Source organism: Flavobacterium saccharophilum, assembly GCF_900142735.1.
Classification (GTDB): domain Bacteria; phylum Bacteroidota; class Bacteroidia; order Flavobacteriales; family Flavobacteriaceae; genus Flavobacterium; species Flavobacterium saccharophilum.
Window position 1 is genome coordinate 288358 of sequence record NZ_FRBY01000004.1, and the last position, 115343, is coordinate 403700.

The 115343-nt window shown below is 34.7% G+C and carries 89 protein-coding genes (2 of these 89 only partly in view); 58 read left to right on the forward strand and 31 right to left on the reverse strand.

Features of this window, described 5'->3' with window-relative positions; all coding sequences use genetic code 11:
• Together BUA98_RS14455 and BUA98_RS14460 are read right to left on the reverse strand one after the other, a co-directional pair.
• Positions 1–3238, reverse strand: partial view of an efflux RND transporter permease subunit gene (locus BUA98_RS14455; RefSeq protein WP_072973679.1) — the 5' portion only. It extends 44 nt beyond the left edge of the window; only the first 3238 of its 3282 coding nucleotides appear in the window; its start codon is at positions 3236–3238; the stop codon falls past the left edge of the window.
• Between the two features lie 12 nt (positions 3239–3250).
• Positions 3251–4636: a TolC family protein gene (locus BUA98_RS14460; RefSeq protein WP_072973681.1), complete on the reverse strand. Its 1386-nt coding sequence runs from the start codon at positions 4634–4636 to the stop codon at positions 3251–3253.
• A 163-nt stretch (positions 4637–4799) separates the two neighbouring features.
• Here BUA98_RS14460 and BUA98_RS14465 point away from each other — a divergent pair, with 163 nt between their 5' ends.
• The 3 genes from BUA98_RS14465 to BUA98_RS14475 all read left to right on the forward strand — a co-directional run bounded on the left by BUA98_RS14465 (position 4800) and on the right by BUA98_RS14475 (position 7369).
• On the forward strand, positions 4800–5837 hold the full coding sequence (locus BUA98_RS14465; RefSeq protein WP_072973682.1) for a sensor histidine kinase: 1038 nt from the start codon (positions 4800–4802) through the stop codon (positions 5835–5837).
• Complete coding sequence (locus BUA98_RS14470; RefSeq protein WP_072973684.1) at positions 5837–6535, forward strand: LytR/AlgR family response regulator transcription factor; 699 nt, start codon at positions 5837–5839, stop codon at positions 6533–6535. The genes BUA98_RS14465 and BUA98_RS14470 overlap by 1 nt, the downstream gene beginning before the upstream one ends.
• Positions 6536–6895: 360 nt before the next feature.
• On the forward strand, positions 6896–7369 hold the full coding sequence (locus BUA98_RS14475) for a PepSY-like domain-containing protein (protein WP_072973685.1): 474 nt from the start codon (positions 6896–6898) through the stop codon (positions 7367–7369).
• Positions 7370–7534: 165 nt separating this feature from the next.
• On the opposite strand, the gene BUA98_RS14480 is transcribed toward BUA98_RS14475, so the two are convergent.
• The 9 genes from BUA98_RS14480 to BUA98_RS14520 all read right to left on the reverse strand — a co-directional run bounded on the left by BUA98_RS14480 (position 7535) and on the right by BUA98_RS14520 (position 17961).
• The gene (locus BUA98_RS14480) at positions 7535–8299 is read right to left on the reverse strand and encodes an SDR family NAD(P)-dependent oxidoreductase (protein WP_072973687.1); all 765 of its coding nucleotides are present in this window, start codon (positions 8297–8299) and stop codon (positions 7535–7537) included.
• A 291-nt stretch (positions 8300–8590) separates the two neighbouring features.
• Complete coding sequence (locus tag BUA98_RS14485; RefSeq protein WP_072974097.1) at positions 8591–9319, reverse strand: SDR family oxidoreductase; 729 nt, start codon at positions 9317–9319, stop codon at positions 8591–8593.
• 374 nt (positions 9320–9693) lie between these two features.
• Positions 9694–10617 (reverse strand): helix-turn-helix domain-containing protein, encoded by a 924-nt coding sequence (locus BUA98_RS14490; protein WP_072973688.1) that lies wholly within the window; start codon positions 10615–10617, stop codon positions 9694–9696.
• 146 nt (positions 10618–10763) lie between these two features.
• The gene (locus tag BUA98_RS14495; RefSeq protein ID WP_072973690.1) at positions 10764–11327 is read right to left on the reverse strand and encodes a 2'-5' RNA ligase family protein; all 564 of its coding nucleotides are present in this window, start codon (positions 11325–11327) and stop codon (positions 10764–10766) included.
• Positions 11328–11455: 128 nt separating this feature from the next.
• On the reverse strand, positions 11456–12823 hold the full coding sequence (locus BUA98_RS14500) for an alginate export family protein (protein WP_072974100.1): 1368 nt from the start codon (positions 12821–12823) through the stop codon (positions 11456–11458).
• Positions 12824–12828: 5 nt separating this feature from the next.
• Positions 12829–14613, reverse strand: a complete 1785-nt coding sequence (locus BUA98_RS14505) for an amidohydrolase (protein ID WP_072973692.1) — start codon at positions 14611–14613, stop codon at positions 12829–12831.
• 92 nt (positions 14614–14705) lie between these two features.
• Positions 14706–15395 (reverse strand): hydrolase, encoded by a 690-nt coding sequence (locus tag BUA98_RS14510; RefSeq protein ID WP_072973694.1) that lies wholly within the window; start codon positions 15393–15395, stop codon positions 14706–14708.
• A 222-nt stretch (positions 15396–15617) separates the two neighbouring features.
• Positions 15618–15932 carry a hypothetical protein gene (locus BUA98_RS14515; protein ID WP_072973695.1) on the reverse strand — a complete coding sequence of 105 codons (315 nt, stop codon included), beginning with the start codon at positions 15930–15932 and terminating at the stop codon, positions 15618–15620.
• 1135 nt (positions 15933–17067) lie between these two features.
• Positions 17068–17961 (reverse strand): alpha/beta hydrolase, encoded by an 894-nt coding sequence (locus tag BUA98_RS14520; RefSeq protein ID WP_086065329.1) that lies wholly within the window; start codon positions 17959–17961, stop codon positions 17068–17070.
• A gap of 485 nt (positions 17962–18446) precedes the next feature.
• On the opposite strand from BUA98_RS14520, the gene BUA98_RS14525 reads away from it, so the two are divergent.
• The 8 genes from BUA98_RS14525 to BUA98_RS14560 all read left to right on the forward strand — a co-directional run bounded on the left by BUA98_RS14525 (position 18447) and on the right by BUA98_RS14560 (position 28328).
• Positions 18447–19916 carry an MFS transporter gene (locus BUA98_RS14525; protein ID WP_072973697.1) on the forward strand — a complete coding sequence of 490 codons (1470 nt, stop codon included), beginning with the start codon at positions 18447–18449 and terminating at the stop codon, positions 19914–19916.
• Between the two features lie 191 nt (positions 19917–20107).
• Positions 20108–20944, forward strand: coding sequence for a 5-dehydro-4-deoxy-D-glucuronate isomerase (gene kduI / locus BUA98_RS14530; protein WP_086065331.1), 837 nt, complete (start codon positions 20108–20110; stop codon positions 20942–20944).
• A 5-nt stretch (positions 20945–20949) separates the two neighbouring features.
• A complete protein-coding gene (locus BUA98_RS14535) occupies positions 20950–21741 on the forward strand; it encodes a gluconate 5-dehydrogenase (protein WP_072973699.1) in 792 nt (263 codons plus the stop codon).
• 18 nt (positions 21742–21759) lie between these two features.
• Positions 21760–23166, forward strand: coding sequence for a glucuronate isomerase (uxaC, locus tag BUA98_RS14540; protein WP_072973700.1), 1407 nt, complete (start codon positions 21760–21762; stop codon positions 23164–23166).
• A gap of 105 nt (positions 23167–23271) precedes the next feature.
• On the forward strand, positions 23272–24294 hold the full coding sequence (locus BUA98_RS14545) for a sugar kinase (protein WP_072973701.1): 1023 nt from the start codon (positions 23272–23274) through the stop codon (positions 24292–24294).
• An 11-nt stretch (positions 24295–24305) separates the two neighbouring features.
• Positions 24306–24974, forward strand: coding sequence for a bifunctional 4-hydroxy-2-oxoglutarate aldolase/2-dehydro-3-deoxy-phosphogluconate aldolase (locus tag BUA98_RS14550; RefSeq protein ID WP_072973702.1), 669 nt, complete (start codon positions 24306–24308; stop codon positions 24972–24974).
• 224 nt (positions 24975–25198) lie between these two features.
• On the forward strand, positions 25199–26641 hold the full coding sequence (locus BUA98_RS14555; protein ID WP_072973703.1) for a tagaturonate reductase: 1443 nt from the start codon (positions 25199–25201) through the stop codon (positions 26639–26641).
• Positions 26642–26714: 73 nt separating this feature from the next.
• Complete coding sequence (locus BUA98_RS14560; protein ID WP_072973704.1) at positions 26715–28328, forward strand: UxaA family hydrolase; 1614 nt, start codon at positions 26715–26717, stop codon at positions 28326–28328.
• A gap of 132 nt (positions 28329–28460) precedes the next feature.
• On the opposite strand, the gene BUA98_RS14565 is transcribed toward BUA98_RS14560, so the two are convergent.
• Positions 28461–29489, reverse strand: coding sequence for a LacI family DNA-binding transcriptional regulator (locus tag BUA98_RS14565; RefSeq protein WP_072973705.1), 1029 nt, complete (start codon positions 29487–29489; stop codon positions 28461–28463).
• 289 nt (positions 29490–29778) lie between these two features.
• Here BUA98_RS14565 and BUA98_RS14570 point away from each other — a divergent pair, with 289 nt between their 5' ends.
• The 13 genes from BUA98_RS14570 to BUA98_RS14630 all read left to right on the forward strand — a co-directional run bounded on the left by BUA98_RS14570 (position 29779) and on the right by BUA98_RS14630 (position 48654).
• Positions 29779–31218, forward strand: a complete 1440-nt coding sequence (locus BUA98_RS14570; protein ID WP_072973706.1) for a glycoside hydrolase family 28 protein — start codon at positions 29779–29781, stop codon at positions 31216–31218.
• Positions 31219–31256: 38 nt separating this feature from the next.
• Positions 31257–34388, forward strand: coding sequence for a SusC/RagA family TonB-linked outer membrane protein (locus BUA98_RS14575; RefSeq protein ID WP_072973708.1), 3132 nt, complete (start codon positions 31257–31259; stop codon positions 34386–34388).
• A gap of 11 nt (positions 34389–34399) precedes the next feature.
• The gene (locus BUA98_RS14580; protein ID WP_072973710.1) at positions 34400–36085 is read left to right on the forward strand and encodes a RagB/SusD family nutrient uptake outer membrane protein; all 1686 of its coding nucleotides are present in this window, start codon (positions 34400–34402) and stop codon (positions 36083–36085) included.
• A 95-nt stretch (positions 36086–36180) separates the two neighbouring features.
• Positions 36181–37116 (forward strand): alpha/beta hydrolase, encoded by a 936-nt coding sequence (locus BUA98_RS14585; RefSeq protein ID WP_072973712.1) that lies wholly within the window; start codon positions 36181–36183, stop codon positions 37114–37116.
• Positions 37117–37128: 12 nt separating this feature from the next.
• The gene (locus BUA98_RS14590; RefSeq protein ID WP_072973714.1) at positions 37129–38094 is read left to right on the forward strand and encodes a DUF4861 family protein; all 966 of its coding nucleotides are present in this window, start codon (positions 37129–37131) and stop codon (positions 38092–38094) included.
• 100 nt (positions 38095–38194) lie between these two features.
• Positions 38195–39415 carry a glycoside hydrolase family 88/105 protein gene (locus BUA98_RS14595; RefSeq protein WP_072973716.1) on the forward strand — a complete coding sequence of 407 codons (1221 nt, stop codon included), beginning with the start codon at positions 38195–38197 and terminating at the stop codon, positions 39413–39415.
• 21 nt (positions 39416–39436) lie between these two features.
• Complete coding sequence (locus BUA98_RS14600) at positions 39437–40660, forward strand: glycoside hydrolase family 88/105 protein (RefSeq protein ID WP_072973718.1); 1224 nt, start codon at positions 39437–39439, stop codon at positions 40658–40660.
• 197 nt (positions 40661–40857) lie between these two features.
• Complete coding sequence (locus tag BUA98_RS14605; protein ID WP_072973720.1) at positions 40858–42456, forward strand: glycoside hydrolase family 43 protein; 1599 nt, start codon at positions 40858–40860, stop codon at positions 42454–42456.
• A 7-nt stretch (positions 42457–42463) separates the two neighbouring features.
• The gene (pelA, locus tag BUA98_RS14610; protein ID WP_072973722.1) at positions 42464–44476 is read left to right on the forward strand and encodes a pectate lyase; all 2013 of its coding nucleotides are present in this window, start codon (positions 42464–42466) and stop codon (positions 44474–44476) included.
• A gap of 24 nt (positions 44477–44500) precedes the next feature.
• The gene (locus BUA98_RS14615; protein ID WP_072973724.1) at positions 44501–45850 is read left to right on the forward strand and encodes a glycoside hydrolase family 28 protein; all 1350 of its coding nucleotides are present in this window, start codon (positions 44501–44503) and stop codon (positions 45848–45850) included.
• Between the two features lie 226 nt (positions 45851–46076).
• Complete coding sequence (locus tag BUA98_RS14620; RefSeq protein ID WP_072973726.1) at positions 46077–46820, forward strand: rhamnogalacturonan acetylesterase; 744 nt, start codon at positions 46077–46079, stop codon at positions 46818–46820.
• A gap of 691 nt (positions 46821–47511) precedes the next feature.
• Positions 47512–47910 (forward strand): hypothetical protein, encoded by a 399-nt coding sequence (locus BUA98_RS14625; protein WP_072973728.1) that lies wholly within the window; start codon positions 47512–47514, stop codon positions 47908–47910.
• A 567-nt stretch (positions 47911–48477) separates the two neighbouring features.
• The gene (locus tag BUA98_RS14630) at positions 48478–48654 is read left to right on the forward strand and encodes a histone H1 (protein WP_072973729.1); all 177 of its coding nucleotides are present in this window, start codon (positions 48478–48480) and stop codon (positions 48652–48654) included.
• Between the two features lie 68 nt (positions 48655–48722).
• On the opposite strand, the gene BUA98_RS14635 is transcribed toward BUA98_RS14630, so the two are convergent.
• A complete protein-coding gene (locus BUA98_RS14635; RefSeq protein ID WP_072973730.1) occupies positions 48723–49190 on the reverse strand; it encodes a hypothetical protein in 468 nt (155 codons plus the stop codon).
• 456 nt (positions 49191–49646) lie between these two features.
• Here BUA98_RS14635 and BUA98_RS14640 point away from each other — a divergent pair, with 456 nt between their 5' ends.
• From BUA98_RS14640 to BUA98_RS14710, 15 genes are all read left to right on the forward strand, one after another.
• Complete coding sequence (locus BUA98_RS14640; protein ID WP_072973731.1) at positions 49647–50387, forward strand: (Fe-S)-binding protein; 741 nt, start codon at positions 49647–49649, stop codon at positions 50385–50387.
• A gap of 33 nt (positions 50388–50420) precedes the next feature.
• Positions 50421–51821: a lactate utilization protein B gene (locus BUA98_RS14645; protein ID WP_072973733.1), complete on the forward strand. Its 1401-nt coding sequence runs from the start codon at positions 50421–50423 to the stop codon at positions 51819–51821.
• The gene (locus BUA98_RS14650; RefSeq protein WP_072973735.1) at positions 51814–52401 is read left to right on the forward strand and encodes a LutC/YkgG family protein; all 588 of its coding nucleotides are present in this window, start codon (positions 51814–51816) and stop codon (positions 52399–52401) included. Before BUA98_RS14645 ends, BUA98_RS14650 begins: the two co-directional genes overlap by 8 nt.
• A 304-nt stretch (positions 52402–52705) precedes the next feature.
• Complete coding sequence (locus tag BUA98_RS14655) at positions 52706–52996, forward strand: hypothetical protein (RefSeq protein WP_072973736.1); 291 nt, start codon at positions 52706–52708, stop codon at positions 52994–52996.
• Between the two features lie 82 nt (positions 52997–53078).
• Entirely contained in the window at positions 53079–53555 is a 477-nt protein-coding gene (locus tag BUA98_RS14660) for a GNAT family N-acetyltransferase (RefSeq protein WP_072973737.1), read from the forward strand.
• Between the two features lie 241 nt (positions 53556–53796).
• Positions 53797–57846, forward strand: coding sequence for a hybrid sensor histidine kinase/response regulator transcription factor (locus tag BUA98_RS14665; protein ID WP_072974102.1), 4050 nt, complete (start codon positions 53797–53799; stop codon positions 57844–57846).
• 510 nt (positions 57847–58356) lie between these two features.
• Positions 58357–58479: a hypothetical protein gene (locus BUA98_RS22600; protein ID WP_262987436.1), complete on the forward strand. Its 123-nt coding sequence runs from the start codon at positions 58357–58359 to the stop codon at positions 58477–58479.
• A gap of 36 nt (positions 58480–58515) precedes the next feature.
• Positions 58516–59913 carry a hypothetical protein gene (locus BUA98_RS14670; protein ID WP_072973738.1) on the forward strand — a complete coding sequence of 466 codons (1398 nt, stop codon included), beginning with the start codon at positions 58516–58518 and terminating at the stop codon, positions 59911–59913.
• Between the two features lie 46 nt (positions 59914–59959).
• Positions 59960–62992 carry a SusC/RagA family TonB-linked outer membrane protein gene (locus tag BUA98_RS14675; RefSeq protein ID WP_072973739.1) on the forward strand — a complete coding sequence of 1011 codons (3033 nt, stop codon included), beginning with the start codon at positions 59960–59962 and terminating at the stop codon, positions 62990–62992.
• A gap of 12 nt (positions 62993–63004) precedes the next feature.
• Positions 63005–64606, forward strand: coding sequence for a RagB/SusD family nutrient uptake outer membrane protein (locus BUA98_RS14680; protein WP_072973740.1), 1602 nt, complete (start codon positions 63005–63007; stop codon positions 64604–64606).
• Positions 64606–66243, forward strand: coding sequence for a glycoside hydrolase (locus BUA98_RS14685; RefSeq protein ID WP_086065333.1), 1638 nt, complete (start codon positions 64606–64608; stop codon positions 66241–66243). Before BUA98_RS14680 ends, BUA98_RS14685 begins: the two co-directional genes overlap by 1 nt.
• A 193-nt stretch (positions 66244–66436) precedes the next feature.
• The gene (locus tag BUA98_RS14690; protein ID WP_072973741.1) at positions 66437–68020 is read left to right on the forward strand and encodes a glycoside hydrolase; all 1584 of its coding nucleotides are present in this window, start codon (positions 66437–66439) and stop codon (positions 68018–68020) included.
• Between the two features lie 139 nt (positions 68021–68159).
• Positions 68160–70583: a glycoside hydrolase family 2 TIM barrel-domain containing protein gene (locus tag BUA98_RS14695; RefSeq protein WP_072973742.1), complete on the forward strand. Its 2424-nt coding sequence runs from the start codon at positions 68160–68162 to the stop codon at positions 70581–70583.
• A 1280-nt stretch (positions 70584–71863) separates the two neighbouring features.
• The gene (locus BUA98_RS14705) at positions 71864–73234 is read left to right on the forward strand and encodes a glycoside hydrolase family 27 protein (protein ID WP_072973744.1); all 1371 of its coding nucleotides are present in this window, start codon (positions 71864–71866) and stop codon (positions 73232–73234) included.
• Positions 73234–75171: a glycoside hydrolase family 43 protein gene (locus BUA98_RS14710; RefSeq protein ID WP_072973747.1), complete on the forward strand. Its 1938-nt coding sequence runs from the start codon at positions 73234–73236 to the stop codon at positions 75169–75171. Before BUA98_RS14705 ends, BUA98_RS14710 begins: the two co-directional genes overlap by 1 nt.
• Positions 75172–75252: 81 nt before the next feature.
• Here BUA98_RS14710 and BUA98_RS14715 read toward each other — a convergent pair whose 3' ends face one another.
• A complete protein-coding gene (locus BUA98_RS14715; RefSeq protein ID WP_072973748.1) occupies positions 75253–75585 on the reverse strand; it encodes a YegP family protein in 333 nt (110 codons plus the stop codon).
• 232 nt (positions 75586–75817) lie between these two features.
• Between BUA98_RS14715 and BUA98_RS14720 the strand changes: the two genes are divergently transcribed.
• Positions 75818–76939 (forward strand): XdhC family protein, encoded by a 1122-nt coding sequence (locus tag BUA98_RS14720; RefSeq protein WP_072973749.1) that lies wholly within the window; start codon positions 75818–75820, stop codon positions 76937–76939.
• Positions 76940–76950: 11 nt separating this feature from the next.
• A complete protein-coding gene (locus BUA98_RS14725) occupies positions 76951–77538 on the forward strand; it encodes a nucleotidyltransferase family protein (RefSeq protein WP_072973750.1) in 588 nt (195 codons plus the stop codon).
• A gap of 139 nt (positions 77539–77677) precedes the next feature.
• Here BUA98_RS14725 and BUA98_RS14730 read toward each other — a convergent pair whose 3' ends face one another.
• On the reverse strand, positions 77678–78811 hold the full coding sequence (locus BUA98_RS14730; protein WP_072973754.1) for a cysteine desulfurase family protein: 1134 nt from the start codon (positions 78809–78811) through the stop codon (positions 77678–77680).
• A 170-nt stretch (positions 78812–78981) separates the two neighbouring features.
• Between BUA98_RS14730 and BUA98_RS14735 the strand changes: the two genes are divergently transcribed.
• Genes BUA98_RS14735 through BUA98_RS14745 form a run of 3 tightly spaced genes read left to right on the forward strand, consistent with a single transcriptional unit; the run spans position 78982 to position 82819 of the window.
• Positions 78982–79623 carry a (2Fe-2S)-binding protein gene (locus BUA98_RS14735; protein WP_072974105.1) on the forward strand — a complete coding sequence of 214 codons (642 nt, stop codon included), beginning with the start codon at positions 78982–78984 and terminating at the stop codon, positions 79621–79623.
• Positions 79620–80600: an FAD binding domain-containing protein gene (locus BUA98_RS14740; protein WP_072973757.1), complete on the forward strand. Its 981-nt coding sequence runs from the start codon at positions 79620–79622 to the stop codon at positions 80598–80600. Before BUA98_RS14735 ends, BUA98_RS14740 begins: the two co-directional genes overlap by 4 nt.
• A gap of 8 nt (positions 80601–80608) precedes the next feature.
• A complete protein-coding gene (locus tag BUA98_RS14745; RefSeq protein ID WP_072973758.1) occupies positions 80609–82819 on the forward strand; it encodes a xanthine dehydrogenase family protein molybdopterin-binding subunit in 2211 nt (736 codons plus the stop codon).
• 395 nt (positions 82820–83214) lie between these two features.
• Here BUA98_RS14745 and BUA98_RS14750 read toward each other — a convergent pair whose 3' ends face one another.
• The 5 genes from BUA98_RS14750 to BUA98_RS14775 form a co-directional block, all read right to left on the reverse strand.
• Positions 83215–83778 (reverse strand): DUF2911 domain-containing protein, encoded by a 564-nt coding sequence (locus BUA98_RS14750; protein WP_072973759.1) that lies wholly within the window; start codon positions 83776–83778, stop codon positions 83215–83217.
• Between the two features lie 97 nt (positions 83779–83875).
• Complete coding sequence (locus BUA98_RS14755) at positions 83876–85705, reverse strand: glycoside hydrolase family 2 protein (RefSeq protein ID WP_072973760.1); 1830 nt, start codon at positions 85703–85705, stop codon at positions 83876–83878.
• 167 nt (positions 85706–85872) lie between these two features.
• A complete protein-coding gene (uxuA, locus tag BUA98_RS14760; protein WP_072973761.1) occupies positions 85873–87057 on the reverse strand; it encodes a mannonate dehydratase in 1185 nt (394 codons plus the stop codon).
• A 184-nt stretch (positions 87058–87241) separates the two neighbouring features.
• Positions 87242–88054 (reverse strand): SDR family oxidoreductase, encoded by an 813-nt coding sequence (locus BUA98_RS14765; RefSeq protein WP_072973763.1) that lies wholly within the window; start codon positions 88052–88054, stop codon positions 87242–87244.
• Positions 88055–88299: 245 nt separating this feature from the next.
• Positions 88300–88749 (reverse strand): NanQ anomerase/TabA/YiaL family protein, encoded by a 450-nt coding sequence (locus tag BUA98_RS14775; protein WP_072973767.1) that lies wholly within the window; start codon positions 88747–88749, stop codon positions 88300–88302.
• A 226-nt stretch (positions 88750–88975) separates the two neighbouring features.
• Between BUA98_RS14775 and BUA98_RS14780 the strand changes: the two genes are divergently transcribed.
• Complete coding sequence (locus BUA98_RS14780) at positions 88976–89983, forward strand: LacI family DNA-binding transcriptional regulator (protein WP_086065335.1); 1008 nt, start codon at positions 88976–88978, stop codon at positions 89981–89983.
• 157 nt (positions 89984–90140) lie between these two features.
• On the opposite strand, the gene BUA98_RS14785 is transcribed toward BUA98_RS14780, so the two are convergent.
• A complete protein-coding gene (locus tag BUA98_RS14785) occupies positions 90141–91307 on the reverse strand; it encodes a DUF4861 family protein (protein ID WP_072973771.1) in 1167 nt (388 codons plus the stop codon).
• A gap of 237 nt (positions 91308–91544) precedes the next feature.
• On the opposite strand from BUA98_RS14785, the gene BUA98_RS14790 reads away from it, so the two are divergent.
• The 4 genes from BUA98_RS14790 (at position 91545) to BUA98_RS14805 (ending at position 97314) form a co-directional block, all read left to right on the forward strand.
• Positions 91545–93749: a TonB-dependent receptor gene (locus BUA98_RS14790; RefSeq protein WP_072973773.1), complete on the forward strand. Its 2205-nt coding sequence runs from the start codon at positions 91545–91547 to the stop codon at positions 93747–93749.
• Positions 93750–93784: 35 nt separating this feature from the next.
• The gene (locus tag BUA98_RS14795; RefSeq protein WP_072973775.1) at positions 93785–94249 is read left to right on the forward strand and encodes an NUDIX hydrolase; all 465 of its coding nucleotides are present in this window, start codon (positions 93785–93787) and stop codon (positions 94247–94249) included.
• 78 nt (positions 94250–94327) lie between these two features.
• On the forward strand, positions 94328–94969 hold the full coding sequence (locus BUA98_RS14800) for an HAD family hydrolase (protein WP_072973776.1): 642 nt from the start codon (positions 94328–94330) through the stop codon (positions 94967–94969).
• Positions 94970–95376: 407 nt separating this feature from the next.
• Positions 95377–97314: a metallophosphoesterase family protein gene (locus tag BUA98_RS14805; protein ID WP_072973778.1), complete on the forward strand. Its 1938-nt coding sequence runs from the start codon at positions 95377–95379 to the stop codon at positions 97312–97314.
• 230 nt (positions 97315–97544) lie between these two features.
• Here BUA98_RS14805 and BUA98_RS14810 read toward each other — a convergent pair whose 3' ends face one another.
• Complete coding sequence (locus tag BUA98_RS14810) at positions 97545–98606, reverse strand: phosphatidylinositol-specific phospholipase C1-like protein (RefSeq protein ID WP_072973782.1); 1062 nt, start codon at positions 98604–98606, stop codon at positions 97545–97547.
• A gap of 263 nt (positions 98607–98869) precedes the next feature.
• Between BUA98_RS14810 and BUA98_RS14815 the strand changes: the two genes are divergently transcribed.
• From BUA98_RS14815 to BUA98_RS14830, 4 genes are all read left to right on the forward strand, one after another.
• Positions 98870–99394, forward strand: a complete 525-nt coding sequence (locus BUA98_RS14815; RefSeq protein WP_072973784.1) for an RNA polymerase sigma-70 factor — start codon at positions 98870–98872, stop codon at positions 99392–99394.
• Positions 99395–99677: 283 nt separating this feature from the next.
• Positions 99678–100601 carry a FecR family protein gene (locus BUA98_RS14820; RefSeq protein ID WP_072973786.1) on the forward strand — a complete coding sequence of 308 codons (924 nt, stop codon included), beginning with the start codon at positions 99678–99680 and terminating at the stop codon, positions 100599–100601.
• A gap of 73 nt (positions 100602–100674) precedes the next feature.
• Positions 100675–103959: a SusC/RagA family TonB-linked outer membrane protein gene (locus tag BUA98_RS14825; protein WP_072973788.1), complete on the forward strand. Its 3285-nt coding sequence runs from the start codon at positions 100675–100677 to the stop codon at positions 103957–103959.
• Between the two features lie 5 nt (positions 103960–103964).
• Complete coding sequence (locus BUA98_RS14830; RefSeq protein ID WP_072973790.1) at positions 103965–105734, forward strand: RagB/SusD family nutrient uptake outer membrane protein; 1770 nt, start codon at positions 103965–103967, stop codon at positions 105732–105734.
• A 90-nt stretch (positions 105735–105824) separates the two neighbouring features.
• On the opposite strand, the gene BUA98_RS14835 is transcribed toward BUA98_RS14830, so the two are convergent.
• Positions 105825–107144 carry a hypothetical protein gene (locus BUA98_RS14835; RefSeq protein ID WP_072973792.1) on the reverse strand — a complete coding sequence of 440 codons (1320 nt, stop codon included), beginning with the start codon at positions 107142–107144 and terminating at the stop codon, positions 105825–105827.
• Positions 107145–107415: 271 nt separating this feature from the next.
• On the opposite strand from BUA98_RS14835, the gene BUA98_RS14840 reads away from it, so the two are divergent.
• The 3 genes from BUA98_RS14840 to BUA98_RS14850 all read left to right on the forward strand — a co-directional run bounded on the left by BUA98_RS14840 (position 107416) and on the right by BUA98_RS14850 (position 109254).
• Positions 107416–108072 carry an outer membrane beta-barrel protein gene (locus BUA98_RS14840; RefSeq protein WP_072973794.1) on the forward strand — a complete coding sequence of 219 codons (657 nt, stop codon included), beginning with the start codon at positions 107416–107418 and terminating at the stop codon, positions 108070–108072.
• 42 nt (positions 108073–108114) lie between these two features.
• A complete protein-coding gene (locus BUA98_RS14845) occupies positions 108115–108606 on the forward strand; it encodes a hypothetical protein (RefSeq protein ID WP_072973796.1) in 492 nt (163 codons plus the stop codon).
• Between the two features lie 273 nt (positions 108607–108879).
• The gene (locus BUA98_RS14850; RefSeq protein WP_072973798.1) at positions 108880–109254 is read left to right on the forward strand and encodes a SpoIIAA family protein; all 375 of its coding nucleotides are present in this window, start codon (positions 108880–108882) and stop codon (positions 109252–109254) included.
• A 339-nt stretch (positions 109255–109593) separates the two neighbouring features.
• On the opposite strand, the gene BUA98_RS14855 is transcribed toward BUA98_RS14850, so the two are convergent.
• From BUA98_RS14855 to BUA98_RS14865, 3 genes are read right to left on the reverse strand one after another with little or no spacing between them, the layout of a single operon-like run.
• Entirely contained in the window at positions 109594–109863 is a 270-nt protein-coding gene (locus tag BUA98_RS14855; protein ID WP_072973800.1) for a hypothetical protein, read from the reverse strand.
• A gap of 37 nt (positions 109864–109900) precedes the next feature.
• Positions 109901–110299 carry a hypothetical protein gene (locus tag BUA98_RS14860; RefSeq protein ID WP_072973801.1) on the reverse strand — a complete coding sequence of 133 codons (399 nt, stop codon included), beginning with the start codon at positions 110297–110299 and terminating at the stop codon, positions 109901–109903.
• Between the two features lie 12 nt (positions 110300–110311).
• Positions 110312–110686 carry a hypothetical protein gene (locus BUA98_RS14865; protein WP_072973803.1) on the reverse strand — a complete coding sequence of 125 codons (375 nt, stop codon included), beginning with the start codon at positions 110684–110686 and terminating at the stop codon, positions 110312–110314.
• A gap of 315 nt (positions 110687–111001) precedes the next feature.
• On the opposite strand from BUA98_RS14865, the gene BUA98_RS14870 reads away from it, so the two are divergent.
• Entirely contained in the window at positions 111002–111481 is a 480-nt protein-coding gene (locus BUA98_RS14870; protein WP_072973805.1) for a CinA family protein, read from the forward strand.
• Between the two features lie 249 nt (positions 111482–111730).
• Here the strand turns inward: BUA98_RS14870 and BUA98_RS14875 are convergent, their stop codons facing one another.
• Positions 111731–112297, reverse strand: coding sequence for a hypothetical protein (locus BUA98_RS14875; RefSeq protein WP_072973807.1), 567 nt, complete (start codon positions 112295–112297; stop codon positions 111731–111733).
• 184 nt (positions 112298–112481) lie between these two features.
• Here BUA98_RS14875 and BUA98_RS14880 point away from each other — a divergent pair, with 184 nt between their 5' ends.
• Positions 112482–113375 (forward strand): winged helix-turn-helix domain-containing protein, encoded by an 894-nt coding sequence (locus BUA98_RS14880; protein ID WP_072973809.1) that lies wholly within the window; start codon positions 112482–112484, stop codon positions 113373–113375.
• A gap of 118 nt (positions 113376–113493) precedes the next feature.
• Here the strand turns inward: BUA98_RS14880 and BUA98_RS14885 are convergent, their stop codons facing one another.
• The 4 genes from BUA98_RS14885 to BUA98_RS14900 form a co-directional block, all read right to left on the reverse strand.
• Positions 113494–113787, reverse strand: coding sequence for a type II toxin-antitoxin system RelE/ParE family toxin (locus tag BUA98_RS14885; protein ID WP_072973811.1), 294 nt, complete (start codon positions 113785–113787; stop codon positions 113494–113496).
• Positions 113780–114031: a type II toxin-antitoxin system ParD family antitoxin gene (locus BUA98_RS14890; protein WP_072973813.1), complete on the reverse strand. Its 252-nt coding sequence runs from the start codon at positions 114029–114031 to the stop codon at positions 113780–113782. Before BUA98_RS14890 ends, BUA98_RS14885 begins: the two co-directional genes overlap by 8 nt.
• Positions 114032–114097: 66 nt before the next feature.
• On the reverse strand, positions 114098–114286 hold the full coding sequence (locus tag BUA98_RS14895; RefSeq protein ID WP_072973815.1) for a hypothetical protein: 189 nt from the start codon (positions 114284–114286) through the stop codon (positions 114098–114100).
• A gap of 70 nt (positions 114287–114356) precedes the next feature.
• A protein-coding gene (locus tag BUA98_RS14900; protein ID WP_072973817.1) for a phosphotransferase crosses the window boundary here: on the reverse strand, positions 114357–115343 show its 3' portion. 6 nt of this gene lie beyond the right edge of the window; the window shows 987 of its 993 coding nt (coding positions 7–993); its start codon lies off the right edge, out of view; the stop codon is at positions 114357–114359.

A 115343-nucleotide genomic window follows, 5' to 3' on the forward strand; every position in this document is an offset into this window, starting at 1 on the left:
CTTCGTCTTCAGGATCTAAAGAAACCGATTGTGTCGTTGTATGTTCTTGCGCCCACGCAAAGATAAGTGGCAGGATTAGCAATACGGCAAAGGTCGAGAATAATAATCCGCCAATAACCGCTCTACCTAATGGTGAAACCTGATCGCCACCTTCGCCATGACCAATTGCCATTGGCAACATTCCGGCAATCATCGCCACCGAAGTCATGATAATTGGACGAAGACGCAGGGCCGCAGCCTCACGAGCCGATTCTAAGGCGTTTCCGTTTATCTTACGCAATTGCTCGGCATTGGTAACCAATAAAACGGCATTCGCGATCGAAACCCCAACCGACATGATGATTCCCATATACGATTGTAAATTTAAGGTTGAACCTGTGATAGTAAGCATTAATAACGCTCCTAAAACCACCGCCGGAACGGTTGTTAAAATAACCAGCGAAACCTTGAACGACTGGAAATTAGCGGCTAACATTAAGAAGATTACAAAAATGGCAACCAATAATCCTACTTGTAAACTACTTAATGTTTCCTCCAATACTTTACTTAAACCGATAGGAGAAATGAACAAACCACGTGGCAGTTCTCCTAATGAGCTTATTGTTGCAGCAACATCTTTAGACGCGGTCCCCAAATCGGTCTGGTTGATGTTTGCTGTAACGGTAATGTATGGCATAGCCCCTAAATTGTCATTTTCACCGCTTACAAAGCCGGGTGTAATTTTGGCAACGTCACTTAAAACCGGACGAAGCGAGTTTTTCAATACTGGAATTTCTCCAATATCGGTTTTACTTTTCATTTGGTTTAACGGAACCTGAACCTGAACGTTGTACGACAATCCGGCTCTTTCGTCAACCCATGTATTTTTCTCAGTGTATCTTGATGATGAGGTCGAAGCCACAAGTGATCTCGAAATATCATTCATGTCAACACCTAATTCGGCAGCACGTGTTCTGTCAATATCAATATTCATCGCTGGATAATGTATTGGCTGACCAATTTGTACATCTCTGAAATATGCTATTTTTTGTAGTTTTTCTACAATTTTGTTGGCGTATAACTCATTTCGTTTTTTGTCTTTTCCGGCAATACGAACTTCAATTGGAGTAGGAGAACCCTGACTCAAAACTTTGTCTGTCAATTCGATTGGCTCAAACGATAGTTTTACATCTGGTAATACCTTTTTAATTCGCGCTCTAAAATCGTCTTTAAAATCATCCATATCCACGTGATATTCTTTCAAACTCACCTGGAATACCGCTTCGTGCGAACCAGCCATGAACAAATAAATCGGGTTAATCGAGAACAGCGACGGGTGTTGCCCCACATATACAGACGAAATTCCGATATGTTCTTTCCCAACCATTTTTTGCAATTCTTTCAATACAATAACCGCTTTTTCTTCGGTACGCTCTAAACGGGTTCCATCAGGAGCACGCATTCTCAGCTGAAACTGACTTGAATTTACTTTCGGGAAAACATCTTTTCCGATAAACGTAATAAAGGTAACCGCAAGCAATGTAGCACAAACCAGATAGATCAGAGCAGCTGCTTTTTTATATGGAAACAAGCGATCTAATGTTCGCATAAAACGGATTCTGAAACGCTCGAAAGCGCCTATTTTTCCGTTTCCATCTGTGTCTGTTCTTTCAACATAATCTTTTTTCTGTGTGATTAATTGTTTCTCAGATTCCGGAGTTAATCCGCATTTATTAAATTCAGCTTCATCGTCTGTAATTTCAGGACCATGTTCGTGTTTTGCATGTCCTTTCATCAACCAGTTGGCCATTACAGGCACAAAGGTTTGTGAAAGCAAAAACGAAATCACCATTGAGAAACCAATCGCCAATGCCAACGGCAAGAACAACGCTCCCGGAATACCAACCATCGTAAATGCCGGAGCAAATACCGCTAGTATACAAAGCAAGATCAATAATTTAGGTAATGCAATTTCCTGACAGGCATCCCAAATAGCGAGTGCCTTGGGTTTTCCCATGTCGAGATGCTGGTGAATATTTTCGATCGTTACGGTACTTTCATCCACCAAAATACCAATTGCCAAAGCCAATCCGCTTAAAGACATTAAGTTGATAGTTTGTCCGAATAATTTCAGGAATAAAACTCCGGAAATAATCGAAATTGGAATGGTTAAGATTACGATCAAAGCCGCACGTCTGTCGCCAAGGAAAAGTAAAACCATTAATCCGGTTAAAACCGCACCAATAATTCCTTCTGTAATTAAACTTTTAACCGAGTTGATTACATAAACCGACTGGTCAAATTCGTATGATAATTTTACATCTTCAGGAAGTGTACTCTGAATTTTAGGCAATTCTGCTTTCAGTTTCTGAACCACATCCCAGGTCGAAGCATCTCCGGCTTTTGCAATACTGATGTAAACCGAACGTTTTCCGTTTACCAAAGCATAACCAGCAGTAATATCGGCACCGTCTTTTACAGTCGCCACATCGCCTAATTTTAAATTTTGAACGCTTCCTTTAAACAACGGAATGTTTTCAAAATCTTTAACTTCTTTAATTGTATTATTCGTTGGTGTAATATAATTGGTATTACCCATTCTAACGTTTCCGGATGGAGCTGTCTGGTTGTTGATACGAATCGCTTCCACAATTTGATCTGGCGTCATATTGTGCGAACGCAATAAATCCGGATCAACATTAACCTCAATTGTTCTTGGGCTTCCGCCGAAAGGTGCCGGAGATAATAACCCCGGAATAGAAGTAAACGAAGCACGAACGTAAACGTTGGCTAAATCCTGTAATTCATTATTTGATCTGATTTTACTGCTCAAAACCAATTGCCCGATTGGCAAAGATGAAGCATCAAAACGAATGATAAACGGAGGCTGTGTTCCCGGAGGAAAAGCCGCCTGGATTCTGTTAGAAAGCGAACTCAGCTCAGCAGCAGCCTGCGCCATATTCGTGTTTTCATAATAGGTTAATTTCATAATCATTAACCCCTGAATATTCTTGGTTTCAACCGATTTTACACCGTTTGCAAAGGGTAAAATGTTGACGTAAGTCTTAGCAAAATAAGCCTCCATCTGGTCTGGCGTATAACCTCCAAAAGGGTGCGCGATATAAATTACCGGCAAATTCATTTTTGGTAAAATATCTACCTTAATGTCTTTGATGGCACCAATTCCGAAGAAAAATAAACCAGCCACCATAACTAATATAGAGATGGGTTTGCGGAGTGCAAAACGTATTAAATTCATTAGGATCTATAATTAAAATTCATTTATAAATAAGTCGAAATTGCCTGATGCGGCTACTTTTAGCAAATACGATTGCCACACATTGTTGTTGACGATATCACGGTCAATTTCGGCACGGTTTAACGTAAACATCGTTTGTGTCAAATCGGTTAAATCGGTTAATCCGTTTTTGTATAAGGTCGATTTTTGCAGATACGCTTTTTGAGCTGCGTTGACCTGAATTGGCGCTTCGGCAAAATTCTCCAGCGTGATTTTTATTTTATCTTCTGCAAAACTCATTTGCGATTTTAATTCTCTGTCCGCCTGATTGTATTCTTCTTTCAAAGCCTGAGAAACGAATTTTTGAGCGCTTACTTGTCTGCTCATTCGGAACGGTGTGGTCAAGTTCCAGCTAATTCCAATTCCGACTAAATAATTAGAACGATCCGGATTTACACCATCCCAATAATTTCTGGTGAAAGCTGTTTGGTCCTGAACATAATTCGTATCGAAACCAGAGGCACGGGTTTGAACAACTCCGAACGCACTCATCGTTGGATAGTAAAAACGTTTGTATAATTTGGTTTGCTGATCGCTGTAATCGATTCTTGTTTTATAATATTGAAGCAACGGATGAAGACTATCAGTAGTTTTTTCGGCTGTTAAAATCGCTTTCGGAATTTGATTCACAAACAAAGTGTCTGTTTTGAAATCCTGAGGCGCAACGCCCATTAAATCGACTAGTTTATTGTTTTGTTCCTTAACGAAGTTACGAGCCAGGTTCAAAGCAATTTTAGCTTTTGAAACTTCGGCTGTCGCCAATGTAGAATCGACTCCCGCCAATAATCCGTTTTTAACACGCGCAACAGCTGTCTTTTTGAAAACTTCTGCGCGGCTTAAATTCTTTTGTTGGGAAATCAGTAATCTTTGGCTAGCCAGTAAATTCAAATAAGCGGCAGAAATTTTGATTTCCTGTTGAAACATTTCCTGTTGCAAATCGCGTTCTTTGGCCTGCACATCAACTTTAGCCAAATTGATTTTTTCTTTTGCTTTTCCGAAAGTGAAAAAGTCCCAGTTCATATTGACTAAGTAAAGAGCTCCAAAAGCGGAGTTCCAGTTTTGATTGGGTAAAGCAGGACCTGAAGAAGCAGCGGCCAAACCATTTAATCCGTAAAGAGCACCATTTTGCCCGTTGATCGTTCCGTAATCTTGTTGAGCTGATAAGTTCAGATTAGGTAAGTAATCGCGTTTGGATTGTTTTAGAGTCTCACGCGAAGCACTGGTGTAATTGCTTTTTGCCCGGATAGAACCGTAGTTTTCAAGACCTGTTTTTATCGCTTCTTTTAAAGACAAGGTTTGTGAATGACCAATTGAGGCAAAAATCAAGAAAAATAATAAAGTAATTTTTTTGAAATACATAAAACTCAAAGTGTGAAATTATGTCCCAAAATTATTTCTCTTATGCCGATATAAGCCTTCTTAAATGATGTAATGCAATTAAAAATGACCAATTGAATTTGTCATTTATTGGGAATGATAATTAAATATTTGTCTTTAATTTGTAAACTATTTAAAAATTAAAATGAATAAAAAGTTTGATAACATTCTGGATAACAAATGGTGGCAGGAGATTGCTGTCGTCGCGTTTTCCTTTACCATATATACTTTAAAAAACGACTGGATGCTCTTTAGTTCAATGACATCCGTTTTAATGGGCATATTTTTCTACTTCATTTTATACATGCACGCCCAGTTCAATCGCTTTTTTTTGCTGCCAATATTATTCAAAACCCGTCGTCCTTTAACTTATGTTTTTCTAACGCTTTTTGGAGTGTTCGTGTTTTCGGTCATTTTGTACGAAATCACGATGCTGGATATGTTCAGCAATTGCCGCTTGTATCAGAACTCACATCAAAGAAGTTATGTGTATCAATTGGCTAGTGTTTTAGGAACTTTGGTTTGTATTTTGAGTCCGATTATTGTTTTTAAATTCTACAGAATTCACAAGAAACAAACGGATGAAACGTTATTATTCAACCAAATGCAATTGAATTCTTTAAAAGGACAATTGAATCCGCATTTTTTATTTAATACTTTCAATACGCTTTACGGAATCAGTTTGGAATTCCCGGAAAGAACGCCGGATTTGATTATGAAAGTATCGCAATTAATGCGTTATCAACTGGAAAGTAATAACAAACAATGCGTATCTTTAGAAGAGGAACTGCAATTTATAAACAGTTATGTTCAGCTTGAAAAAGAAAGAGTAGGGTACCGTTGCGATATTACATACGATTGTAAAATTGATAATGAAAATGCTTATAAAGTATCGCCAATGTTGTTGATTGCGTTTATAGAAAATGCTTTTAAACACGGAACCTGCGCGATCGAAAAATGTTTTGTGAGAATCATAGTTACCGTAGAAAACGGATTGTTGCATTTGCATGTTGTAAATTCAATTCCAACGAAAAAAGCAGATGTAATTTCAACTAAAATTGGTTTAAAAAACACGATTGAACGTTTGAATTTAATTTATGGAAAAGACTATAAATTAGATATTCAGGATGATAAAAACACCTACATCGTTGATTTGAAATTGCAACTCAAAAAGTTTCTGTAATGAAAGACCCAAAGAAATGTATAATTGTGGATGATGAGCCGGCAGCGCATTACGTGCTGGCCAACTACATCAAACAAAACCCGCAGTTAGAATTGGTTTTTCAGGGCTATAATGGCATTGAAGCAATGGATTATTTGCGTGAAAATCACGTTGATTTGATGTTTTTGGATATCAATATGCCGGAGATTTCCGGAATGGAATTGTTGAAGATTATTCCAACGCATCCCAAAACTATTTTAACGACTGCTTATTCTGAATTTGCATTGGAAAGTTACGATTATGGTGTAATTGATTATCTGCTGAAACCGATTTATTTTCCGAGATTTTTGAAAGCGGTAGACCGTTTTTTTTCAACCGAAAATGCAAAAGCGAAAGAAGAGGAAGTAGCTGTAAATTCGATTAGCGTAAAAGTGGACGGTTATTTTATGGACATTGAATTGGATCAGCTTTTGTTCGCACAGAGTTTTGGAAATTACGTGAAACTACATACAATGAAAAGAACGTATTTAGCCTCCATAACCACAAGTGAATTAGAAAAATGCCTTCCGGAAAAGAGCTTTATGCGCATTCACAAATCGTATATCGTGGCTTTGGATAAAATTGATGTTACCGAAAAAGATTTTGTAATTATTAAAAACGAAAAACTCCCCATTGGGATTACCTATAAAAGAGAATTGTCTGACCGACTTAAAAAGTAGTGAAGTGCATTTAGATGTCAGATGCAAGATGCAAGATGGATGACGTAAAATTCAAGGTTTAAAAAGAAATTGACTCATAGAATTCAACTCATAATTCACAATTTACAATTTACAATTTACAATTCATATAAGATTGCTTACTAATTCAGTTATTTAAGAAAAAGCCTGTAAAGATTAATTTCTTGCAGGCTTTTTTGATTTATGTGATGACCATTTTTTGATGTTTATTTAAAAGTGTCTTTCTACTTTTTAAAAATCAAGTCTTGTTCGTAAAATATCTTTGAAGTCTGTTTTTTCTTACCTAAAAAGCAGTAATTTTAATACACTAAATTAAGAGTAATTAATTTAAATATTGAAATCATGAAAAACGTATTTATAGCGGTTTTGTTATTATGTAGTGGCTTTTTGATGGCGCAGGAAGGAACGAATATGAAAGAGAAAATAACGCCGCCAGAGAAAGTGTTGTTTACTTTTCAGAAAGAATATCCCAATAAAGTACCGGTTTGGGCAATGGAATATGTTGGAGATGATAATGATGAAGTTCGTTACGAAGCGAAATTTAAAACCGATACAAATGCCGAAGCGCTTGCTGTCTATGATAATTTAGGCGTGTTAAAAGCGTACGAGTTGCAAATTCCGTTAAGTCAGTTGCCCGCAAAAGCGCAGGCTTATTTAAAGAAAAATTATCCGCCAAAAGCGATTAAAGAAATTGCAGTTGTGGTAGATTATAAAAGCAAAACAACCTATGAAGTGATGGTTGAAAAAGCTTCCAGATTTTATGATGTTGTGTTCGATAAAAACGGAGGTTTTGATGTCATCATAGAGAAAAACTAAAATACGGACTTACTAATTCATTATATTTTTAAAAGACAAACCCGATAGATTTTAATGTCCATCGGGTTTTGTTTTTTAAATTATAAACTGCCAGGTTTTATTTATTGAAGGAACTGTCATTTCACTTTTTACCATTCACAATTCACAATTAACAATTCACAATTATTACAGCATCATTCCCCCAGAAACCTCAATACGCTGTGCGTTTACCCAACGTGCCTCTTCGGTACATAAAAAAGCAACAACACCGCCAATATCATCTGGTAAACCAACTCTTCCCAGAGCAGTTACAGAAGCAATTTGTTGGTTCATTTGCTCATTGTCACGAACAACACCTCCGCCAAAGTCAGTTTCGATGGCACCCGGAGCCACAACATTAGCTCTGATTTTTCTTGCGCCTAATTCTTTAGCCTGATATTTGGTCAATGTTTCAATTGCCCCTTTCATTGAAGCATAAGCCGCATAACCCGGGAAAGAGAATCTCGCTAATCCTGTAGAGATATTTACGATTCCGCCACCGTCGTTCATTACATTCAATGCTTTTTGAGTTAGGAAAAATGGCCCTTTAAACTGAATATTAGTCAATTGATCAAATTCTGCTTCCGTTGTTCCGATGAATGAATTATGAATTCCGATTCCGGCATTGTTCACTAGAAAATCGAGTTTATCGGTTTTAAAAGTGCTTTTCAGTACTTCTGAAACGTTTGTAAAGAAAGAATCAAAAGTACCTGAATCGGCAACATTCAATTGAAGCGAAGCTGCTTTTTGACCTAAGTTTTCGATTTCTTTTACAACTGAATCCGCTTCTTCTTTTTTGCTGTTGTACGTAATGATTACATCGATTCCTTTTTGTGCAATTGCAATTGCCATGTTTTTCCCTAAACCTCTGCTGCCGCCTGTTACTAAGGCGATTTTTGTATTTACTGCCATTTTATTTTAGATTTTAGATTGTTGATTTTAGAATAGAGAATAGAGAATAGAGAATAGAGAATAGAGAATATAGATTATAGATTATAGATTATTTGAAATATTTATTAGAAAAAATCTGCTGAATCTGCTAAATCTGCGTGAGAAAATTAAACACATAGAAAACATAGGATTTTTTTGTCTTTAATTAGACTATGGAAAGAAACTAAGTTTCTAACACATAGCTATGTGTTTTTAGGTTAATGAAATGCCTTTTTTAAGCGTTCTAATTATCTATGTTTCTATGTGTTTAAATTATAAGCTGCCGTGTAACGCCTCAAATGAAGCTTTTAATTCCGGTACGCTTGCGTTTAGTCTTGTTTCACTGGTACCGAAAGTAAGTTCGTTTTTGCCTTGTTTTAATTGTTCGAAAATGGAAACAATAAAGTCAGCCACGCTTGGGTGCGCATTATGAAGTCCAACTCCTCCAAGATCTGTATTTAATGCTGGCGGAATAATTTCGATAACTTCAATGTTTTTTGCTTTTAAAATATGACGAAGTGAAAGTGTAAACGAACGGAAGAAAGCTTTTGTAGCCGAATAAACCGGAACTTTTGCGAAAGGTGAAAAGGCCAATCCGGAAGTTACATTCATTACCGTTGTCAATGATTCTAATTGAATAAATAAAGAAGTTAAATGCAACGGCCCTTCGATATTAGTGCTCAATTCTGTTTTCATACTTTCGTAGAAATCAGCATCGGCAACAGAAACCCATTTTTGGATTCCGGCGTTGTTGATTAGTACATTTAAATTTGGATGATTTTCGGCAATCCATTCGTAAAGTGCGATGCGCTCTTTTTCATCTGATAAGTCACATACTTTTGTAATTACGGTTGGGAATTTTGCTTTAACTTCATCTAAAACAGATTCTCTTCTTCCGCAGATAATTACAGTATTGTTTTCCTGAATAAAACGTTCGGTCAGGCCAAGTCCAATTCCGCTTGCACCGCCTGTTATTAAAATTTTGTTGTTTGCTAATTTCATCTTTTTGATCATTTAAATTGATAAGACAAAGGTAGGAGCAAAGCAGAGCTGGGGAATTGTAAATTTCAAATGAAAGTTTGCGAAATTCAAATCGGTAAACAAAATTCAATGACAAAAATCAATATCAATGTCAACAAAAAAAAACAATTTAAAATTCCAAATTCGAAATCTCATTTTTATGTCTTATTTACAGAAGTGGAAGGATCTGTTAAATTTTGCAGACGTATAATTGAACGCCGATGACGCGGATTCGCCTTGCGAAGACACTGATTATCACGGATTTTTTAACTAATCTATATCTAAAGCTCTAATTTCAAACCTGAAGCCTGAAACCTGACACGAGGCTTTAGCCGAAATGGCGAAGCAAACAAAAATTAACTTCTAAAAGCTAATGGCGTGAACGAAGTTTGTTTTTTAAAGAAATTAGAAAAGTGCGCCAGTTCTTCAAAACCCAATGAGAAAGCGATTTCAGAAATGTTCCAATCGGTTTGTTTTAAAAGGATTTTGGCTTCGTTTATTAAACGGGTGCTGATTAATTCGGTTGTGGTTTTTCCGGTGTTTTCTTTTAAAACTTTATTCAAATGATTCACGTGAACGGATAATCTTTCTGCAAAATCTTTGGCTGTTCTCAATTCTAATCGCTGATGTGGTGACTCAATTGGGAATTGTCTTTCTAATAATTCGGCAAATAAAGACGAAACTCTTGCCGCCGAATTATGTTTAGAATATAATGCTGTTATAGGCTGTAATTTTTGTCCAAAGTGAATTAACTCCGCGACATAATTTCGAATCAAATCGTATTTATAGATATAATCAGAGTTGATTTCTTTTTGTATTTTGTTGAAAATCAATTCTACTTCGTTTACTTCTTCGTCGGTGAGCTGAAAAATAGGATAACCGTCAGAAGCAAAGATTGGGAGATCGTCTAAATCAATTCCACTTTTATTTTTGGATAAAAATTCACTGGTGAAAACACAAAATTGTCCGGATTGATTGGTGTCTTGTGGTATATAATTGTATGGGATTTTTGGTGTAGCAAATAAAAGCCCCTGCTTTTCGATTTCGATTATCTTATCAGCATATTCAGATCTGTTTTTGCCGCGTATCAGACTTATTTTATAGTAAGCTCTTCTGTCATAAGGCATAGACGGCTTGTCTTTCATTCTCTCCAGCAGCTCTTTAATGTCAAAAACATTAAAATGACCAATTTCTTTTTTGATGTCGTTGGGTATTAAGGAACTTGGTTCAACAGAAGAACCTTCGGTAATATCCTGATAAAATGAATCGAGGGATTTCATAAGTGTGAATTGTAAAATTCAAATATACGAAAAATTTTGATGGGTAAGTTTATTTGCCACAAAGGCACTAAGACGCAAAGTTTATTTTTTTCATTACGTAATCGCAATGACCAATCTTTGTGTCTTAGTGCCTTTGTGGCAAAAGCTTAAAACAAACTACCCTGAATTAATTCTGGCTGTGGATTGCTACCAAAAGGAAAAGTCTCTAAGATAAAATATTGTTTTTTGACAGGATCAAATTCTCTTAAGATAATAGCATCACATAAAAAATCCATATTGATTGTAGTGAATAAATCATGCGCAATTTGGATGTTTTCAGGTGTTAGATTTCTTCCTATTGAAATATGCGGATCGTCGCTTCTGTCTTTACTAGAAATGAGAAGTGCTTCCTGAATTTTTCTCATCATAGGTTTTAAGTTTATTTTAGAATCTTCACTGGGAGAGATGAAGAAAGCCCGACTTTCCTCATAAGCATCAAAATGATCTAAATAAATTTGAACTGGAGTTAAAGTATCAGCGATTTTAGAAAGCTTTTGTCTGTATTTAGCAAGCTGATTCTCATTGGCTTTAAATCCGCCAATTGTAATATGTGCTACAGAGTTACAACTGCCGTACCATCCAATTTCATTAAAAAGTTTTAGTTTTAATTTTTTGATAAACTCAATTCCATCTTCTGAAGGATGAAAAACAACTGAATATTTAGTCTCCATTTAAATCTGCTTTTATGCAAATTTAAAATTTAAATTGTGCCGTCAATGCTGCATAAAAATAATCTTTGCGTCCAGGATGGATTGAAATCCATCCCTACAAAATATATAGAATCTACGATTCTTTAACATCAGAATTTAAACTGCGCCGTCAACGCTGCATAAAAATAATCTTTTCCTGTCCCGACCTCTTTTAAAAAGGAGCCTGCGTTAAACCAGCCAGATTCTAATGTAAAGGCCAGAAAATCATTCGCAGTATAATCTAAATTAGTAATCAATTGAGAACCTATAAAACGCTCTGTAGTATCTTTTCCGGAATATAGTAATTGCATATTTGGTGCATATAAACCATCGCTTAAAGTCTGTCTCCAGAAAATGTCATAATCAAATCCGAGGCTGAATTTTTGGCTTAATTGCAAACTTAGAGAAGGATGGATGTCAATTAAGTTGGACGGACCAATTAAAGCTACTAATCCAAAATAAGCGCCTCTGGGATATAACGGATTGAAAGTTTGTAAATGATTGTCATCTGAATGTTTATCTCCGGAAATAATTTCTGTCTTTAAGCCAATTTCAGGCTTGAATTTTATTTCTGAAAAAGTATAACAGGCAAAAGAGGAAATTGTCCAGGCTGAGACTGATTTTTGATTTATGTTTCCGAATTGATATAATCCTTCAAAATCATATTTCCAATTCCCCTTGTTTTTCCAGATTCGGGTTCCGATAGATTGACGATTTTCTTCTCCAATAGCATCATCAAAAACAGCTCTTGTTTTCCATAATCCTAAATAATAGAAATCGATATTCTGAATAAAGGGTACTTTATGAATCACCGTGTAACTTCCCCAGAATTGTGCATTTTCATTGAAATTGTCGTTGAAAGTTCCGGGTTTGTTAGCAACGGGATGCGTATAAAAAGCATCGGTTTGCCAGTTGTCTTTTTTATAGAATAATTTGACTGCATCAAAAGCAAGTCGACTGTTTGGGCCTTCACGAACGGCAATTAAACGCTGCGAACCATATGACATTTCCTGTCTTCCTGAACGCAAGGTTAATCGTTCGTTTTTCTTCTGAATAAAATCGATATCCAGAAAAGCCTGATGAACATCCAACTCGTTTTCATCCACCGGACTTGGATCGATTTTACTGTTGGCCAAACTGCTTTGCAATTCGACAAAGGTTCTGAAAGCGCCTAAATGAACATCGGCATGTAGCAGATAACGGGAAAGTAAATAGCCATCGCCTTCATCAGAATCATCACCCCATTTGTCGTTTACGGTGTAAGTATATTGCAATCTTGCTTCGCCACCAATAGTGGTGTAATATTTATTATTTCCGCTAAGCGGAATGTATTTTATTCTTTCATACCAGTTTCTGGTAGAGTCTTTCAGATAAGTTAAATCATCGTCATATCGCAGCTTTTGGAATGTCATTTTCTGCTGTGCATTTCCGGTAAAGAACAACCCCAAAAGCAACAATAATCGGAATATAATTTTCATATGATTTAATTTTTTTGATAGCCTCCAAAATAATTTACCGGGCTCCATTCCGGTATAGCTTTCGGAATTGGGTTTGCGAATGTTCTAAAGTCATTATCGACATAAACTACTTTGCCGTTTACGACCGTTAGTTTTGATTCAATGTTTAGAATTTTCTCTTCTGAAGTATTAAAATAATCATCAGAGAGTATGACGAAATCGGCTAAATTATTTGCTTTCAGCATGCCGCGATCTTTTTCTAAATTAATCAATTGTGCGCTTCCGTACGTGAACAATTTTAATGCAGCAGTTCTGTCCTGAATATTTTCATCCAGCATGTATTTTGTGCCGCCTAAAGTTTTTCCGGTTGTCAGCCAATACAAACCAACCCACGGATTGTAGCTGGCAACACGGGTTCCGTCGGTCCCCATTCCGACTTTGATTCCCATTTCAAGGATCTTTTTAAGTGGAACCGTGTTTGCAGCAGCCGTTTTTCCATATCTTTTTATAAAACTTTCACCTTGATACGCCATCCTGTGCTGAATCGCCAATCCTCCGTTTAAAGCTTTAATTCTTTTTAGATTTTCAATCGAAACCGTTTCTCCGTGATCGAAAAACCATAATAATCCGTTTAATGGTGTTTCTTTGTCAATCTCTTCAATTACATTTAGAAAACGGGTTATACTTTCGTTATAAGTGGCGTGAATTCGAAACGGCCATCTGTTTTTAACCAATAATGATAAAACCGATTTTAATTGCCCTTCCATCGCCGGACTTAATTCTGGTCTTGGTTTGTCGAAGTTTTCGAAATCTCCTGCACTCATTACCAGATTTTCTCCCGCACCTTGCGCATGATATTCTACTTTATCATCATCATGATCGTCACAGCCTTCGCCAATTTCAACGGTGCTGACCCATTTTGTGTAATCGTTTAATTCGCTTCCTGCTTTTTGAGCAAATAAATAATACGGCATTCTTACTGTCAAATCGCTTTCTTTACATAAACCGTTTGTTACGCCATAATCATCAGGAAAGTTTTGAAATCCCCCACCGGCATCGATAATGGCCGTTACACCCAGACGATTCATTTCAGACATAAATTGTTTGGTAGAATTTATTTTTTCTTCGGGAGTTAATTCAGGAAGTTTAGAAAGGGTAGAGTATAAGATGAAGGCATTTGGTTCCGCTACTAATAAGCCTGTTGGATTTCCTGAGGCATCTTTTTCAACCAATCCTCCATTTGGATTTGGTGTATTGGCATCAATTTTTAAAGCCTGTAAACCTGCCTTATTCAAATAGGCATGTCCGTATAGATGTAAAACAAAAGTTGGAACGTCGCCTGTTGCTTCGTTTATTTCTTCTAAAGTGGGAAGTCTTTTTTCTTCAAACTGATAAGCATTCCATCCGCCAACAACGCGAACCCATTGGCCTTTTGGTGTTCTTTGTGCCTGCTCTTTTAGCATGGCCAAAGCTCTTTTAAGGGAACGAACGCCGTCCCAGCGTAATTCGGTATTAAAAAATCTTCCTCCACGGATAATATGCATGTGAGAATCAAATATTCCCGGAATAATTACTTTTCCTTTCGCATCAATTATCGTAGTTTTTTTGTTTTTTAATTTTAAGATTTCATTGTTTGTTCCTGTTTTCAGGATTTTTCCATCGGCGACAGCCATAGCCTCCACAATAGTATTTTTATCATCTAAAGTATGAATAACCGCATGATGAACGATGAGTGTGGCACTTTTGCCTTGAGCGAAAATAGGTAAGTACAGAATTAAAAGTAAAGCTGAAATTATAATTTTTGGTTTCATAATAGTGGTTTTTTATTTGAGTTTTGGAGAAAAAAAAGGCTGTAACTTAAAACAGCCTTTTTTAGATAACCAACCAAGAACAATTCTATGAATTAATGTTTTAGCATTTCGTGTGCGTATTGAACACCTACACCATAAGCACCACCGTATTTTTTAACCAAATCAGTAACAGCTACATAAGTTTCCTGACGTGCCCAGTCGCGTTGTAATTCTAATAAATATTGTAAAGAAGTGATTGGGTGAGCACCAGCCTGAACCATACGGGTCACAGCCATTTCGTGTGCTTCTTTAGAAACGTCTCCACTTGCATCTGTAATTACGTAAACATCATAACCTTCGTTGATTGCAGATAAAGCAGGTCCAACAATACAAACGCTTGTCCATAAACCACCAAAAACAATTTTCTTTTTACCTGTTGCAATAATCGCTTTACGAGCAGGAACATCTTCCCAGGTATTCATGCTAGTACGATCAATATAGTTTGAAGTTTTTTGCGGATAAAACTCTTCAATTTCACGGAAAACAGGTCCGCTGAATGATTTTTCTGCTACTGTTGTTACAATAGTTGGAACTTTGAATATTTTTGAGGCACCAGCAACTAAAGCAGTATTGTTGCGAAGCTGATCGATTGGAATGTTACTTACTGCAAAGGCCATTTGGCTTTCATAATCAACTAAAACCAAAGTGTGATTTGTTGGATCTAATAATGCCGGACTTGGTTTTTGTGCAAATCCAATGAATGTTACGAATAATAAAACAGTTGTTAAGATTAATTTTTTCATGGTAATGTAATTTTGTGTGTTAATAAAAGGTTTTTTAAAAATTTATGTTCATTTTGATTTTCAGTTTATTGCGTTCAAAAGCAGTGCCTTGTTTGTAAGGCGTTGATTTATAACGATTTTTTGAAAAAAGGGCAATAGTGATTTTAACGATATATCGTCAATGGTTAGGCGATCTTCGTAAAAGTTTTAATAAAAAGGCATTGATGAGAAAAATTTGGGTACCTAAATTTTTCCTTTAAGATGTAATCTGTGTTGTATTTCTGATTTTAATAAACCGCTTCCTCCGCCAAAATGCTCAATTACTTCGACATCGGGTTGCTGTTTTAAACAAAAAGAAGTAAATTCTTTTTCGACATGATCTTCGATTCCGGAACTCAGCAGAACGATGTCTATTTTGTTGTTTAGAAAATATTCCTGAGCAGCATTTTCATCACTGAAGCCTACTGCATTCCAGTCTTCGTAAGCATTCACCAGGCGAAGTAAAATCTCCAGTATTGGTTCGTTTTTTCCGAGTATTAAGAATTCAAATATTTTCATTTTTTTAGTTTCTAAGTTTCTAAGCTACTAAGCAGCTAAGTTTTTCAGTTAACAGAACTTCTAATTTACTTTACAAATGTATTTCATAATTTCTAAGTTGAACTTAATCTAGAATAAGAAAGATTCTGAGTTTCTAAGATCCTAAGTTTCTAAGTTTTTATCTTAGCTTTAAACAGAGTTTCAAATTTACTTTACAAATTTATTGTGTAAAATCTCTTTTCAGCTTAATCTAGAATAAGAAAGATTCTGAGTTTCTAAGATCCTAAGTTTCTAAGTTTTTATCTTAGCTTTAAACAGAGTTTCAATTTACTTTACAAATTTATTGTGTAAAATCTTTTTTCAGCTTAATCTAGAATAAGAAAGATTCTGAGTTTCTAAGTTTTTATCTTAGCTTTAAACAGAGTTTCAAATTTACTTTACAAATTTATTGTGTAAAATCTCTTTTCAGCTTAATCTAGAATAAGAAAGATTCTGAGTTTCTAAGATCCTAAGTTTCTAAGTTTTTATCTTAGCTTTAAACAGAGTTTCAAATTTACTTTACAAATTTATTGTGTAAAATCTCTTTTCAACTTAATCTAGAATAAGAAAGATTTTGGTTGCTAAAATTATAAGTTTTTTAGTTAATTGTACTATTAATCCTATCGAGTTAGTGCCTTACGATTTTAGCAACTTTTATTTTAATATTAAACAAATGTTAAATGTGAAAAAAAGGTGAGAAAATGAGGAAAACCGTAAGTTTTTCTTGAAAGTTGCTTGTAGTTTTGCGCTGTAGAAGATCAAAAAATATACTGCTTTGCCTTTTTTAAAAGTATATGATCTTCTTAAAACTGTTTTTGGAGAAACATTTTTTTAAATGAAAATTTGACGATTTACTTTACGTGAATTCATTGTGTAAATTTGCAAGACATACAATAAAGTCAAAATTTTTATAGGGTTTTTAGATTTGGTTACACGTTAGCCAAGTTTAAAAACCCTTTTTTAATTTTACAATTTATGAAATTTAAACCTAACCGCAAGGAGCGCTAAGATTTACGCAATGAACGCAATGTTATTAAAATCTTTAAGCTTTGATTTGCGTCGCACCGATTAAAAACGATTGGCTATGTTTAAACAGATTGATTGAATAAGGTCAATATTACAATCCATGAGCTTTAAGCCATTCTTCACAATCTCTGGTCCAGAATTTACTGGTGTCCTGTAAGCCAAGACCAAAACCGTGACCTCCTTTTTCATATAAATGTAACTCAGATGTAACTCCGTTTTTTTTGAGTGCCAAATAATAATTGATGCTATTTTCTGGTAATACAACAGTATCATCTGTGGTATGAATAATGAAAGCGGGAGGAGTTTGGGCGGTTACCATTTTTTCATTTGAAAATGAATCGATCAAAGTCTGTGACGGATTATTGCCTAGTAAATTTGTTTGTGAACCTTTGTGTGTTATATCATTCTCCATCGAAATAACAGGGTAGATCAGAAGCGAAAAATCCGGACGTGCGCTTATTTTAGATGAAGTTTCATATACTCTCTCATCATAATGAGTGGATAGTGTAGAGGCTAAATGTCCGCCTGCAGAGAATCCCATAATACCAATTTTATTCGGATCGATATTCCATTTTGCAGCGTTTAAACGTACAATACGCATGGCTTCCTGCGCATCTTGCAAGGGGCCAACGGTTTTGTTTGTCATGATTAAATCACTTGGTAATCTGTATTTTAAAACAAAAGCTACAATTCCTTTGCTATTAAGCCATTCTGCAACTTTAGTTCCTTCTTTGTCATAGGCCAAATGAGAATATCCACCCCCTGGAAGAATAATAACAGCCGTTTGATTTTGTTTAATCTCTTTTGTGAAAAAAATACTTAACGTAGGTATCGAAACCTGACTTGTACTCTCTAGTTTTCCATCTTTTAAATTTTCTTTTTCTTTATAATCAGGAGCCTTAATTTCTTGAGGAATCGTTTTCCAGAGCGGAATTACCTGGTTTTGCGCTTGTGATTGATTTGCGATTCCGAAGAATAGAATCATACTTAAAAAAGATTTTACTGTTATGAGTTGTTTTGGATTTTTCAATTTTTGATACGTTTAGTTTTTAATTAATTTATATGGAAGACTTTCAAATTTATATTTTTTTATTGAATCCTCAACCTGAATTAATTAATAAGGCATCTTTTTTTGAATAGGAATACTGGATGTTATTGGCTTAAAAAAGATTGATTTCAGGACAATTGGCACCTGTAAAACGGACAAATTTCGCATATACCTATTTAACATATATATTGTTTAATGTGTAATTTTGAGTTCTTTTTTTTACGTGAAGTGTTAATTTAGCGTAATAAAATAATTTTTTATATAATTTATTTGTATTATTAAGATTTAAAAGTATATTTGTGCAATCGATTACATTATTTATTTTTTATTGCACTAAACGATTGATTTTGAAGTTCTGAATTGAATTAAATCGAATAACCAAAAAACACCAAAAAATATAAATTAGAATAAAACCATTTACCATGAATCAAACAAATGAAATTTCTATTGGACAAACTAGTAAATCAACAGGAAGATATCGTTGGAGTATATGTGGATTGTTGTTTTTTGCAACTACCATCAACTACTTAGACAGACAAGTTCTTTCTTTGACATGGAATGATTTTATTGCACCAGAGTTTCATTGGACTAATAATACATACGGAAATATTACAGCTTGGTTTTCTATTTTTTATGCTGTTTCTCTGTTGTTTGCAGGGAGATTTGTAGATTGGCTAGATACTAAAAAAGGATTTTTGTGGGCCATTGGTATTTGGTCTTTTGGCGCTTGTCTGCACGCATTTTGCGGTATTGCAACATCTGGAATTATCACAGGAAATTGGTTTGTTGGTTTTGCGGGAGCACAGGAAATAATTAAAAATGTGAATAATACCGGAATGGTTATTAATGTAAGTATGTACTTATTCATTTTAGCTCGTTTCGTTTTAGCAGTTGGGGAGGCAGGAAATTTTCCAGCGGCAATAAAAACTACAGCCGAATATTTTCCTAAAAAAGACAGGGCTTTTTCAACTAGTATTTTTAATGCAGGTGCGACTGTTGGTGCGTTGGCAGCTCCAATTTCTATTCCGTTTATTGCCAAATCCTTTGGATGGGAAATGGCGTTTATTATTATTGGCGCTTTAGGTTTTATTTGGATGGGATTTTGGGTTTTTATGTACGATAAACCGGAAAGACATCCCAAAGTTAGTGCTGATGAATTGGCATACATTCAACAAGATGATATTGCAGATAGTAAATTAGTTGGATATGTTCCTGAAACAACAACAAAAGTATCTTTTGCTGATTGTTTTAAATACAAGCAAACTTGGGCTTTTGCTTTCGGAAAATTCATGACAGATGGTGTATGGTGGTTCTTTTTATTCTGGACTCCCGCTTATTTAAGCTCGGTATACAAAATGGATTCTACTCAGGCTGCTTTGCCATTATTTGTTTTATATCTGATTACTTTACTTTCAATCATTGGAGGTTGGCTGCCTACTTATTTTGTTGAAAAGAAGGGAATGAACCCTTATGAAGGCAGAATGAGAGCAATGTTGATTTTTGCATTTTTCCCTTTAGTAGCTTTATTAGCACAACCTTTAGGGTATATAAGTTATTGGATTCCAATAGTTACGATTGGTATTGCTCTTGCGGCTCACCAATCGTGGTCGGCAAATATTTTTACTACGGTGGGCGATATGTTTCCTAAAAAAGCAATTGCAACTATTACCGGAATTGGAGGCCTGGCGGGCGGAATTGGTTCTACAATAATTAACAAAGGTTCGGGAGTACTATTTGATCATGCAAAAGAAACTAATATGGTTTTTATGGGCTTTAAAGGAATTGAAGCAGGATATTTTATCATTTTTTCAATTTGTGCGATTTGTTACTTAACTGGTTGGATTGTAATGAAAACACTAGTTCCTAAATACAGCCCGATTACAAATCTTTAAATGAATTCTCATTTGTTAATACTAATTAATTAATTTTAAGTTAGTTAAGTTTTTTTTTGTTATCCATTGCGATTTATTTATAGGAAAAAAACGATTAGTTTAAAATCAAAATAAGTAAATTTTCATTTGGATTATGATATTTGAAGATAAAAATATAATTTTGTGCAATCGATTACATTAAATTAAAAATTATGACAAAATACAGTTCAAGATACGCATCAAGCCCTGAAGCAGTAAAACAATATGATACACAACAACTAAGAAATGAATTCTTGATTGATGACCTAATGCAGGAGAACGAAATCGTATTGACGTATTCTCATTATGATCGATACATTGCGGGTTCTGCTGTTCCTGTTAAAGATCTGACTCTGGAAACAATTGATCCTCTTAAGGCGGGTTATTTTTTAGAAAGAAGAGAGATGGGAATTATTAATGTTGGCGGAAGTGGTTCTGTTGTTGTTGAAGGAACATCTTATGAATTAGGTTTTAAAGATGCTTTATATATCGGAAGCGGAAATAAAGAGGTAATTTTTAAAAGTGATGACAGTAAAAATCCGGCTAAATTTTACATAAATTCTGCACCAGCTCATACGCATTATCCTACTGTAAAAGTAAGTTTAGAACAAGCTAATAAATTACAGTTAGGTACAATGGAAACGGCTAATCACCGTACCGTAAATCAAATGATTATTGGTAGTGTGGTTACAACTTGCCAATTGCAAATGGGAATGACAGAATTACGACCAGGAAGTGTTTGGAATACAATGCCGGCACACGTTCACGATCGTAGAATGGAAGTTTATTTCTATTTAGATATTCCGGAAAATCAGGCTGTTTGCCATTTTATGGGACAACCACAAGAAACAAGACATATCTGGATGAACAATCACCAGGCAGTTATTTCTCCGCCTTGGTCTATACACTCTGGTTCAGGAACTAGTAATTATACTTTTATCTGGGGAATGGCCGGTGAGAATTTAGATTATGGAGATATGGATGTTTGTAAAATAACTGATTTAAGATAAGAATCATGACAAATTTGTTTGATATAAAAGGAAAAGTTGCCTTAATCACAGGAAGTACACACGGACTTGGAATGGCGATGGCAAAAGGATTGGGTGAGGTAGGAGCTACAATTGTGGTAAATGGAAACTCTTCTCAGGAAAAAATTGATGCTGCTGTGGCAGAACTTAAAAGTGAAGGCATAAATGCAGTAGGTTATAAGTTTAATGTAACCGATGAGCAGGAAGTTAAAACTGCTGTTGCAAAAATTGAAAGCGAAGTGGGACCAATCGCTATTTTGATTAATAATGCAGGAATCATTAAAAGAATTCCATTAATTGAAATGGAAGTTGCTGATTTTAAAGAGGTAATTGATATTGATTTGGTTTCGCCGTTTATTGTTTCTAAGCATGTTGCAAAAGGAATGATCGAAAGAAGACAAGGAAAAATTATAAACATTTGTTCGATGATGAGCGAATTAGGTCGTAATACAGTTGGTGCTTATGCTGCTGCAAAAGGCGGTTTGAAAATGCTGACTAAAAACATGGCTACGGAATGGGCTAAATACAATGTTCAAATCAACGGAATCGGACCGGGTTATTTTGCTACTGAACAAACAAAACCAATCAGAGTTGACGGACATCCTTTTAACGATTTCATCATCAGTAGAACTCCGGCTGCAAAATGGGGAGATCCAAGTGATTTGGCGGGAGCTGCTATCTTTTTATCTTCTAAGGCAAGTGATTTTGTCAATGGTCATATTTTATATGTTGATGGCGGAATTTTAGCAACTATCGGTAAACCATCAAACGAAGAATAATTCTCAATTATAAAAGAAATGAGCTCAAATAAAACATTCATAAACGACAATTTTTTACTTGAAAATAAATACGCTGAAGAGTTATATCACAATTACTCAAAACATCAGCCTATCATAGATTACCACAATCACTTAAACCCACAGTTTATTGCTGAAGATAAGATTTTTGACAATATCACTCAGGTATGGATTAATGGTGATCATTACAAATGGCGTGCAATGCGTACGTTGGGAATTAATGAGCAATTTGTTACCGGAAATGGTTCTGATAAAGATAAGTTCTTAAATTGGGGAAAAACGGTTCCATACACGATGCGTAATCCGTTATACCACTGGACACACTTAGAGTTGGCTCGTTATTTTGATATTTATGATTTATTGAATGAAAAATCAGCTGAGAAAATATATATAGAAACTTCTGAGAAAATAAAATCAGAAGCCTACAGCACACAAAACTTACTTAAAAAGGTAAACGCTGAATTAGTTTGTACTACAGAAGACCCAATTGATACTTTAGAGTTTCACCAGAAACTGTCAAAGAATCCAATTGGAACAAAAATGAGTACTGCTTTCAGACCAGATAAAGCTATTCTTATTTCAAATGATGGCTATAACGCATATCTGGATACTTTAGGCGATGTAGCTGGTATTGCTATTAATACTTATGCTGATTTGCGTGATGCTTTGAGAAAAAGAATTGAATTCTTCGCTCAAAACGGATGTAAGTTAAGTGATCACGGTTTGGATCAAATTTATTTTGAAAACTTTACAGAAGCTGAAGTGGCATCCATTTTCAAAAAGAAAAGAGAAAATCAAACCATAACTACGGAAGAAGCCTTGAAATTCCAAAGTGCGATTTTGTTGTTCTTGTGTGAAACGTATCATGAATTGGGTTGGGTTCAGCAATTTCACTTAGGGGCTTTAAGAAACAATAATACCCGTATGCATAGAATTTTAGGTCCGGATACAGGTTGGGATTCTATCGGTGATTATCCGCAGGCACAAAAACTATCTTCTTTCTTAAATGCATTAGATAGTAAAGATAAATTGACAAAAACAATTATTTATAACCTGAACCCAGCTGATAACGAAGTTATGGCTACAATGATTGGAAACTTCAATGACGGAAGCGTTAAAGGAAAAGTACAATTAGGTTCAGGATGGTGGTTTTTAGATCAGAAAGATGGAATGACAAAACAATTAAATGCCCTTTCAAACATGGGATTAATTAGCTGTTTCGTTGGAATGCTGACCGATTCAAGAAGCTTTTTATCTTTCCCAAGACACGAATATTTTAGACGTATTCTTTGTAATCTTTTAGGAGATGAAATTCAAAGAGGAGAATTGCCAGCTGATATGGAATGGATTGGAAAACTGGTTTCTGATATTTCGTATAATAATGCAAAAGAGTATTTCAAGTTTTAATTGAGAATATAGAATATAGATTATAGAAAATAGAAGAAAGAGGCAAGAAGAAAGATTTTCTATAGTTTGATTAATAAAGCTTTACTGGTAAAATAATATAATAATATGAGTAAAATAGTTGCATTCGGTGAAATTATGTTGCGTCTTTCTACAGAACGACACCTGCGTTTCGCACAATCTACAGCATTTGGAGCTACTTATGGTGGCGGTGAATTTAATGTTTGTGTGTCGTTGGCAAATTATGGCTTAAATGCAGAGTTTGTAACAAGATTGCCTGAAAACGAAATTGGCGGATCTGCGTTGAGAGAAATGCGAAAAATGAATGTGGAATCTAAAAATATCATTTTTGGAGGAGAACGTTTAGGAATCTATTTTCTTGAAACTGGCGCCGGAACCAGAGGAAGTAATGTGGTATATGATCGTGCACACAGCTCGATGGCAACTATTGAAAAAGGATTTATTGACTGGGAAAAAGTATTAGAAGGTGCTACCTGGTTTCACTGGAGTGGAATTACACCTGCCATTTCTCAAAGTGCTGCAGAAGCTTGTTTGGAAGCTATTAAAGTGGCGCACAAAATGGGAATTAAGATTTCCTGCGATTTAAATTACAGATCAAAATTATGGCAATATGGTAAAACGCCAAGCGAGGTGATGCCAGAAATGCTGCAATATAGCAACGTTATTTTAGGTGATATTGATACTGCCTATTTTATGTTGGGAATTCCGAAAGTGAATCCAAATTATCAGGATGAAAAATCGCTTCCTGTTTTATACACGAAGCTGTTTGATTTGATTCCGAATTTAAAAACAGTAGCAACGACTTTACGTTATTCTGTAAGTGCTTCACACCAACGAATTGGAGGAGTTTTATTTAACGGAAGGGCCATTTATCATGCTGCCGTAAAAGAAGTAACACCTGTTGTAGACAGGGTAGGAAGTGGAGATGCCTTTATGGGAGGATTGATTTACGGATTGTCGCAATACGAAAATGACAATCAAAAAGCATTAGATTTTGCAGTGGCAGCTTGTTGCTTAAAACATACTATTGCAGGAGATTATAATTTAGTGACCTTAAAAGAAGTTGAAAATATGCTTGGTGGTGATTCAGCCGGATTAGTATCAAGATAAAAAATAAAAAAATGGCAAAATATTCAAGAATTGAAGTAGCGCAGCAAATGAAAGATAACGGGATGGTACCGTTGTTTTTTCATTCCGATATCGAAGTAAGCAAAAAAGTTTTAAAAGCCTGTTATGATGGTGGTTCACGATTAATGGAGTTTACCAGCAGAGGAGATTTTGCTCACGAAGTTTTTGGAGCTTTAAACAAATATGCTTTGGCTGAATTGCCGGGGATGATGTTAGGAGTTGGTTCGATTACGGATGCCGCGTCGGCCTCTTTATATATGAGTTTAGGTGCTAATTTTATAGTAACACCGGTTTTTAGGGAAGATATTGCGATTGCCTGTAACCGTCGTAAAGTATTGTGGTCGCCAGGCTGCGGAACACTTACTGAGATTGCAAGAGCAGAAGAATTAGGTTGCGAAATTGTAAAATTATTTCCTGCTGATATTTATGGACCAGAGTTCATAAAAGCAATAAAAGGACCATGTCCGTGGACGAACATTATGCCAACCGGTGGTGTTTACCCAACTGTTGAAAGTTTGTCTTCATGGTTGAATGCCGGAGCAACTTGTGTGGGTCTTGGTTCACAATTAATTTCGAAAGATATATTAGATAACAATGACTTTGACGGCTTAAAAAATAAAGTAAGTCAGGTTTTGGATATCATCAAAAATATTAGAAAATAAATAAGGAGTAATCATACCGATTCCTTATTTGGATTGCAGTTTTTTTTAGATTTTAACGTTTTTTGTAATTGAGCATTACGCTTGCTAAATACAGTTTGTCACTCCTCACAGCAAATTGTATTTTACTCTTACAAGTGTAATGTTTCTTTTACAATTAGAAAAGACTTCTTATAAAATTAATAAGGTATTTAGCGTGGTTATTTATAACACTTTAATGGATTAAAATGAAACAGTTAAACAGAAAAAATAAAGGATTAGAAAAATTACAGCCAATTAAAGTAGTTCAGTTTGGAGAAGGAAATTTTTTAAGAGCTTTTGTTGATTACGCTTTTTACAGATTAAATAAAGAAGTTGATTTTAATGCCGGTATTGCAATGGTTCAGCCTTTGAAAGATGGTATGGTACACCTGATTAATGAGCAGGACGGTCTTTATACTTTGTTTATGAACGGTATCAAAAAAGGTGAAAAAATACAAGATATTGAGTTGATCACTAACATTGTAAAAGCAATAAATCCATATACTGAATTTGCTGATTATTTAGCTTTAGCCAAAGAAGAAGAACTTCAATTTATTGTTTCAAATACTACCGAAGCCGGAATTGAATTTATCGAAAGTGATACTCCGGATATGCAGCCGCCAGTTTCATTTCCTGCAAAGCTGACTGTTTTATTATATGAAAGATTCAAACATTTTAATGGAGATGCTTCTAAAGCAGTAACTATCATTCCTTGTGAATTGATTGATTATAACTCAGAAACGCTAAAAAAATATATTTTACAATATGTTGATTTATGGAAATTAGAGGATGCATTTAAAACTTGGGTATCAGATGCGTGTACGTATCACAGTACTTTGGTTGACAGAATTGTTCCTGGTTATCCAAGAGCTGAAATTGAAGAATACAATAATAAATTAGATTATCAGGACAATTTAATTGTTGCGGCTGAACCTTTCTTTCTTTGGGCTATTGAAGGTGGTGATGCTTTAAAAGCAAAATTACCTTTTCATAAAACAGATTTGAATGTAAAAATCGTTGATGATATACGTCCTTTCAAAATGATTAAAGTTCGTATTCTAAACGGTGCACACACGGCAATGGTTCCTTTTTCACTTTTGTACGGTAACAAATTAGTAATGGAAACTGTTAATGGAGAGTTTACTGGAAAATTTGTAAACAACGTTATTAGCGAAATTAGTGAAACGCTTGATATGGATAAAAATGAAATTACAGCCTATTCTGAGGAAGTAATGGACAGATTTAAAAATCCGTTTATCAAACATGCGCTTGCTGATATTGCATTAAATTCTATCTCAAAATTCAAAGTAAGAGTTTTACCTAGTTTATTAGGATATTATAATACTAACAAAAAATTGCCAGTTAATTTGACTTTTTCATTAGCGAGTTTAATTCAATTCTATAAAGGAACCTGGAATAATGAAGCGTTACCTGTAAAAGATTCTCCAGAGATAGTTGAAGCATTTAAAAGCGCCTGGCAATTAGGATCTGTAGATTTAGTTGTAGCTAATGTATTGCCTAATACTGAATTCTGGGGAGAAGATTTAACTAAAGTACAAGGTTTGTCAGAAGCTCTAGTAGTGGCCTTAAATGAAATTGATAAAAACGGAATAGAACAAGGATTTGCTAATTTCAGCAAACAATATTAATTGGAATACTTTCTAATATTCTAAGTTCTAAATTTTTGGGACACATCTTAGCAACTTAAAAAAAAAAGCGATCATGCAAAAAAAATTAATAAAAGTAAACTCAGCAGATAACGTAATTGTTGCTTTAACCGATTTGGTACAAAACGAACAAATTATATTTGAAGGAACTACCGTCTCACCAACAACTGATGTTAAAGCAAAACATAAAATCGCAGAGAAAGATTTTACAATTGGTAATGATATTATAATGTATGGCGTTTTGGTAGGAAAAGCTGCTAAACCTATAAAAAAAGGAGAAGTAATTACTACCGAAAATGTAAAACATCAAAGTGAAAAAGTTTTTGGTAAAAACGGAAATTTAGGTTGGACTCCACCAAATGTAGATCGTTGGAAAGATAAAACTTTTAACGGATACCACCGTACTGATGGACAAGTTGGGACCAAAAACGTTTGGTTATTTTTTCCATTGGTTTTTTGTGAAAACAAAAATATAGAAAAACTTAAAGATATTTTCGAAAACGAATTAATGCCCAAAAAAGAAGTTTCTTATAAAAATTTGTTACGTTCTTTAATTGAAGAAAAAAGCATAGAAGAAGTTTCTGATAAAAATTTAAATGAAAATCTTTTAGATAATATCGAAGTAAAATTCATCAATCATCAAGGTGGTTGTGGTGGGATTCGACAAGATTCTGAATTGTTGGCAAAACTGCTTGCAGGATATGTGAATAACCCAAATGTTGCAGGGGCTACTGTTTTAAGTTTGGGTTGCCAAAATTTGCAAGTAGATATTTTAAAGAAGGCATTGAATGAAATGAGTCCGAATAGTGATAAAGAAATTTTGATCTATGAACAACAACAAATTGGAACTACTGATCAAATGTTTCAAATGGTGATTAAAGATTCTTATGAAGCCATTAAAAGAGCAAACAAAATTGAACGCAAACCTGCTCCTCTTTCAAAGCTAAGTATTGGTTTAGAATGTGGAGGGTCCGACGGATTTTCAGGAATTTCTGCTAATCCAGCATTAGGAATTGTTTCAGATATTTTTGCAGCTTTGGGAGGGAAAACAATTTTGGCAGAGTTTCCAGAATTATGTGGTGTTGAGCAAGAATTGATGAACCGATGTGTGGACGAAGAAAAAGCAGATAAGTTTTTAACTTTAATGAAAGCTTTTGAAAAATCAGTTGTAGATGCAGGTTCAGGGTTTGATATGAACCCATCTCCAGGAAACATCAAAGACGGATTAATTACAGATGCCATGAAATCTGCTGGCGCAGCTAAAAAAGGTGGAACTTCACCTATTGTAGATGTTTTAGACTACGGCGAATATATTTCAAAACCAGGTTTAAATCTTCTAAATACGCCAGGAAATGACGCCGAATGTACCACAGGATTGGTTGGAGCGGGAGCAACAGTTGTTTTGTTTACAACAGGTTTAGGAAATCCGATGGGAAATCCGATTGCACCCGTTGTGAAAATTTCTTCGAACACGGCATTAATTAATAGAATGTCTGATATTATCGATGTAAATGCTGGAACTGTGATTACTGGTGAAAAAACAATTACCGAAGTTGGAGCAGAAATCGTAGATTACATTATAGAATTGGCTAGCGGAAACGTGGAAACAAAAGCAGACCAGTTGAAACAAGATGTATTTATTCCTTGGAAAAGAGGAGTTTCTTTATAGTTTTTTTTACCGTTTAAGTGATATAAGGTCATATTATTCAATATTAAAAGGCAGCTCATTTAAGGGCTGCCTTTTTTAAACTATAGCCTATAATTAAATAAACTTAGTATGACTTATAATGGTGGAAAAAAATTAAGATGTTGTTCTGGACGAAGACTTACGGATGTGTAATTCCGGTGCAAGGACTACCTTTTTTTCAATTTTGATGGTATCTGTTTTGTCTACCTGTTCAAGGAAAACGCGAGCTGACATTTTTCCCATTTCAAGCGGAGACTGATCTACAGACGTAATCGATAATTCCATGAATTTGGTAAAAGGCTCATTACTGAATCCAGCGACACAAAATTCTTTCGGAATACTGATGTTTTTTTCTTTTAATTCCTGAATCGCTCCTAAGGCAGCAAAATCGCTCGACGAGAATATCGCGTCTGGGGGAGTTTCTAGCTGTAATAAAGTCTCAACGGCATTTTTTCCCGCTTCTACACTACTTTTTACAGGAACTACGTATTCTTCCTTAAATAGCATTCCGTTATCCAATAAGGCTTGTTTGTAACCCAAAAACCTGTTTTTGAAAATTTCAAGTGATTGATCTCCTGATAGATGTGCAATACATCTGCAGCCTTCGCTTATTAAGTGTTTTGTAGCAATGTAACCACCTTTAAAATCATTGATTGTTACAGAGCTTACACCGTCAATATGTTTACTCCTGTCAAAAAAGATAAGTGGGACATTTTTTTCTAAAACATTGCGAAAAGCGGCATCATTCTCAGTACTTACAGCTGTTACAGACATTAGAATCCCGTCAACTTGGGCATCAATTAATGTGTATAGGTTTTCACTTTCTCGTTTAAGATCTTCATGAGTTTGACATATAATGACCTGATAGCCATGAGGCTGTAATTCTTCTTCTATGCCGCGGATAACCGAAGCGAAAAAATTACTGTCAATACGAGGAACAATAACACCTATGTTATTACTTCGACCACTTTTTAATGCTAAAGCAAGTTTGTTTTGCTTATAGTTCATCGATGCAGCGGTTTTAATTACCAGGTCACGTGTGCTCTCTTTTATTTTAGGATTATTGTTTAGAGCCCTTGAAACTGTTGCTGCTGTGATATTCAATTTTTTGGCAATATCATAAATGGTTATTTTCTCGCTCATTCAAAAATATTTTTTTGATTTATTTATAGACAAAAGTACATTTTTTTTATATAATCTAACATATATTGTTATCGATTACCTTAATTTAAAAACTAAATCGTTTTCAACTCTACAATGATAATAAATTATGTCTTTTTTTACACAAAATGTAATTAAAAATACTAATAAAAATTAAATATATAAATTTTTTCTAAATTAATTTGGTGCATCCAATGTATTTTTCTACTTTCGTGTAATCGATTACATGATTGTTGATCTTTATTTATAAAAAATATAAAATATAACGTAAATGGTTACAAGTAAGGCTTTACTGTTAAAATCAATCGTGCTTTTTAGTGCTGTTGTTGTTTTGGTTTTATCTTGTGGTAAGCAGGTTTCTGTTGTTTCTGATACTAATCCTTGGGAAAAAATGGATTTGATCATAAAAAGTATTCCTGAAACTCACTTTTTAAACAAAGATTATAATGTAAATGATTTTGGTGCTATAGCTGATGGAAAAACATTGAATACGGCGGCAATTGACAAAGCAATTAAAACATGTAATGCTAATGGGGGTGGTAGAGTAATTATTCCAAACGGAAAATTTCTTACGGGAGCGATTCATTTAGAAAGCAATGTGAACTTACATTTAGAAGATAAAGCAGAGCTTCTTTTCAGTATAAATCCAAAAGATTATCCTATAGTTCATACGTCATGGGAAGGAACGGAATTGATGAACTATTCACCTCTTATATATGCTAAGAACAAAACGAATGTAGCCATTACCGGAAAAGGAACTCTTAACGGACAGGCTAACACTACAAACTGGTGGATTTGGTCAGGAGGTAAAAGTTACGGATGGCAAAAAGGTATTCCGTCTCAAAATGATCCGAATAACAGAGAAGTATTGGTTGATATGGCCGAAAAAGGCGTACCCATTTCAGAAAGAATTTTTGGCGATGGACGTTATTTACGTCCAGGTTTTGTTGAATTCTTTGAATGTAATACGGTTTTAATTAAAGACTTAACCATAATAAACGCCCCGTTTTGGATTCTGCATCCTTTAAAATCAAATAATATTATTATTGACGGAGTAACAGTAAATAGTCACGGTCCAAATAATGACGGTTGCGATCCTGAATATTCTCAAAACATAATCATTAAAAACTGCACTTTTAATACAGGCGATGACTGCATCGCTATTAAATCTGGCAGAGATGCAGATGGCAGAAGAGTGGCTATACCGAGTAAAAATATTATAGTGCAAAATTGCAAAATGATTGATGGACACGGCGGTGTTGTTATTGGCAGCGAAATTTCTGCGGGAGTAAACAACGTTTTTGTAGAAGATTGCGTAATGGATAGTCCGAATCTGGACAGAGTAATTCGCATTAAAACAAATTCAAAAAGAGGCGGTGTTGTTGAAGATGTTTTTGTCCGCAATATTGAAGTTGGAACAGTAAAGGAATGTGTTTTAAAATTAAACATGTTTTATAATGTGTATGGATCACAGACCGGAAATTTTATACCGGTTATCAGAAATATAAATCTTGAAAATGTAAATGTAAAAAACGGAGGAAAATATAGCGTTTGGGCTGAAGGCTATGAAACATCTCCTGTGGAAAATATTACGCTTAAAAATGTAGTAATTCACAAAGTCGATTCCATTTATAAATTGAAGAATGTAAAAAACATCAATTTTATTAACACTTATATCAATGACAAGAAAGTAGAACCAATTAAAAATTAAAAGAAAAAAACTATCACTTAACCACAATTAACCAAACTATGAAAATTAAAACATTATCAAAGAAAAAAATAAAATACAATCTTGTGTTTTTGTTTTTCCTGAATTTGCTTTGTAGTAATGCAATAAATGCTCAGTCGAGTGTTGTAGAGGGAAAAATTACCGATGCCGCCGGATTATCATTGCCGGGTGTGAACATTCTCGAAAAGGGAACAAAAAACGGAACTTCGACAGATTTTGAAGGGAGTTTTAAATTAAATGTATCAAGTACTAAAGCTATCTTAGTTATTTCATATTTAGGTTTTCAGACACAGGAGGTTAGTGTTGCCGGAAAGTCTAAGGTAAACGTTAGTCTTGCTGAACAATCAAATGCACTTACCGAAGTTGTGGTTGTAGGATATGGTTCTGTAAAGAAAACGGATCTTACTGGTTCTGTAAGCACGATTAATGCTGCAACAATTACAGAAAGAAATACCATCAATCCATTAGAGGCCATTCAGGGAAGTACACCTGGAGTTCAGATTTCATCTAGCTCAGGACGAGCCGGTGATGGATTTAAAGTTGTAATTAGAGGAAACAACTCATTAGTATCAGATTCAAGTAATCCAAAGATGGTAGGTTCAACCCCTTTATATGTAGTTGATGGCGTGCCAATGGATGGAATTGATTTCTTGAATCCACAGGATATTGCCAGAATGGATGTTTTAAAAGATGCTTCTTCTGCAGCTATTTACGGGTCTAGAGGATCAAACGGGGTTATCATTGTAACAACTAAAAGTGGTACTAGCGCTAAAGCTGGTATGAGTGTTACTTTTGATACTTCTTACGGAACTAAAACTGCAGCAAGACTTCCTGAGATGATGAGCGGTGAAGAATGGTGGAAATTTCACCAGGTAGCTTACATGAGTGCAACTCCTTTGACTCAAACACCTGCACAATTAGCAGCACTAGCCGGAAACCAAAGTCCGTTATTAGTGTCAAGAGCAAATAGTGGTTATAATTTTGACTGGTATGATGCGGTGCTTAAACCGGGAATGACTCAAAATAATTATTTAAACGTTTCGGGACGTTCTGATTCAGGGTTAAGCTATAATTTAGGTTTTGGTATGCAAAGTGATGAGGGACTTATTGATAATGACTCAACTGATAAATATTCCTTTAAATTAGGTTTAAATCATAAAATAAATGATAAGTTTTCTACAGGAGCAAATATTACAGTTGCTCGTTTGGATACGGAGTTAGGTAGTGACCTGGCAATGCAGGATGCTTTTAGATTAAGTCCTCTTATGTCACCATGGGCAATTGATGCTGATGGTAATGAGTTAGTTGGAACAAACTTTTTCCTTCCTGGAAAATTAACTTATCCTGATGGTTCATGGGCAATCAATAAAACAAGTACTGTCAACCCTTTGGTAGAGATTGCAAATTCTTCTCAAACAGAAAAAACATGGCAAACAGTTGGAAACGTTTATTTTCAGTACCAACCTATTAAATGGCTATCTTTTAAAACAACTTTTGCTGCCGGAATTAATAATACTAAAAGAGGATCGGCATATGGTGCACAAACTAATAATGGTGTAACATTAAACGGTAAAAATTCATCATCAATAGAAAATTTAGAGAACTTCAATTATACCTGGGATAATCAGATAGATTTAAAACATACTTTTAATGAGGTACATGACTTTAGTGTTTTATTATTGCAAAGTTTGTATTCAAATGTTGATGAAAGCTCTTATTTATATTCCAACAGTCAACCTTTTAACACAGGAACAGATAATATTGGTTCAGGAGTTCAAACAAGCTATGTTGTTAAATCATCTTATGCAAAAAATACACTTAACTCGTATGCAGTGCGTTTGAATTATACTTTTAAAGATAAATATTTATTAACGGCATCTAATAGATGGGATGGTTCGTCAGTATTAGCAGAAGGTGCAAAATGGGAAAGTTTCCCTTCAGTTGCTTTAGGATGGAAAATTAGCAAAGAGGCATTCTTGGCAAATAATTCTATAGTTTCAGATTTGAAATTGAGAGCGAGTTTAGGATATACAGGAAATGACAATGTTGCGCCTTATACATCTCAGGCTTTATTAAATCAACAAACATTTTATGCAAATGGACCTAGTGTAGTTCCAGGCTGGCAATCAGAAACATTGGCAAATCCACTTTTGTCATGGGAAAAAACAAGAGAGATCAACTTGGGTCTTGATTTTGGTTTCTTAGCAAATAGAATTACAGGTAGTGTTGATGTTTATGACAGATTATCAGATGATTTGATTTACAAACAGCAATTACCATCAGAGTCAGGTTGGAAAAATACATATTCAAATGTTGGATCTGTTAGCAATAAAGGTATTGAGGTTTTGTTGACTACTAAAAATATTAAAACAAATATGGTTAGTTGGGAAACGACTTTTACATTTACTAAAAACGTAAATAAATTGGAATCAATTTATAACCAGGATCAGGTAAGTGATATTGGAAATAATTTAATTCTTGGGTCGCCTTTAAATCCTAATTATAATTATGTTTATGATGGTGTTTGGCAAGAGAGCCAGGCAGCAGAAGCAGCTTCATACGGACAAGCTCCGGGACAGGCAAGACCAAAAGATTTAAATGGTGATGGTAAATTTAATCAGGATGACAGAACGGTAATTGGAAATCCAAATCCGGAGTGGCAGGGAAGTTTTTACTCTAAATTAAATGTAGGGCAATTCGATTTCAATTTTTCTGTATTAACAAGTCAGGGGCAAACGGTATTGAGTAGTTTTCACCAGAACTTTACTGATGTAAGCGACAGAGGACGTCAAAAACTGGCAATGGATTATTTCATTCCAACAAACGGAACTGGTATTGAGGCCAATGCAAATACTACAAATCCTCGTCCAGGGCCAGTTGCAACAGGAGCGGGAGCTTATTGGACATCTTTATTTGCTTACTACAGAGATGCATCATACGTAAAAATTAAAAACATATCTTTAGGATACACTTTTAATTCAGAGTTACTTAAAAGAATGAAAATGAGTAATTTAAGAATTTATGTAAATGTTTTAGATCCATTTGTATTTACAGATTTTGACGGATATGATCCGGAATGGGCTGGCTCACCTTTTGGTGTAAACCGTCCGGCTTCTGTGACTACGCAATTGGGACTAAGTGTTAAATTTTAATAAGATATAAAATGAAAAAAATAATATTAATTTTAGGAATAATTGTTACTGTTTTTAGTTCATGTAGTGATTATATAGAAGAAGATAGCAAGTCATATGTACCTGCAGACGAGACTTACAAAACAGCATCAGGTTTTCAGTTATTGGTAAACTCAAACTATGCGTGGCTTAAAGGAATATACGGAGGAAATCCATGGTTGTTTGAATCAGGAACTGATATGTATGCCGAAGGAAGAACTCCTGAACCAGCTGGATTAAGTCAATATACATTATTAATTCCTTCTTCAAGTAATGTTGATGATTTGTACAACTCATGTTATCAGTTAATTCAGTCTGTAAATAAAACGGTTTATTATGCTACAGTTACAGAAAAAACCTCGAATTTAGATATGCTTGTTGGAGAAGCAAGATTTTTAAGAGCTAATGCTTATTTTTTATTGGTTCAAACATATGGTGGGGTTCCAATTGCTAATGAAAATGTAACTACACCGATTTTATCTTTCCAAAGAAATACAGCGGAAGAAGTGTATACTGCTATCATTTCAGACCTTGATGCCGCACTTGCGAGCGTGGGAACCGGAACGTATAGCACAACAGGAAAAGTTAACAAAAGAGCCGTAAATGATTTATTGGCAAAAGTTTACTTAACAAGAGGTTACGAAACTTTTGGTAACGCTGCAGATTTTACAAAAGCGGCTTCTTATGCAGATGCTGCGATTGCAGGACAAGCTTTAAATTTAGCCTCTGATCAGTTGTTTAAACCAGGTAATGATTTAAACGCGGAAACTATTTTCTCTGTACAATACGACAAAACTTCAACAAGTACTGATCCTACAAAATTAGGAAATAGTCAGTTTTATTATTTCAGCTCTTATCTTGGAGGATCTGAAACAGGAGCGCCATTAAGAAGTTACAATTTATGTCCAACTGATTATGCTTTAGGGTTATATGAAAAAGGAGATAAAAGATGGGAAGCTACGTTTATGACAGAAATTTTAGAAGAAACAACAACAGGATCTGATGGAAAGGCTAAAACAGTACTTTACTATCCATATTACAGAAGTACAAATCCGACCGCTTTGAAAGTAAGACACTTTTATGAGCCAAAATGGTTTACTCCAGCTGACAGATTAGCCTGGGAAACGGCAAATGCTTCGAGACTTGCAAAGACGTTTGTTTATCACCCATGGGGAGAGTATTCTGCGGCACATACTCTAATCAAAAATTTGGATTGTTATACTATTCCGGTTAAGAAATTTGATGATCCGGATCCAACGACACCAGCAGGTACTGCAACAAATAATCTTGTAAGTACTAGAGATATCATTGTATCAAGACTTGGAGAAACCTATTTGATAGCTGCCGAGGCTTATTTAAAAGCAGGAATTCCTGCTACAGGTTTAGACCGTTTGAATGAAGTAAGAAGAAGAGCTGGCGTAGCAAATGCAACAATCGGACAGTTTAATATCAATTATATATTGGACGAAAGAGGAAGAGAATTGCTTGGAGAGTACAAACGTTGGTTTGATTTGAAACGTACAGGAACTCTTGTTGAAAGAGCATCAGCACATAATTATAAAATTAAAGCAGCCAACTTTGTTGGTGTTGATGGTAAACTTAAAATTTTAAGACCAATTCCACAAAGTGCTTTAGATTTAAACCAAAATAAAGATTTTCCTCAGAATCCTGGTTATTAGTAATTTGATAATTTTTTGAGAAATTGTTTTTTGAAGAAGTTAAGAAGGAGTTTGGAAAAGTACCAAACTCCTGACTTAACTAATTTCTTTTTAAGATGAAAAAGATATTTTTTATACTACTGCTGATCTCTGCTGCTACTTTTGCTCAAGGCAATTATAGTGTAGATACTTCCTATACTGTAAAAAGTACTTATAATAAATTAATCAAAAAATATCCCTTTATAACCGTTGCACAAAGTAATAGTAACACCGCAATTACTGAAGTGAGAGAGGTTATTTATCAGGAGCATAAAGAAAGGGCATTACATTTAGATGCATTTTTCTTTAATAAACAAAGAAAGAATCCGGCAATAATCATGATTCATGGTGGTGGCTGGAGGTCAGGGAATAAAAATCAGATGCAGGAAATGGCCAGAGAAATTGCTTCAAAAGGTTATTCTTGTTTTGCAATTGAATACAGATTGTCGTTAGAAGCTAAATATCCGGAAGGAATTTATGATGTAAAAAATGCCATCAAATTTATAAAAGATAATGCAAAGAGATTCAATGTAGATCCAGACAAAATTGCCATTTTAGGTTGCTCATCAGGAGGACAAATGGCAACTTTGATTGGTACAACAAATGAAAATTTAGATTTTGAAGATAAGTCGTTTAAAAGCAAATCTTCTTCAAAAGTACAAGCTATTATTGATGTTGATGGAGTTTTAGCATTTAAACATCCAGAATCTTCAGAGGGAGAAATGGCCTCTTTTTGGCTTGGAGGTACTTATGATGAAAAACCTGAAAATTGGAAGAAGGCATCAGCTTTAAATCATACCAGTAAAGGAACACCTCCGATACTTTTTATAAACAGTAGTTTTCCCCGATTTCATGCAGGGAGAGATGACATGATCGCCATTTTAAATCGATACAAAATTTATAGTGAAGTTAAAACAATTGAGAACTCACCCCATTCCTTTTGGTTTTTTGAACCCTGGTTTACTGAGACAATTGCTTATACCACACAATTCTTAGATAAAATTTTTAAATAATTCGTTTACAAGATGAAAACAAAAAACATAATAGCAAGTTTATTTTTTTTAGGTTCAATTGCAGTAAGTGCCCAAAAATATGATATCAAAACAGCAAAAACTTATGCTGAAATTTCGGCCAAAACAGATGGAAAATGGGAAGGAAGAAAATACAAGGGCGGAACAGTTTTTAAAAATGTTGACAGATTAAAATTGGCTCCTGAACATACAGATCATTCTTTTGATATCCGTTATGAAGGACCAGGTTGGGAAAGTAACAGAATTGGATATCGTTTGTATTTAGACTGGAGAAATGCAATTGACATTTTTGGTAAAAAGACATCTGAAATGATTTTGCCAAAAGTAGGGCAGGATAATTTTGATTCGTATCATGAAATGAGCGATTGGGGAGCTGACATTCTCAAAGCGGGTAAAGCAATTGGAATTGGATCGATTGACCGTTATTTAGACAATGAAAAATTACACTTTCGTGAAGTAGATTCTACGATTGCAACTGTAGTAAACAAATCGACTCAATCGGGTGTAAAAATAGATTATTACGGATGGAAAACAGCATCGGATAAAATAGACTTTACTTCAGAATTGACTATTAAACCAGATCAGTTGTATACACAGCATACAATTAAAGCTTCAAAAGAAATTAAAGGAATTTGTACTGGAATTGCCAAGCAAAAAAATACGGAGTTATTTAAAAAAGACAGTAAAAACAAAAAGTGGGCTTACATCGCTACTTATGGTGAACAATCATTGGTTCCGGATAAATTAGGAATGGCTATTTTTTATCAGAAAGGAACAATTGAAAATAATGTTGAAACAGATTTAGATTATTTACTAGTTTTCAAACCAACCACAAAAGCAACGACCTTTTACCTTTTAGGTGCTTGGGAACAAGAAGTTAACGGAATAAAATCGAAAGAAGAATTTGTAAAATATTTAGATGAAAAATTAGAAATTCTAAATAAAAAAGGAAAAATGTAATTGAGGTGCACGGACAAAACGGAATGGAATTATAGGTTGTATGCCAACACTTTTAATGAAGCACAATAGAATTAAATAAGTACTAGTAAACACATTTATAATGATAGACAATAGAAATATAAATTATGCTGCCTCAATTGTTTTGGGGTTTATGATGCTGTTTTTTTGTTGTAAAATTATAGCTCAGGGGTCGTTAAAGAATGAAATAGTAATTGCTAAAGATTTGAACTGGTCAGAGCGAATGGCGCTTTCGATTATGAAACGCGATCCGAAAGCATGGCAGATTGACAATAACGAAAAACCAAAATGGGATTATAAACTGGGTTTAGTTATGACTTCATTTGAAAAATTGTATCACAAAACAAACAACCCGGTTTATGGAGATTACATTAAAGAATATGGTGAAACGGTAATAAATCCTTCAGGTGAAATTCTGAATTATAAATTAGAAGATTACAATATAGATAATATCAATGCAGGAAAAATGCTTTTTGATCTTCATAAAAGAACAAAAGACAATCGTTATCTAACTGCAATGCAAACTTTAAGAAAGCAGTTAGAAACACATCCGAGAACAAGCTCTGGCGGATTTTGGCATAAAAAAATCTATCCGTATCAAATGTGGCTTGACGGCTTGTATATGGGAACACCATTTTATGCGCATTACACTTTAGATTTTGACGGAGGAAAAGATTTTAATGATATCGCAAAACAATTTGAGGAGATCCATTTGCATACGATTGACAAAAAAACAGGTTTATTATTTCATGCCTGGGATGAAAGCAAACAAATGCCATGGGCTAATAAAGAAACTGGAACTTCACCAAATTTTTGGTCGCGTTCAATCGGCTGGTACATGATGGCGCTTGTTGATGTGTTGGATTATATGCCTAAAGATCATCCGAAAAGAAAAGAATTAATTCAATTTTTAAATGAAATTTCGATAGCAGTTGCAAAATATCAGGATCCATCTGGACTATGGTATCAGGTTACAGATGCAGGTTCAAAAGAAGGGAATTATCTTGAAGCTTCGGGTTCAGAAATGTTTGTCTATGCTTTTGCAAAAGGAGCAAACAAAGGATACTTACCTAAAAAATATAAAGATCTCGCCGTTAAAGGTTTTGAAGGTATAACAAAGAAGTTAATTAGGGTTGATCCTGATGGTGAAATACACATTACGCAAGTTTGTGCAAGCGCAGGATTAGGTGGCAATCCTTATCGTGATGGCTCTTTTGACTATTACATTAAAGAAAAGATAAAAGTGGACAACTCTCACGGATTAGGGCCATTTATTTTAGCCGCATTAGAATTAGAAAAGTAGTAGAATTTAAATATATTTAAAATGAAGAATTGTAGAAAACAAGGTTATTTTGTATCGGCTTTATTAGTTTGTGTAATGACTTTTACAAGTTGTAAAGTAATTTCTCAAGAGCCGGCAAGTAAGGATATCGTAATTTCTAAAGATTTAAAATGGTCGGATAAAATGGCTTTGACTTTGATGAAACGTCATACCGAAAGTTACATGATAGACGATTCTAAAAAACCGAAATGGGATTACGTACATGCTTTGGTTTTACATTCATTCGAAGAATTATACAAAAAAAATCCAGATCCAAGATATAAGGCATATGTAAGGAGTTATGTAGATCAATTTGTAGAAAGTGATGGGTCTATCAAAACGTATGAATTTGACAAGTACAACATTGATTTGGTTGTGCCTGGACGTTTGCTTTTTGATGTTTATGCCGAATCAAAAGAAGATAAATATTTGAAAGCACTGCAGTTAGTTCGCAAGCAATTGGCAGAACAACCAAGAACAGCAAGTGGTGGATTTTGGCATAAACAAATTTATCCAAACCAAATGTGGTTAGATGGTTTGTATATGGGAGAACCATTTTATGCGCAATACACAGCTACTTTTGAAGAAGGAAAAAGTTTTGATGATATAGCAAAACAGTTTGAATTAATTCAGTTGCACGCAACAGATCCAAAAACAGGGTTATTATACCATGGTTGGGATGAAAGTAAAGCGATGCCTTGGGCAAATAAGCAAACCGGGAATTCACCAAACTTTTGGTCAAGAGCTTTAGGATGGTACGTTATGGCTTTGGTTGATGTGTTGGATTATATGCCAAAAGAGCATCCAAAACAAAAAGAACTGGTAAAGTATTTAAACAATGTTTGTGCTGCTTTAGCAAAATACCAGGACAAATCAGGTTTGTGGTATCAGGTTACAGATAAAGGTGGTGAAAAAGGAAATTATTTAGAAGCTTCAGGATCTTCAATGTTTGCTTATGCTTTTGCAAAAGGTGCTAACAAAGGTTATTTGCCTGCAAAATATAAAAAACTGGCGAACAAAGCTTTTGACGGTTTGACTAAAGTCTTAATCAAAAAGGTAGACGAAGATGGAGGAATTACATTGACAAATTGCTGTCAGGTTGCCGGTTTAGGAGGTAATCCATATAGAGATGGTTCGTATGAATATTATGTGAATGAAAGAAAAAAAGATAACGATCCGAAAGCAACAGGCCCTTTTATTTTAGCCGCTTTAGAATTGAATCGATAATTTTAACTTGATAAGTTCACCATAAACCTGATAGATTTTAAAAACCTGTCAGGTTTAACGTGTAGAATTAACCATAAAGTTTGTCATTTCGACGGAGGAGAAATCACATAAAGTGAAGACACACAATAAGTCGATCTCTGGATGTGATTTCTCCTCCGAAATGACACAAAAAAACTGACCTAATAGTAGTTTAAAAAATGAAAAATATAAAAGCCATTATTCTTTTATTATCAGTCTTCGCGACACAAAAGAATTCCGCCCAGGTTTGGGTGCCTGATAATGGAGACGGAACGTATACAAATCCCATAATTCATGCTGATTATTCAGATCCGGATGCCGTTAGGGTAGGTGATGATTTTTATATGACCGCATCGTCTTTTAATTGTATTCCGGGTTTGCCAATTTTACATTCTAGAGATTTGGTTAATTGGAAAATTATCGGATATGCATTAGCAAAACAAATTCCAACAGAAACTTTTGATAAAGTGCAGCACGGTAATGGTGTTTGGGCGCCAAGTATAACTTTCCACAACAATGAATTCTATATTTATTATCCGGATCCTGATTTTGGAATTTATATGATAAAAGCCAAAAAAGCTGAAGGCCCCTGGTCTGAACCTGTTTTAGTAAAAGGAGGATCAGGACTTATTGATCCTAGTCCATTATGGGATGATGATGGAAAGGTATATTTGGTTCATGCCTATGCAGGAAGTCGTGCCAAAATTAAAAGTTTAATCACGGTTTGTACCATGAATGCGGAAGGAACTATTGCGAATAATGATGAAGTAATGGTGATTGATGGTCATGAAAGTGAAGGTACAATTGAAGGTCCAAAGTTTTATAAACGAAATGGATACTATTATATTTTTGCGCCGGCTGGCGGAGTTTCAACAGGCTGGCAAACAGTTTTAAGATCTAAAAATGTTTTTGGACCGTACGAGAAAAAGAAAGTTTTGGAGCAAGGTAAAACTGCTATAAATGGTCCACATCAGGGAGCCTGGGTGCAAACACAAACGGGAGAAGACTGGTTTTTGCATTTTCAGGATAAGGGAGCCTATGGAAGAATAGTTCACCTTCAACCAATGAAATGGGAAAAGGACTGGCCGGTTATGGGGCAGGATTTTGATAAAAATGGAATTGGAGAACCGGTTACAACTTTCAAAAAACCAAATGTTGGCAAGAAATATCCAATGGAAACTCCGGCAGAAACAGATGAGTTTAATGAACCAAAGTTAGGATTGCAATGGCAATGGCAGGCAAATGCGCAAGTTCAATGGGGATTTCCAACAAGTTTAGGGTATCTGAATTTGTTTTGTTTGCCAACAGTACAAGAAAGTAACAAAATCTTTGAAGCGCCAAATTTACTATTGCAAAAAATTCCAGCTGAAGAATTTACCACTACAACTAAATTAACCTTTCATACCAGATTAAGTGGTGAGTCTACAGGGCTTTTAATCATGGGATTAGACTATAGTTATTTATGTCTAAGAAATGATAATGGAAAACTCTATTTAAGTCAGAAAACGGGAAGTTTTGATAAGAAGATTTCTGAAACAGAAACCACTCCGATTTTGATTTCAAATAATACAATTTACCTTAGGGTTCAGGTTAAAAAAGGAGGAATCTGTAGTTTTTATTACAGCACAGATGATAAGAAATATCAGCCAATTGGAAATAATTTCACTTCAAAAGAAGGAAAATGGATTGGTGCTAAAGTAGGACTTTTTGCCTTGAGCGAGAAAATAACAAATGACTCAGGAAATGTGGCTGTAGATTGGTTTAGAATTACTAAATAAAATAAAGATGATTCAACTTAGAAAGATATTATTGTTTTTTTTATCAGTGGTAAGTTTGGGCTTGCATGCTCAAAATAAATACAAAAATTGGCCTGACATTATTCGTAAAAATGATGCAGCCTGGTTTGGTACTGCAGAGGCAAAGACAATTGCAGAAAATGTCTTGTTGTATCAAAGAAATATTGGTGGATGGCCAAAGAACATTCAAATGCAAAAGCAGCTCAGCGAATCAGAAAAACAACAGCTAATTGCATTAAAAAATGATGAACATGAGGTAACAACTGATAATGGGGCAACGAGTCAGGAAATGCTTTTTATGTCCAGAATGTATGCGCAGGTTAAAGACGAACGATACAAAGAATCTTTTTTAAGAGGCTTAAATTATTTATTAGAAGCGCAATATGCTAATGGTGGCTGGCCACAGTTTTACCCTTTGAAAAAAGGCTATTATACGCATATTACTTATAATGATAATTCGATGGTCAACATCTTAATTATATTGAAGGAAATCAGTGAACAAACAGATTATTACAGCATAAAACCTTCCAAAGAAATAGTCGAAAAAACAAAAAAAGCTTTTGATAAAGGAATTGATTGTATTTTAAAAACACAATACAAACAAAATGGAATTTTAACGGCTTGGTGCGCACAACATGACGAAGTTACTTTAGCTCCGGCAAATGCAAGAGCTTTCGAACTAGCTTCCTTAAGCGGATTTGAATCTGCAAAGATTGTATTGCTTTTGATGTCCATTGAAAAACCTTCGCCGGAAATCATTACGGCGGTAAAAAGTGCACAAGCATGGTTTGAGAAAACAAAAATCACCAATTTAGAAGAAAAAAGAGTCTTAAACGACGCAGGAAAAATCATAGATAAAAAAATGATTCCCACTACAAATGCAGCGCCAATTTGGGCAAGGTTCATGGACCTTGAAACCAATGAACCTTTCTTTTGTGATCGTGATGGAATCAGAAAGAAATCTTTGGACCAAATAGGTTCTGAGAGACGAAATGGTTATTCCTGGTATTCTGATGCACCAAAAGAAGTGTTGAAGAAATATCCGGAATGGGCAATAAAGAATGGTGTAAAAGTTGGTTCGAAAGATACTCCTGCAAAAAAAAACGATAAAGTAGTTTTAACTGTTGCACAAGATGGTTCTGGTGATTTTACTAAAATTCAGGATGCAGTATATGCATCTCCGGCTTTTCCGTATGAGAAAGTGGTTATAAACATCAAAAATGGAGTTTATAACGAAAAAGTCAGAATTCCGGAATGGAATACGAATTTAACTTTGATTGGAGAAAGTAAAGAAAACACTATAATAACTTTTGATGATAATTTTAAGAAAATCAATTTAGGACGAAATAGTACTTTTTACACCTACACAGTCTTAGTGGAAGGAGATGATTTTTCCGCATCCAATTTAACAATCAAAAATACTTCAGGAGATCACGGACAAGGAATTGCATTATCAGTGGTGGCCAATCGTGCAAAGATTTCAAATTGTACAATTTTAGGCAATCAGGACACGCTATATTTATCAGGTAAAGAAACAAAACAATATTTTAAAGATTGTTATATTGAGGGAACTACTGATTTTATTTTTGGAAGCGCCACAGCTTTATTTGAAAACTGCATTATTAATAGTATTAAAAGTTCCTATATTACCGCTGCTTCAACACCTGTAGGGATTCCGTTTGGTTTTGTTTTCAAAGATTGCAAGCTTACTGCAAATCCTGAGGCCACAGCCGTTTATTTGGGAAGGCCGTGGAGGATTTATGCAAAAACAGTGTATTTAAATTGTGATATGGGAAAACAAATTAAACCTGAAGGTTGGGAAAATTGGTCTAAACCAGATGCTGAGAAAAATAGCTATTACGCGGAGTATAATTGCAAAGGAGAAGGTTTTCAACCTGCTAAAAGAGTTTCATGGTCACATCAGCTAACAAAAAAAGAAGCTGAAAAATATACAGCAGAAAACATACTGAAAGATACAACGCCAAATTGGTTCTCAAAGTAAATCTGATTTATAAAAACTAAAAATATGAATTTTAGACACCTTATTTTTTTATTGATTTCCTGCTTTTCATTTGCTCAAAATAGAGATTTTCCTTCGGCAAAAGTTGATTCAATCGTTAACAGAATTCAACTTCCGGTTTTTCCTTCTTATCAAATAAATGTTTTAAAGCTTGGAGCTAAAGGGGATTCATTGACGAATAATAAAGCTGCTTTTGATAAAGCAATGGCTTTGTGCAAAAAAAACAATGGCGGAACTATTATTGTACCCAAAGGAATTTATAAAGTGAACGGACCAATCCATTTTACAAGCAATGTAAATCTCAAAATTGAAAAAGGCGCTAAAATTAAATTCAGTGATAATCCGCAAGATTATTTACCGATGGTTTTAACAAGTTGGGAAGGAACGATGTTGTACAATTACAGTCCGTTAATTTATGCAAACGAATGCACCAATATTGCTATTACAGGACAAGGAACAATTGATGGAGAAGGAGGCAAGACGTGGAAAACTTTCAAGACTAAAGAAGAGGCCGGCAAAAACAGAAGTCGCGATATGAATCATAGTAGCGTTCCTGTAAAAGATAGAAAATTTGGTGAGGGTTATTTTTTACGTCCACAGCTGATTCAGTTTTTAAATTGTAAAAACATTTTAGTTGAAAATATTCGCATTGAAAATTCACCTTTTTGGTGTCTGCATTTATTGAAGTCACAAAGTATAACAGTTCGTGGTGTTAGTTATAAATCGTTAAATTATAACAATGACGGTATTGATCCGGAATATGCTAAAGATGTTTTAATAGAAAATGTAACTTTTGATAATGGCGATGATAACGTCGCAATCAAAGCAGGAAGAGATCACGAAGGAAGAGCCAATACTGCTACTCCAAGTGAAAACATTGTCATCAGGAATTGTAATTTTAAAGGATTACACGGAGTCGTTATAGGAAGCGAAATGTCGGCAGGAGTTCAAAATGTGTATGTCGAAAATTGTAAAACAGTTGGTTATTTAAAAAGAGGAATTTATATAAAAACCAATGCAGATCGAGGTGGTTTTATAAAAAATATTTTTGTTAGAAACATTCAGTTAGATGAAGTCGAAGATTGTTTATATATGACCGCGAACTACCATGGAGAAGGAAAAGGATTTCAGTCAGATATTTCAAACATCCATTTCTCCAATATTACCTGCAACAAAGCGTCGGAATCCGGAATTGTGATTCAGGGATTTCCAGACAAAAAAATTAAGAACATTTCTTTAACCAATATTGAAATAAAATCAGCTAAAAACGCCATTTCAAACGAAAATGCAGAAAATGTAGTAATGACCGATGTTTTTATTGGAAAAAGAGCAACTATTCCTACTGCAGCGAAATAGATTTTTTTTGAAGGTTCAGAGGACCAAAGAAGCAAAGTGACAAAGGTTTTTCACAATCTTGTCATTCCGAGGAACGAGGAATCCCCGCAAGTAACTCGACCCCAGTTTGTCATCCTGAAGGAAGGATCACACAAGAAACTCGACAAAGAATAAAAAAAAATCATAAACACTAAAGTTTTAAATAAATCTAAGAAGTCAAAAGTCCAACAATCTAAGAAGTCTAAAAATGAAACATTACATCATAATTCTCTTCCTGATAACAACAACCTGTTTTGCCCAAAAAACAACAGTCTATTGTATTGGAGATTCAACAATGGCAAATAAAAAAGATCCGGACCGTAACCCAGAGCATGGATGGGCACAAGTATTGCAACCTTTTTTTACAGATAACATTGTGGTAGAAAATAAAGCTGTAAATGGTAGAAGTACCAAGAGTTTTATCAATGAAAAAAGATGGGATTCAATATATAAAAAACTAAAAAAGGGAGATTATGTATTGATAGAGTTTGGTCATAATGATGAAAAGATTGAAGATTCTACAAGATATACCAATCCACATACAAGTTACAGATACAATTTAATTCGGTTCGTAAAAGAAACCAGAGCTAAAGGTGCAACGCCAATATTGCTTACATCGATTGCCAGACGAAATTTTAATGAAAAAGGGGTATTAGTGCCAACGCATGGCGATTATCCCTTAGAAACGAGATTAGTAGCTCAGGATTATAAAGTTCCATTTATTGATTTAGAATATTACACAGAATTACTGGAACAATCTTACGGATCAGAAAAATCGAAAGAATTGCATTTGCATTTCAAAGCAGGAGAGAATGCTTATTATGATAAAGATAAAGCAGATGACACACATCTATCTTCATTAGGTGCAAAAAAAATAGCTCAAATTGTTGTGAATCAACTTAAATCTTTGGAAGATTCATCTTTAGAAAAACTTAAAAAAGGAATCAAATAATTTTTATTATCTATTGCGTTGATAATTTCAGGGCTGAGTAAATATTTTCCGTAGAAAAATATTCACTTATAAAATTTACAAGACTATAACATGAAGTTATTTCTGTGTTATAGTCTTTTGCGTTTTGCTAATGTCTTAATTTACAATTTTTATAACCTTTAAAGGTACTTTTATTTTTTTTTATATAAGAATTTTGTATTGAATACTAAGATTATTCCTTGATATAAAGTTTATTGTTTTTTTGTTCTTAGTATTGCCCTTTTAATATTTTGAATTTTTTTCGTAGAGTGAGAGGATATTAATCCTCTCACTTTTTTTTGTGACGATTCCATTATATAGACTAAAAAAAGTTAGTTGATTTTAAATGATTTAATTCTAAAGGATAAGTTAAAGCTAGATTTCAAATAATTCAAAATCAACCACCTAGAAATTATTCAAAAACCCTAATTTATAACTTTAAAAACTTTTAGAGGTCAAAGTAAACGGGATTTAAAAGGAACTTTGCACCTTCAAATTTAGATGTTTGAATTATAATCACTTAAGAAAATAATTAATTACATAATAATTAAAGGTATGAAAAATAGATTACTCCCTTTATTTGTTGTTTTAGGAACTTACTCGGCTTATTCGCAGGTCGGTATTGGAACATTAAGTCCAAAGACATCTTGATAATAAAGGAGTCTTCTTGAAAATGTTTAAAAGAAAGTTCAAAGATGAATTTGATTTTTCTGGAAATTCATTCCTGATTGAAAATGAAAATGATTATAAAGATTTTGATCGTTCTATATTTGTTGTCTATGATAAATCTGAAATGATTGACTATCTAAATTTAGAAAAAAAAGGAACAAATGTTTTAGTGTGTTTGTTTAATAAGCAGTTGTATAGTAGTTTAAGTTTTCTTCAAGAAATAAATAATCTAATCTTATTAGATGAATCTAAAACAAAACCGGAGATTATAAAGGATTTAAAAGCTCATTTTAAAAAGACTCCCGAAGCTGATACAACAGCAGCCAAATCTTTATTTTCAGGTTCAGCAATTTTTCAAACACAATTTAATAATTTGTATAATGCGTTATTTTTTCTATTGTAGGTTTCTTGTATTTAAGGGCTTTTATAACTTAAGAGTTATTTTATATTAATTCGCTTAAAATGTAGGATAAAGGCAACTTAATATCCTACATTTTTATTTTTAGTCAAAAATAAGATTATTTCATTATTTTTTTCTTCAATAATCATAATTTTATTTACCAATCTGTAACCTATATTGTTTTAATTCACCTTCGAAAGGCTGGTTTCACTGGTATATCTGGAATCATAATCGATTGGTTTGATTGCTATGCTTTTTTAATGCCCCTTGTAATTATTGATTCTCGAAATGCGGTCATTTTTTCTCTCAAAAACATTCATTACAGTAGTATTTGGACCATTATATTTTTAATTCGAAGGCAGTTTTTAGAAGATATATGACGTGTTTGAAAATAGTAAATAAAAAAAATGTTATAATTGTATTTTATAAGTTGTTGATTTTAAAGTGTAAAGGATACAGATTAATTTATTATTAACTCAATAGCCAAAAAGAGTTACAATTTTAACATTAAAGATGCGTTATCTATCAAGCAAACTTTTATTTTTGCGCCTTAATTTAACACGTATAAGCATGAAAGATCTATTAGTAAAAATCAACGCCGAAATTGACACATTCAAAGCAGAAGCTGAATCTTTAACTGAAAAAGGTATTAAAGCTGCTGGACCAAGAGCACGTAAATCAACTTTAGAAATTGAAAAACTTTTAAAAGAATTCAGAAAAGTTTCTATCGAAGAATCAAAAAAATAATCTTTTTGAATTAAAAAGATAAAACCTCGTTTAAGGAATTAAACGAGGTTTTTTTATAGCTAATTTGATCATTTTGATAAATTATATTTTTGAGAATGCTTGATTCGTTTTTGTTCTATGGCGCCTGGGTCGATTGTAATTTCGTTATCTTTTTGTTTTACTAAAAATATATAACCAGAAAAAGGTTTGGTTTTTATAATATAATTTAGAACAATACAATCATCGGTATAACTCACAACATCGTATTTGAAGTCTCCCCAAGTTAAAATACTGTCTTTTGTTACAGACCATTTAATAGGAACTTCTACAACGTCGCCTTCGCCTAAATATTCCTGAAACTCTCCTTTGCTATTTCTCTCATATCTATGACTCAATTTATCTTTATTAAATTTAAAATGGGTAAAATGTGAGGAATTTGAATTATAATATACCCAATGTTCATCAGGTTTTGCTATGAGACTTTTTTCAATAGGATTTAGTTTACTACAGCCTATCAAAACAAATGTAAGTGTTAATACATAAAATTTTGTTTTCATATGCAATGATTTAAAAATAACAATAAATATAAAGCATTATTATTAGATATTTCAGTTTGTATTTTGACAGAATCTAATTTTAGTGGCGTAAATTGAATTTCTGTCAATAAAATTAAAAAGTACTTTTATCTATCTTTTTTTTATTCAAAATCATTCTTTCTCTACTTTCTTATTTCATTAAAATCGATTGATATTACAGTAATATCAAACACTTACTTAAGTGATTTGTCAATGTAAAAAATAATAAAAATAGCTGTTCTTAACATTCTTCGTTCCTAATTTGCTTCATCAGATTTAACAAATTGATTTGAAATTTTGAAAACATTAATACAATAGCTGGTTTGTAAATATTATATTAGCGACAGATTAACGGATTAAAAAAATCTGCCAAATCTGCTTGAAAAAATATGTAATACATAGTCTTTCTTCTATGTGTTTTAAGAAAATTACAAGAATATGAAAGTTGGACTTTTTATACCCTGCTATGTCGACCAATTTTATCCAAAAGTCGGTATTGCAACGTATGAGCTTTTACAAAAATTAGGCTGTGATGTTCATTTTCCAATGGGACAAACCTGTTGCGGACAACCGATGGCAAATAGTGGCTACCAATATTTAACCAAAGGCTGCGACGCCAATTTTATAGCCAATTTTTCTGGTTTTGATTATATCGTTTGCCCATCAGGAAGTTGTGTTTTACATGTAAAAGATCATTTACACGATGAAAAACAAGAGGAATTAGCAACTGAAATACGTAAAAAAGTTTTTGAATTAACGGAGTTTATTACTGATATTTTAAAAGTTGATCATATAGAAGGGAGCTTTCCCTTTAGGGTCGGAATGCATACGAGCTGCCACGGACAACGTGGTTTAAAGCTTTCGCAGATGACTGAATTAAATGCTCCATTTTTCTCTAAACCCGAACAATTATTACACAATATAAAAGGACTCGATTTGGTTTCTTTGACCAGAAAGGATGAATGTTGTGGATTTGGAGGTACTTTTTGTGTGACCGAAGAAGCTGTGTCAGTAAAAATGGGGCAAGATCGAATTAAAGATCATGAAAGCCATAATGTTGATTACATAACAGGAGGTGATATGTCGTGTCTGATGCATTTGGAAGGAATTCTGAAAAGACAAAAAAGCAACATCAAAACGATTCATATTGCCGAGATATTAAATTCATTGGAAAATTAAAAGGTTCCAGTATTTACTTTTAACTCACAAAAGATGTCTTCAGAAAAAATAGTAGAACATAGCGAAGCCGCAACACGTTTTAACAAAGATGTGGAACGTGTAAACTGGCATGATGAAACGCTTTGGTTTGTTCGCGAAAAACGTGATAAATCAGCACATCAAATTCCGGACTGGGAATTGCTTCGTGAAACCGCTTCTCAAATTAAAAATAATGTGCTGGCCAATATGCATGATTATTTAATTGATTTCGAAGCGAATGCTCAAAAAAATGGAATCATTGTGCATTGGGCAGCTGATGCAAAAGAACATAATGAAATTGTGTATTCGATTTTACAGAAGCACGATGTAAAGCAAATGGTGAAATCAAAATCGATGCTTACAGAAGAATGTCATCTGAATGATTATTTAGCAGATAAAGGCATCGAAGTTATCGATTCTGATTTAGGAGAATATATCGTTCAGCTTCGTAAAGAGCCGCCTAGCCATATTGTTCTACCAGCAATTCACCTTAAAAAAGAAGATGTAAGTGAGACTTTCCACGAACATTTAGGAACTGAAAAAGGAAATTTTGATCCTCAATATTTAACGGAATCTGCAAGACGTGAACTTCGTGATACGTTTTTAACGCGCAAAGCTGCTTTAACAGGAGTTAACTTTGCCATTGCCGAAACAGGCGAGTTTGTAGTTTGTACCAACGAAGGAAATGCTGATATGGGTGCACATTTAGCCGATGTTCACATTGCCTGTATGGGATTCGAAAAACTGATTCCTGAGCGTAAACATTTAGGCGTTTTCCTAAGATTATTGGCCAGAAGCGCGACAGGACAACCGATTACGACTTTCTCAAGTCATTTTAAAAAACCAAGAGACGGAAAAGAAATTCACGTTGTAATTGTCGATAACGGAAGAAGTACACAATTAGGCAGAGCAGATTTTAGAAACTCTTTAAAATGTATTCGTTGTGGTGCTTGTATGAACACTTGTCCGGTGTACAGAAGGAGTGGTGGACATAGTTATCATAATGCAGTTGCAGGACCAATTGGGTCGATTTTAGCGCCTAATCTAGACATGAGCAAAAATGCCGATTTACCTTTTGCAAGTACCCTTTGTGGTTCTTGTACGAATGTATGTCCGGTTAAGATTGATATTCACGACCAGTTGTATAAATGGCGTCAGGTTTTGGTAAAAGAAGGTCATACGCCAACTTCAAAAACTATTGCGATGAAAACCATGGCAACCGTTTTAGCGAATCCTACCGTATTTAATTTGGCTGGAAAATCGGGAAGATTTGTAATGAAAAATATTCCCGGATTAGTGAATAATAAAATGAACAAATGGTACGACCAGCGCGAAATGCCAGAAGTTCCGGAGGAATCTTTTAGAGAATGGTACAAGAAAAATTCAAGGGAATCTAAAGCAAATAAAGATGAGTAGTAAAGCTGAAATCTTAAATAAAATAAAACAAAGTCAACCCAATCTTGCTGCTGAATTACCCGATCTAAAAGTTTTAGGTTCAGAACAGTTTGATGTTTTGGAAATGTATAAAACAGTATTAAAAAACATTGGAGGAAATCCGATAGAAGTGGCTGATTATGATGAAATACTAAATTATATCAAGAATAACTATCCGCTTGAAAAACGAATTATAACAACACTTCCGGAGCTTTCTCAAATTGCCCTTTTAGATTGGAAAAATGATGATCCGCATTCGCTTAAAGATGTGGAACTAACGATTATAAAAGCGCATTTTGGAGTAGCTGAAAATAGTGCACTTTGGGTAACCGATGATATTCTGGGACAACGTGTTGCTCCTTTTATAACACAATATCTGGCTATTATCGTCAATAAAAAAGATCTTATTCCGACAATGCACCAGGCTTATGACAGAATTGGAAATCAGGAATACGGTTTCGGAACTTTTATTGCCGGGCCTTCTAAGACTGCTGATATTGAACAGTCGCTGGTTTTGGGTGCGCATGGGGCAAGAGGATTGGTTGTTTTTTTGATGGATTAGAAAATACTTCACTTCATAAAAGAAATTATTAAAACTGTGTAGATGTCTTTCGCTTTGCACAGTTTTTTTTTTAGATATAAAAACTAACGATGATTATAGATATTTTAAAAAAGACAGTACTTATTTGTTTTGTTTTTCCTATTTTGTTTGGTTGTCAAAACAATAAAGACGCAAAGAATATTACGTCAAAAAATTTAAATGAACTTATATTTAAAAAATGGCTTAAAGACACTATTGTATATTAAAAAAAGAGAATCATTCAAAATATAATAAAGAAATACGAATAAGTTCAGATTCATTATCAATGGATATTGAAAAAAGATTCGACGAGAAAATTGATCCTAAAAACGTTCTTAAAATAAAGAACAAAGAATTGGGTTATGTAATGGATTTATTAGATAGAAATCATGATTTGCCAAAAGATCAGTTTAGATTAAAATTTGTTATCTCTTCGTATTATTCAGTGTCAATGGTTAATCAATTAAAGTACGAATATGATAGTGAGATTAAGTCGTTACATGTGATTAAGGGAAATCACATAGAAAAATATAAGTTTTTGAAAGGTAATTTAATAGAAAAAAAGATTGTAAAGTAAGTTTTGCAACTCTCTGAAATACTCTGCTAAAACCCTGATAATTTTTAGTTTATTCAAAAAAACATTTTATATACATTAAAACATGAAAGTAAATATTAAGGAACTATCAATCAGACGCGCCACTACTACTGATCTACCCAAACTAGCAGAATTTCTGCAATTCCTGGTTGTGGCAGAACGACCATTTGACCCCACACTGAAAGAGGGAGAAATATTCTATTATAACATCGAAGATTTTATATCTGATGAGAAGTCAGAAATTCTGGTTATCGACTATAAGCATCAAATTATCGGATGTGGATATGCCCAGATTCGATCAGCGAAACCTTTTCAAAAGTTTGAATCATTCGGGTACCTGGGTTTCATGTATGTGAGCCCGGAATTTAGAGGAAATGGTTTAAATAATCTATTACTGAATGATCTTAAAAAATGGGTTTTATCGCAAGGAATAACTGAGGTTAGACTAGAAGTATATTCTGAAAACGAAGCGGCAGTCAGAGCTTATGAAAAGGCGGGCTTTAAGCAAATATCAACAACAATGCGTTGCGATATAAGCTAATCGAAGTGTTTGTGATAAAAAGCTGCTAAAATTCACTACCATTTAGTCTAAAAAAATAAATATGAAAACCACTCCTAATTAAGAGTGGTTTTTTTATAAGTATAAATGTGTTAAAAAGAGAAACAAAGGATAAAATCTTATAAGTAAAGAAGTAATGCAATTTTTATCTATTTATTTTTATGAAATATCTATAAAATTAACTTATAATTGTACTTTTTACACCAAGCAAAAAATATTTATTTTGAAGTATTTTGTTTTACATCTTCTTTTTTTAATAGGTTTTTCTTCTGTATGCTCTGCACAGGATAATCCAATAAAATTTCTTGATATTTCTGATGGTTTGTCTAACAATTCGGTAACAACCATTTTTCAGGATAGTGATGGTTATCTTTGGTTTGGAACTTACGATGGATTAAATCGGTATGATGGTTACAATTTCAAAGTTTTCCGAAACAGAATCAATGACGAAAAATCACTCCTTTTCAATACCATTTATAATATCGAAGGTGATTCCCGAAAAAATATTTGGGTTGGAGGTTCAAATGGTATTTGTATTTATAATAAAAGAACAGCAACATTTCATCCGGTAGAATATGTTCAGCCAAACAAAAAGCCTAAAGTTTTAAAAGATATTATTCATCAAATGCGATCGGTTTCTGATCAACTTGTTTTGGTCGCTTCCCAGAATTTAGGTTTAATTGCCTTTGAGAACGGTTCTTTTGTTGGGAAACAAATTCCGCTAAAAGTTTTAGGTAATACTATCAGCATCAATAATTATGATGCTATTGCTATTCAGGACGATAAGAAAAATGGACATTCCTGGATATATGTTCGAAATGTTGGAATTTGCAGTTATAATTATCAGTCAAGAAGTTTAAAAGCGGTTTTCTCACTTTCTAAAGAAGTGAAAGCAATGAAACTGAATTCTGATGGTAATCTGTGGCTGGGAACTGATGAAGGGTTTTTTATGTTCAATACAAAATCTGGTGCGCTTTCAGAGAATTATTTTTCGAATAAATGCAGCGTTACGGATATTCTTCTGGACAGGAAAAATGAAATCTGGATTACAACAGACGGTTGTGGTATTTATAAAATTAGTGGAACAAATAAGAAAGCCAGTTCTTCTAATATTGTAAACGATGTACAATTAGCCAAAAGCAACTCAGTTTGGAGTTTGTACGAGGATAAGTCGGGAAATAAATGGTTTGGTTCGTTGCGCGGTGGTATAAGTATGCTGAGCAATACGCCTAAATATTTTAAAAGTATTCGTTACAATGCGACGAATCCGGCCGAAAACTTTATTTTATCATTTTGTGAAGATGAAAAGAAAAATTTATGGGTAGGTACAGATGGTGCAGGATTGAAATACTGGAACCGAAAAACCAATTCCTATAGTAATTACAGCAATAAATTATCGAGTCCCTTTATTACCGGAATTGTCAGGGATAATAATAATGATATTTGGTTGTCTACCTGGAATGGCGGAGTAAATAAGATTAGTGCGAAGACTAATATTGTTACGCAATATGATTGCTTTAATCCTTTTACCAAACAGGTTGAGAAGAAAATCTGGCTGGTATATAAAGATTCAAAATCTAATATTTGGGCCAGCGCAACAAATGAAGGGGCTTTGTATTGCTTTGACAGATCTAAAAACAGTTTTGTTCTTTTTGATAAATCGATTACGAATCTGCAATCTTTAACAGAAACCAGCGACGGAAAACTTTGGGGCGGAAATTACACGACTCTATTTTCTTTCGAAAAAAATACCAGAAAAATTGCTAAAACAGTTATCGGAAATCCGATAAGATGCATTCACGAAGACAAAGACAAAAATCTATGGCTGGGCACTCAGGAAGGCGGATTGTTATTGTTTGACCGAAAAACAAATACCTTCAAAAGGTTAACTACAGATGATGGTTTGCCATCAAATACGATTTTGAGATTGCTTGAAGACAAAGAAGGCAATTTGTGGATGAGTACGTATAATGGAATTTGCCGCTTTGATAAAAAACAGAAGACCTTCCGTAATTTTTCTGTAAATGATGGTCTGCAAAGCAATCAGTTTAGTTTTAATGCGGGAATTAAATTGTCGACAGGAGAATTTTTATTTGGCGGAATTAACGGTTTCAATATCTTTTTTCCGGAAGCAATCAAAGGATTCAATCAGCAAAATAATTTATTGCTGACAGATTTCTATGTAAACAATCAGCCTATTGAAGAAAGTAAAAATGATTTGGTATCTGAATGGGAATCAGGTAAAATAAAAGAAGTGAGTCTGCCGTACGATCAGACTACTTTATCACTTGAGTTTGTTGCATTAGATTATAACAATGCCGACAAAATCAATTATGCGTATTATTTAGAAGGCTGGGACGCACAATGGAATTATGTGGGTCAGGCCCGAAAAGCAAATTATGCCAGATTAACCGAAGGGAAATATACTTTTAAAGTAAAAACCACCAATTTTAAAGGTGGATGGAATAAAGAAATAAGCCTTGTAACCATCGAAATTTTACCACCCTGGTACAGAACTTGGTGGGCGTATTCTATGTATTTATTGGCGTTGGCCGGAATTCTTTTTGCGTATTTGGAATATCATAAAAATAAAGAAAAACTAAAGTATAAAGTCAAAATTGCTGAACTGGAAAGCAAGAAAGAAAAGGAAGTTGCCGAAAAACAATCGTCGATGTTTACCTATATCTCGCATGAATTTAGAACACCGCTTTCGCTGATTATAAATCCGCTGAAAAAGGCAGTTCAAAAAGAAAGTGTTCAAAATGGATCTTCGGGAAGCGACTTGGCAATTGCCCACCGAAATGCCCGCAGACTTTTGAGTTTGGTTGATCAGCTTTTGCTTTTTAGAAAAGCCGAAAATGATGCCGACTCGCTTAGATTATCGCCAATAAATGTGAATAGTTTATGCAATGAAGTATATCAGTGTTTTGTGAATCAGGCAAAAGATAAAAACATCACATACAACTTTCATATTCCGGATCACGAAATTGTAATTATTGGAGACTACGAAAAAATTGAAATTTCATTATTCAATTTAATGTCTAATGCTTTTAAATACACACATATTGGCGGTGAAATTAATCTTGTACTGACAGAAACAAATAATCAAGTAGTATTGGAAATTTCTGATAATGGTGACGGAATTGAGAAAAAGGATATTGAGGTTATTTTTGAGAAATTCAAACAAATCAATTCGAAAGTTTCGGTGGGAACCGGTTTCGGAATTGGGCTTTATATTGTAAAATATTTTGTAGAAAAACATAAAGGAATCGTAAGCTGCAGTAGTGAAGTTGGAAAAGGAAGTGTATTTAAACTAACATTCCTAAAAGGAAACAGTCATTTTGAAAACGCTGAGATTACTAATAATGCACCACAAAGAAGTCAGTTATTTGATGAATTAAGTGGAGATGATTTAGAAGAAAATAGAATTATCTTAAATCCGTCTTCTGCAGAGAGTGATTTTCAAACAATCATGCTAACTGATAAACGAACCGTTTTAATTATTGATGACAATGCTGAAATCAGGGTATATCTGATCAAATTGTTTTCAGAGACTTATATGGTTTACAGCGCTGAAAATGGGGAAGAAGGATTGAAACTTACCAAAAAATACATGCCGGATTTGGTGATCAGCGATATCACGATGGAACAAATGGACGGTTTAGAATTATGTCGTAAAATAAAGGAAAGTGATAGTTTATCTCATATTCCCGTTATTTTATTGACCGCGTCTAAGAACCCGGAAACACATTTGCAGGGAATTACAGACGGCGCTGATGATTATATAACAAAACCTTTTGATGATGATATTTTGGTGGCGCGTGTTGAATCGTTGTTGCGTAACCGAAGTAATTTGCGAACTTATTTCTTAGACAGTATAACATTAAAAGAAAATACTCAGAAAGTTCCGGTTGAATATCAGGAAATTTTAAAAAAGTGTATTGATATTGTGGAAGCCAATATTCACAAAAGAGATTTCACGATTAAAAACTTTGCGCTCGAAATGGGAATGAGCCATAGAACACTTTATACTAAAATCAAGATTATTTCTGGTCAGACTTTAAATGCATTTATTCGTTCGGTTCGAATTCGAAGAGCCGCAATGTTGATGCTGACAGAAGATATGAATATTGCGCAGGCAAGTGCCGAAGTTGGTTTTGAAGACTCAAAATACTTCAGACAGCAGTTTGTAAAACTCTTCGGGATGACACCTTCAGAATACATCAAAAAGTATAAGAATTCGTTTAATTCTGACTTGAATATCATTAAATAATCGTCCTTGAAAATTTTTATTCTTTGAATTCTCTTTTGCTTTTTGCGGAAGAGAGCGAGAATCTTTGAAAAAAATCAAACGTTTTAGTTGTAAATCGAGAATTTTTCAATAATTGCGAATTTTATAAAAATACACGATTATTTTTTTGTACTTGTTAATTTTAAATCTAAAATAATAGCTAATTGCCATTTTGACCTCCTTTTTTTTCCATTTTACCCCTCCTTAGAAGTCTGCAATACTTATTTCTTTGCACTTATAGTAATCAATTTAAGTAGTTACTGTATAATAAATAAGTGTTTATTTTTTTTTGGTAAGTTTTTGATCCGCTTAAAGAATGGGCCTTCTTTAAGATAAGATTGTAAGAGTTGGTTTTACGTATTACTTATCGACCCGCAATTAAAAAATTGCGGGTTTAAAAAAATAAAAATGAAGACTTTTTGTATTGAGAAAGCCGCAATACGTTTAGAAGGAAAAAATAAAAAAAAAGAATATTAACCAAACTTTACTAAAATGACAAAAACCAAACCATTGCCTTTTGATTGTCCTTTTTCTTTATCAAAAAGAGAAAGGCAATCCAGATTCTCTTCAAAAATGAGTTTACCTCATTTTCAACAACAAACCTTACTAGCATAAAACAAACTAAACTAACCTAACCTTAAAATTTGAGAGATGAAAAAAAATATATTTTTATTTTTTCTTGCCCTTTTTGCCGTCCTTTTTACCGGATGTCAAAATAATGAATCTGGTTTTCCTAGCTCTGATGATCCTACTGTTGTAGTTTCGACCAAAGAGATTTATGGAGCACCAAGCCGAAAATTTGAAATCAAAGCTGCTCTGGCCGATGATTTAGGATTAAAAAGTGTTCAAATTCAAATTCCCGAATTATCACTTGATAAAGTGATCACTTTTGCTACTAGTCCTTTGCTTGAAACTTATGACTTAAGCTACTTCTTCGAAATTCCTGCAAACCGCGGAACTTCTGAAGCTTTCAAAATAAAATTGATTATAACCGATGTTTCCGGAAATGTTGTTAATGAAGAAATTAATCTTCGTTTAGATGGAGAATTTTCAGCGCCATCTATAAGTATGGTTACTCCAAAAGAAGGAGCTGTTATTTTATTGTCAACAAGTAATGAAATGCCGGTAAATTTTGTGGTAAATGATGATTCAGGAATCGATTATGTTCAGGTAAAATGTGAGGCTTTAGGTATTGACGAGATGGTTCAATTAACAGGAGCACCTCAATCTTATACTTTCAATAAAACGTACACATTGCCTGTAACAGCTGCAAATTATGTTTTAACTGTTACGGCTAAAGATAAATTCGCAATTCCGAATACAGGATCTTTAAATATCAATATTGTTGCGACAAACGAATATCCTGCAATCTATTTATGCGATCAGCCAAAAGGCACCAACCTGACTACTGATGCTGTGGGTGTTCCAATGTATTTCCACGAGAAAAACGGACAGGACTTCGAATTTAAATATTATGCTGACAAAGACAACAAAGAGATTTATTTCTTAGGTCAGGAAGCAGATTTTGCTCCACATTGTTTTGGATTAAATGCAGCTGGCGGATTAGTAGATGACGTTGCTTCAACTCCAATTATTTTACCAACAAAAGGATATTACAACATAAAAGTAAATCCAAATACGCTGGCTTATACAGTGACAAAATATACGCCTTCAAGCAAAGTTTGGGCTGATGTAGCCAACGGATTATGGCATGATGACGAAGCCTTAAGAAGACCTTTTGTTAGTGTATGCGGAGGTGGAATTCAGGGTGCAGACTGGGATACATGGACGGCCTGGACACAAACAGGATTGCATTTGGCAAATAACCCAAATAATCCGTATCAATTAGTTGGAGAATATACTTTAACAGGACAAATGGAAGCGACTTTTACGGGTCAGTGGTGGAATCCGTCATGGAGATTAATTAAAAATGGTATTTGTACCATGTCGCCTGGAGAAAACGGAAATGCTAAATATCCAGCAGCTCCCGGAGTTTATAAAGTAGTTCTTGATACAGAGTTAGAAAGAGTATTTATAACAAAAAAATAAGTTGTTATGACTTTGTTGTAACATTTAATTAATAAAACAGCTTAATATGAAATTTAAATATATATGGTTTTTTATAGCCCTTATGTGCACAGCTGCGTCATTTGGACAAATAAAAGTAACAGGTAGCGTTAAGGACAAGGGCGCCGTACCAATTCCGGGAGTGAATATAGTGGTGAAAGGAACAGCTACTACTGCGGCAACAGATTTTGATGGAAACTTCAGCATTAGTGTACCTAATAAAAATGCTCAAATCGAATTCTCATTTGTTGGTTTTTCTAACAAAACAATTTTAGTTGGCGATAAAACATCTTTTGATGTTGTATTGGAAGAATCAAGCCAGGCACTAGATGAAATTGTAGTTGTTGGTTACGCCGCGGTAAAAAAGAGCGATGTAACAAGTTCGATTTCTTCTATTAAAGGAAAAGAACTTCAAACAATGACGGTTGGTAACGTTGCAGAATCTTTACAGGGAAAAGTTTCTGGAGTTCAGGTTACAGGACAAGGAGGTCCGGGTGCACAGCCAAGAGTATTGATTCGTGGTATTTCTACAGTAAATTTAAGTACAGATCCGCTTTATGTGGTAGATGGTATTCCGATGGGAACAAGCATCAATTTCTTAAGTAATAATGAGATTGAATCTATGGAGGTTTTGAAAGATGCTTCTGCAAGTGCAATTTACGGTTCTCGTGCTTCTAACGGAGTTATCCTGATTACAACTAAAAAAGGTAAAGTTGGTAAAACAAGATTCAACTTTGATACAAGCTCAGGAATGCAAATCATGAATAACCCTTATAATATGGCCGATGCTGTAGGTTATGCAACGATTATGAATAAAGCATACAACAATTCGGGATATGCAGATTATTTGCCAAATCCTTCTCAATACAGAGGAAAAACAACAGATTGGTGGAAAGCCGGAATTAGAGGCGGTGCACCTGTAGTCAATGCTTCTTTGGGAGTTAGTGGTGGTTCTGAAAAACATACTTATGCAATTAGCATGAACTATTATGATGCAGAGTCTATTTATGAAGTAGGAGGCTGGGAAAGAATTACTTTAAGAATCGCCAATGATTTTAAATTCTCAGATAAATTCTCAGCGGGAATTACTTTAAACCCACGTTATGAAACTTACGGTCAGCCTGGAAACTGGGCCGATTTTGATAAAATTGATCCAATTACGCCAATTTACAAACCAGCAGACCAATTAACAGGAGATGAAAACGAATACAGTATTTATGCACGTTCGCCTTCGTATGTATGGAATCCGGTTGCAGCTGTAAAAAGATATGATGATTATACAGATCAGTATAACTTAAATACAAATGGTTATTTGCAATACGCGCCAATCAAAGGGTTAGTAATTCGTACACAGGCTTCTATAGAAGTAGGTGACAAAGTAAGAAGCAGGTTCAGACCCGATTTCATCATTGATGCAGCACACGAAAAAGAGGAAATCAATAAAGTCGAAAGATGGGCTACAACAAATGTAGACTGGACATGGCAAAATACAGTTACCTATTCCAGAACATTTGCAGAAAAACATAATGCTTCTTTAATGGTTGGTAATACTATGGAGGAATACAATGGTAATGATGTTTGGGGTTACGGAGAAGGTGTGCCTAATAACTCTGATTTAATGAGAGAGGTAAATGCTGCAACTAAAAACCGCGATAGTAAAGGTAATAGCTGGTCAAGTTCATTGATGTCTTATATTTCTCGTTTTTCTTATAACTACGACAATAAGTACTATTTCACGGGAACTTTCAGACGTGACGGTTCTTCTAAATTTATGACAAACAACAAATGGGCAAATTTCCCATCGGCTTCAGTTTCATGGAGAATTATGAACGAAGGATTTATGGAATCAACCAAAGATGTTTTAAGTGATCTTAGATTCAGAGCAGGTTGGGGAAAAGTAGGTAACCAAGGATTACCAACAGCAGTTTATCAGTCCAACATCGGGCAAGGATTTTATCCTATCGGAGATGTGATTGGCGATACTTCATTTCCTGATTCTATGGCAAATAAAGATATCAAATGGGAAACTGTTGAAGATATGAGTTTTGGAATTGATTTCGGATTGTGGAAAAACAAGCTTTCAGGATCATTAGAATATTATAGAAAAAAAACAGAAGATATGTTATTTCTGAAGCAATTTCCAGCTTACAGCGGATTCCCAAGTAATGCAACAATCTGGACAAACGTAGGTTCTATGCAATCCAGCGGTATTGATTTATTGATTTCTTATAAAGATAAAAAAGGCGATTTCACTTATGGTGCAGATGTAACTTTTACAACGGTAGATGTTGAAATGTTGTCTTTATCATCTGATAGCGAAAAATTGTACGGAGCTGCTAACAGAACTTTGACTGTTAAAGGTGAGGAGCCAGGATATTTCTACGGATATGTAGCCGATGGTTTATTCCAAAATCAAACAGAATTAAATTCTCATACTGACGAGCACGGAACTAAATTACAGCCTTATGCAAAAGAAGGAGATGTTCGGTTTAAGGATGTAAATGGTGACGGAAAATTAGACGACAAAGACCGTACAAAAATTGGTTCTCCCTGGGCTGATTACAACATCGGATTGAATTTGAATTTTGCCTACAAACAATTTGATTTGGTTGCTAATTTTTATTCTAGTATTGGAAATGATATCGTAAATACAAACATTTCAGATTTATACAATGGTGCAAGTTTAACCAACAAAGTAGCGGGATTAGATCAAATGGCATGGCACGGAGAAGGAACTTCTAATTCTGTTCCTCGTTTATCTAAAGATGACAACAATGAGAACTACACTAAATTCTCTTCTTTATACGTAGAAGATGGTTCTTATGTACGTATGAAAAACTTACAATTAGGATTTTCATTCTATAATAAATTCGGATTAGATAAACTTAGAATTTCTTTATCAGGTCAAAATTTATGGACATGGACAAAATACACAGGAGTTGATCCGGAAGTTGCAGGTGGTGATCCTAATCAGGGAGACGCAGTAAAAGGATCAGGTTTTGGAGGATGGAACTATCCGGTACAGCCAACAATTTTGATGGGGCTTAATGTAGCATTTTAATAAAAAACGAACATGAAAAAAATATTTTTATCCATAATAGCTTTAGCTGCAGTTGCAGTTTCCTGCTCTGATTTTATTGAAAAAGACGAAAGAGGAAAGCAAACCTTAGAAAACTATTTTCAAACAGCACAGGAATGCGAGAATTATACAAACGAATTAACACGCAGATTGTTAATCACTAATGATTGGTGGGTTTTGGTAGCGCCAAGAGTTACCAACGAAATGTCGACTGATGACGCCTGGATGGGTAACACTGGTCAGGACAACAGTGCACACAGACCGTCATCACAATACATCATCTCGCCGGATAATATGGGAGATATGAATAGTAGTTATACAGCGCATTTCTATACCATTCAATCGGCAAATATTGGTCTGGAGAAAATGGCTTTGGCTCCAATTTCTGAGTCTCAAAAGAATCAATATATGGGAGAATCATTATTTGTTCGCGCCTATTGCTATTATGAATTAGTCAATCTTTTCGGAGGGGTTCCACTTTACACAACATCATTAGGAACTACTGATTTAAAATTAGAACGCAGTTCTGCTGAAGCGGTTTATGCTCAGATTGAAGCGGATCTAAAAGAGTCTGCTGCTAAATTGGAAACTATTCCGGTAAACAGAAGCGGAAGAATAAACAAATGGGCTGCTTATGCTTTATTGGCTCGTGTTTCTTTATTTCAGGAAAAATGGGCAGAAGCCAAACAATATTCAAACAAAGTAATTACGGAAGGCCCTTATTCATTAGAAACTGATTTTCTAAACATTTGGAATGTTAATAATCACAATGGTGTTGAGTCAATTCTAGAAGCACAATCTTCTGATGTACAGAACAAAAGTTTAGGTTCCGCATTACCAACATTGGCAGGAGCGAGAGGTGAAGACAAAAAATATTTCCCAAGTAATGACGCCGGAGATGTTTTGGACGGTTGGGGATGGTGTATGCCAACCAGCGATTTAGAAAATGCTTATCTTTCTGAAAATGATGTTATCCGTCGTAGAAGTACGATTACAAAATGGGGAGAAGCAGCTTATGGAGATGAGGTTTTGAATCCAACACATAAATTCAGTCTTAATGATAATAAATCAGGACGTATCTGCCGTAAATATTATATTCCGATCGCAACACGTCGTGCTTTAGATAATAAAGACGGGCACTTGCCATTGAATGTTCCATTGATTCGTCTGGCTGAAATGTATCTGACAAGAGCTGAAGCAAGCTTCCATACAACCGGAGATGCATTAGGAGATATTAACATTATCAGAGCGCGTGTAAAATTAGAACCAAAAACAGGTCTGGCTGGACCAAATTTATTGAAACAAATTTACAAAGAGCGTCGTTTAGAGTTGGCTTTTGAAGGATTGCGTTTGTACGATATTCGTCGTGAAAAAGACCCAACTACAGGAAAACGAGTTATCGAAACTTTGATGGGACCAAACGGAACTTTCGTTCAATACAACTTAAATTCTACAGATCCTTACGAAACTACAAACTTGAGAGAACCTCAGGATAAAGGAATCAACTTTAATCCGGCTAAAAATTTATTGTGGCCAATTCCTCAAATGGAAATTGATTTAAGTGGAGGATTAATCAAACAAAATCCTGGTTACTAATGAGAATTATAAATAACAAAAAAGTAAGTCTGCTATGTGCAGGCTTGCTTTTCGCTAATGCTTTGTTCGTTAGTTGCGACTCTGAAAAATCGGATGATTCAGGTTCTGAAAATTCTATTGCCGAATTAAGCGTAAATCTGGATATGAATCTTCAGACAATGGAAAGTTTTGGTGCTTCTGATGCCTGGCAATGTAATTTTATCGGAAAGAATTGGCCTTCTGATAAAAGAAACAAAATGGCTGATTTGCTTTTCAGCAGAGAATTAGATGCTGACGGAAATCCAAAAGGGATCGGATTATCACTATGGCGTTTTAACTTGGGAGCAGGAAGCGCAGAACAAGGTGATGCCAGCGATATTACAGATGAGTGGAGACGCACAGAATGTTTTACAACAAATGGAGTTGCTTACGACATGAACAAACAAGCCGGTCAGGTTTGGTTTATGAAAGCGGCAAAAGAGCGTGGAGTAGAGAAATTATTAGCTTTTACTAATAGCGCACCCGTTTACCTTACTCAAAACGGAAAAGCGCATGCAAGTATCAAAGAATTTTATAATTTGAAAGAAGGAAAAATGCCAGAGTTGGCTGATTTTTGGGCTACTTCATTAGATAAATTAAAAACAGAACACGGTTTAACAATCGATTATGTAAGTCCGTTTAATGAACCGCAATACGAGTGGGATGGTTCAGGACAAGAAGGTTCTCCGGCTACAAATACTAATATTTACAGTTTTGTAAATGTATTGTCTCCAAAATTAGAATCTAAAGGACTTACGGCGCAAATCGTTGTTGGAGAAGCCGGATCTTATGAATCTTTATATAAAACAGTTTCAGGAAAAGAAAGTAGATCCAATCAGATTGATTATTTCTTTGGAGCAAATTCTGCTAAAAAAATATCAGGATTATCGAATGTAAAGAAAACCATTTCCGGACATAGTTACTGGCAGGCTTGGCCTTTGAGTGAATTGGTTTCATCAAGACAACAGGCAGCTTCAAGAATTCAGTCAACTGGCGGAGTTAGTTTATGGTCTTCAGAATATTGTGTTTTAGAAAACCCGGGAACATCAGAATTACCAGGAGGTGGAGGTGCAGGAAGAGATTTGGGAATGTCATTAGCACTTTGGACTGCCCGTATTATCAGTACAGATATTGCTGTTGGAGGTGTTACTTCATGGCAATGGTGGACAGCAATTAGCCGTGGAGATTACAAAGACGGATTAATTCATGTGGATGATAATGCAAGCAATGGAGCCGGAGATTCAAATTACTGTAAAAACGACGGATACATTAGAGATTCAAAAACACTTTGGGCATTAGGAAATTTCTCCTTTTTCGTAAAACCGGGAATGGTAAGAGTTCAAATTCCAACTATCGATAATGCCACTTCCGTGAATGATGTAATGGTAACGGCGTACAAAGATGCGGCAACAAAGAAATTAGTTGTTGTTGCAGTTAACATTGGCAAATCGGCGAAAGCCTACAAATTAAACCTTGCAGGAGGAGCTTTGGCAGACAATAAATTGACGCCTTATACAACTTCTGAAACTTTAAGTTTGAAAAAAGGTGTAGCTGTTGATGCTTCTAATTTTGTAATTCCTGCCAAGTCGATTGTGACTTATGTAGGGAGTTATAAGTAGAAAGACTAAATAAAATATAGTTTAAGCGCAATTTATGTCATTCCGAGGAACGAGGAATCCCCGCAAGCAGCTCGACAAAGACTGTCGACAAAGATTGCGGAGTTACTTACGGGGATTGCTTCGCCAGTTCGCTATCGCTCGTGTCCTCCTCCGTCGGAATGACAAGATTGGGTCAATCATATAGAATAAGAAAATGAGAAAAATATATATCTCGCTTTTATTGGTAATGAGTTCGCTATCTTACGGGCAGCGAACCGTAACTATAAGCACTGATAATGTTGTACAAACCATGGATGGTTTTGGAGGCTCTGATGCCTGGAGATGCCAGTTTGTGGGGAAATGGCCAGAACAGAAAAAGAATGCCATTGCCGATTTACTTTTTAGCAAAGAAATTGATGCACAGGGAAATCCAAAAGGAATTGGTCTTTCGATCTGGAGATTCAATCTGGGAGCGGGAAGTACCGAACAAGGAGAAAAAAGTAAAGTGTCAGACGAATGGAGAAGAAGCGAATCTTTTTTACAAGCTGATGGATCTTATGATTTCTCTAAACAAGAAGGGCAAAGATGGTTTTTGCAGGCCGCCAAAAAACGAGGTGTTGAAAAATTCCTGATCTTCACCAACAGTCCGCCAGTTTATATGACTAACAACGGATTATCTTTTGCAACTCAAAAGAATAAACTGAATCTAAAAGATGGTGCAATTCCAAAATTTGCCGATTTCTTAGTTCAAAGTATTCTGGGGTTGGAGAAAAAAGAAGGGATAAAATTCGATTACGTTAGTCCGATAAACGAACCGCAGTGGGAATGGATGCCAAAACATGGCGACACCAACAGTCAGGAAGGAACTCCGGCAACCAATCAGGAAATTTATGATTTAACCAAATCACTTTCAGATAAATTAAAAGCTCAAAAAATGAGTACAGAGATTGTAATTGCCGAAGCTGCACAAATCAATTATTTATATGAAAATGTAAATAATGAAAACCGTGACAATCAGATTGACTATTTCTTCGGAAAAACAAAAACAAATATTGCGAAGCTTCCAAACGTTAAAAATGTCATTTTAGGACACAGTTATTTCACAACCTGGCCAATTGACAAACAAGTTTTAAGCCGAAAATTGATCGCTGCAAATGTGAAACAAAATCCGGGCTTGAAGTATTGGCAGTCTGAATACTGTATTTTAGAAAATCCGGGTGAAGCCGAAATACCTGGCGGATCAGGAGGAGGAAGAGATTTAGGAATGCAGACCGCGTTATTCGTGGCGCGTTTGATTCACAATGATATTGCTGTTGCCAATGCTGCTTCATGGCAATGGTGGACTTCTATTACCCGAGTGGATTACAAAGACGGATTGATTTATCTGGATGACGGAAAAAGCAACGGAGGAACAGCACCGGATTATGTTAGAAACGACGGTGAATTTCATGATTCAAAACTGCTTTGGGCTTTAGGAAACTACTCTTTGTTTGTGCGTCCCGGAATGTTGAGAATTGATGTTCCAAATCAAAACGAAGTTGATGCAGCAAATGATGTTATGTTGACCGCTTACAAAGATACAGCAAACAAAAAACTGATTGTTGTTGCGGTAAACTGCGGAAAATCATCTCAAAAATACAAGTTTGATTTGTCAAAAGGAACATTTAAAAATAATGAAGTTACACCTTATATAACTTCTGAAAACTCCAATTTAAAAAGAGCCAATAATCAGAAAATTGATAATCTGGAAATCCCCGCAAGATCAGTCGTAACGTTTGTTGGGGAATTAGAATATTAAAAAAGTTTCAAGTTTCAGGTTTCAAGTTTCAAGTTACCGCAAAGAACCTGAAACCTGAAACCCAAACCTGAAAAAAAAGAAAATTAATTAAAAAAGCTTAGAACCTTAGAATCTTAGCAACTTAGAACCTTAGAAAAAAATGTTTACAAAAAAGAGCTTATTACCTGTTTTACTCTTTTCGTGCGTCTCGGCATTCAGCCAGATTTCGTTTGGAGATTCGAATAAAATTAATGACAACTGGAAGTTTAATCTTCAGGATATTTCAGATGCAAAAAATACCACTTTTGACGACAGCAAATGGCAGTCGGTAAATGTACCGCACGACTGGAGTGTAAAAGGGCAGTTAAGTCCAACGCTGGCAAGTTGTACAGGTTATTTACCGGGTGGAATTGCCTGGTATAGAAAATCAATTAATATTCCGCAGAGCAAATCAGGCGAAAAAGTGTATTTGTATTTTGAAGGTGTTTACAACAGAAGTGAAGTTTTTATCAACGGACATTCTTTAGGAAAACGTCCAAACGGATATATTTCGTTCGCTTATGATGCAACTCAATTCGTAAAATACGGCGGAGAAAATACAATTTCAGTTCGTGTGGATCACAGTCAAAGTGCCGACTCAAGATGGTATACCGGTTCAGGAATTTACAGAAATGTTTGGGTAGTCTATGCAAATCCGGTTCATATTGCACAATGGGGTGTTTATGCGTATCCTGAAGTGAAAAAAGGAAACGGAACTTTAAATGTTGAGGTAGATGTTGAGAACGGATCTTCTGCAAAATCAACTTTAACTGTTATTAACGAATTAATTTCAAAAGACGGAAAATCAGTAGCCAAAGCAACAGCTAAAATTGATGTCGCAGCGAACAAAAGCGGAAAAGTTTCAGCTAAAATGAATGTGAAAAATCCTCAATTATGGGATTTAGACCATCCAAATTTATATCAGCTTAAAACAACGGTTTTTAAAGACGGAAAACAAATAGATCAAACGGTTACCAAAACAGGTTTCAGAACTTTCACTTTCGATCCAAATAATGGTTTTGCATTAAACGGAACATGGATGAAAATGAAAGGTGTTTGTCTACACCACGATGCAGGAGTTTTAGGTTCGGCAGTACCCCGCGAAGTTTGGGAAACCAGATTAAAAACATTAAAAGAAATTGGTGTAAATGCCATTCGTACAAGTCATAATCCGCAAGCGCCAGTTTTTTATGAATTGTGTGATGAATTAGGGATTTTAGTATTGAACGAAGCTTATGACGAATGGGAATTCCCAAAACGTAAATGGTTAGAAGGCTGGAATTACGGAACTCCGGGATTCGAAGGTTCGTTTGATATTTTTGCAGATTATGGAGAAAAAGATTTAGAAGATTTTGTGCGTCGTGACAGAAACCATCTTTCCGTTTTTGCATGGAGTATTGGTAATGAAGTAGATTATCCAAATGATCCTTATTCTCATCCAGTTTTAGATAAAGGAAAAGATGGTTTTGGGCAAGCTGCTTACGGAGGTTATAAAAAAGATGCTCCAGATGCAATGCGTCTTGGAGTAATTGCAAAACGTTTGGTTGCAGCGGTAAAAAAATATGATAAATCCCGTCCAACAACTGCAGGTTTAGCAGGTGTTGCAATGTCTAATGAAACAGAATATCCGGGAGCTTTAGATATTACAGGATATAACTATACAGAAAGCAAATATAAATCAGATCATGAAAAATACCCAAACAGAGTAATTTTTGGTAGCGAAAATGTTCACGATATGGAACCTTGGCTTGCGGTAAAAAACAACAAGCATATTTTTGGACAATTTCTTTGGACAGGTATTGATTATCTAGGAGAATCAGGAAGATGGCCTTCAAGAGGATTTTATTCTGGATTAGTTGATTTTGCAGGAGTTATCAAACCAAGGGGGTATTTCCGTCAGTCATTATGGTCAGATAAACCAATGGCGTATATAGGAACTTATCCTTTAAAAGATACTAAAGACGTTTCTAAAGATGCATGGGCGATTTGGAATTACGCTCAAGGTGAAAAAATTCGTGTTGTGTGTTATACAAATGCTGCAAAAGCACGTTTAGAATTAAACGGAAAAGTGGTTGGTGAAGCAAAAGCTTATGACGAAAAAACAGGAATTATTTATTGGGATATTCCATTTGCTTCAGGAAAATTAGAAGCAATTGGCTTAGATAAAAATGATAAAGAAGTAAGCAGATTTGCTATCACTTCAACACAACAGCCAGTTGAATTGACTATTGCAGACACTAATATCACAATTGCAAAAGAAAAAGGTGTAGCTAAAATAATGGTTCAGGTTAAAGATCAAAACGGACTTCCAGTAATGCTTTCTGATAATGAAGTTACGTGTACAATTACTGGTCCGGGAACTTTATTAGGACTTGAAGCGGGAAATAACAGCGACATGACAGATTATACAGATAATGTTCAGCGCGTATTCCACGGGCATATCGCCGCTTATGTGCAGGCAACAGGAGAATCGTCTCAGCCAATTAAAGTTACATTTACAAGTCAATGGTTAAAACCAGTTGAGGTTACTGTGAATGTGAAGTAAGAAGTAAGATGTTAGAAGAAAGAAGTAAGATCTAATTAGTTTGAAGTTCCAGCGGAATGACATGTTTATAGAAAAAAAAATTAGGCGAAAGAACCCCATCGGGGTGAAATCTGAATTGCGTTTACATATCGCTCCGCTGGAGCTTTATCCCGTAACTGGTTATTATTGGCTATAAATATGTTGCTCCGCTGGAGCTTAATTAGAAATGCAGATTAAATCATTTAGAATCAGTTAATCTGTGGCTGAAAAAGACAAAGTGCGTCGTTAAAGAGAGTTAGTTCCAGCGGAACGACATGTTTATAGAAAAATAAAAATCTATGCGAAAGAGCCCCATCGGGGTGAAACCTAAATAGTGTTTTTACATATCGCTCCTCCGGAGCTTTATACGAACCGGTTATTGTTTTCTATAAATATATCGCTCCTCCGGAGCTTAATTAGAAGTGCAGATTAAATCATTTAGAATCAGTTAATCTGTGGCTGAAAAAGACAAAGTGCGTCGTTAAAGAGATTTAGTTCCAGGGGATCGACATGTTTATAGAAAAATAAAAATCTATGCGAAAGAGCCCCATCGGGGTGAAACCTAAATAGTGTTTTTACATATCGCTCCTCCGGAGCTTTATACGAACCGCTAATTATTTTTTATAAATATGTTGCTCCTCCGGAGCTTAATTAGAAGTGCAGATTAAATCATTTAGAATCAGTTAATCTGTGGCTAAAAAAGACAAAGTGCGTCGTTAAAGAGAGTTAGTTCCAGCGGAACGACATGTTTATAGAAAAATTAGAAATCTATACGAAAGAACCCCATCGGGGTGAAATCTTGAGATCGTTTTTACATATCGCTCCTCCGGAGCTTTATACGAACCGGTTATTGTTTTCTATAAATATATCGCTCCTCCGGAGCTTAATTAGAAATGCAGATTAAACCATTTTAATCAGTTAATCTGTGGCTGAAAAAGACAAAGTGCGTCGTTAAAGAGAGTTAGTTCCAGCGGAACAACATGTTTATAGAAAAATAGAAATCTATGCAAAAGAACCCCATCGGGGTGAAACCTAAATAGTATTTTTACATATCGCTCCGCCGGAGCTTGATCCCGTAATCGGTTATTATTCGCTATAAACATGTTGCTCCGGTGGAGCTGATCGAAATTGAAAATATTAGTTAGTTTTTTTAAATGGTCAATTAACCTGTCAGCGTTTTGGTTAGCCGACAGGTTAATTGTATTTACTGACGAAAAGTTTATTATATTTGAAGTGTAGTATTAACACTTATTAAAATTAAAATGAAAAAAAAATATATAGTTCCGTTTATTTTGGGGTTGGTTTTCGTATCCATTTCTTCGAATGCCCAAACAAAAGTTTTTAAAAAAGAAGAGTTCAAACAATGGGCACAAACACCACCGATGGGTTGGAATAGTTGGGATTGCTACGGACCAACAGTAGAAGAACACGAAGTAAAAGCCAATGCCGATTATATGGCAAAAAACCTGAAAAAATTCGGTTGGGAATATATTGTTGTCGACATCAGATGGTTTGTAGAAAATGATAAAGCAGGAGGGTATAATCAAACAGATCCACGATATGTAATCGATCAATACGGAAGATATTTGCCAGCCGTAAATCGTTTTCCTTCAGCAAAAGACGAACAAGGTTTCAAACCTTTAGCAGATTATATCCATAAGCAAGGATTAAAATTCGGAATCCATATTATGCGCGGAATTCCGAAAAAAGCGGTGGAAGATAAAATGCCAATCAAAGGCGCAAACGGAATCACGGCAGATCAAATTTATACGACCGCACTGCAATGCGAGTGGCTAAAAGACAATTATACAATTTTGGCAGACAAACCGGGAGCACAGGAATATTACGATTCTATATTTGAGCTTTATGCAAGTTGGGGCGTTGATTTTATCAAAATAGATGATTTATCAAGACCGTATCACGAAGGCGAAATCAACTTAATTAGAAACGCGATCGATAAATGCGGACGCAAAATCGTCTTAAGTACTTCACCAGGAGAAACGCCTATAACGGCGGCACCACACGTAAAAGAGCATGCCAATATGTGGCGCATGGTTGATGATGTTTGGGATACCTGGCCTCATATTACCCATTTAATGAAGGTAAGCGAACAATGGTATCCGCATATCGCTCCGGGAACATGGCCAGACTGCGATATGATTCCGTTAGGACGTATTTCTGTTAGGGGAGAACGTGGCGAAGACCGAATGACACGCTTAACAAAAGACGAACAGTATACGTTAATTACGTTCTTTAATATTTTTAAATCTCCTTTGTTTTTTGGTGGAGATTTGCCAAGCAACGATGCTTTTACCTTATCCTTATTAACCAATAATGATGTTGTAAAAATGCACAATGAAAGTACGGATGTAAAACAGCTTTTTCAGAAAGACGGAAAAATTGCCGTGACTTCAAAGAATCCTAAAGACGGAAGTGTCTATCTGGCGTTGATTAATATTTCAGATACAGCTTCAGAAAATATTTCGGTGAATCTTTCTGATTTGGGAATTTATGGAAATACAGCTGTTTTAAATATGTGGACCGGTGAGAAATCAAAAGTTTCTTCTGCAGCTATTTCCGCAGAATTAAAACCTCATAGCTCCGTTCTGTATCAATTAAAAGGTAAAAAATAATGAAGAAAATACATTTTAGCCTTGTATTATTTTTAAGCATTTTTAATTTTTTACAAGCTCAAAATAACAAGGAAAAGGGAATTCCGCCTGTAATTGCAGAAAAGGATTTAACGGCTTATTTGTTTGTTTACTTCACCGGAAATTCGGTTAAAGAAGAAGCTGTGAGATATGCCATAAGCGCTGATGGTTATCATTATTATCATTTAAATAATAACAAACCAGTTATTGATAGCAAAGCCATCAGTTCAACTGGAGGTGTTCGTGATCCGCATATTTTGCGTGGTGACGATGGTAAAACTTTCTATATGGTCTTGACAGATATGACGTCTTCAAAAGGCTGGGACAGCAATCGTGCAATGGTTTTGCTAAAAAGTACTGATTTAGTTAATTGGAAAAGCAGCAGTGTAAATATTCAAACTACTTTTCCCGGAAACGAAAACTTAAAAAGAGTTTGGGCACCGCAAACCATTTACGACGCAAAAGCAGGAAAGTATTTGATTTACTTTAGTTTGCAATATGCGGGAGGTCCGGATAAAATTTATTACGCTTATGCCAATAAAGATTTTACCGGTTTAGAAAGTGCTCCAAAATTGTTATTTGTTCCAAAATCAGAAAGAGCTTGTATTGACGGAGACATTATTGAAAAAGACGGAGTTTATCACCTTTTCTATAAAACAGAAACAGAAAAAGCCGGAATAAAAGTAGCCACAACAACCGATTTAACTTCCGGAAAATGGACAGAAAATGATAATTATCTGCAACAGACGAAAGACGGAGTTGAAGGTTCGAGTGTTTTCAAATTAAATAATTCGGATGATTATATCTTGATGTATGATGTTTATACCAAAGGAAGATATCAGTTTACAAAAAGTAAAGACTTAGAGAATTTTATCGTAATTGATAATGATATTTCAATGGATTTTAATCCGCGTCACGGAACCATTTTGCCTATTACAAGATCTGAGTTGAAAAGACTGACTGCAAAATGGGGAACTCCGGCAAAATTTCCAAAAATAAATAATAATCCGGTTTTAGAAGGATATTACGCTGATCCTGAAATTTTATATTCAAACAAAACAAAAAAATACTACATCTATCCAACAAGCGATGGTTTTGATGGCTGGTCAGGAAATTATTTCAAGACTTTCTCTTCAGATAATTTGACGGACTGGAAAGACGAAGGAATTATAGTTGATCTTAGAAAAGATGTAAGCTGGGCGAACAGAAATGCCTGGGCGCCTTGTATTGTAGAGAAAAAAATCAAAAGGAAGTACAAGTATTTTTATTACTTCACGGCTGCTCAAAAAATTGGGGTAGCATCATCAGACAATCCAAACGGACCTTTTACAGACAGTGGAAAAGCGTTGGTAAGCACAAGACCAGCAGAAGTAAAAGGAGGCCAGGAAATTGATCCCGATGTTTTTACAGATCCTAAAACAGGAAAAAGCTATTTGTATTGGGGGAATGGTTATATGGCTGTAGCCGAATTAAATGCCGACATGATTTCGGTAAAAGAGGGAAGCACCAAAATAATTAAGGTTGATAACACTTTTAGAGAAGGGACATATGTTATTCACAGAAAAGGAATCTATTATTTTTTATGGAGTGAAGACGACACCAGAAGTCCAAATTATAAAGTAAGATACGGAACATCAAAATCGCCTTTGGGGCCAATTGAAATTCCTAAAAACAATATTGTAATTCAGGGAATTTCAGATCAGGGAATTTATGCAACGGGACATAATTCGGTTTTACAAATTCCGAATAAAGATGAATGGTATATTACTTACCATCGTTTCTCTTATCCAACCGGAATAAAAATGGGAGACGCTGGCGGTTTTCATCGTGAAGTCTGTATCGATAAATTAGAGTTCAATGCCGATGGAAGCATTAAACAGGTAACTCCAACACATACCGGGATAAATGCAATAAAATAATTTTATAAGAGTTTTAGATAAAAATAAAAAGGCTGTTTCGATTTAAGAAACAGCCTTTTTTATATATGATAAAACAGTTTTTTAAGCCGTTTGATCGTCTGTAGTTGCGTCCGGGGCATTTGTTTTTACTGATTCAACTCCGTTATCTCTGGCAGCTGTACTTTCATACATTTCGCTTGCACCAATAATTTGACCATTACTGGCTTTTAAATTGAAATATGGTTTTCCGTTGCTTGATTCTTTTTTGTCAAATTTGCTGTCGTCTTGCGAATTGGTTTTTACTGATTCGATTCCGTTAAGGCAAGCCGCTTTTGTAGTATAGCCTTCGCTAGTTAAAATTGTTTGTCCATTTCCTGCTTTTAAATTGAATTGGAATTCGCCGTTGGCTCTTTTAGTAATTACAAATTTTCCCATATTATTTATTTTTAAGTTAGGTATTAAATAAACTTTGCTTTAATAAAAATACAAAACTTGATCATATAAATTATTTTTTCAGGAAAATAAAATTGAATATTAGGGTATTGCATATTACAGAAACGTCAGAAAGCACATTTCGAAAAAAAACTTTTTTTGAGTTACTACTTTTAATCATTTAAATCTTCATCAAAAAAATAATTATCTACTTTTGTTAGTAACCGTTATTACTATGAAGGAAATTAATGAAATTCTAAAAGCCTATTCAGAAGCAAAAAAAGCTGGAAAAAAGACTGCTTTGGCCACTGTCGTAAAAGTCGAAGGATCGTCTTACCGTCAGCCTGGCGCTCGCATGTTGGTTACTGAAGATGGAAATCTGACTGGTGCCATAAGCGGTGGCTGTTTAGAAGGCGATGCTTTACGAAAAGCGTTACTGGCGATCCATCAGCAGCAAAATAAATTAATTACTTATAATACCACTAGTGAAAATGATAGCGAGGTTGGGTTACAATTAGGCTGCAACGGAATCGTTCATATTCTTTTTGAATATATTAATGCGGAGATGATTAATAACCCGATACAGCTTTTACAGCAATTAGAAACAGAGCGGAAACCCGCAATAATTGAAACTATTTTTTCTCTTAAACGAAATGCACCACAAACAGGTACCGTTTTATTTTACAGACAGGATTCGGATATTTTGCATAATAATGATATCGCCATAAATAGTATTCCAGATGTAAAAAAGGCACTTGAAACTAAAACGACCCTCATAAAAAAAATGCAGGATGATAATGAAAATGAAGCTCTGATTGAATGTATCGAACCAGTTATTGCGCTTGTAGTTGCCGGTGCAGGAAATGATGTCCAGCCACTGGTAAATATGGCCTCTTTGTTAGGTTGGGAAGTAACTATTGGTGATGGCAGAGCGACGCATGCTACTACAAAACGTTTTCCTGAAGCCAGACAAACAGTTGTTGTAAAGTCAGAAGAATTTCTTGATACTATTGAGATCGATGATCAGACTTATTTTGTTTTAATGACGCATGATTACAAATATGATTTAGCGATCTTAAAATTACTTTTAAAAAGAGATTGTAAATACATTGGAATTCTGGGACCAAAATCAAAGTTAAACCGAATGCTGGATGATTTACACGCTGAAGGAATAAGTTTGACAGAAGAACAATTGGATCGAATTTACGGGCCAATCGGACTTGATATTGGAGCAGAAACTTCAGAAGAAATTGCGCTATCTATCATTTCGGAAATTAAAGCAGTTATGAGCGGAAGAACAGGAACTTCTCTAAAATATAAAACACACAAAATACACGATTCAAAAGTAGTAATCTAAATTAAAAGGTGATGACGGGCATTATAATTTTAGCGGCAGGAAACTCTTCAAGATTAGGACAACCAAAACAATTATTAGGATACAAAGATTCTACTCTTTTAAAAAATACAATTGCAGAAGCTTTTTTAGTACCAGATGTTGTTATCATAGTCGTAACTGGTTCAAATAATCAATTGATAGAAGAAGAACTGGATCCCTCAAGAATAAAAATATGTTTTAATCCGGATTGGGAATCGGGAATGTCATCTTCAATCGTAAACGGTCTCAGTGCATTATTGTGCTTGTATCCGGATTGTGAAAATTGCATTTTTGCCGTATGTGATCAACCTTATGTTTCCAGTTTGGTTTTTGAGAATTTAATTCAGGAACATTCCAAAACAGGCAAAGGAATTACGGCCTCCGCCTATTCCGGAACATTAGGAACGCCAGTGCTTTTTAATAAAAAATACTTTAGTGAATTAGCAGCCTTGCAAGGACAGGAGGGAGCCAAAAAAATCATTAATCGATTTTTAGAGGATACAGCTTCAATTTCATTTGAAAAAGGCAATATTGATATTGATACAGAAGAGGATTATAATAAGCTTATTTCTGAATTGTAGGGTTTTGCCGCGAAGGCACTAAGACACAAAGTTTTTATTTATAGTAATTTGTAGAAAAGCTTTGAGTCTTAAAATCAGTTGATCAGAGTAAAAAAAATCTTCGTGTCTTAGTGCCTTCGTGGCATGGCATAGATTGGCATTATCGAAGTTGAGCGATCAAAGCAGTTACTCTTTCAATTGTTTCCTCAATTTCTTCTTCAGTTGTAAATCTCCCTAAACTAAAACGGATCGAACTCAAAGCATCTTGATCTGATAAACCTAAAGCTTTTAATACATGCGAAGGTTGCGAAGTTACAGACGAACATGATGATCCATTGGAGACTGAAATATTTTGCAAAGCTAAAATAAGCTTCTCGGAATTAACGCCGGGAAAACAAATGTTAGTAGTATTACAAATTCGGTTCTGTTTATTTCCATTTACGAATGATCCTTCAATTTTTAAGAGATCATTTTCTAGCTGATCTCTCAATAGTTTAATTCTATTATTATCGTTATCTATTTCTAAAACAGCTATTTCGGATGCTCTACCTAAGCCAATAATTCCGGGTACATTTAAAGTTCCGCTACGTAATTTTCTTTGTTGGTTTCCTCCGTTGATTAAGGGGGTTAATTTTATTTTGGCTTTAGCCGAAATATATAAAGCGCCAACACCTTTAGGCCCATAAAATTTGTGTGCAGAAAGTGCCAGAAGATCAATTCCAAGTTTTTTTACATCAATAGAAATCTTTCCAATTGCCTGAGTTGCATCACATAAAAATAGCGAATTCTTGGCATGAATAATTTTTGATATTTCGGCAATATCCTGAATGACACCTGTTTCATTATTGGTAATCATTATAATGACAATCAGTGTTTTAGTTGTTATTACCTCATTTAAGAGATTAATATCTAAAATCCCGTCTGAAGCAACGGGTAAGTAGGTAACCTCAAAGCCAATGCTCTCCATATAACGGCAAGTTTCCAGAACAGCTTTGTGTTCTGTTGCAACCGTTACAATATGTTTTTTGTTTTGATTTGCCAATCCTTTAAGGGCTAAATTAATTGATTCTGTTGCTCCGGAAGTAAAGATGATTTCCTCTTCTTTGGCACCAATTAATTGAGCGGTTTGCCAGGCGGCATTTTCGACAGCTTCCTGAATTTCTAATCCGGCTAAATGACTACTGCTTGCATTAGCATAAAAATCTGTAAAATAAGGAAGCATCACATCGAGCACTCTTTCGTCAAGAAGCGTTGTGGCGTTATTATCTAAATATATAATGGGTAATTGAGGCATAATAAATTCTTAGTGATGTAAAAATACAATTTTGTAATTTAAATAATTCTCTTATTTAGTACTTAAATAAATTACAGGTTTGTGTGAATTTTATAAGTATTTATCGCGTAGGATTGTTAAATTTGTTAGGAATAACATTTTTGATTTTTTCTAACTTAAAAATACCAGGTATGGCTGCCAAAAAATCAACCAAAGACAAATTGATAGAAGATGAATCGAATGCATCTCGTCGGGACTTTCTAAAAAAGTCAGGATTGTTTACCGCTCTTGCTTTGGCGCCGCCTTCATTGGTGATGGCCTCTGAAAATAAATGGGATGAAAAAATCGCTGGATACCTTGAAACGGTTCCGCTTTCAATAGAAGTGAACGGAGTAAAACAAAATCTCAATGTAGAACCTCGTACCACTTTACTGGATTTATTGCGTGAGCAATTACACTTAACCGGAACAAAAAAAGGTTGTGACCACGGACAATGTGGTGCGTGTACCGTACATGTCAATGGTACAAGAATTTTATCTTGCCTGACACTAGCATCCATGCAGCAAAATGCACAGGTAACGACCATCGAAGGACTTTCAAAAGGAAAAAAACTACACCCAATGCAGGAAGCCTTTATCAAAAATGATGGTTTTCAATGTGGCTATTGTACTCCCGGACAAATCATGTCAGGAATTGCCTGCATCAAAGAAGGTCATGCAAACAGCAGAGAAGAAATTAGAGAATATATGAGCGGTAATATTTGTCGTTGTGGTGCGTATCACAATATTGTCGATGCCATTACCGAAGTTAAGGAAGGAGGGATGTCATCATGAAGAACTTCCAAATCATAAGAGCATTATCATCAAAGTCGGCTGTAATAAGTATTGCTAAAGAAAAAGAAGCCATGTTTATTGCCGGAGGTACCAACCTTGTCGATTTAATGAAAAAGAACGTTGTCGCTCCTGACAAATTGGTAGACATTACCGCATTAGATTTAAAAAAGATTGAATTCCTTACCGGAAAAACATCTATTGGTGCCTTGGCTAAGAACAGTCAGGTTGCCGAAGATAAAGCAATAATAGAAAAACATCCTTTGTTAGCAATGGCTTTAACGGCCGGAGCCTCTCAGCAAATTAGACATATGGCCACGGTTGGCGGAAATATGCTGCAGCGTACGCGTTGTTCCTATTTTTATAATACCGATATGCCTTGCAATAAACGTGTTCCAAAAAGTGGTTGTGGAGCTATTGGCGGTTCAAACAGAATGCATGCTATTTTTGGCGCATCAGATAGCTGTATTGCCGTTCATCCAAGTGATATGTGTGTGGCACTGGCTGCACTTGATGCAACAGTTCAGGTTGAAGGACCAAAAGGGAAGAGAGAAATTAAATTTACTGATTTTCATCGCCTTCCCGGAAATACTCCGGAAAAAGACAATACACTTCAAAATAAAGAATTGATAACTTCAGTTGAAATTCCGAATAACAACTTCACTAAAAATGTACATTATTTAAAGGTTCGTGACCGAAGCAGTTATGCATTCGCATTGGTTTCTGTTGCGGCGGCCTTAGATATTCAAAACAATACAATCAATGATGTGAGACTTGCTATGGGTGGTGTGGCACATAAACCATGGCGCCTTACTGAAGTTGAGGAATTTCTAAAAGGAAAAACAGTTTCAGAAACCATTTTCAGACAAGCGGCCGATTTGGCAATGAAAGGAGCAAGAGGTTACGGAGATAACGATTTTAAATTAACTCTAGGACCGAACGCCATTGTAGAAGCATTAACGATAGCATCATCTAAATAATTTGAATTATGAGCAAGACAAGTAATATAAATAGAGTAGATGGATTTGCTAAAGTAACAGGTTCTGCTACTTATTCAGCCGAATATAAAACGGATGGTGTTGTGTATGCCTGCTTGGTAGGAAGTACGATTGCAAAAGGAAGAATTAAAAGCATAGATACTAAAAAAGCCGAATGGGCACCAGGAGTTTTGGTGGTTATTTCGCATTTAAATGTGGATAAACCTTCTGGATATGCAAAAGCAAAAGATCCTCACAATTTTGGACAACCGCTTCAGGTTTTTAAAGACGATACGGTTCTGTATTACGATCAGCCCATTGCGATGGTAATTGCAGATACTTTTGAACGTATGCAATATGCTGCAAGTTTAATTAAAGCGGAATATATCAAAGAAGAGCATATCACGGATCTTCAGAAAGCAAAGGATAAAGAGAAAAAAGTAGAGACCGATAAAGGTGATGATTATCACCGCGGTGTTCAGGATAATTATAAAAATGCCGCTGTTGTTTTAGAAGAAGAATATACAATTCCGACTGAAGTTCATAATCCGATGGAATTGGCGAATATTATTGCCAAATGGGATGGAAACAAACCAACGGTTTATACGAAAAGTCAGGGAGTTGAAGGAACTAGAAGAAGCATTGGTGGCGTATTTGGAATTCCGCCAGAAGATGTTTCGGTAAATTCAGAATATCTTGGAGGTGCTTTCGGAATGGGATTGCATACCTGGCCTTACGAAATTGCAGCGCTTATCGGATCAAAGAAATTAAATCGTCCGGTTAAATTAGTGCTTCACAGAGAGCAAATGTTTACCAATGTTGGTTTTAGACCTTATACCATTCAAAAAATGGGTTTAGGTGCTACGAAAGATGGTAAATTGACTGGCTTAACTCATGAAGCCGTAGCCATGACGTCGAGTTATGAAGATTTCATGGAAGGAACGGTAAACATGTCGCGATTTATTTACAATTGCGATAATGTTTCAACGCGATATCGAATTGTAAAATTAGATACGTGTACGCCAATCTGGATGCGTGGTCCAGGAGAAGCGACTGGTTCTTTTGCCTTAGAAAGCGCGATGGACGAATTGGCCCATAAATTAGATATGGATCCAATTGAGTTCCGAAAACTAAATTATGCCGAAAAAGATTTAGAACAAAATAAACCGTGGAGCAGTAAATATTTATTAGAATGTTACGAAGGCGGAATGGAACGTATTGGCTGGAAAAACCGTAAAAATAAACCAGGTTCCGTAAAAGAAGGCGAGTGGCTAGTGGGTTACGGAATGGGAACCGGAACATTCGGCTGTTACAGAAGTCCAACTTCTGTAAAAGCAAAATTCTTAGCCGATGGAAATTTAGTTTTGCAGTGCAGTGTAAACGATATGGGACCGGGAACCGCAACGATGATGACGGCAATTGGAGCTGAAATCACCGGTTTGCCAAGTGAAAATGTAGTAATCGAAATGGGAAAAAGCGGACTTCCGAAAGGACCAACACAGGGAGGATCTGCTACAACATCATCTGTAGGATCTGCCGTTCATGATGCCTGTAATTTATTAGTGAGTAAAATTTTAGGTTTGGCTGTTGAAACTTCAACCTTTAAAGGAATGGCGATTACCGATTTGGCTTTCGCCAATGGGGTAGTAACATCTAAAAAAGACAATTTAAAATCAGTTTCTTTAGCCTCGTTATTATCAGCCAATAAACTGGAAAATTTTGAAGTGGAAAACGTATCTAAAGCTACTGAAGAAGCAAAAAAATATTCTATTTATTCGTTTTCAGTTCATTTTGTAAAGGTTTTGGTGAATCCGAATTTAGGAAAAATAAGATTAGCGCATGTGGTTTCGTGTGCTGATATCGGAACCGTAATCAACCAGAAAACTTCTGCGGGACAAATGTACGGAGGAGCGGTTGGCGGAATCGGAATGGGATTGATGGAAGCATTGGAAATCGATCATCGTTTTGGCCGTCCGATTAATAATAATTTTGCCGATTATCATGTTCCGGTAAATGCAGATATTGAAAAACAGGAAGTATTTTTCGTCAATAAAAAAGATCCAATCAGTAATCCGATGGGAACAAAAGGTCTTGGAGAAACAGCTTTAGTTGGAATGGCGCCTGCAATTGCAAATGCTGTTTTTAATGCGACAGGAAAACGTGTGCGAGATTTACCGATTACTCTGGATAAAATTTTGGAACCTAGAGTTGCAAATGCTTAATGAATTTAGATACTATCAAAACAAAAAAGAGACACAATTTGCGTCTCTTTTTTTTGTGTAATTATTTGAAACATAGCCCGTGGTTTCAACCACGGGGACATGGTGTGTGACGATTTAGATTGCGTCCCAATGGTTGAAAACATTGGCTATGTTGATGGAGCATTATATTTAATATAAAAAAGAGACATCGTAAAATGTCTCTTTTTTTGAATCTTAGGTTTAGTCCCAGCGGGACGTAATATTTATAGCTATTTCTGAATCTTATAGTAAAACCCCATCGGGGTGAAATTTTTTTAAGTATAAAATGAAACTACTATGTCGCTCCACTAGAGCTTTAATTTAATATCTAATAATTACTATAGACATACCGCTCCCCCAGAGCTTTATAGACGAACTTATTTAATCGTAATCGGCAATTCAACTGTTGTTTTATCCCAGCCAATAACCAAATTAGTTACAGCTCCCTGAGTTGTAAAAGCAATTGATAAAGCCTCAATAGTAGTTGAAACTGGTTTTACAGGAACTGACACCCTAACTAGATCTTTGCTTTCATCATAGGCATAACCACCCCACAAATCAAGTTCTTTATTGATGATGATGGTCCATTTGTCTTTTTCAGGAATGGCAAATAAACTGTAAGTTCCTGCAGGAACTGCCACACCATTAATAGTTGCAGGTTTGTAGAATTTGATTTCTGTATTTTCATTGGCACCAACTCTCCAAACTTCACCGTATTTAATTAAATCTCCAAAGATGACACGACCTTTAACAGAAGGTCTTGCATAAGTAACTTTAATGGAAGGCGAAGGATTATCTGTTTTTTTGAATTTAACAGCTTTGTTTGGGAAATAAGAAATATCAACAGGACTTGCATCTAACGGAGCAAATTTTACTACGTCTTGAGCCTGAACTGTAACGGCAGTAAATAGAATAACTGCTAGTAAACATAATTTTTTCATAGGATTACAATTTTTAGAATTAGTACAAAGTAAGTTAATAATGCAGAAAAATCATATAATTACTGTTTGTTTTTTGTTAATGAATTGGTAATGCTTCTTAATTCTGGTTTTGCTCTTTTTCCTTTTTTGAATACCAGTTTTGCATGATATAAAAAGCCTTCTTTTTATTTCCGTCATTTGAAATCAATCCCTTTCTGTTGTATTCGTCCTGAATGCCCGGAAGCAGTCTTCTTGGCGATCTGAAATCAACCAAAATCCATGGACTCAAACCGCTTAGATGAGGTATTTTTTCAATCATTTTCAGGTTCTGAATGTATAAGTATTCCTGATATTCTTCTGTCCAGCGCTCATTTTTTTCACCATGTAAACCTTGTTTGGCGTCTCCTCCAAATTCAGAAACTATAACGGGTTTATTGTATTTGGTTTTCCAGAATATTTTTTCTGCATCTTCCAGTTTTCCGCCATACCAGCCTAAATATTGATTGAATGAGATAATATCCAAATAATCGCCGATAGCGTCATTAATAGTTCCAAATCCTGCGCTATCACTTTGTGTCAATAAAGCCGCACTGATTAACCTTGTGTTGTCTAATGATTTGGTATGGTCAACTAATTTTTTGATGAAAGCATATCGGGGATCAGATATTGGTGTTTCATTTGCCATTGACCAGATGATAATACAAGCTCTGTTTTTATCTCTGGTAACTGCAGCTGTCAGCTGATCTTCTGCATTTTGATAAGTCGCTTGTCTCGTAAATTCAACAGTCCAGTAAACCGGAATTTCTTCCCAAACCATTAAGCCCATTTTGTCAGCCGTTCTGATAATGTTTTCGTTGTGTGGATAATGTGCCAGACGAACATAATTACAACCCAGTTCTTTTGCCCAGTTTAACAAGCGTAAAGCATCTTCTTCAGAATTCGCGCGTCCGCCTTTTGCATTTTCTTCATGGATCGAAATACCACGTAAAAAGATTGGTTTTCCGTTTAAAAGAATTTGATCTTCTTTTGTTTCAATGGTTCTGAAACCAATATTATCTTTTAATTTTTGACCGTTATACTCAAGGGTTACATCATACAATTTTGGATTTTCAGGCGACCAATACGAGATTTTTTTAGCCGGAATTTCGAAATTTAAAATTCCATCGGCACCTACTTTTCCTTTGTAATTAATTTTCAATTCCGGAATTGTGATGGTTACAGCATTTTGTGAAACATTTGGATTATTGATTTTCACAAAACCTGAAATCAAAGTGGCATTATTCTTTTTAAGCTGAATGTTATAATCTTCTACAAAAGAAGCTTCTTCTTCAATTAAAGTTACATCGCGCGTGATTCCTCCATAATTCCACCAATCTGTATTGATTGTCGGAACATCTTCTTTATGGCGTGTATTATCAACTTTAATAACCAAATAATTATCTTTTGCTTTAGCAATCGACGTTACTTCGTAATTGAATGGCGTAAATCCACCAATGTGAGTGCCCAGTTTTTTTCCATTCAAATAAACATCAGCTTTATAATTGATCGCTCCCAAATAAACAAAAAGACGTTTTCCAGCTTTCAAATTATAATCAAAAGACTTTTTGAACCAAACGTTTCCTTCATAATATTTGAGCTCCGGAACCTGCGAAGTCCAATCTCCCGGAATATTGATTTTAGGAGATTTATCAAAATCATATTCTACCAATTCCTGTTTGTTCACGGCATGATAGTTATTGAAATAAGCAGCGTTTGAAGGTTTTGCCTGTTTGTCGTATTCATCGTGATGGAAACTATAATAACCCGTTTCATAAGGGTCAACAATGTAATTCCATACACCGTTTAAAGAAGTTGTATTTCGGTTTGGGACGTTGGAGATTAGGCTTTGATTTTGTGCAAACCCGAAAATAGATGTGGTTAAGAGGATTGCGGTTAATAGTTTTTTCATTGGTATATGTATTTGTTTTTATGTTGTTATGCCATAAAGGCGCTAAAGCAAAAAGTTTTTTCTTTTTTTGTCATTGATATCCATTATCATAATAAAATCTGATTAAATCTTTTTAAATCTGCGTGAAACAAGAAAACCTCGTGTCTTAGTGTCTTCGTGGCAGACCGTTATATAGTTCTTTTAATCCCCATTTCAAGCCCTCTTAATTCGGCTAAACCTCTCAAACGTCCAATGGCAGAATAGCCCGGATTGGTCTTTTTCTTCAAATCATCCAGCATCTGGTGCCCGTGATCCGGACGCATTGGCAATTGGCTGTTATTTCTTTTTTCGACTTCGATAATTGCTTTTACAACTTCGTACATATCAACATCGCCTTCCAAATGGTTGGCTTCATAAAAACTGCCTTCTGCATCTCGTTGTGTACTTCTTAAATGAATAAAATTCATTTTATCGCCGTGACGTCTTACAATTCCAGGTAAATCGTTATCAGCTCTTACGCCGTATGAACCTGTACACATAGTAAATCCGTTTGAATGAGACGGAGCAGCATTCATTAATTCGATCAAATCTTCTTCCGTACTAACAACTCTCGGCAAACCTAAAATCGGGTAGGGTGGATCGTCCGGGTGAATTGCCATTAAAACGCCTTTACTCTCGGCAACCGGAATAATTTCCTTTAAAAAGAAGAAAAGATTTTCCTTTAAAGCCTGTCTGTCAATATAATTGTAGGCGCTCAAAGTCACCAGAAAATCCTCTACAGAATACGCTTCCTCAGCACCAGGAAGTCCCGCCAGAATGTTTTGTTGTAATTTGATTTTGTCAGCCTCTGTCATCGCCTCAAAATACTTTGTTGCTTTTTCAATTTGTTTCGATGAATATTCTTTTTCTGCCCCCGGTCTTTTCAAAATAAACAATTCAAAAGCAGCAAAAGCATTAATATCAAAACGCAATGCTTTTGAACCGTCTTCCACTTCATAAGATAAATCCGTTCTTGACCAATCCAAAACAGGCATGAAATTGTAGCAAATACATTTTATTCCGCATAAAGCCAGATTACGAATGCTTTCTTTATAATTTTCAATGTATTGAAGATAATTTCCGGTTTGTTTTTTGATGTCCTCGTGAACCGGAATACTTTCAACAACAGACCATGTCAAGCCAGATGCACCCTTTTTAGGATGGCCGTCTTCATGCTCAATTTCAACTTTTCTTTTAATGATTTCTTCAATTTCCCATACTTGCCCATTCGGAATATGATGCAATGCCGTAACAATTCCCGTCGCACCGGTTTGTTTAATATCTTGTAAAGAAACCGGATCATTTGGTCCGAACCATCTTAATGTTTGTTCCATTTTATTCGTTTTTTATCATTCCTGCAAGGTTTTCGAAACGTTGTAGGTATTTATTATTTTTTTAAGGAGCTAGTTCCCGCTATCCGTTCCAATCTTTTGTGCCGAACCCCGGCACAAAAGGATTTCCACTACTATCGGGGCTAGGGCACTCATTTTCATAAGAACATTTCTAGCTAATTCAATTTTAAATACTGGTAGCAGCAAATCCACCGTCTACTACTATAATGGTTCCCGTCACAAATTTGGACATGTCGCTACATAAAAATAAAAGTGCACCGTCAATATCTTCCGGCTTTCCAAATCGTCCCATCGGCGTATGGTCGATGATTTTTTCACCTCTTGGTGTTAAGTTACCATCCGGAGTTAACAATAAAGCTCTGTTTTGTTCTCCAATAAAAAAACCTGGTGAAATAGCGTTTACACGAATTCCTTCTCCATATTTAGATGCCAGTTCAACCGACATCCATTTGGTAAAATTGTCAATCGCTGCTTTTGCTGCCGAATAACCAACTACACGTGTTAAAGGTCTTTGTGCCGATGTTGATGAAATATTGATGACATTCCCTTCTTTTTGTTTTGCAAAAAGTTCAGAGAAAACCTGTGTTGGAAGCATCGTTCCGATGATATTCAAATCGACTACTTGTTGTAAATCATTTGGTTTCATATCATAAATAGCCTGATCAGGTTGTATAGTTGCTCCCGGCATATTTCCTCCTGCAGCATTAATTAAAATATCAAGACGACCGTATTTTTCTACAATAAAATCTTTGGCTTTTTCCAGTTCTTCTTTGCTTAAAACATTGGCTTGTATAGCAAAAGCTTTTCCGCCATTTCTTTCTATAGCAGCCACCGTTTTATTAGCTTTTTCAATAGATTGCGATACAATTCCGACGATTACGCCTTGTTTGGCTAATACTTTTGCAAAATTGCTTCCCAATACACCCGCACCGCCAGTAATAAGAGCAATTTTTCCTTCAAGATTAAATATTGAATTCATGTTTGATTTTTATGATTATATTTTTTTAAGCACCTATAGGTTTAAATTCAAGTTTAGTTTTTATAATAAATTCCAATCCGCTTCGCGGGAAAATTCCAAATTCCATTTCTTTCAAAACGTAAAACAATACACTCAGCATTTTTTAGGTTGGAATTTGGAATTTTATCTTTTTAAATTGGAATTTGAAGTTAAAATATTGGAATTTTTAGGGTTTGGAATTTGAATTTTAAAAGATTGGAATTTTTTTAAATCTTTACCTTAATTACAATTTTTTTCAATGGTCCCGCGCCAATCATGGCAGCATGAACATCGGTAGGATATAAAATGCAAAATTGTCCTTCCTGCAATTCAAAATACATATCCGGCTTGTCGTGGAAAAAGCGAACATCCCTTTCGTCGCTATATTCACCATTTGGGTTCACACATTTTTCTCTCGGTTTCCATGCAAAAGTTTCAGGACCTTTTAATGAAATCTGAATATCAATATTCTGATCATGACATTCAAAACCTTTTATGCTTTCTTCTCTGGTTGTTCCTTCTCCGGAAATCACGATTACTTTTAATCCTTCTGCAATTTCAAAAGCACCATCTTCAAGATTTAGCAAATCATTTTGACTTAAATAATCAAATGCTTTTTCGAAATTTGGATGTAAGCCACAATATTTCGCGGCATTACTTAAAACATCTATAATCATATTTTAAATTTTTCTATTTGTTTTTTGTGTGACTACTTGTTTTAAAATACAAACAAATTATTGTTTGATCTACAATTTATGTAATTTTGCGTGTACGCACACGGGCTTTTACAAATGTATAGAAAAAGTTAAGTAAAATAACTTATCTTTACCTAAAAAAAATAATTTTACGAGGTTTCAAAATAGTTTTAACTTAAAAAGTAAGAATATCATAACGATTAAAAAAATAGCGGAATTAGCCAATGTTTCACCCGGAACTGTTGACAGGATCATCCATAAACGTGGTCAGGTTGCACAGGAAAATGTAGATAAGGTGAACGCTATTATCGAAAAATACGGTTATAAGCGAAATATTCTGGCAAGCAATCTGGCCCTAAATAAGAAATTCCGTTTTGCGGTTTTTTTACCTAAATACGAAAGTATCGAATATTGGAAGAGTCAAATTACAGGAATAGAAAAAGCGGCAGTCGAGTTCGGGAAATTTGGTGTTGCGCTGGATTATTTTTTCTACGATTTTAATACTGCTTCTTTTAAGGAAGCTGTGGACAAAGTCCTGAATTTTGAATGTGACGGCTTGTTATTTGCTCCTATTTTTTACGAAGAATCGGTTCGTTTTTTAAATGAATACGAAAAGAAGAATATTCCGGTTGTCATGATCGATTCGAATATTTCAAGTGATTCAGCACATGCCTATGTGGGACAAGATGCTTTTCAGAGTGGTTATCTGGCCGGAAGACTAATTAGTTTTGCGGTAAATAATGAGAGACAGGTTTTGATTTTTAAGATCACCCGCGAAATAGAAAGCACTTCAGTTTACTTGCAACGCATTGACGGTTTTTATTCTTTTTTTAAAGACCATAACGAACTCACTAATTTTAAATTTTCAGAAGTGACCATCAAAGATTCCGGAATTGATCAGTTATCCCTGGAAATGTTCGCAGGAATAAACAGCGTTTTTGTTCCCAATTCCAGAGCTTATATTGTAGCGCGATTTTTAGAGCAAAACAATATTAAAGGTGTCCGTATTATTGGTTACGATTTATTAAAAGATAATATAGAATATCTAAATAAGGGAATAATTGATTTTTTGATTAACCAAAGACCAGAAGAACAAGGTTATATGGCAGTTAATCATTTGTATAAAAAATTGGTTTTACAGGAAAAAACAGAGAGCACTCATTATATTCCGTTGGAGATTATTTTGAAGGAGAATTACTTTCCGGCTAGAAAATAGTAAAAAAGGGTTTCACGCAGATTTTACTTCTCAATCTTGTCATTTCGACGAAGGAGAAATCACACTAGAAACTCACGCACAGTACGTCGCTCTCTGGATGTGATTTCTCCTTCGTCGAAATGACAAAAATCTGCCAAAATCTGCGTGAAACTAACAACTACTTCACCTTAACTTCAAGCGGATTATCAATCTTTTTAGCAAAAGAACTTAAATACTTTTCCCATTCGGCTTTAGTCTGAAACGGACTTCCTTTTTTCCATCCAAAACCAGCATAATAAACTACTTTGTTATCGTCTACTTTTAAGTTGGCGTACAAATTACTTAAGTCTTTATCATTGGTTACGTAGTTAGTAAAACCGATTACAGTATCGTCCGGAGCTACTAATCCCATCCCAATTTCTGAATCATCAATTGGTTCCCAATGACTCATCCAGTGTTGCTTAAAGTTTGTGGTTATGGTTCCTTTTTTATCATGAAGTGTTAATCCGGCAGCAATTGTTTTGGCGCCTTTAATCGAAATTTCAAAACGGGATAAATAATTTCCATAATCCAGACTAATCAATTTAGATTCAGTTATTTTATTTCCCTTTGCATCCCAATCGGCGTAGGTCAAAATAAAACTGGTTCTGATTGGCCCGGTTGTAATGGTTTTCCAGCTGATAAAGTTCTTTGAAAAATAATATTTCCCATCAACATTTACAGCAATTCCGCCAATTCCACGGCTATCACCAACCGCAAAATTATCTAAACCTTCGCCAGTATCTTTATGATAAGATCCGGCTCCTGAAACGGTTTTTTCGTACCATTTATCAATAATAGGATATTCCACTCTTTTTAGCCAGGCATCGATTCCGCTGGTCAAAGTTCCGCCCGGAATTTTATCTTCCACCATTTTTTGCGCTACAGGACCATAAGTTCTAAAAGCCACTTTGTTATTTTCCCACGCATAATCGTCTGTTCTTTCAGGAACAAATCTCGAATAACAACTTACTGTTTTTGATGCCGATGGATTTGAACCTACAAAAACTTCATATTCCTGACGGGAAGAAGCCTGAATTTTGGGTTGAAATAAAAGTAAATCAGCGTTTCCGTCACCATCACTGTCAACTGTTTGCGTTTCTAAAAATGCTGGCGAAGTAACTTCTTTTACAACATAGTTTTCCAGTTTATCTGATGGAGATAAGCCAAGCGCTTTTTTTGTGATTTCGACTGTTTCAAATTCTCTGTCAATATCTAGTGGATTAGTTACTCTTATGATTTTGTTCTGAGAATGAACGGCAAAACTACTTGCCAGAATTGTGGCTAATAAAAGATGTTTTTTCAAAATTTTGATGTTTTTTCCTGATTATATGTCAGGTTTAATGAAAGACTAAAGTACAAATCAAATCTTAAACAGAAATACATAAAGGGTATAAAAATGTACCGAACTGGAAATGAGAATATAGTTCTGAAAAGATGGCCTATTGTCATAATTACAATATTTAACTTGCATCTGTTGGGTTTCCTGATATTCTTGAGTTATTTTTGCCGCTTTTAATTTTAAGCCATTCCCCAAAAAAACATGAGACTATTATTTGTAATTGGAATTTTTATAATGTCATTTTCTGTAAAATCACAATCTGTTAATGGAGTAGTAACAGATGCAAACGGAAAACCGCTAAACGACGTCATGATTTATAATTTCATTTCAAAAGTACATGGTCATAGTGATATAAGTGGAAAATTTGTTCTGGAAAACACAAAGCCAGAAGATAGTTTGCGCGTAACGAAGCAAGGGTATGTTACTAAAAATACTACTATTTCAAATGCTGAAATGCTTTCTATTATTTTAGATGAAAAGCTATTTTTACTGGAAGAAGTTACCATTACAAATAGTCTGAAGTATTTAAATACCATTTCTAAAATAGATTTTGAAATTCAGCCTATTTCAAATTCGCAGGATCTAATGCGTAAAGTTCCGGGTTTATTTATTGGTCAGCACGCTGGTGGAGGAAAAGCAGAGCAGATTTTTCTTCGTGGATTTGATTGCGATCACGGAACAGATATTAATGTTACCGTTGACGGAATGCCAGTTAATATGGTATCGCATGCACACGGTCAGGGTTATGCCGATCTTCATTTTGTGATTCCGGAAACAGTTGATAAAATTGATTTTGACAAAGGCTCTTATTTTGCAGATAAAGGTGATTTTACAACGGCAGGTTATGTTGGTTTTAATACGAAAGAGGTTTTAACTAACAATGCTGTTTCATTTGAAGCCGGTCAGTTTGATACTTTTAGAACCGTTGCTTTATTTAACTTATTACATACCGAAAACCAGTCTGCTTATTTTGCGGGAGAATACATGATGACAGATGGTTATTTTGATGCGCCGCAAAATTTTAACCGAATCAATTTATTTGCAAAGTATACTGCTAAAGTAAATAACGGAGATAAATTGGCGGTTTCCTTATCTCATTTTACAAGCCAATGGGATGCCAGCGGGCAGATTCCGGATCGAGCTGTAAATGATGGAACGATTTCGCATTTTGGTGCAATTGATCCTAATGAAGGCGGAAATACAGGAAGAACAAATTTCAATCTTCAATATGATTCTAAAATTGATGACCATTCACACATTAAAAACAATGCTTTTTTAAGTAAATATGATTTTGAATTATATTCAAATTTTACTTTTTTCCTAAATGATCCAGTGAATGGTGATCAAATTAAACAAAAAGAAAACAGAACAATTGTTGGTTTTCAATCGGAGTATAATAACAAATTAAGTGATAAATGGCTTTTTAAATTAGGGGCAGGACTCAGAAATGACAATAATAAGGATGTTGAGTTATCGCATACTGTAAACAGAAAAACGGTGCTGGATTATTTGAGTTTAGGGAATGTAAATCAGACTAATCTTTTTACTTATATAAGTTTTGATTTTACCTCAGGAAAATGGCTTATTAATTCCGGTCTACGCTTAGATTATTTCAAGTTTGGTTATGAAGATCAATTGGCGCCAACTTATACAAACCAAACACAAACTAAGGCTATTGTTAGTCCGAAATTAAATTTTTTATATACGGAGAATAATACTTTACAGTACTTCTTAAAATTAGGAAAAGGATTCCACAGTAACGATACCCGCGTTGTGGTGGCTCAAAAAGGGCAGGAAATTCTTCCGGAAACGTATGGAGGAGATCTTGGAATTAATTGGAAACCTTTTCCAAGAATGATTGTTAATTCGGCTATTTGGTATTTATATTTGGCACAAGAATTTGTATACGTTGGAGATGAAGCTGTTGTTGAGCCAAGTGGGCAAACAGAGCGAAAAGGATTTGATTTTGGATTTAGATACCAGCTTACCAATTGGTTATTTTGGAATACTGATTATACCTATACGCATGCACGCTCCATGGATGAACCTAAAGGAAATGACTATTTGCCATTGGCACCGGTTCATACTTTAATGAATGGAATTTCCGTTAAAGATTTATATGGTTTTTCAGGAAGCTTAAGAACAAGATTTTTAGGCGATCGACCAGCAAATGAGGATAATTCTGTAGTTGCAAAAGGATATTGTATCACTGATTTTTCGGTAAATTATCAAATTAAAAAGATTTCTATCGGACTGAATATTGACAACATTTTCGATACAAAATGGAAAGAAACACAGTTTTTGACAGAAACCAGACTGGCAAACGAAACAGAGCCGGTAGAGGAAATACATTTTACGGCAGGAACTCCATTTAACGCCCGATTAATTTTGAAATATAGTTGGTAATAATATCTTATCTTTAGGTGTAATATTTTAAAGATATGAAACAAAGCGCCGGCATATTACTTTACAAATTTATCGATTGCACTGTTTATTTTTTATTGGTGCATCCCGGTGGACCATTTTGGAAAAATAAAGATCTGGAAAGCTGGTCTATTCCTAAAGGTGAATTTATAGACGATGAAGATCCGCTCGAAGCTGCAAAACGTGAGTTTCACGAAGAAACAGGTTTTGTAGTAGATGGTGATTTCATAGCACTTGAATCGGTAAAACTAAAATCAGGAAAAACAGTTTTGGCTTGGGCTGTAGAATTTGATATTGATGCTACTTTGATAAAAAGTAATGAATTCGAAATCGAATGGCCGCCAAAATCCGGAAGCATAAAAAGTTTTCCTGAAATTGATAAAGCCGAATGGTTTCAAACGGCAGAAGCGATTAAAAAAATAAATCCTGCCCAAGCCGACTTTATAATTCAAATCGTTTCAAAAATTTCATCTTCACTTTAATTCCCAATCACTTTATAAAAAATATTTTTGTAATTTACATTTCCTTCAATAGGATAATTTATAATGTAATAATAAAATATGGAAGTTAAATGTATAATCTTTGATTGTGATGGCGTTCTGGTAGATACAGAAAAAATAGGGAATGAAATCTTGCTATCAATGGCGGCCGAACATGGCTTTGAAATGAAAATTGAAGATGCTTATAGCAATTTTAACGGTCGAAATTTAAAAGAATGTTTCCTTCATGTCGAGGATTCCATTGGAAAAAAGCTTCCGGATACCTTTGAATCTGAATATAGAGAAAGAAGTTTTGAAGCTTTTAAAACACAAGTAAAACCAATGGACGGAGTTGTTGCATTTATCGATAAATTAAAAATTCCGTATTGTGTAGCTTCCAGCGGTCCGGTTGATAAAATTAGACTAAATCTTGAAGTAGCGGGTTTACTGGAAAAATTTGAAGGCAAAATATTCAGTTCCTATCAAATTAAAAGCTGGAAACCAGAACCTGGAATTTTTCTGCATGCTGCAAAAGAAATGGGGTTTGATATAAAAGATTGCATCGTAGTGGAAGATAGTAAGGCCGGTGTAATGGCTGGAATAAGCGGTGGTTTTAAAGTATACGGTTTTGCAAATGGTCATAACAACGAAGAATTAGAAAAAGGAGGAGCGATTCTTTTTAAGAGCTATGAAGAATTAAGTATACTTCTTCAATTAGAATAAATTAAACATTTAAAGTATATCCCATTTGCCATTTTCTTTGGCAAGATCCAACATAAGTTGGCCATACTACGTCATTAAACTTTGTTCAAGTCCCAGAGGGACAACATGTTTATAGAAAATATAGAAATGTATGTTATAAAACCCCAGCGGGGTGATATTTTAAATTTATAGAAAACTTAGCATATCGCTCCGCTGGAGCTTTATTAGCAACGTTAAATATTTGGCTATAAATATTGCGCTCCTCTGGAACTTACCAGAATTTAATAAGCATTTATTTGTTGAAACTCTTCCTTAAAAATTATCATTCGGTAACAATAGCTTAAACGTTTTTGAGATTTTTAGCCATAAAATTGCACGTTCTTTTTATGATGGCGCCCATTTCATAAATCCTTTAAAATTTTAACCTAATGAATTTAAAAAATACAGCTTATAAAAACTATTTTATATGGCTACTTTATATTTTGCTGAATACTACGATTTCAGCACAAAATCTTAAGAATCTCAATGGCACTCAAATCGCTTTTTTATCTGATGTACATTTGCAGGATTTATTCGGAACCTTTTCAGACAACGATTATAAAGGTATTCTGAATCCAAAAACCGGACAATACACTTTGCTTCGAACGATGGCTTCGCAATTGCATTCGACCCGAATTTTTAATGAAAATTATTTTGCTTTCATCGCTGCTTTGGAGGATATCGCAAAACGAAAAATAAAATACGTCGCACTTCCTGGTGATTATACAGATGATGGTCAGCCAATTCACGTTCGCGGTTTAGAAAAAATCTTAGAACAATACAGCAAAAAATACAACATCGAATTTTTTATCACAACAGGAAATCACGATCCGGTTGGACCTTTTGCACAAGATTCTGGGAAGGAAGATTTTTTAGGGAAAGACGGAAAAAGCCAGCCCATTTATAGCAAAGACGGCCTTTATAAGCCTAATTTAAGTACCGAACAGCCTGTAATTGTAACAGCCGATATTGCCAAAATGGGTTATTTAGGAATCACAGACGGATTAAAAGATTTTGGTTTTTATCCGAATAAAAAATACAAATTTTGGGCAACTCCGTTTTCAACTTACAATAGCCAGAATTATAGTTTTGAAAAAGCTTCTCAAGCTGCTTTATTGTCAAACCGGGTTTATAATGTGGCACCAGGTTATGAAGTTCCGGATGTAAGTTATGTTGTAGAGCCAATCGACGGACTTTGGTTGATGGCGATTGACGGAAATGTTTATATTCCGAAGAAAAATGATGGTGATCCAAAAGATTCAAAAAGTTATTCAGAGGCAAGTACAGGTTATAATAATGTACTTTCAAATAAAAAGCATCTTATAAAATGGGTTCAGGATATTTCGGCGGAAGCCAAAAAACAAGGAAAAACCTTAATCGCTTTCAGTCATTTTCCGATGATTGATTTTAATGATGACGCTTCTGCGGAAATAAAAGAACTGCTTGGGCCAAACAAATGGCAATTAAACAGAGTTCCGGTAGAAGAAGTTGCGCAGACTTTTGCAGATGCCGGATTGAAAATTCATTTTGGCGGACACATGCACATTAATGATACAGGAGTTCGCACGACGGAAAAAGGGAATACTTTGGTGAATATTCAAACACCTTCATTAGCCGCTTATATTCCGGCTTACAAATTATTGACAATTAAAAAAGATAATCTAGTTGATATTCAAACCATCACCATTGATGACGTTCCGAGATACAATGAACTTTTTGATTTATACAAAATGGAATATCAGTTTTTAGAAAATCAAAAAGCAAAAGACATTTGGAATATTAATATCCTGAAAACCAAAAACTACCACGATTTTACCGATTTCCATTTGAAAGAATTGGTTCGCTTGCGTTTTTTATCAGATGATTGGCCTTCTAATTTTAAAGATTTTTTTCTGAAACTTTCTGCTCCCGATTTATTGGTTTTGGCAAGCGTTCAATCCAATAGTGATTTTGATGAAGTTTTAAAAAATAAGGAAAGATTCCAAAAAGAATGGGAGGAAGCAACAGTAAAATCGGCTCAATATTTAAAAGAAAATAAACTCAAAAAAGAAGATTTTAACTGGACAGGTTACGATTTACTTGTTGATTTTTATCGTTTCAGAAGTGCCGATGAATTGGCTTTAGTAGATGTTGGAACAGAAAGAGTAAAACAATATAAAATCTTGTCTCAGTTGTTTTTTGAAAATCATGCAGCAGATACTTCAAAAGAAAAACCCTTGCAAAACCAAATGCGATTGTTTTTAATCATCTTCAATAAATTCATGCATGAGGTTCCTGCAGATCATTTTAGTGTTGATTTGAAAACGGGAGACATTAAGCGTAAATAGTTTTTTTTGTTTCAAGTTTCAGGTTTCAAGTTGTTGGAGCGTATTTAACCGCAAAGGGCGCAAGGATTTACGCAATCCCGATAGCTATCGGGAGCAAAGCTATTTTGACAAAGCCTTGCGAACTTTGCGTTTTCTAAGCATAAACAAATGCAAAAAACTTTGCGGACCTTGCGGTTAAATTTTACTCATTTCAACAACTTGAAACCTGAAACAAAGAAAACTTGAAACAATTATTTAGCCCCATTAACCGGATCAACTCTCACATAAGTTCCGTCATCATATTTTACCTGATAAGGAGAATTGAAAAACGTACTTGGTAAATAATAATCGGTTGTGATAATTTGTGCTCCTGATTTTTTTGCTGCTTCAAAGTGCGAATAATCATTTTTACGGGCTTCTTTAGTATCTGAATCAGCTCTGGTTCTGATGATGTAGCCTTTCTTAACTAAATCAGCAATTTGAGGATCTTCAGAATTGTTTCTGAATAAAGTTGCAGCTTCCGGTTTTCCAGGTTCAGCGTTGATAAAAACAGCACGTCCTTTCAAGGATGGATGATTCAACGCATACAAATCTCTTTTCGCTCCGTTATTATCTAAAATAAATAAAAATTTACCTTTTGCTTTTTTTAGTGTTGGCCAATTGTTATTCAGAACAGCTTCTTCCAAAGTTTTGTATTTGCCACGTACCATATCTGGTGTGATTAATTTATTTCCTAAACCTTTTCGAAGTTCTTTGTCTAAAGCGTCGAACAATTCAGGTGTAAATTTTTCTGCTTTTGTGCCTAAGTGGCTATCGTCATCTTTTGGTTCCAAAGTAATAAAAACCGGAACGTGATCCGGATTGGTATCAGACCATTTTTTTAATTCTGCAAGGCAATTTTGAAGCGTGTAGCAGGATGTTCTAAAATCAATATCAATCATATGAAAAACTTTAAAACCCGGCTTTTTCATTTCTCCATTTGGATCATAAGCTTCTTCAGATTTTGCAAGGTCCAGACCTTTTGGGTGTGCAAATTTTCCGCCTTTAGAATCCGCCTGAACATCAATTTCAAGATTTCTTAAACCTTTATTTAATTGTTCTGTAAGCGGAATATGAGTGTATTGCAAGCCTTTTAAAGAACGGCTCGTGTCTTTGGCCTGGATAAAATTGTACAAATCAGTTTCAATGGCGTGGCGGTAACTGTTGTGTGATCCGATAACCTGAATTTGATTGATTTTTAGATTGTCATTTTGTGCCTGAACGCTGCTGTTTATGGCGCCAGCAAGAAATAGGGTGAACAGAATTTGTTTCATGATTTAAAATGTAAAAAGTGTTACTAGATTAGGGGACGCATCAAAAGAAAACACTTTTTAGAGAGCACTAAATTAAAAGCTGAATTTGGATTTTATGTTAGATTAAGAAAAAGAAATCGCAAACCGATTGTCATTTTTGCCTGAAAATAGTAGTATTTATACAGCAAAAGAATTCATTATTTAATTTAAAGTTAACCTTCAGGCAAAAAACTTTGGTATAACATTTTATTATTTTACAACTCCAAATACTACCAAAAGCAGCCATGAAGAATCCTGAAATTTTTGAACAAACGTATACCGAATACTGGAAAAAGCTTAATGCGTTTTCGTATACAATGACTCAGGATAAAGACTTGGCACAGAACATCGTTCAGGATGTTTTTATTGATTTATGGGAGCGAAAAGACGATTTGAATATTAATGCGATTGAACCGTATTTATTTCGTGCCGTAAAAAATCAGGTTTTCAAACATTATCAAAATAATCGCTTTGACAAGACCATTCTGGAAGACCAGTTTGAAGATTATGTTATTGATAATTTCGCTTCGATTGATCCTGAATTAATGGATTCACTTTATACTTTATTAGATAAACTTCCGGAGAAACGAAAAGAAGTTTTATTGATGTACAAATTTCAGGACATGTCAATCGATCAGATTGCGGATGAACTTGGAATTTCAAAACAAACGGTTAAAAATCAAATTTCTTCTGCCTTAAAACAACTTCGTGAAGGCTTAAAAGACCTTGCCTGGCTGGCTCCATACATCATTTTGCATCAAAAGTTTTAAGATAACTTTCCGTTGATGTTTTCATAATATTTCCCGATAGTACGATTTCATGATTCTGGTACTTACTTGTAATAATAACCTTTTGGGTAATTATTGATTTTTGTTTAAACACATAGGAACATAGATTTTTCATTTAAAAAAGGAGAATTTAAAAAACTAGTTTTCACACATAGCTATACATAAGACGCTATGTTTTTTAAGGCAAGTGAAACGCCTCTAATAAGTAAAAAAAACTATGTTTCTATGTGTTAAAAAATTGCACCAATAAGGACCAACAAATAGTATGATAAAAAGAATCAAACATAGTTTAGAACATTTAATTGATAAAAGTTCAAGAAATAAAACTTCAATAGCAGAAGAAAATCTATTAAACGATTTTGCCTTTGACCAATATCAAAATTCAAAATGGAATGAAACTACAATGGGAAATCCCGATGAAGTTTCGCAACATATATATGAAGGAATTCAACTTCGAATAGGAAAGAAGAAAAGCTTCAATCCTTATTTAAAATACATGGCCGCTGCCAGTATTCTTTTTCTTGTTGGTTTGGGATTTTTTTTCAAACCAGGTTTTTCAGTTGAAAAGCAACTAACATTTAAAACTTTAGATACCCCCAAATCTATCCAATTAAATGACGGCTCGAAAATTTATCTGGCAGCAAATTCTATATTTCAATATCCTGAAAAATTTCTGGGTGATGAAAGAAAAGTTTCGCTATTAAAAGGAAATGCGTTTTTTGAAGTGGCCAAAGACAAAACGCATCCTTTTATTATTACTTCAGGTGAAATTAAAACAAGAGTGGTTGGTACTTCATTTCACATTCAGTTATCAAAATCCAAATGTGAAGTAATTGTCGTAACGGGAAAAGTAAATGTTACTTCAAAAGGACAAAGTGTTGATCTGGTTCCGAATGAAGAAGCGTTGTTTGAATCTCAAAAATTAACCAAACAACTCGCAGACAAGTCTTATTTAGTGAATTGGTATAATATCGACGTCACATTAAATCAAACTACACTCAAGCAAGTTATCACGATTTTACAATACAAATACGGAGTTTCATTTCAGTATGATAATGCACACGTATTAGCAATGCCGTTAACGGTATTCATTAAGAAGGACGCATCATTAGAGAATGTTTTAGAACAAATTAATTATATCACAAACCTAAAATTCAGAGTTTATGGCGAAATAGTAAAAGTGGATTAAAAACAAAAAAAGCAGTTGCTGAGAACAACTGCGATTAATAATTAAGTATCGATAAAAACCAATAACTTAAATCATGTATTTTAAACTTTCCTATTTAAATCTAAAGAGCATTGTCTTTTTAGTAATGGCGTTAATGGCCATTCAAAATGGTTACAGTACAACTAATTTCCTAGAAAATTCAAAAGTAAAAAATAAAATAGAAAAAGCTACACTTGTTTCTATTTTTTCAAAATTAAGCCAACAAACGGATTATAAATTTAGCTACGGGCAAGCTATAATTGCAGATAATACGGTTTATACTGTAAATTATACTAATGAATCTGTTGCTTTAATTTTGAACGACCTTTCTAAAAAAGCTAATTTCAATTATAACATTAATGGAAAATTAGTTTTAATTCAGAAAACAGAAGCTCCAAAAACGACAACTCATAAAGCAGTTGACAGAATTAAGGTAAAAGGAAAAATTGTTGATGAAAATAAAGTACCAATTCCTGGTGCAACAATTAGAGAAACAAGTTCATCGAACGCAACGACTACAAACTTTGATGGTGAATTTGAAATCACGGTTGGAGAAGGAAAAACAATCGAAGTTTCATATTTAGGTTATAAAACAAAAACGATGGCTGTTCAAAGTGGTTTTATGACGATCCAATTGGAACCAAATACAGCTGAATTGGCAGAGGTTTTAGTGGTGGGTTACGGTAAGCAATCTAAAAAAGATGTTACCGGAGCTGTTACACAATTAGAAGCGGCTAATTTTAAACAAGGTCCCACTATTTCTCCAGATCAATTATTACAAGGAAAAGTGGCTGGTGTTCGTGTGGTTAGTACAAGCGGGGAGCCGGGAGCTGGCGTAAATGTTACGATTCGTGGAGTTGGTTCTATCAGAAGCGGAAGTACACCTTTGTTTGTGGTTGATGGAGTGCCATTATCAAATGACGATGTGAGCCCTGGTGCCAGTAATGTTGGTTTTGGAAGTTCATCGGCTAAAAACCCTTTAAACTTTTTAAATAATAGTGATATAGAATCGATTACGGTTTTAAAAGATGCTTCAGCTTCAGCAATTTACGGAGCAAGAGGATCGAATGGAGTTGTTTTGGTTACGACTAAAAAAGGATCTAAAGGAGAAGGAACTTTAACTTTTGATTCTTATACCGGAATAGCGAATGTTGCGAATAAATTGGATGTTTTAAATGCTGACCAATACAGAAAAGCGATTAAAGATCCTGCATTTGACCATGGCGGAAATACAGACTGGCAAGATGTAATTTACAGAACGGCTATTACGACAAACAATTCATTGGCTTTCTCTAAACAAACAGAAACGGGAAATTATTACGCTTCTGTTGCACAAATGAATCAGGAAGGTATTATCAGAAATAGTGCTTTCAAACGTATGTCAGGAAGAATTAACGCGGCTGAATCATTTTTGGATAACAAACGTTTGAAAGTAAAACTGAACCTTACAGCGAGTGAAACTAAAGATGACGGAGTTCCAACAAGTGATGACGGAGGTTCTAACGGACAGTTGATCGTGCATACTTTAATGGCAAATCCAACAAGATCTGTTTTTGATGCCGATGGAAAGTACACCAACTTCAACATGAATGCGCATTATAATCCGGCTTATTTGTTAAGTATTTATGATGACGAAACACGCACATTAAGAGTTTTGGCAAACTTAGAAGCGTCATTGAGAATTGTTGACGGATTAGAATATAAAATAAACATTGGTTTTGATCGTTCGGCGGCAGAAAGAAACACAACAATTTTTCCAAACTTAACCGATTTGAATCCAAAAGGGAAATATGTTCAGAACAATTTAGATTCAAAAAACTCTTTGATAGAGCATTATTTGACTTACAATTTATTGTTAGACAAACACAAATTTGAGGCTTTAGGAGGATTTTCTTATCAGAAATTTGAAAGATCAGGAACAAGTTTTAGTATTGACGGAATCACAAATCAGGGAGTTGGTGTACCGCCATCTATCAATCCCGGATTTGCAGGAACACAGTCTGGAGTTTCAGGTTATGCGCAGCAAAATGAGTTACAGTCTTACTTTGGAAGGGTAAATTATACTTTCAATGAAAAATATCTTTTAACAGCTTCGATGAGAGCAGACGGTTCAACTCGTTTTGGGGATAATAACAAATACGGTTACTTTCCTTCAGCAGCTTTGGGTTGGAATATCTCTAAAGAAAAATTCTTAGAAAATGCATCTGCTGTTAGCAACTTAAAATTAAGATTAAGCTGGGGACAAACGGGTAATCAGGAAGTAGAGAATAAAATTACTCAGGCAAGTTATTCTCTTGCAGGTGCTGACGGATATTATTTGTATGATGATTTGAATCTGGTAAACGGAGTTTCAGTAAACAGAACACCTAATCCTGATTTAAAATGGGAAGTGGTTACGCAATACAATGCCGGTTTAGATTTTAGTTTTTGGAATGATAAACTATACGGAACTTTAGATTATTTCAACAAAACTACAACCGATGCTATTTTGAATGTTCCTTCGCAGGCATTGAGTCCAACAACTACAATTTGGACCAATATCGACGGAAAAATCATCAATAAAGGTTTTGAATTTATGTTAGGTTCAAAAATAATTGATAATAAAGATTTCTCCCTGAATATCGATATGAACGGAGCGACTTTAAAAAATGTAATTGAAGATTTGCCAGTTTCAGAAATTTTAAGCGGAACTATTTCAGGACCAGGACAATCAGGCGTAAATGCGAATATCTACAAAAGTGGTTATGCAGCAGGTTCTTTCTATTTACTAGAACATACTGGTTTTGATGCAAACGGAGCGAATGTTTTTAAAGATCAAAACGGAGATGGTAAAATTGACAATAGCGATAGAGTAATTATCGAAGGTGCTTTACCCACTTTTTACTACGGATTTAATAGTGATATGAGATACAAAAACTTTACGTTCTCTTTCTCAATCATTGGTCAAACCGGAGGTTATTTATTGAATAACACAGGATTAAACGCATTGAACATAAACAACTTGGCATCGGATAGAAACGTTGCTACAGGTTATTATGAGTCGGGTGCAAATGCAACAAACTCTCCAATTTTATCGACACTTTTCTTAGAAAAATCAGACTTTATCAGATTAAATACAGCTCGTGTTGGATACAATTTCGATTTAAAAGGAATGAACTGGATCAACGGATTAACACTTTATGTTACAGGACAAAACTTAATTACGATTACGAATTATTCGGGTTATGATCCTTTAATCAACAGTCCAAAATCAAATGGAGGAAATCAATCTATCGGTATTGATTATGCTAGTTATCCAACTTCCAGAACGTTCAGTTTTGGAGCAACTTTAAAATTATAATTATTATGAAGACAAATAAAATTTTTAATATAAAACTAATAACATTATTCTCTTTCATCTGGTTGTTTGCCAGTTGTACTGATCTTGACGAAGTTGTTTTGGATGAGGTTTTAGGAGATAATGCCTCTAATCCTGCAGGCGCACTTGCTGCAGCTTACGATCGATTGGGAGACGGAACTTTTACAGATCACGGAGCCGTTTTTTCTTTACAGGAATACACAACAGATGAAGCTATTTTGCCAACACGCGGAAGTGACTGGGGAGATGGAGGAAAATGGAGAGACATGCACGAGTTTACATGGAAATCTGACAATGCTGTTGTAGGTGACAACTGGAATAAATTGACAAACGGAATTACACGTTCTTTAACGGCAATTCAGTCAATCGAAGAAAGTTCGATTCCGCAGAAGACCTTGTTTTTAGCTGAAGCTAAAGCACTTTTGGCCTTTTATATGTACACAACTTTGGATTTGTACGGACAAACGCCTTACAGAGATCCGATGAACCCAAAAGCGCCTTTGCAAATTTTAAAAGCCGATACTCAAATCGATAAATTGATCACAGATGTCGAAGCTTTAATTCCTGATTTGGCTCCAATGGGTGAGCAGCAAACGCACCACGGCCGTTTTACAAAAGAAGCAGCTTATGCTTTTTTAAGTACAATGTATTTGAATCGTGCCGTTTTTAAAGATCGTTACAATGCGAGTTCAAGCTTTAATTTTAACGAAGCTGCAGTGAGCGGAGGAGGAACAGATATGGACCGTGTTATTTATTATACTTCATTACTTATCAATTCTGGGAAATACAGTTTGGAAAGTGATTATTTCAAAAATTTTGCGAGAGATAATGAAAACGGAAAAGAGCTTATTTTCGCTATTTCTCAAAAGATCGATTACATTCGTAACGGTTCTAACAGTTTCGCTTATGTGTGTATGGAGCGTAATCAGAGAACATCTGCAGCAAACAGAGGAACAAATGCTGCTTGCACAACTCCGGAATTTTATGCAACCTGGGATGGAAATCACGAAGATCCAAGATTTCAGCAACATTACCAGTATTCTGATGGTACATGGTTTATGAATGATGGTACAGATGTAAGTGTTCCTGCAACAGATATTGTACCTAAAAGTGCCAATTTGCCTTGGTTCCATTTCAACAGAGGAATTCAGGCCGGTCTTCAATATGGTCCAATATTATTGCCTTCCGGGTCTTTAGAAATGGTAGGTAATCGTATTAAAGTTTCTCCATTGTATATGGAAAAAAGTACGACCACAAGAATGGATTTTACACCATCACTAACGTTTAAAAACCCTGCTCAGGCTGTTTTTGCTCAAAATGAAATCAATCAGGGAGCACGTGTTTTTAAATATGAATTTGATCCTGAAGGAGGAAACGGAAATAGTAATGTTGATATTTCATTGTTTCGTTTAGGTGGAATATACACCATGAGAGCAGAGGCTTATTTCAGAAAAGGAAGTGCAGGTTTAGCTATGGAAGATTTGAATAAACTGCGTACCAGTAGAAAAAGAGAATCGTTATATGCAAGCGCTCCGGGAAAAGCACTTACTTCTTTAGATGCAACACAATTGTATAAAGAAATTGGTTTCGAATTATACTGGGAATTATACAGAAGACCACAAATGATCCGTTTTGGAAAGTTTGATTTGCCAGGAACTGCAAAAGCGGCTTCACAGCCTTTTAGAAGAGTATTCCCAATTCCGCAGTCAACTATTGATGTGACTAAGGAATTCACACAAAATCAAGGATATAATTAAGTTTGTGTTAGTTTATTTTTATTTATTTTTTTTACAAAAAGCCTGTTTCGTGAGAGACAGGCTTTTGTTTTTTGAGACAAATCAGAAATATTAAATAGACGGATTAAAATGAATTTCTTCATATAAATCCCAAACGCTGCCGCTGCTGACAGCTTCTTTCATTTGAGCCATGATAATATTATCTCCATCACATCTTAAATTAATCATGCCGTATTTGATTCTGTTGGTACTGTCTGTAGAACGGGCTAATTCTGTCGAAAAAACCAAGGGTCTTTTTGATTTGGTATATTTTCCGGCACACCCAATAGCATCTGCCCTCGGGTGCGAATAGGTTTCATTATCTCCTGATGAAATTACTGTTGCATACGGATTTACCTTTTCCATGAAATCGGTTGTAAATTCAGATGCCCCATGATGGCATGATTTGGCAACATCAACTTCAAAAGGATTTAAAGGATTATAATGTTCCAATAAATGTTCTTCGGCAGGAATATTCAAATCTCCTCCGTATAAGAAAGAACGGTTTCCATAAGTAATTTTTAATACAAGGCTGTGTCCGTTTATCGTATGCGCTTCATCATCAAAATATTTATAGGCCAATTTATTATTGATTTGAGAAGTCACCGGACCTAAAACTTCAATCTTAAAATTTTTATTGTTGATTAATTTTGGCGGAATAACACTTGTATGATCCAAACGCTCAAAATTGGTTAACCTTCCCTGAGAAGTAGCATTGTTGACTGCAGCCAGAAACTTTTCCTGTAAATCAAGCATGCCGCCTTTTAGTTTTAAAGCATTGAATTCGGCTAAAGTAGTAAAGGACGTTTCTAGAAAATATTCAGTTCCTTGTTTGGATTTTTTTCCTAATTCAGTATTGTATTCCAATTTTGGGAAATTGACTTTTGCGTCATTGAATTTTGCAATTCCATTATGATAAATAGTTCCGATAGTATAATGATCATCGTTAATAATATCAATTAATCCCTGATAATGATCCTTATCAAAATGACTTATAAAGATATAATCGAGATGGACTTTCTTGTTTTTATCAAAGTAATACTTATACTGCCATTTACTTAAATAATTACTAAGATTATCATTTGGTCCTCCATCAATAATTATTTTCAGTCCGTTTTCATCATTTCCAACTTCAATCAAAGCGCCATCGCCCTGACCAACATCCACATAAAAACATTTAAGCGAGGGAGATAAACCAATGCAGTTTTTGTCAATCCAGCCTTCTTTACTAAAGGCATATATTTTTTGCCAATTGCCATTTTCTTCCGCTAAAACTTTGACAAACGATCCCATCAAAATGGTATTATTTTTTGATTTTGGTTTTCCGTCGGTTCCTATGCTTTTATAAACATAAGCATAAAGTGTTGTAACTACTTTGTAAACTTCTGCCATGTGAATTTTGATTAAAATTGCTACTATAGTTTGTTTTTTTTAAGAATGTAAGTGTTAAATTGTATTCAAATATATGAAAATCAGTTAAATAGGTTGTTTTGTGTAGTAATTTTTTTAATATCTTTACGTTAAATTTTATCCAACTTTTGGTTTCAAATTATAAAATGAAACCATTAAAGAGCTTTACTTCAGGTATTTGTTTGTAATTCTATATAGCTTTGAAAAACAATAAATAATCAAAAAAAGATAATCAAACTAAAAATCAAACATTATGAAAAAGTATCACTTATTATTCGCAGTTTTTTTCTTTTCGCTGACAATGTCAGCTCAAAGTGAAGGGTCATTTTTACTTAATTTATATGGAGGTTATACCTTTTCGGATAAAGTAGATTTTGATTCCTCATATGCACGTGTCGAGGATGGTTTTGAGTATGGTGCAGGATTAGAATATTTCTTTATCGACAACCAATCAATTGAGTTAAAATACAACCGACTTGATACTAATATGCCTTTATACACAAAGATTCCCTTAAGTGGTAATAATGGTTCTTTTCCTGCCGGAAGTCAGGTTAATGCCGGAGATGATAAAGGTGCTATCAATTATATATTAGCAGATTATACCTATTATTTCGGGTCAAGTGCTTCGAAAGCTATGCCATTTTTAGGTGCTGGTGCCGGTATTGCTATTTTAGAAACACCTCAAAGCGGAAGCGGAACTTATTTTGCCTGGGAAATTAAAGCCGGTGTAAAAGTAAAAACCAATTCACCATTATCAATCAATCTGCATGCGTATTTACAATCTATGTCGGCAGCGGTTGGATATGATTATTACTGGGACTACTATTGGGGACCTATTGCAGTTAACGATTATGCATCAACATTTCAGTTTGGACTTGGTGCTTCTCTAAGCTACGACTTCAGTAAATAAAAACTACCCTTTAATCGAATTTCAATCTTATAAATAAAAATCATGAAAAAAATATTTTTGTTAATTGTCCTGGCTTTCAGTGCTGGCGGATATGCACAATCTAGTTCGAGTCTTGCAGATGATGTTGCTGTAATTCAGAGTATTTACGGTAGATCTAAAGCAGATTTAGTGAAACAGTATATGAACTTGTCAGAACCTCAGGCGGCAGCATTTCAAACCATCTATGATGAATATGAAACGCAGCGTAAAGCGTTAGGACAAAAGAAAATGCAGCTAATTAAAGATTATGCTGATAATTATGACAAGCTGGATGATGCTAAGGCAGCAGAATTAACGGAGACTAATTTGAAGAATATTGCTGATACAGATAAGCTATTGTCTAAAACATTCGGTAAAGTTAAAAAAGCCGTTGGCGGACGTAATGCTGCAAAATTTGTTCAATTAGAACAATATTTACAAGTGACTATAAGAGGCGAAATTCAGGATTCAATTCCTTTTATCGACGAAATAGATAAATCAAAAATTTCTAAATAAAAAACAAATGCAACTCTAAAGAGTTGCATTTGTTTTTTATAGCTGCTGAGGTTCTAAGGGACTGAGGCTCTAAGATCAAAAAAAACTTAGAACCTTAGCATCTTAGTCCCTTAGTACCTTCTTAAGAGATAGTTATTTTATAAAATACTATTGCAATGATATAATAGTTAAACCCTATAGTATTGGTATTTTTGATAGAGCTTCATATCAAATGTGAAAATAAAATCAATGTGTAAAAGCATTCAAATTAATAACACTTCAAAATAGAATATCATGATACATCAAATTGACACAACAGATAATATAGTCGCCTTTAGAGCATTGGCAGAAGTAACTAAAGAAGATTTTCTGAGTGTGGTAGTTCCTGCAGTTGAGCATTTAATAAAACAGACTAATGAAATCAATTTTTTATTGGTTCTGGATACTGATTTAGAAAATTTTACTGCGGGTGCTTGGCTTGAAGATGCCTTACTTGGATTAAAGCATCTTGGAAAATGGAACAGAGCTGCTATAATTTCAGATTCAGAAGAGATTATATCGTTTACAAACGGATTTAGTTATGTCGTTCCTGGAGAATTCCACGGATTCAAAAAATTAGACTTTAATAAGGCTTTAAACTGGGTAGAGGGGAATATTAACTTAGCATAAGTTTAGTTTCTTTTGTTTGCTTCGCCAGTTCGGCTAAAGCCTCGTGTCAGGTTTCAAGTTTCAGGTTGTTTTCTGGACGTTAAAAATAATAGCCACGAATTCACGAATTTTTCTACATCAAAATAGACAATAATTCGTGAATTCGTGGCTAACTTTTTACTCTGCTATGCCACCCCAACAAAACCTGAAACTTGAAACCTGAAACAAAAAAAATAGCCACGACTTCAGGAGTCTTTCTACAAACGTAGACACTCATGAATTTTCGTGGCTAATTTTAAAAGTTTTTATCCGTTCCAACACAACTTGAAACTTGAAACAAGAAAAACCTGAAACTAAATTTTAGTGATTATACTCAATACCACTACTTTCAGTTTCTGCTTTTTTATCTTTAGATATTTTTGATAGCTTTTTATAACATGCTGAGGCTAACAATGGCAATGCAAGACCTCCAACAACAGCTGCGGTTTTATTATGACCCGCTTTTTTTAATACAGCACCAATAACAAGTGTGCTTATACCCGCGCAAACTAAATTCTTAACAGAAAGTTTAGAGGCCGGATTTGGTGTAATACCGTGTAACAAAGGGTCTATGAAATTTAAATTTTCCATGATTATAATAATTTATTTGTTTGAACTTTTTTGTCTTTTATTTTGAGATTTTTTCATGGTCTGTTTCAATCTCTATTTTTTCAATTTCTACTTTTTCCTTTTTGATAGCTTGTCTTAGCAAAGCCAAAAGACTCATGTAGACATTCGCAACAAAAACTAGCGAGAATCCTGCCAAAATGTAGCCACGCCAGTCATTTAACAAAAGTTTATAATCCGTAAAGAATAAACAGGCAATTGTGACATAGTGGCTAAAACAATATTCACACGTAAAAAGATAAAATGCTTTTCGTGACAGTATTGTCCGGTCGTTTTTTGAATGTTTGACACACCATTCTCGGGGTTCCCTAAATATTTCTTCATGCGTTACCGTCCAACTGATACAAGCAATTGGAACCGCTAAAACAAAAAGCCAAATAATTTGGGTTGAAAGATCCATAAATTGATGTTTTTATTCTCTAGGATGCGTTTCAGGAAAATGTTCTGCCTCAAAATCGTCCATTTCATCAAGATCATCATCTATGTGTTCTTCTTCGTCATCGTCAGGTTTACTATGATCATCGACATCATCCGGAACATATTCTGTATCTTTTTCTTCATCATTGGTAATTAAACCATCTTCATTAATGATTCTTTCTTCGTTCGGAATATTTTCATTTCGGTTGTAATCATTGGTCTCGTGATTAACATCTCCTATAAATTCTCCGTTATAATGCTGTTCATACGGATCTTCCTCTTTTTTATAATTATCGTTATCAATAAGCGTTTCCTGATCTATAAAATCTGGATCTGTCTGACCATAATTTTCATTATTATACTTTTCCATGATGTTTAATTTTTAATTATTTTCTATTGAATTGGAAGCAATCTCCCTAGGCATATATTTTTTTAAAGGCTTGTATTTTTACAAATTTAGCTTTAGAATAGTTGGAAAGCGTTACAGAAAATTGAATTGAATTTCTATAATTATCAGTTCATCAAAAAAATGTATATAAATGAACCTTAAAGTTTAAAACATATAAGTTGGAAGCAGAATCATGTAAGCACAAAATAGACACTCCTTTTATATTTGTTTTTGAGATTGGATAGAAGACCAAAATCTGTTCTTATAAAATTTATATCATTTAAAAATGTAAATACTATGGCATCTAAAAAAGTAACTGCTTGTTGCAAAGCCCTGATAGAAAAGAAATGGACAATCACTTTTGTAGAGAGTGCTTCGGCAGGAAAAATGAATTATGAGTTTTCTGCCGTTTTTGATTCCGGAAAAATTTTGATCGGTGGAATGGTGTGTTACCATACTTCCATGAAAGAAGATTTGCTTCATATTCCGCCAGGAACTATTGAAAAACATACTGCAGAATCAGCCATAGTAACAAAATTGATGGCACAAAATTTTCATCTTCATGTCAAATCAGATGTTTGTGTTGCCTTAACCGGACTGACAACTCCGGGAGGAAGTGAAAGCGAGACAAAACCTGTCGGAACTATTTTTGTACATATTGTATTTCCAGAAAAAGAAATAGCTATAAGATTTTTATTCAACGGCACGGCTGAAGAAATCATTGATCAGGCGATTGATGCCGTGGCAGATTTGATTTTAGAGGAAATAAAGAAGTAAGGATTTCTAAATAAATTCTCTGTCAAAGTATCAGAATTTCTGCTATAATTTTAGAATAGCTTCTAAATCATTCTGTTGTAACTCGTTATTTTATAAAACATCTCCAATCCCTATAAAAGAAAACAGGATTCTTTGATTTAAATTTAATATCAATTTAAATCAAGAATTCTGTCTCGTCCTGAAAAAAGTTTACATACTTAAACTTCTAACAAAGTATATATATATGAAAGTTTTTTATAATTTATTTAATTAACAACCGTCTTTGTTGACTTCACGTTTATAAAGTATTCTGCCCTCTTTTTCTACATAGTCGCCCGCTATTATCGGATAAGAATATTTTGGCGCTTGCGAAATGTGATGACTTCTTATAATTATTTTGTCGTTAACTTTCAGCTGATGTAATTGCTCAAATTCATATTTAGAACTCAAAATATTAGTGCCAACCCTTTCTGGTCCAAAAGCAAGAATATAATCGGCACCATTAATATTGACCATCATACCAAAACCTAATTTTGAGTCTGGCGGAAGAGAAAGAGAGGTTATAACAGCTTCCATATTGGTGTACTCAATAACGGATTTGCTTATTTTACTAACGCTGGCATGCACTTTTTGACCGGCAGGAGACGCTTCCCATTTTTTGACCATTATACCATCAGGTGTCGCTTCCCATTTTTTTAATGCAGCTTTCCTTTCTGCAGCAGAGAGCGGCTTTGAGATTGATTTTTTAGGAGTTTCATTTTTAATTTCGCGATTAGCAAATACTGCACCGCTTACCACAACCAGCGATAAGATCAGCACATAAAGGATTTTTTTCATGTTTTTGATGTTTTAATTAGTAATAAAATTTTATCTCATTTCAGGTTTATGAAGTAAAATTACTTTACTATTTTGCAGATTGTGATCTTAGAATTGTAAATAAAAATGTAAACTTTGTAAATAAAAACTTGACACTATGTTTACTAACAGAAAAATGTAAACTTTGCAAATAAAACTTGAAACTATGTTCAATAGCAGAAATCTTCTTTTAGGAAAACGCAAATACGTGTTAGGATTATTACTTCTCTCACTTATCTGTTTAATCTGTGCTGCTTTTAGCAGTGAGAATAGTGATGACTTTGCCTTTGCCAGAAGAGAAGTTTTACTTCGTAGAATCGGACATGAAATACTTCTACAGTCGGGCGATAGTATATCACGAGTGTTGCCTGTGAAAAAAATTGCAGAAAATGAATACCTGATTCGTTTTGAGAGTGATTTTACTTTTCAGCCGGATAGCTTAATGAATACGACTAGTCGCTTTTTAGACGAAGCTCCGTTTGCGGGTAATTATATTGTTAATGTTTTGAACTGTAGTGATTCAAGTGTAGCCTATGGATATGCTATATCCAAAAACAAGAAAGATAATATTGTCGCCTGCTCAGGAAGAAAGCAGCCCAAAGCCTGTTATACGATTAGTATTAAGTTTAAACCAACAGGCCTAAATATAGTTAAGAATGGATATCTTCTCGGCAGCCTGTCCTTTTTAGGATTTTTAGGATTTATTCTTTTGAGACCTTCTAAGGCGAAAAAATCGTTATCTAAAAATGGACATAGCGATATGATCACTATCGGTTCGGGGCTGTTTGATACGATAAACAAGAAACTAATTGTAAACGAAAGGTCAATAGATCTAACCGGAACAGAAGCCCGTTTACTACTCATTTTTGCCTTGTCTCCAAACGAGATTATAGAGAAAAACCGAATTCAAAAAGAGATATGGGAAGATGTAGGTGTTATTGTGGGACGTAGTCTGGATATGTTCATATCAAAACTTAGAAAAAAACTGGAATTTGATCCCAATATAAAAATTGTTGTGGTACGCGGAAAAGGGTATAAGCTTGAAATTAGCACGCTATAAAATACAAGGGAGATTTATTTGCTGTAGTACGTGATTAGGCTAATATAAAAGTTGGGTTTGATTCTTGAGTGTGAAGTACAATGAGTGCTAACGTTATAGTAGTTTTATGTGAGGATCTTTAGAGTTTGCTTTTTAAATCCATCATTCCATGAAGAATTCTTGCGATTTCTATTTCATTCTTTGATATAATTGAGTAGAAGATAATATGTTCACCTGATTTAAAACCTAATATTCCTTTTGTTACTATATCATAGTTTCGACCAAGTTCTGGATTATTTGCTAAATCATGACATGATGCCAAAAGTAAATCATAATACTTTTCGGCTTGCATTTCAGACCAAGTTTCGATTGTATAATCCCAAATTTTAGTTAAGTCATCAACAGCTTTATTTGTTAAATAATATTTAGCCATTTGATTTTTTTCTCGCTTTTAAAATGTCAAGATGTTTTTTAGCATCAAAATCGACTGCACGTCCACTTTCAATTCCATCATTGATCGCTTTTCTTAGAGCTACAATTTTATTTTCCTCCTCTTCTAAAAGTCGAAGACCGGCTCTTATAACTTCACTTGCGTTATTGAATCTTCCATCATTTACACTATGTTCGATAAAACTTTCGAAATGATTACCAAGTGATATAGAAGTATTTCGTCCCATAATTTTTTTAGCTAAGTTACCAAAAAATGGTAACTTTTCATATTATTAAAGATTTTTTTGTGATTCTCACATAACGTTCTGGCGCTTGTCGAGTTTGGGAAATAAATAGGCGATATTTTTCTGTTCAGAAGTTAGTTTTCTCGCAATCTCTTTCCATAAATCTGAAATTGGATTTTTAATAACAAGTTGAGATAATATTTCAATTTCCTTGTCATTTAAGTTTTTAGGAAATTCGTCTGGATTAAACACGTTCATAGATAATTAATTTAAACTCTTCGTTTTCTCAATATAACGGGTGTTAGCGATTGGTTTGTTATTTGAATCGTTATTCTATTTCAATTTTATTGTAAGCAATCCACCGTTTCAAATTTCCAACCATTCTTTTTAAATGGTCTTCATTTAAAAAAATATTCGTCCAATATTCAAATCTGTCGCACTGAATACTTATGTAATATACCATAATTGCTAAACAAGCAAAAGGCAAAAACTTTTTTTCTTCATTACTAATTTCTGTTACAGTTTCGTAGCCTTTTAAGAAACTATCTGCTTTTTCTTGATATTCTGCTTCGTTTAAATTTGTGGCAAGTAATTGAAATAGAAAATAAGAAACATCAAAACATAAATAACCATTGCCACAAAAGTCAAAGTCAAAAAAAGTTATTTCTTTTTCATCGTCAATGTGCAAATTGTCAAACCAAACATCAAGATGAACACTTCCATATCTCATTTCCTTTTCGTCAATACTGTCCATTTTCAAAGCTAAAAAAGCAGACAATTTTTCTAAAAAATCAATTTCATCGTTGGTTTTCTTAAAGAATTTTTTAGTTCTTAAAATAGAGTGGGTAAGCAAGTTTTGAGTATTGTAAGATATTCTCTTTAGTTCAAAATTTTCTGCCGATTGATGAACTTTTGCTAGTGCTTGTCCAATTAAAAAACTTGTTTGGTGTGAAAATTTTGCTGTCTTTACACCTTTAGCATATGAAAATAGAACGCCAAATCTTTTCCCTTCCGGTGCTTCAATTTCTTGTATGTATTCGTTCGATTTGTCTGCTATTGGATAAGCAACTTGTCGGTTGGTTTCTTTTAAATGAAGCAAAAGTCTTAATTCCTCTTCAATTTCTAATTTTGTCCGCCAATTAAAAGTATAAACCCTAAAAACGTAATTCTTTTCGTCATCATAAACTATGTATAAATGGTTCATTGCAAGTCGAAATATGCTACATTCGGTTTTGTCGCTTAACTCGTAGTTTTGCCTAATAACTTTGCCAAGTTCGTTTGGTGAAAGCGTACTGTTTATTGTTGGGAATTTCTC

Excerpts from the sequence above, each read along its gene's own strand:
- BUA98_RS14460 (WP_072973681.1), bottom strand. The coding sequence starts at position 4,636 with ATGTATTTCAAAAAAATTACTTTATTATTTTTCTTGATTTTTGCCTCA.
- BUA98_RS14465 (WP_072973682.1), top strand. The coding sequence starts at position 4,800 with ATGAATAAAAAGTTTGATAACATTCTGGATAACAAATGGTGGCAGGAG.
- BUA98_RS14470 (WP_072973684.1), top strand. The coding sequence starts at position 5,837 with ATGAAAGACCCAAAGAAATGTATAATTGTGGATGATGAGCCGGCAGCG.
- BUA98_RS14475 (WP_072973685.1), top strand. The coding sequence starts at position 6,896 with ATGAAAAACGTATTTATAGCGGTTTTGTTATTATGTAGTGGCTTTTTG.
- BUA98_RS14480 (WP_072973687.1), bottom strand. The coding sequence starts at position 8,299 with ATGGCAGTAAATACAAAAATCGCCTTAGTAACAGGCGGCAGCAGAGGT.
- BUA98_RS14485 (WP_072974097.1), bottom strand. The coding sequence starts at position 9,319 with ATGAAATTAGCAAACAACAAAATTTTAATAACAGGCGGTGCAAGCGGA.
- BUA98_RS14490 (WP_072973688.1), bottom strand. The coding sequence starts at position 10,617 with ATGAAATCCCTCGATTCATTTTATCAGGATATTACCGAAGGTTCTTCT.
- BUA98_RS14495 (WP_072973690.1), bottom strand. The coding sequence starts at position 11,327 with ATGGAGACTAAATATTCAGTTGTTTTTCATCCTTCAGAAGATGGAATT.
- BUA98_RS14500 (WP_072974100.1), bottom strand. The coding sequence starts at position 12,823 with ATGAAAATTATATTCCGATTATTGTTGCTTTTGGGGTTGTTCTTTACC.
- BUA98_RS14505 (WP_072973692.1), bottom strand. The coding sequence starts at position 14,613 with ATGAAACCAAAAATTATAATTTCAGCTTTACTTTTAATTCTGTACTTA.
- BUA98_RS14510 (WP_072973694.1), bottom strand. The coding sequence starts at position 15,395 with ATGAAAAAATTAATCTTAACAACTGTTTTATTATTCGTAACATTCATT.
- BUA98_RS14515 (WP_072973695.1), bottom strand. The coding sequence starts at position 15,932 with ATGAAAATATTTGAATTCTTAATACTCGGAAAAAACGAACCAATACTG.
- BUA98_RS14520 (WP_086065329.1), bottom strand. The coding sequence starts at position 17,961 with ATGATTCTATTCTTCGGAATCGCAAATCAATCACAAGCGCAAAACCAG.
- BUA98_RS14525 (WP_072973697.1), top strand. The coding sequence starts at position 18,447 with ATGAATCAAACAAATGAAATTTCTATTGGACAAACTAGTAAATCAACA.
- kduI (WP_086065331.1), top strand. The coding sequence starts at position 20,108 with ATGACAAAATACAGTTCAAGATACGCATCAAGCCCTGAAGCAGTAAAA.
- BUA98_RS14535 (WP_072973699.1), top strand. The coding sequence starts at position 20,950 with ATGACAAATTTGTTTGATATAAAAGGAAAAGTTGCCTTAATCACAGGA.
- uxaC (WP_072973700.1), top strand. The coding sequence starts at position 21,760 with ATGAGCTCAAATAAAACATTCATAAACGACAATTTTTTACTTGAAAAT.
- BUA98_RS14545 (WP_072973701.1), top strand. The coding sequence starts at position 23,272 with ATGAGTAAAATAGTTGCATTCGGTGAAATTATGTTGCGTCTTTCTACA.
- BUA98_RS14550 (WP_072973702.1), top strand. The coding sequence starts at position 24,306 with ATGGCAAAATATTCAAGAATTGAAGTAGCGCAGCAAATGAAAGATAAC.
- BUA98_RS14555 (WP_072973703.1), top strand. The coding sequence starts at position 25,199 with ATGAAACAGTTAAACAGAAAAAATAAAGGATTAGAAAAATTACAGCCA.
- BUA98_RS14560 (WP_072973704.1), top strand. The coding sequence starts at position 26,715 with ATGCAAAAAAAATTAATAAAAGTAAACTCAGCAGATAACGTAATTGTT.
- BUA98_RS14565 (WP_072973705.1), bottom strand. The coding sequence starts at position 29,489 with ATGAGCGAGAAAATAACCATTTATGATATTGCCAAAAAATTGAATATC.
- BUA98_RS14570 (WP_072973706.1), top strand. The coding sequence starts at position 29,779 with ATGGTTACAAGTAAGGCTTTACTGTTAAAATCAATCGTGCTTTTTAGT.
- BUA98_RS14575 (WP_072973708.1), top strand. The coding sequence starts at position 31,257 with ATGAAAATTAAAACATTATCAAAGAAAAAAATAAAATACAATCTTGTG.
- BUA98_RS14580 (WP_072973710.1), top strand. The coding sequence starts at position 34,400 with ATGAAAAAAATAATATTAATTTTAGGAATAATTGTTACTGTTTTTAGT.
- BUA98_RS14585 (WP_072973712.1), top strand. The coding sequence starts at position 36,181 with ATGAAAAAGATATTTTTTATACTACTGCTGATCTCTGCTGCTACTTTT.
- BUA98_RS14590 (WP_072973714.1), top strand. The coding sequence starts at position 37,129 with ATGAAAACAAAAAACATAATAGCAAGTTTATTTTTTTTAGGTTCAATT.
- BUA98_RS14595 (WP_072973716.1), top strand. The coding sequence starts at position 38,195 with ATGATAGACAATAGAAATATAAATTATGCTGCCTCAATTGTTTTGGGG.
- BUA98_RS14600 (WP_072973718.1), top strand. The coding sequence starts at position 39,437 with ATGAAGAATTGTAGAAAACAAGGTTATTTTGTATCGGCTTTATTAGTT.
- BUA98_RS14605 (WP_072973720.1), top strand. The coding sequence starts at position 40,858 with ATGAAAAATATAAAAGCCATTATTCTTTTATTATCAGTCTTCGCGACA.
- pelA (WP_072973722.1), top strand. The coding sequence starts at position 42,464 with ATGATTCAACTTAGAAAGATATTATTGTTTTTTTTATCAGTGGTAAGT.
- BUA98_RS14615 (WP_072973724.1), top strand. The coding sequence starts at position 44,501 with ATGAATTTTAGACACCTTATTTTTTTATTGATTTCCTGCTTTTCATTT.
- BUA98_RS14620 (WP_072973726.1), top strand. The coding sequence starts at position 46,077 with ATGAAACATTACATCATAATTCTCTTCCTGATAACAACAACCTGTTTT.
- BUA98_RS14625 (WP_072973728.1), top strand. The coding sequence starts at position 47,512 with ATGTTTAAAAGAAAGTTCAAAGATGAATTTGATTTTTCTGGAAATTCA.
- BUA98_RS14630 (WP_072973729.1), top strand. The coding sequence starts at position 48,478 with ATGAAAGATCTATTAGTAAAAATCAACGCCGAAATTGACACATTCAAA.
- BUA98_RS14635 (WP_072973730.1), bottom strand. The coding sequence starts at position 49,190 with ATGAAAACAAAATTTTATGTATTAACACTTACATTTGTTTTGATAGGC.
- BUA98_RS14640 (WP_072973731.1), top strand. The coding sequence starts at position 49,647 with ATGAAAGTTGGACTTTTTATACCCTGCTATGTCGACCAATTTTATCCA.
- BUA98_RS14645 (WP_072973733.1), top strand. The coding sequence starts at position 50,421 with ATGTCTTCAGAAAAAATAGTAGAACATAGCGAAGCCGCAACACGTTTT.
- BUA98_RS14650 (WP_072973735.1), top strand. The coding sequence starts at position 51,814 with ATGAGTAGTAAAGCTGAAATCTTAAATAAAATAAAACAAAGTCAACCC.
- BUA98_RS14655 (WP_072973736.1), top strand. The coding sequence starts at position 52,706 with ATGGATATTGAAAAAAGATTCGACGAGAAAATTGATCCTAAAAACGTT.
- BUA98_RS14660 (WP_072973737.1), top strand. The coding sequence starts at position 53,079 with ATGAAAGTAAATATTAAGGAACTATCAATCAGACGCGCCACTACTACT.
- BUA98_RS22600 (WP_262987436.1), top strand. The coding sequence starts at position 58,357 with ATGACAAAAACCAAACCATTGCCTTTTGATTGTCCTTTTTCTTTATCA.
- BUA98_RS14670 (WP_072973738.1), top strand. The coding sequence starts at position 58,516 with ATGAAAAAAAATATATTTTTATTTTTTCTTGCCCTTTTTGCCGTCCTT.
- BUA98_RS14675 (WP_072973739.1), top strand. The coding sequence starts at position 59,960 with ATGAAATTTAAATATATATGGTTTTTTATAGCCCTTATGTGCACAGCT.
- BUA98_RS14680 (WP_072973740.1), top strand. The coding sequence starts at position 63,005 with ATGAAAAAAATATTTTTATCCATAATAGCTTTAGCTGCAGTTGCAGTT.
- BUA98_RS14685 (WP_086065333.1), top strand. The coding sequence starts at position 64,606 with ATGAGAATTATAAATAACAAAAAAGTAAGTCTGCTATGTGCAGGCTTG.
- BUA98_RS14690 (WP_072973741.1), top strand. The coding sequence starts at position 66,437 with ATGAGAAAAATATATATCTCGCTTTTATTGGTAATGAGTTCGCTATCT.
- BUA98_RS14695 (WP_072973742.1), top strand. The coding sequence starts at position 68,160 with ATGTTTACAAAAAAGAGCTTATTACCTGTTTTACTCTTTTCGTGCGTC.
- BUA98_RS14705 (WP_072973744.1), top strand. The coding sequence starts at position 71,864 with ATGAAAAAAAAATATATAGTTCCGTTTATTTTGGGGTTGGTTTTCGTA.
- BUA98_RS14710 (WP_072973747.1), top strand. The coding sequence starts at position 73,234 with ATGAAGAAAATACATTTTAGCCTTGTATTATTTTTAAGCATTTTTAAT.
- BUA98_RS14715 (WP_072973748.1), bottom strand. The coding sequence starts at position 75,585 with ATGGGAAAATTTGTAATTACTAAAAGAGCCAACGGCGAATTCCAATTC.
- BUA98_RS14720 (WP_072973749.1), top strand. The coding sequence starts at position 75,818 with ATGAAGGAAATTAATGAAATTCTAAAAGCCTATTCAGAAGCAAAAAAA.
- BUA98_RS14725 (WP_072973750.1), top strand. The coding sequence starts at position 76,951 with ATGACGGGCATTATAATTTTAGCGGCAGGAAACTCTTCAAGATTAGGA.
- BUA98_RS14730 (WP_072973754.1), bottom strand. The coding sequence starts at position 78,811 with ATGCCTCAATTACCCATTATATATTTAGATAATAACGCCACAACGCTT.
- BUA98_RS14735 (WP_072974105.1), top strand. The coding sequence starts at position 78,982 with ATGGCTGCCAAAAAATCAACCAAAGACAAATTGATAGAAGATGAATCG.
- BUA98_RS14740 (WP_072973757.1), top strand. The coding sequence starts at position 79,620 with ATGAAGAACTTCCAAATCATAAGAGCATTATCATCAAAGTCGGCTGTA.
- BUA98_RS14745 (WP_072973758.1), top strand. The coding sequence starts at position 80,609 with ATGAGCAAGACAAGTAATATAAATAGAGTAGATGGATTTGCTAAAGTA.
- BUA98_RS14750 (WP_072973759.1), bottom strand. The coding sequence starts at position 83,778 with ATGAAAAAATTATGTTTACTAGCAGTTATTCTATTTACTGCCGTTACA.
- BUA98_RS14755 (WP_072973760.1), bottom strand. The coding sequence starts at position 85,705 with ATGAAAAAACTATTAACCGCAATCCTCTTAACCACATCTATTTTCGGG.
- uxuA (WP_072973761.1), bottom strand. The coding sequence starts at position 87,057 with ATGGAACAAACATTAAGATGGTTCGGACCAAATGATCCGGTTTCTTTA.
- BUA98_RS14765 (WP_072973763.1), bottom strand. The coding sequence starts at position 88,054 with ATGAATTCAATATTTAATCTTGAAGGAAAAATTGCTCTTATTACTGGC.
- BUA98_RS14775 (WP_072973767.1), bottom strand. The coding sequence starts at position 88,749 with ATGATTATAGATGTTTTAAGTAATGCCGCGAAATATTGTGGCTTACAT.
- BUA98_RS14790 (WP_072973773.1), top strand. The coding sequence starts at position 91,545 with ATGAGACTATTATTTGTAATTGGAATTTTTATAATGTCATTTTCTGTA.
- BUA98_RS14795 (WP_072973775.1), top strand. The coding sequence starts at position 93,785 with ATGAAACAAAGCGCCGGCATATTACTTTACAAATTTATCGATTGCACT.
- BUA98_RS14800 (WP_072973776.1), top strand. The coding sequence starts at position 94,328 with ATGGAAGTTAAATGTATAATCTTTGATTGTGATGGCGTTCTGGTAGAT.
- BUA98_RS14805 (WP_072973778.1), top strand. The coding sequence starts at position 95,377 with ATGAATTTAAAAAATACAGCTTATAAAAACTATTTTATATGGCTACTT.
- BUA98_RS14810 (WP_072973782.1), bottom strand. The coding sequence starts at position 98,606 with ATGAAACAAATTCTGTTCACCCTATTTCTTGCTGGCGCCATAAACAGC.
- BUA98_RS14815 (WP_072973784.1), top strand. The coding sequence starts at position 98,870 with ATGAAGAATCCTGAAATTTTTGAACAAACGTATACCGAATACTGGAAA.
- BUA98_RS14820 (WP_072973786.1), top strand. The coding sequence starts at position 99,678 with ATGATAAAAAGAATCAAACATAGTTTAGAACATTTAATTGATAAAAGT.
- BUA98_RS14825 (WP_072973788.1), top strand. The coding sequence starts at position 100,675 with ATGTATTTTAAACTTTCCTATTTAAATCTAAAGAGCATTGTCTTTTTA.
- BUA98_RS14830 (WP_072973790.1), top strand. The coding sequence starts at position 103,965 with ATGAAGACAAATAAAATTTTTAATATAAAACTAATAACATTATTCTCT.
- BUA98_RS14835 (WP_072973792.1), bottom strand. The coding sequence starts at position 107,144 with ATGGCAGAAGTTTACAAAGTAGTTACAACACTTTATGCTTATGTTTAT.
- BUA98_RS14840 (WP_072973794.1), top strand. The coding sequence starts at position 107,416 with ATGAAAAAGTATCACTTATTATTCGCAGTTTTTTTCTTTTCGCTGACA.
- BUA98_RS14845 (WP_072973796.1), top strand. The coding sequence starts at position 108,115 with ATGAAAAAAATATTTTTGTTAATTGTCCTGGCTTTCAGTGCTGGCGGA.
- BUA98_RS14850 (WP_072973798.1), top strand. The coding sequence starts at position 108,880 with ATGATACATCAAATTGACACAACAGATAATATAGTCGCCTTTAGAGCA.
- BUA98_RS14855 (WP_072973800.1), bottom strand. The coding sequence starts at position 109,863 with ATGGAAAATTTAAATTTCATAGACCCTTTGTTACACGGTATTACACCA.
- BUA98_RS14860 (WP_072973801.1), bottom strand. The coding sequence starts at position 110,299 with ATGGATCTTTCAACCCAAATTATTTGGCTTTTTGTTTTAGCGGTTCCA.
- BUA98_RS14865 (WP_072973803.1), bottom strand. The coding sequence starts at position 110,686 with ATGGAAAAGTATAATAATGAAAATTATGGTCAGACAGATCCAGATTTT.
- BUA98_RS14870 (WP_072973805.1), top strand. The coding sequence starts at position 111,002 with ATGGCATCTAAAAAAGTAACTGCTTGTTGCAAAGCCCTGATAGAAAAG.
- BUA98_RS14875 (WP_072973807.1), bottom strand. The coding sequence starts at position 112,297 with ATGAAAAAAATCCTTTATGTGCTGATCTTATCGCTGGTTGTGGTAAGC.
- BUA98_RS14880 (WP_072973809.1), top strand. The coding sequence starts at position 112,482 with ATGTTCAATAGCAGAAATCTTCTTTTAGGAAAACGCAAATACGTGTTA.
- BUA98_RS14885 (WP_072973811.1), bottom strand. The coding sequence starts at position 113,787 with ATGGCTAAATATTATTTAACAAATAAAGCTGTTGATGACTTAACTAAA.
- BUA98_RS14890 (WP_072973813.1), bottom strand. The coding sequence starts at position 114,031 with ATGGGACGAAATACTTCTATATCACTTGGTAATCATTTCGAAAGTTTT.
- BUA98_RS14895 (WP_072973815.1), bottom strand. The coding sequence starts at position 114,286 with ATGAACGTGTTTAATCCAGACGAATTTCCTAAAAACTTAAATGACAAG.